Consider the following 114,456-nt stretch of genomic DNA (forward strand, 5'->3'; position numbering starts at 1 on the left):
TGTCGCCTGCGCGCGCACGGGGCGGCAGAAAGCCCGCACTCGCGGAACGTGGCGGCAGGGGACGAAAGGGCGGGGTGAAAGGGGGCCGGCAGCGGATGCGTACGGGGTGAGCTCAGAGCCCGGCGTTCGGGTGGCGCGCGGGCGAGGTGAACCGGCCCACTGCGGCGGCCATCAGGCGGCGGGGGAGCACCGTGGAAAGCCCGGCGGCCACGCGGCTCTCGGGGCCGGTGACGACCCGGGGCGGCGTTGTGGCGCGGTCGAGGGCGGCGAAGGTGTCGTTCATCACCCTGTCGACGGTGAGCAGGCCGCCGCCGGGCGACAATCCCTCGTTCCGCGCGACCTGGCCGAACTCGGTGTGCACGGGGCCGGGGCACACCGTGAGCACCTTGAGCCCGGTGCGACGGGTCTCGTGCCAGAGTGCCTCGGTGAAGCTCGAGACGTAGGCCTTCGTCGCGGCGTAGACCGCCATGTGCGGCATGGGCGTGAACGCGGCCACGCTCGCGATGTTCACCAGGGCCGCGCTGCCGGGGGCGGCGACGGCCTGTTGCAGGAGACCCGGGAGGAATGCATGGGTGAGGGCCGTGAGCGCCTGCACGTTGACTGCGATCTCGTCCCGCTCCCTCTCGGGGTCCAGGTCGGCGAAGGTGCCCCAGGTGGCGAAGCCGGCGTTGTTCACGAGGGTACCGACGCTGACCTCGCGTTCCCGCAGGTCCTCGACCAGGGTGGCCACGGCATCCGCTTGCGAAAGGTCGGTCGGGATCACCGTCGACACCGTGCCGTACTTCTCGGCGAGGTCGACCGCGAGCGCCTCAAGGCGCTCCTGCCGGCGGGCCACGAGCACCAGGTCGGCGCCGCGCTGGGCCAGCCGATGCGCGTAGGCGTGTCCAAGGCCGCTGGAGGCCCCCGTGACGAGTGCGGTCGTACCGATGGGATTGAACACCGAGGAAGCCATGCTGCCAAGGCTAACGGCGATGGCCGCACTCCGCCGCGGCTGGTTAGGCTCGGGGCATGGCCCACCTCCACGATCTGACCGCCCTCGAGCAGTGGCAGGCCCTGCAGCGGAACGAGATCACGCCGACCGAGCTCACGCAGCATTACCTGGGCCGCATCGAGGCGCTGAACCCCTCGCTCGGCGCGTTCGTCACCGTGACAGCGGATGCCGCCCTCCGCCGGGCGCGCCAGGTCGAGTCCGAGGTTCCCCGCACCGCGTCGCTCTGGGGGTTGCCGTTCGGCGACAAGGACCTGCAGCTGCGGGCGGGCGTGCCCGCCCGGTTCGGCTCCCGGCTCATGGCCGACTTCGTGCCCGAGGAATCCGACGAGCTCGTACGCACCCTCGACGCCGCCGGCGGCGTCAGCCTCGGCAAGACCAACGCACCGGAGTTCGGCCTGCCCTCCTACACCGAGACGCTCGCCGGTCCGCCGGCGCGGAACCCGTGGGACCCGGCCCTCGGCGCCGGCGGCTCGAGCGGCGGCGCCGCCGTGGCCGTGGCCGCCCGCATGCTCCCGTTCGCCCCGGGCTCCGACGGCGGCGGGTCCGTGCGCATCCCTGCTGCCGCCTGCGGACTTGTCGGGGTGAAGCCGTCCCGCGGGCGCATCCCCGCGTCGTCCGGCATCGCGTCGCTCGGCGGGCTCGTCGTCGCCGGCCCGCTGGCGCGCACGGTAGCGGATGCCGCGCTGCTGCTCGACGCGATGATCGCGCCGTTCGGCGGTCGCCCCGACCACCACTTCGCCCTGCGTCCGGCCGGCGACGAGGGACCGCTGCTGGCCGCGGCCGTGCACGGCGAGGGCCGCTACCAGCTCGGCGTGATGACGACGTCGGCGTGGGACGACGCCTACGAGATCGGTCTGGCGCCGGAGGCCCGCGACGCGCTCGACGTCGCCGTGCAGCAGTTCACCGCGATCGGACACGGACTTGAGGAAGTGGCCCTCACCCCCGACGACAGCTACGCGCCGGCGTTCCGCACCCTCTGGCAGGCCGGCGCCGCCGGAATCCCCGCCGAGGGGGAGGAGCAGGAGTCCCTGCTCGAGCCGCTCACCCGCTGGCTCCTGCACCGGGGGCGCGAACTCACCGCTCGCCAGCTGGCCGACGCGCTGGCCGCGCTCGCCGCCTACGAGCAGTCGTTCATCGCGCAGCTGTCGCGTTTCGATGCGGTGCTCACCCCGGCGATGGCGATGACGCCCAGGCCGCTCGGCTGGTACGACCAAGCGGATGGCGAGCACAACTTCGCCCAGCAGGTGCAATACACGCCCTACACGTCGATGATCAACGTCACCGGGCTCCCCGCGATCGTGCTGCCGGTGCACCAGACCGCGGACGGGCTGCCGATGGGCGTGCAGCTGATCGGGCGCCCGGGCGGGGAGGCGACGCTGCTGGCCCTCGGCGCCCAGCTGGAACGTCGCATCCGTTGGCAGGATCGGGTGCCGGCTGTCACTCGGTAACGATTGTTTTGAATCACTCAAAACAACTGTAGGCTGAAGCGATGACCGACACGACGGATGCGACGGCGCCGGCTGACGGCGCGGCCGAGCGCATCCGGGCGGCGGGCCTCAAGGTCACGGCCGGTCGGGTCGCTGTATGGCGTGCCCTCGCCGCTGCGCCGCACGCCGACGCCGAGCAGGTTTTCGCGCAGGTGAAGACCGAGCTGCCCGGCACATCACTGCAGTCGGTGTACGGCATTCTGGCCGCTTTCACCGCCGCCGGCCTGGTGCGCCGCATCGAACCGGCCAGGTCCGCAGCCCGCTACGAGCGGCGCATCGGTGACAACCACCACCACGTCGTCTGCACCGGGTGCGGAGCCGTCGGCGACGTCGACTGCGTCGTGGGGGAGGCGCCGTGCCTCACGCCGTCCAACACCGGCGGATTCACGGTGCAGACCGCGGAAGTCACATTCTGGGGCGTCTGCCCGGCCTGCCAGGCCGAGGCATCCGTTGCCCAACCCACCGACCACTGAAATCACAAGGAGCACAATGACCGAACGCACCACGACTCAGACCGGCACGCCCGTTGCCAGCGACGCCCACTCCCTCACGGCGGGCGCGAACGGCGTGACAGCGTTGCACGACCGCTACCTCGTCGAGAAGCTTGCGCAGTTCAACCGCGAGCGCATCCCGGAGCGGATCGTGCACGCCAAGGGTGGCGGCGCGTTCGGCGAGTTCGTGGTCACCGAAGACGTCTCGCGGTTCACGAAGGCCGCGGTGTTCCAGCCCGGCGCGACGACCGAGACCCTGCAGCGCTTCTCCAGCGTGGCTGGTGAGATGGGCTCGCCCGACACGTGGCGCGATGTGCGCGGCTTCTCGGTGAAGTTCTACACGACCGAGGGCAACTACGACATCGTCGGCAACAACACGCCCGTGTTCTTCATCCGCGACGGCATCAAGTTCCCCGACTTCATCCACTCTCAGAAGCGACTGCCGGGCTCGGGCCTCCGCGATGCCGACATGCAGTGGGACTTCTGGACCCTCTCCCCGGAGTCCGCCCACCAGGTCACCTACGTCATGGGCGACCGCGGCCTGCCGCGCACCTGGCGCGAGATGCCCGGTTTCGGCTCGCACACCTACCAGTGGATCAACGCCGACGGGGAGCGGTTCTGGGTGAAGTACCACTTCACCTCGAACCAGGGCAACAGCGAGATGGAAGGCTCCGAAGCGGAATTCATCGCCGGCGCCGACGCCGACTACTACCGCCGCGACCTGTACGAGGCCATCGAGCGCGGCGACTTCCCCTCCTGGGACGTGCACGTGCAGGTCATGCCCTACGACGACGCGAAGTCGTACCGGTTCAACCCGTTCGACCTCACCAAGGTGTGGCCGCACGCCGACTACCCGTTGATCAAGGTCGGCACCCACACCCTCAACCGCAATCCGGAGAACTTCTTCGCCCAGATCGAGCAGGCGGCGTTCTCGCCGGCCAACACCGTGCCCGGCATCGACATCAGCCCCGACAAGATGCTCATGGCACGGGTGTTCTCCTATCCCGACGCGCAACGGTACCGGGTGGGCGCGAACTTCAACCAGCTCCCGGTGAACGCGCCGAAGGCCCCGGTGCACAACTACTCCCAGGACGGCGCCGCGCGCCACGGCTTCAACCCGGCCTCGACGCCCGTGTACGCCCCGAATTCCTTCGGCGGCCCGACAGCGGATGCCGCGGCGGCCGGCGAGGGCAGCTGGGAGTCGGACGGCGACCTGGTTCGATCCGCGGCCACACTGCACTCGGAAGACAGCGACTTCGGCCAGGCCGGAACCCTGTATCGCGAGGTCTTCGATGCTGCCGCCAAGGAGCGATTCCTTGAAACGATCACCGGAGGGATCAGCGGCGTGACGCGCCCGGAGATCGTCGAGCGCGCTATCTGGTACTGGACCCAGGTCGACGCCGAGCTCGGCGCGGCCCTCCGCGCCAACCTCGCGTCGACGTCGGAAACCGCGAACGAGGCCGCCGAGTACGTCGGCGTCGCCGAGTAGCGCCCTCGCCCCGGCTCGCGCGCTCGGCTCGCGCCGTCCTGTGAGGGGTCAGCTTTTCCTAGTGCACCGCCACCGCGACTAGGAGAAGTTGGCCCCTCACGGGCGTGGGCCGGCATGAGCGGGGGCTAGCGGGGGCGAGCGGGGTCGAGAGGTGGGTGCCTCGACAGGTTTAGGTAAGGCATGCCATACTTAGGTAATGCTTACTTCGACTGCCGCCCCGGCTTCTGCGCGCGCCGCACGGCAGCCGAGACCGAGCTACCGACCCTTCGCGGTGACGGTGGCCGGCATCCGTCGGCTCTCCGACACGTTCACCCGGGTGACTTTCACAGGCCCCGAACTGCACGACTTCGGCACCGTCGGCCTCGACCAGCGCGTCAAGATCATCCTGCCGCTGCCGGGCGTCGGCATCAGCCAGTTGCCCGAGAACGAGTCGTGGTACGAGGCGTGGCGCAAGCTTCCCGACGCGCACCGCAACCCCATTCGCACCTACACGGTGCGCGCCGTGCGCCCTGCCGCGCGTGAGATCGACATCGACTTCGTCGCCCACGGCGACACCGGCCCCGCCTCCCGGTGGGTCCGGCGAGCCGCCATCGGCGATCCGCTCACCGTCGTCGGCCCCGACGCCCGCGGCGAAAACCCCCGCTCGGGTGTGGAGTGGCGCCCCGGCAACGCCCGGAATGTGCTGATCGCCGGGGATGAGACCGCAGCGCCGGCCATCTGCGCGATCCTCGCCGCCCTGCCGCGGGATTCCCGGGGCTCGGCCTTCATCGAGGTGCCGAGCGACGGCGACGTGATGCAGACCGGCGCTCCCGAGGGCGTGGAGGTCACCTGGCTCACTCGCGCGCAGGCCAACGCGGCCGCCTCGCACGGCTCGGCGCTCGAATCCGCTGTGCGCAGCTGGACCACCCGGTACATCACGGATCGGCACCAGGGCGCCGAGGTGGCCGACGTCGACATCGAGCACGACATCCTCTGGGACGTCCCAGAATCCACCGGGAAGGGCTCCGACCTCTATGCCTGGCTCGCCGGCGAAGCGAGCGTCATCAAGACGCTGCGCCGGTTCCTCGTCTCCGAGACCGGGATCGACCGCAAGCAGGTCGCCTTCATGGGCTACTGGCGGCACGGCCGCGCTGAGGCCAACTAGGCGCAAAACCCACCGGCGTTCGGGCCGGTCGCAACGACGCGGCATCCGTTCTCACCCCACCCCAGCATCAGACGAAGGGAACCCCTGTGCGTACCAACCGAGTTCGAGCTGTCGCCGCCCTGGCCGCCGCCACCGTGACGGCACTCCTGCTCGCCGGATGCTCCGGCACCGGCGGCGCCGAGCCGGCCGCGCCCGCAGACACCTCCGCCTCCGACAACGGCGCCTTCCCGGTGACGATCGAAAGCGCCCTGGGCGACGCGGTCATCCCCAGCGCGCCCAAGAAGATCGTCACCATCGGCTGGGGCTCGGCCGACACCGCCATCGCGCTCGGCACCACGCCCGTCGGCATGGAGGCCGCGACCTGGGGCGGCGACAAGGACCAGTACTTCCCCTGGACCCGCGACGCCATCGAGAAGGCCGGCGATCCGCTGCCCACCACCTTCAACGTGTACCCCGAGATCGACGTGGAGTCGGTGCTGGCGCTCGCGCCCGACCTGATCCTCGCCCCGCAGTCGGGCATCACCGCCGACCAGTACGCCACCCTGTCGAAGATCGCCCCCACCGTCGCCTACCCGGGCGAGCCGTGGCGAACCAGCTGGGACGACCAGATCACCATCATCGGCAAGGCCCTCGGCAAGAGCGACAAAGCCGCCGACCTGATCGACGGCATCAACAATGAGCTGGGGGATGCCAAGGCCGCCCACCCGGAGTTCACCGGCACGAGCTTCGCCTACGTCTACGCCGCCGAGCCCGGCACCCTGTCGCTGTACCAGGCCGGCGACCCGCGTGTGGACCTCATCTCCGGCCTCGGCCTCACGATGGACGAGGCGGTCGCGGCCGTGCCGATCACGAAGGGCACCTTCTCCTCGACCGTGGGCCTGGAGCGCGCCGATGTGCTGAACGACGTCGACGTGGTCTTCACCTGGTTCAACGACGCCGCGAACCAGAAGACCATCGAGGCGCAGCCGCTCTTCGCGCAGATCCCCGCGGTCAAGCGCGGCTCGTACGTGCCGAGCGTCGACAACCAGCTTGGCATGGCCTCCAGCATGATCACGCCGTACAGCGTGCCGTGGGCGCTCGACCGTTACATTCCCCAGATCGAGGATGCCGTAGCCAAGGTCGCCAAGTAACGTTACGTCGGTGAGGCACCGGCGACGTCACCCATGACCAGCACAGCGACGCGAACGGCGGCCGGGCTCACCCCCGGCCGCCGTCCGGCGTCGCAGTTGGCGCTCGGGCTGCTGGTTGCCGCCGGCATTCTCGGCGTCAGCTGCCTGCTCAGTCTCGCCGTGGGCACCAAGTACGTGCCGCCCGTGGACGTGTGGAATGCGCTGGTGGATCCCGGCAACAGCTACGCCGACACGGTCATCGCCAGCCGCATCCCGCGCACCCTGCTCGGCCTGCTCGTCGGGGCCGCCCTGGCGGTGGCCGGCGGCATCATGCAGGGCCTCACCCGTAACCCCCTGGCCGACCCCGGCCTCTTCGGCGTGAACACCGGAGCGGCCGCGGCGATCGTCACCGCCGCCGCCCTCGGCTGGGGCGGCGCCACCAGCGTCTGGGTAGCACTGCCCGGCGCGTTCGCCGCCGTCGTCGTCGTGTACCTGGTCGGCTCCGGCCGGGGCCCGGCCATGCCCGTCCGCCTCGTGCTGGCCGGCGTCGTGGTCTCGGCGCTGCTGACCGCCTACATCCAGTCCGTCACCCTCAGCCTGCCCGCCGTGTTCGACGCGTACCGCTTCTGGGTGATCGGCTCGCTCGCCGGGCGTAACCCCCACCTCATCGTCGAGGTGCTCCCGTTCATCGTGGTCGGGCTGGTGCTCGCCCTCGCGCTGTCCGGATCCCTGAACGCGCTCGCGCTCGGCGACGACACCGCGCTCGCGCTCGGTGCCCACGTCGGTCGCACCCGCCTGCTCGGTGCCGTCGCCACGACGCTGCTCTGCGCGGCCGCGACCGCCGCCGTCGGGCCGATCTCCTTCGTCGGCCTCGCCGTGCCGCACATCGTGCGGAGCGTCACCGGCGCCGACCACCGCTGGCTGCTGCCGTACTGCGTGGTCGTGGGCCCGGCCCTGCTCCTGACCGCAGACATCGTGGGCCGCATCCTCGTCAGCCCGGCCGAGCTCATGGTCGGCGTGGTCACCGCCTTCATCGGCGGACCGATCCTGGTGCTGGCCGTGCGACGGATGCGGGCCAGCGCATGAGCGCGACGACCCTCCGGCTGGGCGGCTGGCTGAGCCTCCCCGTGCGGCGCCGCAGCGTCGTCGTCGGCGGTGCGCTCGCCGCCGGCATCGTCGTGATCGCCCTGCTCAGCCTCACCCTCGGACGACTCGGCATCGCCCCGGCCGACCTGATGCCGGCGATCCTCGGGCACAGCACGGGACCCGACGCGATCGTCTTCGAGGTGCTGCGCGGGCCGCGCTTGGTCGTCGGCATCGCCGCCGGCGCGGCCTTCGGCGTCTCCGGCGCGCTGTTCCAGACCGTGACGCGCAATCCACTCGGCAGCCCCGACGTCATCGGGCTCACCTCGGGGGCATCCGCCGGCGCGGCCGCGTTCGGCCTGCTCTGGACCGGCATCCTGCCCCTGCCCGTCGGCGCACTCGTCGGCGCGCTCGCCGCCATGGCCCTGGTCTGGCTGGGTACCGGGCGAGGATTCTCCTCCCCGGCGCGGATGCTGCTGGTCGGCATCGGCGTCTCGGCCATGTCGCTCGCGTTCGTGCAGTACGCGATCACCCGGGTGGGCGTCGAGCAGGCAACGGTGCTGGCCTCCTTCCTGAACGGCAGTCTCGCCTCCCGCACCTGGGGTCACGCCGCCCTCATCTGGGTGAGCGTGGTGGTGCTGCTGCCGTGCGCCCTCCTCACCACCCGCCGCCTCCAGCTCATGGAGATGGGCGACGAGCAAGCGGATGCCTTGGGCGCGCGCAGCGCACCGGCGCGGTCGTGGGCCGTGCTCATCGCGATCGGCCTCGCCACCGCCGCGGTCAGTGTGGCGGGCCCCGTGGCGTTCATCGCGCTGACCGCGCCGCAGATCGCCCGGCGGCTCACTCGCAGCGCCGGCCCCAACCTCGTGCTCTCGGCGCTGATGGGGGCGTTCCTGCTCACCCTCGCCGACCTGCTCACGCAGCAGTCGCCGTTTGCCGTGCAGCTTCCGGTCGGCGTGCTCACGGCCGTCATCGGGGGGATCTACCTCGGCTACCTGCTCGTCGCCCAGTGGAAGAAGGGAACCGTCTGATGGAGGCATCCGCTGCATCGAAGCCGGCCGGCCGGCTCGCCGGACTGGGCCTCAGGCTCGCCTACGATCGCCGTGTGGTTGTGCCCGACCTCTCGGTCGAGATTCCCGACGGCGGTTTCACGATCATCGTGGGCCCGAACGCCTGCGGGAAGTCGACGCTGCTCAAGGCGCTCTCGCGCACGCTCAAGCCCGAGGCCGGCACGGTGCTCCTCGAGGGCGCGCCCATCGACTCCTACCGCAGCAAGGCGGTGGCGCGGCAGCTGGCCATGCTGCCGCAGAGCCCGATCGCGCCGGAATCGATCACCGTGCGCGACCTCGTGGCCCGCGGCCGGTACCCGCACCAGGGGCTGCTGCGGCAGTGGAGCGCAGCGGATGAACGGGCCGTCACCGGGGCGCTCGAATCGACCGCCAGTATGGAGCTGGCCGACCGGTACGTCGCGGAGCTGTCGGGCGGGCAGCGCCAGCGGGTGTGGATCGCGATGGTGCTCGCCCAGCAGGCGGATCTGCTGCTGCTTGACGAGCCGACGACGTTCCTCGACATCGCGCACCAGTACGAGGTGCTGGAGCTGTGCTCACGCCTGCACGCCGAGGGCCGAACCCTCGTGGCCGTGCTGCATGACCTGAACCAGGCGGCGCGCTACGCCACCAACCTCGTGGTGATGAAGGAGGGGCGGATCGTCGCGGAGGGGGACCCCCGCGAGGTGCTCACCGCCGCGCTCGTCGAGGAGGTCTTCGGCCTGCCGTGCGTGATCATCCCCGACCCGGAGGCCGGCACACCGCTCGTGGTGCCCAAGGTCCCCGCCTGAGATCCCCGTCACCGTCACGGGTGCTGGGTTTCCGCCGCCTGCCGAGCACGCGAGCGGCAGTTGGGCCGCACCCGCGGACCGGTCACCGTCGCGGGTGCGGGGTTTCTGCCGCCTGCCGAGCACGGAGGCGGCAGTTAGGCCGCACTCACGGGGTTAGCTCGCCGCGCGAGCGCGGGCATTGCGAGCTCCGGTAGGGTCGGCGACATGGGGATCGATGCGGACGCACTGCTGGAGGGGCCGCGGGGACGGCGGCTCTGCCTCGAGGCCGCAATGGGCGGGTCCCGGTACGGCGAGGGCGCGTCGGCCGAGCTGTTCCAGGGCGTGTTCCACGCCGCGTACGACCTCGATCCCGGCCGGGGAACCTCCCGAGTGATGTTCGGGCCCGGCGCTGACGATCCGCCGCGATTTTCAACAGCGGATGTCGCAGCCCGGCTCGACGCCGTGCCGTTCGCCGACCCGACGGGGCGCGAGCTGTTGTCCGCGCTCGCGGCCTCGGTCGACAGCGCCCGCTACTGGCAGGAGCCGGCCGGAGAGGACATCCTCGCCGCGGCCCCGGAACTGCAGGCCGGGCTGGCCCGCGTCGCCACGGCGCTGGTGACAGTTCCCGCGATCGACTGGTGGAGCGCATCCGTCGACCCCGCGCAGTGGTCGGTCGCCTTCGCAGGCACAGACGCGGAGCGCGGAACCGAGCAGCCGGCAGCCGCTGTCTTGGAACGGTGGCGGAGCGCCCAGGCCGACGAGGAAGCGAGAGCGCACCGCGAGCGGCCGACCGATCCGCGCTCGCCGTGGACCGGAACGTGGTGGTCGAAGCCGCCGAGCGGACTGGCCCGCACCAGCCGCCGACTGGAGGGCCTCGGGCCCGTCGCGTTGTGGCTCGTCGAAGACGGCATGGGGTGGGAGACGGCCACGGCGCAGCGCGTGCACGTGGCCCGGGAGGCGCGGATCTACGAGATCGACGGCCCCGACGCCTGGGCGGCGCTGTGCCGGCGCCATCCGCTCGAGGTGACCGCCTCCCGGCGGCACGACTGGTACCGCACCACCGGCCAGGCCGGTCGCTGGGTGATCCCCGACTGGTCGCGCGTTGCGGAGGAGTTCGACGGCATCCATCTCACGGTGGCCGGCTACCTCACCACGGCCGGGCGGGCGATCCCCGTCGACGAACGGATGAGCGTGCTCGCCGGGTGGGACCCCGACCTGACCTTCTGGCTGGCCGACGTCACCCGGGAGGAGTCCGGCGCCGAGCACTGGCGGCGCGACCAGGACGAGGGGTGGACACCCGCGTCCGAGTGACCCGGCACGCGCCCGGTCAGCGCCCGGTTCCGGCGCGCAGGTAGCCGCCCTTCTCGAGGCCGGCCTCGATCTCCCACCGGTTCTTCAGCGGGTTGCGCCCGGCGAGCAGATACAGCAGGGGGAAGAGCATGCCGTAGCGCTGCCACTGGCGCTTGTGCACGGCCTCGTGCTCCAGGACATCCGCTGACACATTCTGGTTCGTGAGGTAGCAGCCGCCCACGCAGGAGCCGCCGCGGCCGAACGTCCAGTTCGGCATGCCGCGGAACACGACGAGGCCGTCGCGGCGTTCGACCCGCCCCGTGCTCCAGATGGAACCCCAGGCCAGGCCCACGCAGGTGGCGTAGAGGTAGCCGGCACGGCTGAGCGGGGAGTCGAAGAGGATGCGGCGCACGCACCCAGCCTAAGTCGGCCGGCGGCCGTCAGCGACCGATGAACTCCGCGGGCTTCCGGGTGATGAACGCCTCCATGCCGATGCGGGCATCAGCGGATGCCGCCAGCCGGGCGAGCGCCGGTTGCAGGCCCGCTTCGGCGGCCGCGTCGCCGTCACGCACCGCGGTGCGCGCGTTGGCGAGGGTCGCCTGCACCGCGAGCGGCGCCTGGGCGGCGATCCGTCGGGCGAGCTCGAGGGCGCGCTCGAGTTGGGACCCGTCGGGCACGATCTCCTGCACGAGCCCCATGCGCCGCGCCTCCTCGGCGTCGAAGAGGTCGCCGGTGAGCATCCACCGCATCGCGTTCCCCCAGCCCGCGATCCGCGGGAACCGGATGGTGGCGCCGCCGAACGGAAGGATGCCGCGGGCGACCTCGAGCTGCCCGAACCGGGTGGATGCGGCGGCGACACACACGTCGCTGGCCAGCATGAGTTCGATACCGAGGGTGAGGCAGGTGCCCTGCACGGCGATGACCACCGGCTTGCTGAGCGAGCGCCCGTCGACCTGCCACGGGTGGATGCCGCCGTCGGGCACGAATTCGACGCCGTCCGGCCCGAGCCGCGGCCCGATGTCGGCCAGGTCGAGGCCGGCGGTGAAGTGCTCGCCGATCGCGTAGACCAACCCCACCCGCAGCTCGGGGTCGCGCTCCAGCTCGCCGTAGGCCAGCGCAAGCTGCTGGAGCATCGCGAAGTCGGCCGCGTTGCGCTTGTCGGGCCGGTTCAGCCCGATGAGGAGAACGTGCCCCTGCCGCTCGGTGAGCACGCGCGCATCCGTTGCCCGGTCATCCGTCGGTTCGTTGCTCATGTCGTCCTCTCGGGCGGGGTCAGCGGGCGAGGGCGCCGATGAGGCGCAGAATGGCGGGCAGGTCGTCGTCCGCCGCGTCGGGGCTGGCGGGCGAGAAGCCTGCGAGGGTCGCCCCGGCCACGCGGAACTCCTGCGTGAGGGCCGTGATCGCCGCCACGAGGTCGGGCACGCGGATGCCGAAGGGCACCGGGTTCGCGAGGCCCGCCACATCCGCCGGGTCGAGAACGTCGAGGTCGACGTGCACGTACACGTGCCGGGCGCCCGTGGCGCGCACCGCCTCGACAAGGGCGTCGGGCGTGGACACGTCGCCCGCCTCGATACAACGGATGCCGTGCCCGGCGATGAATTCCTCCTCGCCGGGATCGATGTCGCGGGCGCCCGCGAGCACCACGCGCGACGGCGGCACCGTTCCCTCGCGGAGGGCGAGGCCGTCGCATCCGTCGCCGAGGATCGCCCGCAGCACCATGCCCCCGAACACGCCCGACGGCGATGATGCGGCGGTGTTGAGGTCGGGGTGGGCGTCGAACCACACGACGGCCAGGTCGTCGGGATGCCGCGCGGCCGCGTTCTCGACGGCGGCCAGCGAGACGCCGCAGTCGCCGCCCACGGTCAGAACCCAGTCGGGGTCGTCGCCGGCGGATGCCGCAGCGAGTTCCGCGGCGAGCCGCTCGCGCGTGGTCGCGAGCGCCGAGAACCGCTGCACCCCGGTCCCCTGGCCGTCGCCGGCCTCGGCTGGAACGTCGACGACACGGGTTCGGGAGGCGGGAAGATCACCGCGGATGGCCTCGGCGCCGTCGATCAGGCGCATTGCCCGGGCCGAAGCCGATCCCTGCCATTGCGGAACGACGACGAAACGGGGCGACATTCCACCAGTATGCCCGCGAACGCAACGCGAAACCGTAGTCGTGGTCGTTATCCGCGAGGAATAGCGACCACGACTTACGGTTTCGCGTGAAATGGGGCGCGGCTATTTCTCGATGGCGCCCGAGGAGGAGTTGGCCTTCAGGGCGGCGAACCGGGCGTCGACCTCGGTCAGCTCGCCGATGTCATCCAGGCTCTCGAACTGGGCGTCGAGGCTCGACGCCGCGAGCTCCTGCGACCCGCGAACCTTCGCCTCCTCGCGCCGGATCTTGTCCTCGAAGCGGCTCACCTCGCTGGTCGGGTCCATGATGTCGATGCTCTTCACCGCGTCCATGACCTGCGTCTGCGCCTGCACGGTCTTCGACCGGGCGACAAGCTCATCACGCTTCGAGGAGAGCTGGTTCAGCTTCTCCTTCATCTTGTTGAGGCCGTCCTTGAGCTGGTCCACGACCTTGGTCTGCGACTCGATGCGCGGCTCCGCGGCCTTCGCCTCGTTCTCGGAGTCGAGCTGCCGGCCGAGGGCGACCTTGGCGAGGTTGTCGAACTTGTCGGCGTCGGCGCTGTTGCCGGCGGCCCGCAGCTCGTCGGCCTTGCGGCTCGCGGCGAGGGCCTTCTGGCCCCACTCGCCGGCGGTCTCCACGTCTTCACGGTGGTCGTCTTCCAACAGGCGCAGGTTGCCGATCGTCTCGGCGATTGCGCTCTCCGCCTCCGCGATGCTGTTGGTGTAGTCCCGCACCATCTGGTCGAGCATGAGCTTGGGGTCTTCGGCCGAGTCGAGCATGGCGTTGATGTTCGCCTTCGCCAGCTGTGCGATCCGACCGAAGATGGACTGTTTGACCATTGTGGGTTTCCCTTCGAGTTGTATTACCTGTAAGACACCGGCGCCGGGCGTCGCCCGTGCCGGTTAGAACCTGCCGCCACCGCCGCGGTGACCCCCGCCGCCGAATCCTCCCGAGCCGCCGAAGCCGCCGAAATCGCCGCCGCCCCCGCCGCCGAACATGCCGCCGCCCCCGCCACCACCGCCGAGGACGGATCCGATCAGGATGCCGCCGAGGATGGCGCCCATGCCGCCGCCCCCGCCGCCATAGCCGCCGCGCCCGTAGCCCACCGGTCCGTAGCCCGCCTGCCCGAACCCGCCGAAACCGGCCACGTCGTCCTGGGCGAGCTGCGCCGCATCCGCTGCGAGCGAGTTCGCCCGGTTCGCCGTCGTGAGCGCACGCGCCGGGTCGGTGCGGGCCTCCGCCTGCGCCTGCCCGAGCAGCCGCCGCGCCTCGGCGACGCGCGTGCGCGCTTCCGGGCCGACCGCGCCCCGGCGGGCGGTGATGAAGTCCTCCGCCGCGCTCACGCGGCTGTCGGCCGAGATGAACGTCTGGTTCAGCGCCTCCCGGGTGCGCTGCGCCTGCACCTCCGCGTCGCGTACGCCCTTCAGCACGGCGTCCATGCGCGTGTTGGCCTCCTGCAGCCGCTGCACGAGGTCGAGCGGGTTCGTCTTCCCGCTCGCGAGCGCGCTCTTGGCCTCGTCGACCACATGCTGGGTGGTGGCGACCACGCCCGAGATTCCTCCCGCGGCATCGACGGGCACCCGGTTGCCGCTGACGAGCGCGCGTGCGCTCACGAGGTCGGTCTCCAGGTCGGCGATCGTCGCCATCACGCCCTGCGCCGCCTTCTGCAGCGAGGCGCCGAGCGTGTCGACGGCCTGCACGAGCAGCTTCGCCTGGTCGACCGCTTCCTCCGCCGCGCGGATCCCGACCGCTGCCGTGCTGGTGTCGCCGCCGGCGAGGCTGGCCTGGGCCTTCTCGAGGGTGTCGCGCGCGAACACCAGGCGCTCCCGGGCCTGCTCCGGATTGTCGGCCACGGTCGCCACCGCCGCGTCCGAGTAGCCTGCGGCGAGGGCGTGCACCTTCTTCTCGGCATCCGCGATGCCCGGTTCCACCGCGTCCGCCTCCTGGGCAACGGATGCCGCAGCTGCGGGCGCGTTCTTCTCCAGCGCGCGCAGCTGGTCGAACGCTTCCGCCTGCTCGTCGAGTTCGTCGTTGGCCTTCTCGCACAGGGCGATGATCTGCTGGTACCAGTCGCGCTGCTGGGCCTCGGTGTCTGGCACGGCGTCGTCGAGCTTCTGCTGCAGGGTGAACGCGTCGCGGAGCTGGCCCTTCGCCGTGGCCAGCGCGGTGCGGAACGGCGCGGTCGAGTCGGTGCCGTACGCCGCCACCGCGAAACCGAGCTCCTGCTCACTGGTCTTGACCGCGTCATCCGTTTCGACGAGGGCTCGTCCTGCGCGTTGGCGCAGCGTGTCGGTGGGAACCGGTGGCGGACCCGCCGGCGCTTTCGACACCGCCGCCGCTTTCTTGCCGCGGCGGGCGAAGAAGATGATCGCGCCGATGACGATCGCGGCCACAACGATGAGCCAGAACACGCCCCAGCCGCCCCCGCCGGACGACGGCGCCGGGGCGGCCTCGCCCGGGGTGATGTCGGGGGTCGTGACAGGCTGCCCCTGCAGGCTCGCGGCGAGACCCTCGGCAGCGCCGATGCCGGCGCCGGCCCAGTCGTTCTCGTGCAGCGCCGGTTCGATCGCCACCGATTCCACCTCAGCCAGCTGGGCGTCGGTCAGGGCGAAGTCGGGGGCGACGGAGAGCTGGTACTGCCGGTCGCCCGCGGCAACGGCGAGGAGCACGTCGGACGCGCCCATGCCGTTGCTGTCGAATGTGACGTCGGCCCAGCGCTGGCTGTCGTCGACACCGGTGAAGCTGTCGACGTAGGCGATGAAGAGGTCGACGCGGGTCTCGTCGTACAGCGTGCTGATGGCCGCCTCGACCTCATCGGCCCGGTCGCCGAGCACGCCGGCCTTGTCGAGGATGTGGTCGGCGCCGAACTGCACCGGGTCTTCCGCGTGGGCCGCCGTGGGCACACCCACCAGGCACACCGCCAGCAGAAGCCCCGCTCCGAGTCGTCCCCGCATTCGCCACCCTTTCGGTCCAAGCCCTGCTGCCGAGCTTAGGGCGACCCTGTGACGGAGTCCACTGCCGTGCTCTCCAGGCGCTGCGCGGGTTGAACGCCGTTACGCGGGCTGAATTCAGCCCGCGCAGCGGCGTTCAACCCGCGTGTCGCTCACATTGCAGTCTGTTACGCGGACGGATGCGACATCCGTCGCCGGCACGCGAGACTGGACCGACCCACACGCGCGGATGGAGGACCGATGAACGCCCTTGCCGGCGCACCGCGCCTCGCCGTCGTCGAGGTCACCGCGCATCGCCCCGACCAGCCGGCGTACCACGCCAAGGTGCAGACCCTGGTCGGGCGCGTGCTCAGCGACGCCCGGCAGGGCGGCTGGCAGGTGAGCCGCCACGCGGCAGCGGATGTGACGCTCGCCGCGCTCCTGGAGGCGACCGCCGATGCCGATGGCATCGTCATCGTCGGCGGCGAGGACCTCGCGCCCCACTTCTACGGCGGGCAGGGCGGATACGAGGGGGAGACCCGGCACTACCCGGCCGCCGACGAGGGGCAGATCGCCGTCGTGCGCCGCGCGCTCGCGGAGCAGACGCCGCTCCTCGGCATCTGCCGGGGCCTGCAGGTCATCAACGTCGCGCTCGGCGGAACCGTCGACCAGCACATCGGCGACGGCGGGATCCACCGCAACGCGTTCGTGCCCATCGAGCAGGTGCTGGCCACGCACGCCGTGACGCTTCACGACGACAGTCGGCTCGCGGGCATCCACGGCGGCTCCACGATCCTCGTGGAGAGCGCGCACCACCAGGCGGTCGCCCGGGTCGGGGTCGGCCTGGTGCCTGCGGCCGTCGCACCCGACGGCATCATCGAAGCCCTCGAGCACGTGTCGGCGCCGATCATCGGCGTGCAGTGGCACCCCGAGGCGCCCGGGGCTGCGGCGCACCACCTTCCGCTGCTCCTGCAGGCGCTCGGCGAGCAGGTCGCAGCGGAAAGCGTGGCCGCCTGACCGCTCAGGCGGGCTTCATCACCAGCACCGGGTCGGTGGTCGGCTGCTCCGAGCCGCCCTCCGGTTCCACGGTCACCCCGACGGCGGACCCGCTCGTCATGGTGCCGTCCAGCACGTGCCAGGTCGCCGTGTCCGCCGACGGCCGGAACGTGCCCGCGGCGCGGGCGCCGGAACCGTCGATGTACCAGGCCTCGTAGACCTTGTCATCGGAGAGGGCCGGGAGATCCTCCACGAGCACTGCTGAACGACCGAGCGAACCGGACCAGACCAGGGTGGCTGTTCCGTCGCCCATGGGCTGCGACAGTTTCTGCGCGTCGTCCTGGGCCATGATGTCGGCCAGGGCGGATGCCGCCTGGTTGACGTTCGCGGTCGTGCCGCCGGTCAGCGAGGTCCCGACGAGGCCGCCCGTGACGAAGAGCACCACGGCCGCCGCCGCGGCCGCGAGGTAACGCAGCGGGCGCGGGAACTGCGAGAGCCGACCGCGGGACGCGGCGGGCGCGGCGCCCGGTCGATCTTCGGGGCGGGGGAGGTGCCGCAGACCCCGGCGGGCGACGTCGCCGCCGGTCGTCGTGACGGCATCCGCTTGGACAGCGTCGCTGGTGTCGGCTGCCACACCGGCCGTGGCCGGCTCGTCCGCCGCATGCGAGGGCGATGCGCTCCGCTGCGGGGTCACCGCGATCTTCGCCATGAGGTCGCTCTTCATGCGCGCCGACGGGGTGACCGGGGTCGTGGCGAGCCCGAGCAGGCTCGCGGTCTCGGCGAACTCGTCGGCCTCACGGTCGACGTCGGCGGATGCCCGCCTGGCCTTCTCGAAGTCGGCCGACTCCTGGGGGCTCACCGCGTCGAGCGCGTAGGCGCCGCTGAGCTCCTGGGCGCCGGGGTCGAAGCTGTCGTCGTTGGTCATGATGCCACTCCCAACTCATCGCGGAGCCTGGCCATTCCATCCCGGAGCCTGGTTTTCACCGTACCCACAGGAACGGCGAGGATCTCCGCCACCTCGCGTTGGCTGTAACCGCCGTAGTAGGCGAGGCTGATCGCTTCACGTTGGAGCTCGCTGATCACCGCCATGGCTCGCTTCACCCTCTCGTGTTCGATCCTGATCTCCACGGTCTCGCTGACGTTGTCGTACCCGGTCTCAGCGTCGCGCTTGCCGATGCGTTCGTCCCGCTCGCGGCCCGACTGCGAGGCGCGCACCCGGTCGACGGCACGTCGGTGAGCGAGCGTGAGCATCCAGCTGAGGGCCTTGCCCTTCCGGGTGTCGAACCGGGCGGCATCCTTCCAGATCTCGAGGAAGACCTCCTGGGCGACTTCCTCCGACTGCGAGTGGTCGACGAGCACCCGTTCGACGAGTCCGAGGACTCGCGGTGCGGTGCGGTCGTACAGCTCGGAGAACGCCTCCTGGTCGCCGTGGGCTATCTGTTCCATGAGACCCTCCAGGGTCGACTCGATTCCGGGCGGTGCCGGCTCCGGGGTTCTGTAGGTTGTCACGAGTTCAAGCATGACAGCTGTTTGCATTGTGGTTCTCCCGCCGGTCTATCCGAACGTGAAGGAATAGGCGGCGACCCCCGGGGAAACGCTCACCGCCAAGGTGTCGGTGGCCGCGGTGTCGGCCGTGAAGATCTCGTACGCCCGCGGGGTTCCGGTCACCGGCACCGTGGTCGTCTTTCCCGCCACCGTCACGGTCACCGTGCCTTCGCCCGAGAGCACCATCTGCACATGTGAGGCCGTGAATGACAAGCGGATGCGCGCATCGTCACCCTCGGGAGTGATCGACTGCGAATCCAGCTTCCAGTCGCCGCCCAGGGCGAACGTGTTCTCGGGCTGCGCGTCGGGGAGCGTGAAGGAACCGCTTCCCTGGCGGTACGGCTCGGATCCGGCGAAGTTCACCTGCTTCGTGGCGCCGAGGTACGTCTCACGGGTGAGGGGCCCGCTGGGGGTCTCGTCCGGCGTGTCGGTGGGCGGCGGCAGCTGCACGCCGGGGTCGGCGTCCTTCAGCAGTTCGCGGATCAGCTTTTCGGTGCTGTCATAGTCGCCTTCCCCGAACGAGATGTTGCGCACGACGCCCTCGGCGTCGATGAGGTAGCTGGCCGGCCAGTACCGGTTGCGGTAGTTGGTCCAGGTGGACAGGTTGTTGTCGATGGCGACCGGGTAATGGATGCCGAGGCTCTTCGCCCCCGCTTTGACGTTGCGGGGTTCCTTCTCGAAGGCGTACTCGGGGGAGTGGATGCCGATCACCTGCAGCCCGACGTCCTTGTAGGTGTCGTACCAGGCGGCGACGTGCGGGATGGAGCGCTGGCAGTTGATGCAGGAGTAGGCCCAGAAGTCCACGAGCACGACCTTGCCGCGCTGCGAGGCGAGGTCGATGGGCTTGTTGCCTGGCGTGTTGAACCACTCCTGGATTCCGGTGATGCTGGGCGCGGTGCCGCACCGCTGCAGTTCGGTGGCGTGGTTGGTGCACTTGTCGAGGTCTTTGTTCTCGTCGTTCACCAGACCGCCGAGGGTGAGGGCGTCCTGCACCTCCGACGACTCTGCGATCTGGTTCTGCAGCCCGCTGGTGTAGTCGGGCACGAGGCGCTGGAGCAGCTGCGGCACGTCGAGGATGAGGCCAACGGACAGGGCGATCATGACGATGCCGCCCGTGATGCGGATGGCCTTCTGGCGCTTGCGGAAGCTCTTCACCCGCTCGGCGACCCTGCGCCCGGCGAGAGCGAAGACCAGCAGCGGCACCGCGGCGCCGATGGCGAACGAGAGAGTGAGCACGATGGTGCCGGCTCCCACCTGCCCGGTCGTCCCCGCGACGGTGATGGCGGCCAGCACCGGCCCCGCGCACGGAACATAGACGGCCCCCAGCGCGAGGCCGAGGGGGAAACCGCCACGGTCGGTGCCCACGGCCTTCTGCGGGATGCGGGAGAACGGCTTCTCGAGGAGGTGCTGGAAGCCGGGAACGATCAGCCCAACGCCGATGAGGATGAGCACGACGATGCCGGCCCAGCGAAGCACGTCCTGGGGCAGCCCGAGGAGGCTGAGGAGCACGGAGCCGACGAGCGTGACGAGGCTGAAGCTGGTGATGAGGCCGAGGATGACGAGGTAGGGCCGCCAGCGCGAGACGCCGGGAAGGCCGTCTTGCGAACGCGCGCCCTGCACGCCCCCCGAGAAGAAGATAACGGGGAGTACCGGCAGGATGCACGGCGAGATGCCCGTGATCAGGCCACCGATAAAGCCGATGAGAGCGAGCATTGATTGTCCTCCTGGGTCGGGAGTAGTTCGTCGCCGTCGCGGAATGGGATTGGTCGATGCCGGTTCCAATCCGTTTCCGGTGCCACTCCGAACCACCTCGTGAAAGCCACGAGGGAACACGGCAGATGCCGGCGGATCTCGTCGCACAGCCCCTAAGGAGAACCCCATGCGCATCACAACTCGCCACACCCTCACGGCGCTCACCATCGCCGCCGTCGCCTCCCTCGGCCTCGCCGGCTGTTCCTCCAGCAGCGACACCGCCTCGTCGGACACCGACACCTCCAGCAGCGCCCCGATGGAGAGCCCCTCGCAGAGCCCCATGGAAACGCCGTCGACGAATGCCGACCCGGCCGCCGACCTCGTCGGCCCCGGCTGCGCCGCCTACGCCGACGCCGTCCCCGAGGGCCCCGGATCGGTCATGGGCATGTCGGCCGACCCCGTCGCCGTCGCCGCCTCGAACAACCCGCTCCTTACCACGCTCGTGGCCGCCGTTTCCGGCAAGCTCAACCCCAAGGTGAACCTGGTCGACACGCTCAACGGCAGCGAGTTCACCGTCTTCGCCCCCGTCGACGACGCCTTCGCCAAGATCGACCCCGCCACGATCGACTCGCTCAAGACCCCGGAGGGCGCTGACACGCTCACCAAGATCCTGACCTACCACGTGGTTCCCGGCCAGATCTCGCCCGACGCCATCGCCGGCGAGCAGACCACCGTCGAAGGAGACACCGTGACGGTGACCGGCAGCGGTGACTCGCTCAAGGTCAACGACGCCAACGTCATCTGCGGCGGCGTTCACACCGCCAACGCCACCGTGTACCTCATCGACTCGGTGCTCATGCCCCCGATGTAGCCTCGGGTGCTCAAGAGGAGGGACGGTCGCTTCGGCGGCCGTCCCTTTTTGCTGTGCCGGCGCATCCGCCCGCCTAGCCGGTCGCAGCGCGCGCGCCGCGCCTGCTCCACGCGACGACGGGAATGAGCAGCAGCGCGAGGAGGCCGCCGCCGAGGGAGAGGACGGCGTAACTGCTGCCGGCCACCACCATGCCGGAGAGCGCTCCGCCGGTCGCCCCGGAGAGCGCGACCAGGACGTCGACGTTGCCCTGGGTCTTCGCCCGGGTCGCGGGCGACGTCGCGTCCACGATCATCGCCGTGCCGCTGATGAGGCCGAAGTTCCAGCCGAGGCCGAGCAGCACGAGGGCCACGATGAGCACCGGCATCGAATCCGGGGGCGCGAGGGCGGCGACGGTGCCCGCGAGCAACAGGGTGACGCCGGAGGCGATCGACATGGGAACGCGTCCGACCTTGTCGACGAGCGTCCCGGTCACGAGCGATGGCAGGTACATGGCGCCGATGTGCAAACCGATGACGAGCCCGACATCGGAGAGGCCGTGGCCGTGCGCGCGCATCTGCACCGGCGTCATCGTCATGATCGCCACCATCGCCAGCTGCGTCAGCACCATCACGCTCGCGCCCACGAGCACTCCTCGGTCGACGCGGTCCGGTGCCGGGGCGGAGACAGCCGGCGGCGCGGCAGCCCCCCACGCCTTGGCCACGAGGAATGGGTCAGGCCGCAGGAAGACGAAGAGAAGGATGCCGGCCACGAGGTACGCGGCCGACGCCAGGAGGAAGGGGCCCGCCAGGGCCGGGATGCCCCAGCCCACTGCAAGCTGCCCGGTGACCGGAACGAGGTTCGGGCCGGCCACAGCGCCGAGCGTCGTGGACACCAGGGCGACGCTGACCGCGGTGCCGCGCTGCCGCGGCTCGGCAAGGTCGGTGCCGGCGTACCGTGCCTGCAGGTTGGTGGAGATTCCCGCGCCGTACGCCAGGAGCGAGACGAAAAGCAGGGGAACGTTGCCGAGCACGGCGGCCAGGACGACACCGGCCGCACCGATCCCGCCCGCAAGGAACCCGGCGCTCAGGCCCGTGCGCCGGCCCCGGCGCTGTGACAGCCGGCCCACCAGCAGGGCGGATGCGGCGGCCCCGAGGGCGAACACTGCGGAGGGGAGCCCGGCGAACCTGTCTGTGCCCAGCATGTCCTCGGCCAGGAGCGCACCCACTGTCACACCCGCGGCCAGGCCCGCCCCGCCGAAGACCTGCGAAACCACGACGACACGCAGCGTGCGGCGATAGAGTCGCTGCCGCTCCGTGGGTTCGGCGGTCGTCTGAGTCACTGACGGGAGATCTGCTGCAGGGCCCAGGAGTTGCCGTCCGGGTCGCTGAAAAACGCGTAGTGCACGCCGCCACCCATGTCGTGGATGTCGGACACCTCGACTCCGTTGCCGACGAGAGTGCCGCGCACGCCTTCAAGGTCGTCGACCACGAGGTGGAGGTTGAGGACGGGGGCTGCGTCGGGGGCCGTGATCCCGACGCCGAAAGCGATCGAGCAGGCGGACCCGGGCGGCGTCAGCTGAACCACGCGCATGCCGTTGCCCGGCGCGACGTCATGATCCAGCTGGAAGCCGACCCGGTCGACGTAGAACTCCTTGCTTCGCTCGACGTCGCTCGACGGCAACGGAACCAGTTCGAGTCGCATGTCCATAACGCACTCCTTCGTCTGAATGGGGGCGGCAACATCGGCGACGTGAGCGAAAGATATCGTCACGGCCATTGTGAGGCCATAGCGCGGCGTTCACAACGGATGCGCTGCCGACCGCGCGGCGCAGACCCCATTCGCGCCGTGCGCCCGCGGCCCGCGCGTTCGAGGGCGAGCTATGCGCTAAGCGTGTCGCGAAGCCGGATCAGGCCGTCCCGGATGCGGGTCTTCGCCGTGCCGAGCGGCACCTGCAGCAGTTCGGAGACCTCGCTGTGCGTGTATCCGCCGAAGTAGGCGAGCTCGATGGCCTGGCGCTGGCAGGCGGAGAGCGAGCGGAGTGCGGCTCGCAGTCCCTGGGCGTTGAGGGAGGCCTGCGCTGCCGACGCCGTCTCATCGGTCAGGGTGCGGCGGCTCCGCTCGGCGTCGGCGGCGTCGCGGCGCCGCCATGCCTCACTGCTTCGCACGCGGTCCACTGCCTTGCGATGAGCCATGGTCATCACCCAGGCGAGCGCGGATCCGCGGTTCTGGTCGAACCGGCTGGACGTTCGCCAGATCTCGAGGAAGACCTCCTGGGTGACCTCCTCCGACTGGTGCACGTCGCGCAGCACCCGGAGGACCATGCCGTGGATGCGGGGCGCGACGTTGTCGTAGAGGTGTGCGAACGCTTGCTCGTCGCCGTGGCTTGACGCCTCCAGCTGGGATTCGAGACTCGCGCGCGCCGCGTCGGCTCCGCCGTCGATGCCGTCCACACTCGATTCCGTCGTGCCGCTTTCCGTTTCGAGTGTTTGGTTCTCGGAGGAGTGAGCGGCGCGAGGGGTCATTGTCGTCCTTGGAATGCAGCTGTTACGCGGAGCGGGTATTCGTCTTGAGCACAAGTATCTTTTGCACAAGCTACCTGAAGTCGTGACAGTATGTGGGATATGGCCGAAATTCGGACTCCGTCGCTCTCCGACCAGCTGTGTTTCGATCTCTACGCAGCCTCGCGAGCGATGACGAATGCCTACCGTCCGGTACTCACCGAACTGGGATTGACCTACCCCCAGTTCCTCGTGCTGGTCGTGTTGTGGGACGAGGGCACCCGCACGATGCGGGAGCTCGCCACCGTGTTGAAGTTGGACCACGGCACACTCACACCCCTGCTGCGCCGCATGGAGGCCAGGGGCCTCGTGACCCGCCGCCGTGCGAACCTCGATGAGCGTTTCGTGGAGATCGCCCTGACCCCGCACGGAGATGCGCTGCGCGTGCACGCGGAAAAGATCCAGTGCGACATGAAGGTCGCCCTCGGCCTGGACCCCGCGCAATTCGCAACGCTGCAAGCGACGCTGCGCGAGCTGACGGCGAGCGTCACCAAGGCGACCGCCGCCCGGCGGTGACCTTTGGGCGCCTGATCCCGGCCGCGGTGCGCCCGCTTCGGCGCATCCGTCGCGGGTTCACAACCTCTGACCCCGACCGCGCCCGGCTGCGACTGGCGACGACGACGATCGCGACCCTTGTCGTGGTTGCCCTGATTCTGTTCGCCCTGGCCACGGTCACGGCCCAGCCGATCACTGCCGTCGTTCCCGGGATCGTGGTGGCCATGATCGCGTCGCTGGCCGTTCGCGAGCCCGAAGCGGGCCGACGGGCCGTCAGCATCCTGCTGCTCATACCCTCCTCCGTCATCGCGATCACGCTGGGGGCCGTGGTCCATGCGGTGGCGCCGCTGGCCGATGTGGTCTTCGTCATCGTCGCCGTGGCCGCCGTGCTCCTGCGCGCCCTCGGGCCGCGCGGAACGGCCATCGGCATGGTCGCGTTCATGTCGTACTTCCTGTCGCTGTTCGTCAAGACGACCCCTGCCCAGCTGCCCGTGGTGGCCGCAGCAGTGATCGCCGCCGCACTCGTGACCATCGCGATGCGCCTGCTGCTTCGGCCGCGGCACGCCGACCGCGACCTTCACCGCATGGTGGCGGCGCTCGGGTTCCGGGCCGGTCGCGTGCTGGACGTCCTCGTGGAGGGCGTGCGCGCCGGTGAATTCGACGAGCGCCTGCGAGCCGACCTGCGGTCACGGGTGGCTGCGTCCGGTTCGACGGCGACGTCGGTCGAAGACGTCCTGGAGGCGGCTGAGGGCCGGGTGATCCAGGGGATCGGGAACGACGAACTCGGCGTGCGCGTCTTCGACTTCCAGCTGGCCATCGAGAACCTCGCGACGACGGCGGTGCACGGGGGCTTGCAGGCCGGCGCCGGTCCTCCCGAGCGGGAGCCGATGGCGTCGCGGCTGCGGGCGTTCGCCGATGTCCTGCGCGCGCCGATGCCGCTCGTTGGTTCGGTGTACTCGAGCGCGCCCGAATCACCCGGCGAGGAGGGCGCGGCGACCCTCGCGCGGGTGCTGGACGCCGGGTACGACAGCTGGCATCGCGTCGCATTCCCGGCTGCCGATGATGCACCCGAGCGCCCCCGCGCATCCGCTGAAAACCCGGACGGGCGGCCAGCGGGCGCCGACGACGACCGCCCCGCCCTGCGCGGGGCCTTCGCCGCGCTTCGCGCGACCACCCGTCCCCTCACCCACGGTCTCACCGGTGTGTTTGACCGCGGGGGCTCACGGCGCACCCTGCAGATCCTCGCCGCCTGAGAATACCACACGCGCGCCCTCATCCGCCTCTCGGACGCGGCCCTCGCGACTGCGTCGCTGCCACTCGGGACAAACCTCGAGCAGGTCGCCCGGCTCGTGCGGGACAACATCGACGCGCTCGCAGACAATCTCGGCGAGCGGATGTCCGACGTCGCCTTCCACGACATCGGCGAAGCGGTCAGCGCCCTCGAAGAACAGGCCGGGTCGCTGCGCTCACCGGATACGCTGACGGTGCTCGCCGCGGCACGGCACCTCCAGGCCATCGACCAGTCGATCCAGGCGCGTGCCCGGGAGCTTGGCGTCCGGCGACCAGGCGGCGCGGCGGAACCGCCACCCGGTCGCTGAGGTGTGGCGGGGGCCGGGTCCTCAGCGCTTGCTGTCCGCTTCGGGGCGCAGCCGGATGAGTCGCTGCGGGCCGTCCTCTTTCAGCTCTGCAAGGTCGCTGCGCGAGGAGAGGAAGTCGGTGAATGAGCGGAAGCCGAGCGGCTTCTCGTTGAAAGAGGGGTTCATCCGGCGCATCTGGTTCTTGATCGTGCCCGTGTTGAGCCACTCGTCGGCGTCGCCCTTGGCATGGCCGATCTGCAGCGCGCGCAGGAGGAGCTCCGTCGCCACCGTCTGCGGATCGATGTCGTCGGCCTCCGGCTCGTCGAGCTGCGCGTCTTCGGTGTGCGAGAACATGGGGACCGTCGCGAGCTTGCGCGCCGTCGGGGCTGCGTCGGCGACGGCGTCGGTTCCAGCGTCGGCGGCTTCCATGGCCTTCTTGCTCGCCCGCGGGCGCTCTGCGCTCGCCGCAGCGGCGGCGGACTTGTCGATGCCGGGCAGCGAGTCGTAGTCCTCGAACTCGTCGCACGCGGCCGCAAGCGAGGTGCTCGTCGAGCCCGCGACGCCGATGCCGACCACGAAGCGACCCAGCCGCTTCGACTTCTGGGCGAGGGCGATGTAGTCGGAGTCGCCGGCGACGATGATCACGTGGGTCAGGTCGGGCAGCTGGAAGAGGTCCTCCACCACGTCGACAGCCAGGCGGATGTCGGCCCCGTTCTTGGTTCCCCGGGTCGTGGTGGTGAACAGCTGGGTCAGGTCCACAGCTCGCGACATCAGCTGCCGCTGGTAACTCGCGTTGATGGGCACCGACCAGTCGGCGTAGGCGCGGTTGACGACGAGCGTGCCGAATGAGGCGGCGAAGTCGATGATGGCGTTGAAATCGACCGTGGCGGCGGCGAGCTTTGCGGCGATCGCGCGATCGGCATCCGGGTTCGCCTTGTCGAAATCGCGGATACCGTCGCGCTGGAAGGCGTTGCGCCCGTGCAGCTGCTGATAGCGCGAGATGACGATGTTGTCGAAGTCGATATACAGGCCGACGCGTGCGTCGTTCGGTTCAGTCATGGTCAGCTCCTCAGCCACAGGCGGATGACTCAGTCGCGATCCGGTGCCTCCAGTCTGATGCGAGCGGCGTGGCGAGGGCAACTCGGGCGCTCAACTCGCCGGTGGCGACATGAGAATCATCCTGACCAGCGTGTTCGTCGACGACCAGGAGAAGGCGCTCCGGTTCTACACGGAGGTTTTGGGCTTCGTGAAAAAGAACGACGTTCCGGTGGGGGAGGATCGGTGGCTGACGGTGGTGTCGCCGCAGGACCCGGACGGCACTGAGCTGCTCCTCGAACCCAGCGGGCACCGAGCGGTGAAGCCGTTCACGGAGGCGCTCGTCGCCGACGGCATTCCGTTCACCTCGTTCCGTGTCGACGATGTCGCTGCCGAGTACGAGCGGCTGCGTGGCCTGGGCGTGCGCTTCATGCAGGAGCCCGCCGCCATGGGGCCGGTGACCACGGCGGTGTTCGACGACACCTGCGGCAACCTGATCCAGATCGCCCACTGAGACCAGACCTAGCCCGGTCCGCGGCCGGTGGACCGGGCGTGGGGGCGTATGCCAAAGTCGTGTGCATGGCATCTCGAACGGCGAACTTCTGCATCGACGCGCATGACCCGCAGGCGCAGGTGGCGTGGTGGGCGAACGTTCTGGACGACTTCGAGCCCGGCGGTGACAGTACCGCCGACGAAGCCGAGTTGCGCGGGCCTGCGGGCCGCTGGATGATCTTCCTCAAAGTGCCGGAGCCGAAGACCGTCAAGAACCGGATGCACATCTGTCTCCGACCGGTGGACCGGAGCCGCGACCAGGAGGTTGACCGCCTCCTCGGCCTCGGCGCAACGATGGTGAACGACCTCCGCGATGGCGACACCGGGTGGGCCGTCCTGGCGGACCCGGAGGGCAACGAGTTCTGCGTACTCACGACGCAAGCGGATGCGGCGGGAATCGCGAAGCAATAGCGCGTCACCGTGCTGGCGGGGGAGACGAATCCGTCGATGCGCGGCAACCAGCTCCGCGCCGCATCCGCTCGCCGCGGCTGGCTGAGCTAACGTTGACCAGTGTTTCAGCCACGTCAACTCAGCCACGACGTTCTCCTCCGCGAGCTGCGCCTCAGCGATGCCTCGGCGCTCGCCGCTGCCTATGTGCGCAACCGCCACTACCTCTCCCCATGGGAACCAGTACGCCTGGAGGAGTTCTACACCGAGGCGTGGCAGGCAACGGATACCGCCAAGCGTCTTGGTGCGCGTGAGGCCGGCGAGGGATACCCCCTGGGCCTCTTCGCAGGAGACGACCTCGTCGGCCGATTCAACTTGGCCGGTATCGTGCGCGGCCCCTTCCAGAGCGCGGGGCTGGGCTACTGGGTGGACAACGCGTATGCGGGCCGTGGCCTGGCATCAGCAACCGTGCAGGCCATCGTCGAAACGGCCCGCGAGGAACTCGGACTGCACCGCATAGAAGCGAGCACCCTTCTTCACAATGTCGGTTCACAACGGGTGCTGTTGAAGGCAGGCTTCCAGCAGATCGGCATGGCGCCTCGGTATCTGAAGATCGCCGGAAAGTGGCAAGACCACAATCTCTACCAAGTCGTTCTGCACGATTAGGCATCATGCTCGGAGGCTGCCACCGGACGCGAGGCGACCGGTAATGTTCCGTTCGTCGGTATCATTCCGGCGGAGGGGGAAAGATGCTCAATAATCTCGCTGGTTGGCACGTCCTGATCATTCTCGGGGTGCTGGTTCTCATCACCGTCGTGGTGGCCGCAATCATCCTCGTTGTGATTCGGCTCGCGCGAAGGAACGCTCGACCTGTATCTTCCTCGCCCAATCCGGTGGACCAGATTCAGAAGCTGGCCCAGCTGCGTGACCAGGGACTACTGACCGAAACCGAGTACGAGGCGAAGCGAGTCGAACTTCTGGGCCGAATCTGACCCAGGAGCACCGTATGCGGCTAAGCCGCAGCGGCGCCATGGCTTCCGCTCAGGGCATGTGACATGTATCGTTTTTCGATAGTCAGGTACCGATTATCGATAGGAACGACATGCACAAGACAACCATCGCCTTACTGAAGGCCGTCATCGTCGTGATGATCGCACTACTCCTGGCCTGTCAGATCTTCACCGTTCCCGGCGTGGCGCGGCAGTCTGCCGAGAACTACGCAGGCCTGAGCTACCTCCAGGTGCCGGGCATCATCGTTGCCGTGCTCTTTCTGCTGTGCGTGCAGGTGGTGCTCGTGTGCGTCTGGCGGCTCTTGTCGATGGTGCGTACGTCCGTCATCTTCAGCGATGATGCGTTTGTCTGGGTCGACATCATCCTTGGCGCGATCGTCCTGGCGACCGTCCTCATCGCGGTGTCGATGGGAACCCTCGCATCGGCGAACGTCGCCTCCCCATCGGTGATGCTGCTCTGTGCGCTCGGCGTCGTCGTCGGCGCAGGACTTGCGCTGCTGATCGTGGTGATGCGCGGACTGCTGCGCAACGCGCTGCAACTGCAGCAGGACCTGTCGGAGGTGGTCTGATGCCCATCGTCATCAACCTCGACGTCGAACTGGCCAAGAAGAAGATGTCGGTCGCCGACTTCGCCGCCGCGATCGACATCACGCCGGTGAACGTCTCTGTGCTCAAGAACGGCCGGGCCAAAGCGGTCCGCTTCTCGACCCTCGACGCGATCTGCCGCGTACTTGAGTGCCAGCCGGGCGATATCCTCAGCTGGGTGCCGGGCGATCCGGGGCCCGATGCACCGGAACTGCACAACCCGGCGCAATCGAGCGATCCGGCGGAAGCCTCGTGAGCGCGCCTGCTCCGATGACGAACCAGTGGAGCGACATCGCCGTCGCACGCCTTCTGGACAGTACATCCTGCCCGGCCTGCGGAGTCGACGCCCTGCAGAACCGGCGCTGCCGCAACTGCGGCGTCGACCTCAGTGGGAGAATCGGCCGCGAACTCTGGAGCGCCTCCCGGAAGGCGGCCATCGCACTGCGCGCGCGGCAAGCGCTGCTTGAGCGTGTGCCGCGCGCGCCCGCACAGTTGTCGGGACCAGGTGCGGCCCAACCGTCACCAGCCGCTGCGGCTACGCCAACCACGGCCACCCCAGCCGCCGCCGATCCGCGCTCAAGCGCCACGGTGCAGTCGGTGCTGGCGGTCGCGGGTGCTGGGCTGTTCGCCATCGCGGCGATCGTCTTCACATTCTTCAATCCGGAGCTCAGCGATCGAGTGCTTCGTAGCGCAATCGTCGGCATTATCACCCTCCTGTTCCTGGGCGGCGCTTGGCTGCTCGCCCGGCGCCGGCTGCAGTTCTCGGCCGAGGTGGTCGGCGCACTCGGGATGGTGTTCGTCGCCCTCGACGTGTACGCGCTCTCCGAACTCACTCCGAACGGTCTTAGCCCGTGGGCGTTCACGGCGGTCGGAACGCTCGCCAGCGGCTCGGCCATGGTTGCACTGTCCGCTCTCGCGCGCATCCGAACCTGGCTCTGGATATCGCTGCTCGGCCTCGCCGTGGTGCCCGCGATGATCGGCTACGCGAGCGCCACCGTGATCTCGGCGGCCATCGGGCACCTCGGCACGGCCTTCGTCGCTCTCGCGCTCGTGCGACTTGCCCGCGCAACGGCGCGGAGATTCGACGGACGCCTCCGGGTGGAACAGGTGACCCTGACGGTGGTGCAGATCGCCGCCGTCGCAGTCGTGCTCGCGCAGGCAAGACTCATCGAGGCTGGCAGCCCCACGGCATACTGGCTCGGAATCTGCGCGATCCTTGCGGCTATCGCGGTGTTTGCCGGGCTCGCGAGCCGGTACCTCGCTCGCTCCTTCTGGAGCTTCATCGCCGGAGCCGCCGGCGTCGCCGCCTTTATCGCGCTGCCATTTGCCCTCGACCTGGGAGCGCATGGCGCCGAGCGCTGGTACCTCGCCGTCAGCGCTATCGCGGGCGCTGTGGGACTCGTCGTGCTCGCTGCGCTGGTCCCGATCCCGGCGACGATCACGCGGCATTGGTTCACGGGCGGCGCGCTCGGAATGGCTGTGGTCAGCGTCCTCGCGACGGTCCTCGTCGCGCTCCTGATAGGCGCCCTGAAGGTGCTCGGCTCCTTCAGCGGCTCCAATCCCGTTGCGTCCGTGATCGAGACCGACGGCGTGCTCGCGGTCGTGCTCGGCCTCATCGCAGGTGCCATCGGCTTTGGAGCGTTTTCCGTCATGACCCTGCACCGCGACATCGCGCAGGCGTACGGCGCGAAAGGGACCGCCGCGCTCGCCATTTGGCTGGCGGCGCTGGCGGGGCTCGCGTTCGTCTGCACCCCCAGCCTCCTGCCCTGGGCTCAAATCGTGATCGCGCTCGGGCTGGCGGTGGTCACGAGCGCTGCGCTCGTTCTCGTCCCTCGCATCCGAGCTGCCTCGCTTCGCGTGCGCCTGCCGCTGATCGCCGGGGCGCATGTGGCCGTGGTTCTCGCGGGCATCATCTCCTGGACCGACGATCGCCTCGCGGTATGGGCGGGCATCGCGGTGGTCGCGGCAATCATCGCGCTGGCGCGGCCAATGCCGGCAGCGACTCGCTTTCTGCACGTCGCTGTCGGCTACGCCTACGCCCTCGTGGTCGCGGCGACGGCGCTCGGACAGCTCGGCATCGGCACGGTCGCGCTCCTGTGCCTCACCACGTCGATCGGCCTGATCGGCGCGATCGTCGCCACCGCACTTCCGCAGGTGAGGCCCGCAGCCTGGTACTCGATCCTGGTCGTGACATCCGTGCCCTTCGTGATCGGCGTGATCCAGGTGGTCTTCGAGCGCAGTGGCTGGACCGCCCTCTCAACCGGCATCATGTGCCTGCTTGCGATGACACTCCTCGTCTCCCGCCGGCCCGGACTCGGCATCGTGCTGCGCGCAATCGCCGCCGGCCTTCTCGTCCCTTCCTTAGCAGTCGTGGTCGTATGCCTTGGCGCCCAGGTGCTCCTGGGCAGCGCCTCTCCTGTGACGCTGCCGGTCATCGCGGCCATCGTCGCCATTGTGCTCCCGAGCACGGGAGTGGTCCGCCCGGCCCTCGAACCACGCGGCATCGGCGAACGAGACGCCGCGGTCGCGCGGATCGCCATCGAGGGGTCAGCACTGCTCACTGGCGCGATCGCCATCGGGCTCGCGCTCATCCGGGTGGCGGCAGGCTTGCCGACGACGTTCCTCGTGCTCGTCATCCTCGCGCTCGGCGCAGCTGCGACGTCGTTCTGGGCGAAGCGGCGCTACGGATGGTGGATCGCGGCTGCCTGCCTCACGGGAGCCCTGTGGTGCGTGTGGGCTCTGGTCGGCATCGAACTGCTCGAGTCGTACCTCCTGCCGCCGAGCCTTGCGGCGGCGGTCATCGGCCTGATCCTCACCGCGCGCGGCGCACACGGCATGTCGCTGTTCACCAGCGGATGCCTCGGTGCCGTCGTGCCGTCCCTCGTGATGCTGGCAGTGACGGAGTCCCGGAGGACCCGTCGTGGCATCGTGGCGCGGTTACGGGCTGGTCGCCGCGTCGTGGGCGCTGTTCGGGCTCGGCCTGCTGCTGGACCGGGGCGCGTCGCTCCGCGCCGAGCGGCTGCGCACACTCTGCACACCGACCTTGGCGGTCGCAATTGTTGTGGGGGCGGCCGGGGCGATCCAGGGAGTGCGCTTCGGCGTCGGTGCCGACATGGTCGCCGTCGGGACGCTGCCTCTTGTGGCATTGTGCCTCGTGATCGGTCTGGCCGGCGCCGTGCCGGCTGCCGCTGCGGCGCGGGCCATCACTTCCCATGCCTCGGCACCTCACGCGGTGCGCATTCGAGGGTTGCGTGCCGGTCAGCTGTCTGCTCGCTGGCTGTATGCTCCCGCCGCTCTGTACGTCGGGCTGGCGACGTGGACGTCCATCGAGCGAGACTGGATCGCGATCTGGCTGATGTGGTCGCTCATGCTCGCCTACCTCACCGCCATGGTCCTTGTCGCAATGCGGCTGCGAAACGGGCGGACGAGCCTGCCGCCCGTCTGGTTCCTCTTCGCGCTCGCCTTCATCACTGCGATCGTGGCCTGGAGCCCGCGCCAACTGCGGGTCGAGTGGTTCTCGCTGCCGCTGGGCCTGTTCCTCCTCGCCGCTGGCGTCGCCGCCATGCGCGGACGGCAAGCGGGTACAGCTGGCACACCGCCGGGCACCTTCAACAGCTGGCCTACTCGTTGGCGCGGCTCGTGGCCGCTGCTTGCCCCCGGCTTCGGGGTGATGTTCCTGGCCTCGATCCTCGCGACCTTCACCGACCCGCAGACCTGGCGCGCCATCCTCGTGATCGGCGTCGCGCTTGTCGCCATTCTCGTCGGCTCAAGCTTGAAACTTTCGGCACCCTTCCTGATGGGCATCATCGTGCTGCCCATCGAGAACATCTTCGTGTTCGTGGTGCAGATCGGCCGCGGAATCGAGTCGGTGCCGTGGTGGATCACGCTGGCTGTCGTCGGCGCCGTGCTCCTCATCATTGCCGTCACCTATGAGCGTCGGGCGGGGGACGACAACAGCATCGCGGCGAGACTGCGCGACCTGGCGTGAATCGCATCGCTCTCCGTCTTATCGGTAAGAATGCGTGAGTCGAATTCCGAACGGGTGTGGTCCGGCCACGTACCAAGCGATCGATCCGAGCAGCGGAGCCAACACGATCACAATGACCCAGACGGCCTTTTCGGTCTCTGAGAGGGCGGTTGCTGCGAGGATGGTCGTGTGACAAGGAACCGCAAGCCACGCCGACCGGACGTCACAGCGGTCGAGCTCATCGGAGGCCCTGAGAAGCTCGAGATAAGACTCCACGACTACGACGACCGGTGGCCGGCCCAATACCGTGAGCACCGCGGGCGGATCCTCGACGTGCTCGCAACCGCGAACGTTGAGGTCGAGCACATCGGTTCCACCTCGGTTCCCGGTCTGGCAGCCAAACCGATCATCGACATCCTCGTCATGGTCGACGACATCACCGCGGAAGAGGACTACCTCGACGGGCTCCTCGCAGCCGGCTACGAGCTGCGAACCCGCGAACCGAGGCATCGTCTGGTGCGCACGCCGGCGCGCGACGTCCATGTGCACGTGTACGAGCGGGGTGATCCCGCGGTGGACGAGTACCTCCTGCTGCGCGATTATCTGCGCTCCGATGCGAAGGACCGCGCCCTCTATGAGAGAACCAAACGGACCCTGCTGAGCAGGGGGTGGGACGACATGAACGACTACGCCGACGCCAAGACCGAAGTCATCCTCGCGATCAAAGCACGAGCAAGGACGGCTCGCGGGCTCTGACCAGGACTTCGATCCCTTCGTGCCCGTTGTGAGTCAACGCACGGTTCTCGATGGTTGGGCTCTTTTCGTTCTGAGCCGCATGTAAATGCAACTCTTGCCAGGTCAAGCCCTTTTTGGCCTAGAGAGCGCGGGGACGGCTCAGATTTCATCGATATTTTCTCGTCTTTCTCTTCTAATGTTGGAGGGGTTGAGGTATACTTGAGGCGTGTTCACCAACGTAGGTTTGTTCTCGGAGAGGTTTCGGGTGCGATGACGCTCCTGGCCTCGGATCCGGACGTCGATCAGCCCGATGGGGTTGATCCGATCCGGGTTTTCGAGGAGATGACCCGGAAGCTGCAGGAGCTGGCGCCGGTGGGGACGGCCGGCGGGTTGAACGACGAGCAGGCGCTTCGCTTTGCCGGGGCGGTCGAGAAGCTGGGCCGGCTGGTGGACGCGCACCGCGTGGCGGTGGTGTCGGATATCAGCCACCGGTCCCGTCCGGAGCTTCTGGAGAAGAAGCTTTCCACGAGGAAGGGCTGCCGCAACGAGGTCGAACTGTTAGAGCGCGTCACCCTGGTGTCGGGGGCGACGGTGCGGCGGAGGCTCCGGCTCGGCAAGAACTTCCGGCGCGGGATGACCCTGACCGGGGAACCGATCCCGGCGGCGTTCCCGGCCATCGGCGCGGCGGTCGCGGCGGGGGCGCTGGGGTTGGATGGGGCGGATGCGATCATCACCGTGCTGACCCCGGCACTGCCGCGCGTGCACCCCGACGAGCTTGGCCTGGCGGAGGCGGCCCTCGTCGCCGCCGCGACCGGCACCAGCGGGGAAGACAGCGGGGAAGACAGCGGGGTGCCGGTGTCCGCGGACCTCTCCCGCGTCCAGGCGGGCCTCTGGCTGGCGCACCTCAACCCCGACGGGGCAGAGCCCCGCGAAGAGCAGGCCATGCAGAACCGGGGCCTGCGCTTCGGACGGGAACAGGGCGGGCTCATCCCGGTGACGGGAATGCTGATGCCTGAGACCGCCGCTGCCGCGAAACGCGTCATCGACGCGTATATGAGCCCGCGCACTGCCCCGGTCGCGTTCATCGACGAAGAACTCGCCGCACGGGGTGAAGACCGCGACCCGGGCGACACCCGCACGCCCGACCAGAAACGGCACGACATCTTCGCCGTCATCGTCGCCACCGCCGCGAAAGCCGCCGACACCCCCACCATCGCCGGAGACGCCCCGACCGTGTTGGTCAGCGTCCGCCAGGAAGACCTGGCAGCGAACCGGGGTGTGGGTCACATCGACGGGGTGGAGACACCGATCTCGATGGACGCGGTGCGGCAGATGATCTGCGCCGGCGGCCTCCAAAAAGTCGTCCTCAAGAAAAACGGCAAGATCGTGGAACTCGGCACGAAGGAACGCACCTTCAACCGGGCCCAACGCCGCGCCATCATGCTCCGCGACGGCGGCTGCATCATCCCGGGCTGTGACATCCCCGCCGCGTGGACCGAAATCCACCACGTCTGGCCCGACCGGGACGGCGGACCCACCCACACGAGCAACGGTGTCTGTTTGTGCTGGTTCCACCACCGCACCATCGAAACATCCGGGTGGGAAATCCGCATGATCGACGGATCCCCACAGATCAAAGCACCACCCTGGATCGACAGAACCAGCCGATGGCGACCCGCCACCAAATCACCCACCCGGCTGCTCGACCAACTCGAACAGACGCACAACCGCGACTAGTCCTACAGAGCCCTGCTCCTGCACGAGTTGAGCGCGCCATATCCGTTTGGCCATCGGCGCTGCAGCCCATCGCAAACGCTCTCATCCCTCGGCCAGGCCTGTCCACGTCGCCCGCACTTGCTACGTTGACCATGACGCTTGAGGAGGAGGCACGATGAAGTACGGACTGCATCTGCCGAACTTCGGTCCATTCGGTGATGCACGTGTCCTCGCGGACTTGGCCGTGGCCGCGGAGGGCGCGGGATGGGACGGGTTCTTCCTCTGGGACCACCTTCTCTTCTGCGATCTCGATAAGAATCCGCACGTCGATCCATGGGTGGCGCTCACTGCGGTCGCTGCGGGCACGAAGCGCATCACGATCGGAACCCTTGTCACTCCGCTCGCGCGGAGGCGACCGTGGGAACTCGCCCGGCAGACGGTGTCGCTGCAGAACTTTTCCAGCGGCAGATTGGTTCTTGGCGTCGGGCTGGGCGAGCCGACTGAGTGGGACTTCCGCTTCTTCGGTGACCCCACCGATGCGAAGACGCGCGCCGAGATGCTGGATGAGGGGCTGGAGATCCTCACCGGCCTATGGTCCGGCGAACAGTTCGCGTTCCGAGGCCAGTATTACAACCTCGAGCCGATGACCTTCCTTCCGCGACCAGTCACGCCCATTCCTATCTGGGTGGGCGGCCAGGCGAGCAATCGGCGGTCGTTGCGTCGGGCGGCCCGCTATCAGGGCATGGTGCCGATGCAGGATGCGGACGATCGTGTCACCGATCTCCGCCGAGCCGTGGATTACGTGGACGCTCACCGTCTCTCGGACGAGCCGTTCGACGTCGTGGTCAGCGGGCACACCGAGAACGACCCCCACTCGGCTCGAACCGTACGTAGCTATGAGGGCATTGCCACCTGGTGGCTCGAAGACCTCAGCCCGCTCAGATTCGGCGTCGATTGGCTCGCTCTCGCTGACCCGTGGGACACGGAGGCGCTCACCGCCAGAATCCTCGCCGGACCCGCCCGTTAGGGATCGCTTGCCGGCGCTGCTTCCTCGGAAGGGAGTGATCCGCCGCCCGTGAGGTGCCGCCTGACGAACTAGTCCGGACAAATTGCCAACTCCGGATACGCCGAATCGTGCGGAAGCCGTGTTGAGCCGCGCGCGATAACCGACATTGACAGCTTACGAAAAAGTGATGGACCACGGCCGCTCGTAATGGTAGAGCGAGATTGCTCGATATGGTGGACTGATTCCGCTCAAAATGGTATCTTTGGCGGCCTCAAGGTGGTGTACTAGTCACAATGCGGGAGGTTCATCACAGTGGAAGGCTACAAGAGACGGATCATCGATGACGCAATCGACGAGCTCTTCCCTTCGTTCGCTGCAATCTCCATCGATGGGGCTCGCGCAATCGGGAAGACCTCGACTGGGAGGCAGCGAGCGAAGACGATTCTCGACTTGGACCTCCCCGAGATGCGGGAGTTGGTCCAAGCGGACCCTAAGTACTTGAGCAGAGTAGACACCCCCGTCCTCGTCGATGAATGGCAAAATGTTCCCGAGGTGTGGGACCGTGTTCGCCGCCTTGTCGACAGTAATTCGACCGGCGAACAGTTCATCCTGGCCGGCAGCGCCGCACCAGTTGGAGCGCACCTCCACTCTGGCGCTGGCCGCATCATCAGATTCCGGATGCGACCTCTCTCCATTGCGGAACGCAACTTGGCGGCGCCCACCGTCCGCCTCCGCGATCTGCTCAGCGCAGACATACCTGACATCCAGGGCTCCAGCGACGTCGAGCTGCGTGACTACGTCCGCGAAATCGTCGCCTCGGGATTCCCTCAGCCCCGACAGATGAACGATCGTGCCCGCGGGATTTGGCTGGATGACTACATCGAGCGAGTCATCACTCACGACTTCACCGAACAGGGGCACCGCATCCGCCAGCCTGAACTATTGCGTGGTTGGCTGAGGGGTTACGCCTCGGCTACCGCCTCGGCAACGACGTTCGCGAAGATCGGCGCCAGTCTCGACCCAGGTGCACCAACAGGCCCGACAAAGAAGACGTCGATCGCTTATCGTGACGTCCTCAGCAGCCTCTACTTGCTTGACCAAGTCGATGCCTGGTCGCCCAGTCAGAAGCTTCTTTCACGAGCCGCCCTCGCGCCGAAGCATTTTCTCGCCGATCCCGCACTCGCCGCGCGCCTCCTCAACCTCAACGAGGTCAAACTGATGTCCGCCGCCCAACCTGCGATCAACAACGGGGACCGCACTCATCTCGGCGACTTCTTCGAAGCACTCGTCGCCCTCAGCCTCCAGACCTATGCGCAGGCGAATGACGCGCAGGTGTCTCACTTCCGCGACCATGATGGCCGGCACGAGATTGACTTCATCATCCACCGAGGACACGGAGAAGCGGTCGGTGTTGAAGTCAAACTCAAATCCGCGATCACCGACCATGATGTTCGCCACCTGCGCTGGCTGAAGGAGTCGCTCCCTGACCAAATCGTCGACCTCGTCGTCATCAACACGGGCGCGCACGCCTATCGTCGACAGGATGGCGTGGCGGTCGTCCCGCTCGCGTTGCTCACCGCCTGAAGGACGTTCACTGGACGCATAGAGGGGTGGACCCGCTCACCTCGACGCTCTGCTCGAACTGCCCCCAGAAGGGGAACCTTCACGCAGGCGCATCCCCGACCCCACTTCGTGCTTCACTCGAATCACGCTTTCTTTCTTGCGTTCGGAGTGCGCGCGAACTTCCAAAACCCGTAACGGCGAGGCACAGGCCAACGAACAGGTTGATATAGGTCGCGATGTTCCTCGGCTCGAAAAGAAGGAAAACAATATCGGCCATCACCCGCTCTCGGTGGAGGTTTACCCTGCTCTCGACACACGGCGACACTTGCCAGGTCTCCCGTAAGTCGAACCTTCAGCGCAACGGGAGACGGAACGCGATCGACAAGCAGGTCAGTTAGCGATCGTTCAGCGTGCATTGAATGTTTCCGGTGTTTCAGATTGGACTTCCTGCTGCGGCCAGATTGCTCTGAGGATACGGATCGTGTCAGCCAGACTGGTGCCGGCGCGTGTACTGGTGTCGACGAGCTGACGGGCGGCTTCCAATACCGATCGCGGGGTTGTCGCTGCACTCCGGCTGATACGGGTTCCTCCGCCGGTGCGGGTGACGAGGTAGCCTTCGGCTTCGAGCGTTTTGTATGCCTTTGCAACGGTGCCGGGGGCGACGCCGAGGTCCTTGGCGAGCTGGCGAACCGAGGGAAGGCGCTCGTCGCCTGCGAGTCGCCCGGACGCGACCAGCCCACGGATTTGATCGCGGATCTGCTCCGCTGGCGGGGCGGAGCCTGACAGGGCGATGATCATGAGTTGATGGTGGCGGGAGCCCGTCGCCACGACGGGATCGCGGACAGTGCGACAGCTACCCACAGCGCGAACCCGAGCACGGCGGCAAGGCGGGATGCCCCGACGAGCGCCGGCTCGAGCGCCGCAAAGGTCGTCCAGAACGTCACGCCTCCCTCAGAGGTCGAGAACATGGATCGCACCGATGCGGTCCCGGCGAGCGAACCGAGGATGAGCCCGAAGTGCACCAGAAGCGCACCTGTTCCGACCAGGAGGACGTTGCGTGTGCGGACGGTTCGCGTGTGCACGGCTCGTTCTTGGTTGTGGTCCAGTGCGGGCCGAGCGATGAGGAACAGGTCGAGGATGGCGATCACGATCATGGCGCCCGTGAGGATCAGACACGGCAGGGAGTTGAACCACCCGTAGATGCTGGTGCCCATGCCCCGTTCCCCGCCGAGGTCCACGAAGTACATTGTGTAGCGCCCTGTGGTGGGGTCGGGCTGGGAGGCGGCGCCAGCCGTGACGGAGACGATGAGGACGAGCGCAAGGATCAGGGCAGGAGCGACGAACCACCACCCACGCGAGAAACTAACCGGCGTCCGGGGTGTGAGCTCGGCAGCGCCCCGTCCGCTTCGAGCTCGGACCGGGAATGCGAGGAGCACCAGGCCAAGGATCCCGAGCGACAGCGGGATTGTGAACCGGTAGTCCCGGTACCATTCCCAGATCACAGTCGGCAAATCGAGCTGTAACGACAGCGGCCCGTCGATCAGACGCACGGCGACCCCGCCAAACACAAGAAAAAGTCCTGCGGCTAAAGCAAACGCGCTTACGCTTCCGCCTGGTAGTCCCTGCTTGCGCTTCCGAATTAGCCACCATGCTAACGCGAGAATGATGCCCGCGAACACCGGACCCAGCACTAGGAAGTACAACCAAACCATCACTACAACCCCTCGTCCTTGTACCACCCAAACAGTACACTAAATGTATCAGTCGATTGCCACAAACGATGCCCTCGAGGGCTGGAGCGAGCTCCCATTCACGCACGATGGTCTGAAACGGTGTGCCGGTTCGCAGTGCAGATCCGGCGTCGTCTGATGAGCAGGCGTCGGCCATCCCCTGCAGCCAGACCCGTTCCCGCCGAGCATCTGTAAGCCCGGCCTCAACGGGGAAGGTCCGTTCAGTAACTGAGCTCCTGGAAGCCACGAGCGGAGGCAAGCCCGTCAGACCTGCCCGTTGAGCCGGGTCAACTGCATATGCCCGGCTGATGTCCCAAATAGCGCAAGGCGTGACGACGGATGGGTTCCGCTTGTCCGGACTAGATGGCGAGAGTCCGGAATAGCCTGGCACGTGACAGAAGGTGCCCCCAGCAAGATTCGAACTTGCGCCCCTGCCTCCGGAGGGCAGTGCTCTATCCCCTGAGCTATGGGGGCCAGGGCGGGAACTACGTTACCAGTTGCCGAGCGCCCGCGTTGCGCGACCGGATCAGCCGAGGTTCGACTGGATCATGTCGATCAGCTTCTGCGCATCGCCCGGTTCGTAGAAGACAACGGATGACGTGACCACCCAGTACGTGCCGAAGAATACCTGCACGGTGCCGGTCTCGCCCGACTTGGAGAAGTAGGCCTCCACCTCAGGCGGGGTGCCATACGTCGGCACCGCCTTGCCGGAGGCGGCGGCCTTGTTCTTCAGGTCTTCCAGGGCGTCGTCGGTGGGCGTCGCCACCGAGACCTCGAGCAGCGCTCGGCTGCTCTGGTTCATCCAACCGCACGCCACACCGCCATATGCGGGAGCCGTGGCGACGACGCCGGTCGGCTGGTAGTCGGGGGCGGTCCCGAAGTTGGGATTGAACGCGTAGATGTCGTCGGGGCTGAGCACGTCATCGCAGCCGAGCCCGACCGGGTCGCCGGAGGGCGTGGGCGTCGGAGTCGGCGTCGCCGCGGGCGTCGGCTCCGGCGCATCCGTTGGCGATGGCGTCGCACCGGCCGTCGCAGCAGCGTCCGGCGCGGGCGTCGACGAATTCGTGGTCGACGCGCTCGGCGTGAGCGAGTCGGCGGAGCATCCGGTGAGCGTGATCAGGGCCACGGCCCCGGTGACGGCCAGCCCGGTGAAAAGGCGGGGGAAGCGGTCGCGGCGGGGCAATGGTGAGTGTGGCACGCGATGACCCTATCAAGTCGGCGACGATAGGATTGCTGGTTGTGACCCCCGCTGAACTTTCCCAGTCTTTGTTCGAGCTCGTGACCACGCTCGTCGAGCGTCGGCGCGCCGGCGCGAGCGATGACTCCCGCGGAGAGTCCGACGAAGCGAACGCACCTGTGCCCGACCTGGCGCTCGCGCTCTCCGACGTCACGCTGGAGCGTCCGAAGAACCGTGATCACGGCGACTGGGCGTCAAGCATCTCGATGAAGATCGCCAAACCGCTCCGGGCGAACCCGCGTGACATCGCCACCCAGCTCGCCGAGGGGCTGCAGGAGATCGACGGCGTCGCATCCGTCGAGGTCGCCGGTCCCGGCTTCATCAACATCCGGCTCGAGGCGGCGGCCGCCGGCGCCCTCGCCAAGACCATCGTCGAGTCGGGAAGCGACTACGGCAATGGGCACCTCTACGACGGCCTCAAGATCAACCTCGAATTCGTCTCGGCCAACCCCACCGGTCCCATCCACATGGGCGGCGTTCGCTGGGCCGCGGTCGGAGACAGCCTCGCCCGCGTGCTGAAGGCCGAGGGGGCGGATGTCACGCGCGAGTACTACTTCAACGATCACGGTTCGCAAATCGACCGTTTCGCGCGTAGCGTCCTCGCCAGTTACCTGGGGGAGCCCACGCCCGACGACGGCTACGGCGGCGCGTACATCGCCGACATCGCCCGCAAGGTGGTCGACATCTACGACGGCGACCTCGCCGCCCTGCCGCGTGACGAACAGCAGGAGGTCTTCCGCTCCATCGGAGTGGACCTGATGTTCACCGAGATCAAGGAGAAGCTGCACGGTTTCGGTGTCGACTTCGACGTCTACTTCCACGAGGATTCCCTGCACGAGTCCGGCGCTGTCGGGCGCGCCGTGGAGCGGCTGCGCGAGCAGGGGCACATCTTCGAGGCGGAGGGCGCCATCTGGCTGCGCACCACGACCTTCGGCGATGACCGCGACCGCGTCGTCATCCGCTCGAACGGCGAACCCGCCTACATCTCGGGCGACATCGGCTACTACCTCGACAAGCGCGAGCGCGGCTTCGAGCAGAACCTCATCATGCTGGGCGCCGACCACCACGGTTACATCGGCCGCATGATGGCCATGGTCGAGGCGTTCGGCGACGAGCCGGGCGTCAACCTGCAGATCCTCATCGGCCAGATGGTCAACCTGGTGCGCGACGGGGAACCGGTGCGCATGAGCAAGCGGGCCGGCACGATTGTGACGCTCGACGACCTCGTCGACGCCGTCGGCGTGGATGCCGGCCGGTATGCCCTCGTGCGCTCCAGCAGCGACTCGCAGCTCGATATCGACCTCGACCTGTGGGGCAAGCGCACCAACGACAACCCCGTCTTCTACGTGCAGTACGCGCACGCCCGCACCTGCTCCGTGGCGCGCAACTCCGCCGCCTCCGGCGTCGACCGCAGCGCGTTCGCGCCCGAGCTGCTCACCCACGACACCGAGTCCGCACTCCTCGGGGTGCTGCAGGAGTTCCCACGCGTGGTGGCGCAGGCCGCCGAGCTGCGGGAGCCCCACCGCGTGGCGCGGTACGTCGAAGAAGTCGCCGGCTACTACCACCGCTGGTACGACAACTGCCGGGTCATCCCGCTGGGCGATGAACCGGTCACCGACCTGCACCGCACGCGCCTGTGGCTCAACGACGCCACCGGCCAGGTGGTGCGCAACGGCCTCGGGCTGCTCGGAGTGAGTGCCCCAGAACGGATGTGACATGCCACGCAAGCGCTCCGGACTCAGTGTGCTCGTCATCGCGGGCCTCGCGGTGCTGGGGCTCGTCGCGGTCTATTTCGTCACCGACTTCGTGCTTCGTGGCTACGCCGAACGGCGCATCCGCCAGGAGATCCAGAGCAGCGTTCCGGCAGCGGTGAGCGGCGACATCAACGTCACCATCGGCGGCATCTCGGTCATCCAGCAGTACCTCTCCGGCAACTTCGAGCGCATCGACGTGGAGGGGCCGTCGCTCAAGGTCTTCGACGAACCGCTCTCCGTGCACGTCGTCGCGCAGAACGTTCCGGTGGACCGCGCCAAGACGCTCGGAGCCGTGCACGGCACCGTCGACTTCACCGGGAACACCCTCGAAGCACTCCTGCCTCCGTCGGCGATGGGCGCCCAGCTCACCTTCGGCGGCGACAGCGTGACGTACACCGGTTCGATCAGCGTGCTCGGGCTCCCCATCGACTACCAGGCGACCGCGACGCCGTCGGTCACCGCCGACTCGATCATCCTCACCCCCACCTCGGCCGAATTGGGCACGAGCGTCGGCAGCCTCGACGTTGGCGGCATCGTGCGGCGCATCCTCGGCGAGCAGCCGCTCCGGCTGTGCGTCGCGAAGTACCTCCCGGAGGGCGTGGAGCTGACCGGCGTGCAGGCGCAGCCGGGCCACGCCCACCTGACGTTCGAGGCCACGGGCCTGACACTCGACGGCGACTCGCTCAGCCGCCGCGGGTCTTGCAGCGCGGCCTGACGCGACGGGGACCGGGGGACCGGCCCGCTTCATTCCGCGCAGTGCATATCCCGGTGATTAGGCTGGCAGCGCACCCTGGCCACTCGCAGCCGGCACACCATCCCGCGCCGCTGCCCGTGCCTCTGGTTCGGCGTCCGCAACCCGTGTTCGCTAGAATCGCGGTACATCGCCCTGTCTGACGGCGACCTCCGTTCACTGGCTTCAGGGACCAATCCGGGTTCGCTCGCCACAGTGAGACACCCACTCGATCATCCCGTGAGGTTTTCACCCGTGGCCACACCCCCGCCCGCCGGCACTCCGGCCAACCCGCTCGCGCCCGGCTGGCTCCAGGTGCCCGCCGACGCGAACGCCCTCGACCCCATCCTCTGGCCCGCCGGTGCCCGCCGCACTCCCTCGGGCGAGCTCGAGATCGGCGGCGTGACCGCCGGCTCGCTCACCGCCCGGTTCGGCACCCCCGTCTACGTCGTCGACGAAGCGGATGCGCGTGGCCGGGCCGCCGGCATCCGCTCGGCTTTCGAGGCGGAGTTCTCCCGCATCGGCACCACCGCCCGCGTCTACTACGCCGGCAAGGCGTTCCTCTCCACCCAGATCGCGCGGTGGATGGCGGAGGAGGGCCTCGGCATCGACGTCGCCAGCGGGGGAGAGCTCGCCGTCGCCCTTGCCGCCGGGATCGACCCGGCGAAGCTCGGCTTCCACGGCAACAACAAGTCCGTCGCCGAGATCGATGAGGCCGTGCGGCTCGGCATCGGCACCATCGTGATCGACAGCGCCATCGAGGTCGACCGCGTGGCCGCAGCGGCCAACCGGCACGGCATGGTGCAGGCCGTGCGGCTGCGCGTGAACAGCGGCGTGCACGCGCACACCCACGACTATCTCGCCACAGCGCACGAAGACCAGAAGTTCGGCATCGCCCTCGAAGACGCGCCCGCGCTCGTCGCCGCCATCCGCTCGCACGACGCCTTGCGCTTCCTGGGCCTCCACGGGCACATCGGGTCGCAGATCTTCGGCGCCGACGGCTTCGCCGAGGCCGCCGCGCGGCTCCTCACCGTGCACGCACAGCTGCTGGAGGGCGGGCCGGTTCCGGAGTTGAACCTCGGCGGCGGCTTCGGCATCGCCTACACGGCCGCCGACTCTCCCACTCCGATCGCCGAGCTGGCCGCGCAGATCGCCGACAGCGTGGCCGCCGAATGCTCGGCCCGCGGCATCCCGCTGCCGGCCGTGTCGTTCGAGCCGGGGCGCGCCATCATCGGCCCGGCCGGCGTCACCCTCTACCAGGTGGGCACCACCAAGCCGGTCGCCATCAGCGGCGCGACCCGCCTCTACGTGAGCGTCGACGGGGGAATGAGCGACAACGCCCGCCCCGCCCTGTACGGTGCCGACTATTCCGCCCGCGTGGCGAACCGGGTGACGGATGCCGCGCCCGCGCTGGTGCGCGTGGTCGGCAAGCATTGCGAGAGCGGCGACATCGTCGTCGACGCCGAATACCTGCCGGGCGACGTGAAGCCCGGCGACGTACTCGCCGTCCCCGCCACCGGCGCCTATTGCTGGGCGCTGTCCAGCAACTACAACTACCTGGGCCGGCCCCCCGTCGTCGCGGTGAAAGACGGCGAGGCCACGCTGCTCGTGCGCGGCGAGACCATCGCCGACCTGCTCGCGCGCGACACCGGCGCCGGCGATATCGAACACCACGGCAACCTGAACGGGAGCATTCGATGATCGAGTACCGCAACCTCCGCATCGCCCTCCTCGGCGGCGGCGCCGTCGGCGCCCAGGTCGCCCGGATCCTGCTCGAGCAGGGCGAGGAGCTGGCGGACCGCGTCGGGGCGGGGCTGGAGCTCATCGGTATTGCGGTGCGCGACGTCAACGCCCCCCGCTCCGTCGACCTGCCACAGGAACTGTTCACGACCGACGCCGAGTCGCTCATCCTCGGCGCCGACGTCGTCATCGAGCTGATCGGCGGCATCGAGCCGGCCCGCAGCTACATCCTCCAGGCCATCACCTCAGGAGCGGATGTCGTCACCGCCAACAAGGCGCTGCTCGCGGCACACGGCCCCGAACTGTTCGCAGCCGCCGACCAGGTGGGCGCGCAACTCAACTACGAGGCCGCCGTCGCCGGCGCCATCCCGATCGTCCGCCCGCTGCGCGACAGCCTCGCCGGCGACACGGTCAAGCGCATCCTCGGCATCGTCAACGGCACCACGAACTTCATCCTCGACCGCATGGACCAGGCAGGCGACAGCCTCCAGGAGGCGCTCGACACGGCCACGACCCTCGGGTACGCCGAGGCCGACCCCACCGCAGACATCGAAGGCTACGACGCCGCGCAGAAGGCGGCGCTGCTGGCACGGCTTGCCTTCCACACCGACGTGCCGCTCGAATCGGTGTACCGCGAGGGCATCACGGGCATCACCCGGGAGCAGATCGAATCGGCCCGCAAGGCCGGCTACGTCGTGAAACTGCTGGCCATCTGCGAACGCCTGACGGATGCCGCCACCGGCCAGGAGGGCGTCTCCGCCCGGGTCTACCCCGCGCTCGTTTCGCGGGGCCACCCGCTGGCGGCGGTGCACGGAGGCAACAACGCCGTGTTCGTCGAGGCCGAGGCGGCCGGCCCACTCATGTTCTATGGCGCGGGCGCGGGCGGCGTGCAGACGGCATCCGCTGTTCTCGGCGACCTCGTGTCGCTCGCCCGCCGCCACGTCGTCGGCGGCCCCGGATTCGCCGCCGCCGCCAACGCCGACCTGCCGGTGCGGGACATCGGACAGGTCATCACGCGCTACGCCGTGACGCTCGAGGTCAACGACGAGCCGGGCGTGCTGGCCACGATCGCGCGGGTGTTCAGCAACCACCATGTGTCGCTGGCGCTCGTGGAGCAGTCGACGAACGTGCGAGCGGTGCTCGTTGACGGCGGGGACGGGCCGGAACTGGCGCCATCGACGGCTACCCTAGTGATCGGAACTCACGAAGCCACCGAAGCGGCACTCGCCGCCACCGTGAGAGACCTGGCCGCCCACAGCGTCGTCACCACCGTCGCATCCGTACTGAGAGTTGAAGGAGCCTGATGTCCGGCGCAACCACCCCCCAAAACGATTCCCAGCGGGTCTCCCGGCTGTGGCGCGGTGTGCTGCGCGAGTACGCCGACCGGCTGAACATCACGGATGCCACGCCGATCGTCACACTCGGCGAAGGCGGCACCCCGCTGATCCCGGCGGCCGCCCTGTCCGCCCGCACCGGCGCATCCGTCTGGGTCAAGTACGAGGGGATGAACCCCACCGGGTCGTTCAAGGACCGCGGCATGACGATGGCGATCTCGAAGGCCGTCGAAGACGGCGCCAAGGCGGTCATCTGCGCGTCGACCGGCAACACCTCCGCCTCGGCGGCCGCCTACGCCACCCACGCCGGCATCACCGCCGCGGTGCTGGTGCCCGAGGGCAAGATCGCGATGGGCAAGCTCAGCCAGGCCATCGCGCACAACGCCCAGCTGCTGCAGGTGCAGGGCAACTTCGACGACTGCCTCGACATCGCGCGCGACCTCGCGAACAACTACCCCGTGCACCTCGTGAACTCCGTGAACCCCGACCGCATCGAGGGGCAGAAGACGGCAGCATTCGAGGTCGTCGACGTGCTGGGCGACGCTCCCGACTTCCACATCGTGCCGGTCGGCAACGCCGGCAACTACACCGCCTACTTCCGTGGTTACAGCGAAGAGCTCGACCGCGGCGTGAGCACGAAGCTGCCGCGCATGTTCGGCTTCCAGGCCGCGGGCAGCGCGCCGATCGTGCTCGGCCACCGGGTGACGAACCCCGACACCATCGCGAGCGCCATCCGCATCGGCAACCCGGCGTCGTGGGAGCTCGCGACCAACGCCCGCGAGGTGAGCGACGGCTACTTCGGCGCCATCAGCGACGAGAAGATCCTCGAGGCGTACCGCATCCTCTCGGCCGAGGTCGGCATCTTCGTCGAGCCCGCCTCGGCGATCAGCGTCGCTGGCCTGCTCGAGCGCGCCGAGGCCGGCGTCATCCCTGCCGGCTCCACCGTCGTGCTGACCGTCACCGGCCACGGCCTGAAGGACCCGCAGTGGGCGCTACGCACCGCCGACGGCTCCGACGTCACCCCCACCATCGTTCCCGTCGACACCGCTGAGGTCGCCGGGGTGCTCGGACTGGCCAAGGCATGACCGAAGCCCCAACCCTCGCCGGACGCTCGGTCTCGGTGCAGGTGCCCGCGACGAGCGCGAACCTCGGACCGGGTTTCGACACCCTCGGTCTCGCGCTCGCCCTGTACGACCAGCTCGAGGTCACCGTGCGCGATGAGCCCGGTGCGACGGTCGAGGTGCACGGGATCGGCGAGGGCGAGGTGCCCACCGACGAGTCCAACCTCGTGGTGCAGGCCATCGCGCACACCTTCAGGGCGTTCGGACAACCGCTTCCCGGCCTGAACCTCACCGCGCACAACCGCATCCCGCACGGTCGCGGCATGGGCTCGTCGGGTGCGGCGATCGTCTCCGGGATCATGGCCGCCAAGGGGCTGCTCGAGGGCATCGTCGACATCGACGGCGACACCCTTCTCGCCCTCGCGACCGAGATGGAAGGGCACCCCGACAACGTGGCGCCCGCCCTGTTCGGCGGCCTCACGATCGCCTGGATGACGCCCCAGGGTCCCCGGCACAAGAAGCTCATGGTGCACCGCGGGGTGTCGCCACTGGTGTTCGTGCCCGAGCACGTCATGTCCACGGCGCTCGCACGCAGCCTGCAGCCGGTGTCGGTTCCGCACGCGGATGCCGTGTTCAACGTGTCCCGGTCGGCCCTGCTGGTCGCCGCGCTGATCCAGAGCCCCGAACTGCTGCTCGCCGCCACGGAGGACAAGCTCCACCAGAGCTACCGCGCCGCCGCGATGCCGGAGACCAACAAGCTGGTCACCCTCCTGCGCGAGCACGGGTACCCGGCGGTCGTCTCCGGCGCGGGCCCCTCCATGCTGGTGCTGGCCAGCGACCCGGGGGAGCGCCTCACCGCCGCCGAACTCGTGGAGTCGCATGCCGACACCGCCTGGCAGTCGCTGATGCTCGCGGTGGATTTCAAGGGTGCGACGGTGACGGTACATGGAGGTGCTAAGCTTGGCGTGCACCCGATAGAAAGCGTCTAGCGCGCATTTTTTCTCCGGTGCGTTCCCTGTAACTCACCGCTGTGCACACCTGTGCGGCTGTGGTTGTTCACACCAGTCCACCATCGGTGGGACTGGATCACAAACGCAGCGCCATGGTCGCTGCTCGCTCTCCTGGTTGTCATCTCTACGTTCACCAGGGGGAAGGAAAAGTCTTAGTGACTGACATCAATCTCCGCGCCATCCCCGCCCTCCGCGTTGCCGAGCTCCAGGCTCTGGCAGCCGAGCTGGGCATTCAGGGCGCGTCCAAACTTCGCAAAGGAGAACTCGTGGAAGCAATCCAAGAGGTTCGCAGTCGGAACGAAGCAGCCGTCGACTCGGTCGTGACCGAGACCCCCGTGGCCGAGCCGGCCGCACCGGTGGTTCCCGAGGCGATCGCGACCGCCGAGCCCGCTGCCGCTGAGCCGGCCGCAGCTGAGCCGGCCGCCGCCGAGCCCGCTGCCGCAGCGCCGCGCAAGCGTGCACCGCGCAGGGCCACGTCGCTGACCGCCGAGGCCGGTGCCGTCGCCCCTGCCGAAACCACTGCTGCCGAAACCACTGCTACCGAATCCATTCCTACCGAAACCCCCGCCGGCGACGACGCCGCGAAGGCAGAGGATGCCACCGCAACCGCCGCCGAGCCGGCCGAGACGACGGGTGCCGAGATGCCGACCCGCCGCGGCAGCCGCACCGGCCGGCCTGAGCGCAACCGCGACCGGGCCGCCGAGCGCAGGGCCGAGCAGGCGGGCCAGCCTGAGCAGGCAGGCCAGGCCGAGCAGGCAAGCGTCGAGCAGCCCGAGAAGCAGCAGGAACAGAACGACCGCGAGCAGGCCGGCGAGTCGTCCGAGCAGGGCTCGCCCCGGCAGGGACGCAACCGGAACCGGAACCGCAACCGCAACCAGGACCGCAACCAGGACCAGGACCAGGAGCGGGGCCAGGACCAGAAGCAGGATCGGAACCAGGACCAGGACCGCAAGCAGGACCGGAACCAGGACCAGGACCGCAAGCAGGACCGCGACCAGGATCGTAAGCAGGACCGGAACCAGGATCAGGACCGCAAGCAGGACCGGGGCGACCGTTCCGACGACGGCAACCGGCGCCAGCGGGGCCAGGACCACAACGGCCCCGAGGAAGAGAGCGGTGGGCGCGGCAACCGCAGCCGGTACCGCGACCGCAAGCGCCGCGGCGGCAACGCGAACGACGATTTCGAGCCCGAGCTGTCGGACGACGACGTCCTGATCCCGGTCGCCGGCATCCTCGACGTGCTCGACAACTACGCCTTCGTGCGCACCTCCGGCTACCTGCCGGGCGCCAGTGACGTCTACGTCTCCCTCGGCCAGGTGAAGAAGTACAACCTGCGCAAGGGCGACGCCGTCGTCGGCGCGATCCGCCAGCCCCGCGAGGGCGACGCCGGCGGCCGCCAGAAGTACAACGCGATCGTCAAGGTCGACTCCATCAACGGCCTCACGGTCGAGGAGGCCGCCTCCCGCGTCGAGTTCCAGAAGCTCACGCCGCTGTACCCGCAGGAGCGACTGCGGCTCGAGACCGAGCCCGGCAAGCTGACGCAGCGCATCATCGACCTCGTCTCGCCCATCGGCAAGGGCCAGCGCGGCCTCATCGTCGCACCGCCCAAGGCCGGCAAGACGATCGTCATGCAGCAGATCGCGAACGCGATCGCGGCGAACAACCCCGAGGTCCACCTCATGGTCGTCCTCGTCGACGAGCGTCCCGAAGAAGTGACCGACATGCAGCGCACGGTCAAGGGCGAGGTCATCGCCTCCACCTTCGACCGTCCCGCCGAAGACCACACCACGGTCGCCGAGCTGGCCATCGAGCGCGCCAAGCGCCTCGTCGAACTCGGCCACGACGTGGTCGTGCTCCTCGACTCGATCACCCGCCTCGGCCGCGCCTACAACCTGGCCGTCCCGGCGTCCGGGCGCATCCTCTCCGGCGGCGTCGACGCATCCGCTCTCTACCCGCCCAAGCGCTTCTTCGGCGCCGCGCGGAACATCGAGAACGGTGGTTCGCTCACGATCCTCGCCTCGGCGCTCGTCGAGACGGGTTCGCGCATGGACGAGGTCATCTTCGAGGAGTTCAAGGGCACCGGCAACATGGAGCTGCGCCTCTCGCGCCAGCTCGCCGACAAGCGGATCTTCCCCGCCGTCGACGTGAACGCATCCGGCACCCGCCGTGAAGAGATGCTGATGTCGAACGACGAGGTCAAGATCACCTGGAAGCTGCGCCGCGCCCTCGCCGGGCTCGACCAGCAGCAGGCACTCGAAGTGATCCTCGGCCGGCTGCGTGAGACGTCCTCCAACGTGGAGTTCCTCATGCAGGTGCAGAAGTCGATGCCGACCCTGAACGGGTCAGACAAGGATCGCTGATGTTCGAGTCCGTCTCCAGTCTCGTCGCTGAACACGATGAGCTGCAGAGCCAGCTGGCGGATCCGGAGCTGCACTCGAACCCAGCCCGCTCGAAGAAGGTCAACCGGCGTTACGCGGAACTCAGCCGCATCATCGCCGCCTACAACGAGTGGAAAGAGATCGGCGACAACCTCGACGCCGCCCGCGAGCTCGCGGACGAGGACGAGTCGTTCGCCGAGGAGATCCCGGCGCTCGAGGAACAGCAGGATGCCGCGGGCGAGCGGCTCCGGCGCCTGCTGATCCCGCGTGACCCCAACGACAGCCGTGACGTGATCATGGAGATCAAGATGGGGGAGGGCGGCGCCGAGTCGGCGCTGTTCGCCGCCGACCTGCTGCGCATGTACCTGCACTACGCCGAGTCGAAGAAGTGGAAGACCGAGATCATCGAGCAGACCTCGAGCGACCTCGGCGGCATCAAAGATGTGCAGCTGGCCATCAAGGGCAACTCCAGCGACCCGGCCGAAGGCGTATGGGCGCACCTCAAGTACGAGGGTGGCGTGCACCGCGTGCAGCGGGTGCCTGCGACCGAGTCGCAGGGGCGTATCCACACCTCCGCGGCGGGCGTGCTGGTCTTCCCCGAGGTCGACGAACCCGAAGAGGTCGAGATCCACCCGAACGACCTCAAGATCGACGTGTACCGCTCCAGCGGCCCCGGCGGCCAGTCGGTCAACACCACCGACTCCGCCGTGCGCATCACCCACCTGCCGACCGGCATCGTGGTGGCGATGCAGAACGAGAAGAGCCAGCTGCAGAACCGCGAGGCCGGCATGCGCGTGCTGCGCGCCCGCGTGCTCGCCCGGCAGCAGGAGGAGCTCGACGCCGAGGCGTCGGCCGTGCGCAAGAGCCAGATCCGCACCATGGACCGCTCCGAGCGCATCCGCACCTACAACTTCCCCGAGAACCGCATCGCCGACCACCGCACTGGCTACAAGGCCTACAACCTCGACGCCGTCATGAACGGCGCCCTCGAGCCGGTGATCGAGTCGTGCATCAGCGCCGACGAGGAGTCGCGGCTCGCCGAGATCGGCGACCACGAGTAGGTCACCCGCGCTGGGGTGACCAGACACGCCGACAACGGATGCCACGTGGCGCCTCAGCGCTCGAGCGCCTCCACGAGCTGCTCCTGCAGCTCGCCCAGCCAGTAGTAGCTGTGCTGCAGAGGCATCGCCGCTTCGTCGGTGCGCCCCAGGTCGCCGTCGTGGGCGATGCCGAGGCGGTTGGCGATCGTGAGCCGCAGGTCGGTGATGGCGTGCAGCCACTGCACGGGAGCCGGCTCCGTGAGCACCACCGGCCCGTCGTTGCTGACCGCGGCCAGGACCGCCCGGGCGCCGGCCAACTTGCGCTCGGTCAGGCCGTCCGCGGTGAACCGGTAGAACTCGGCCGACGCCTCCGGATCGTCGGGGTAGGCATTCGGCAGCAGGCGCGTCATCGCCGGGTCGGTGCGGTCGGAGAGCACCTCGATGAGCTGCTCTGCGAGCCGTGACAGCAGCATCCGCTCGACCACCGAGAGCTCGACCGTGATCGTCGACGGGCTCTGGCGCCGGATCCGGCTCACGCGCCAGCCCTGCTGACCGTGGCCCACAGGCCGTATTCGTGCATCGCCTCGACGTGCCGCTCCATCGCCTCGCGGTTGCCCGTGGCGACGACGGCCTTGCCCGCGTTGTGCACCTCGAGCATCAGCTGCTCGGCCTGCTCCGGCGGGTAGCGGAAGTAGCTGCGGAAGACGTACGCGACGTACGACATCAGGTTGACCGGGTCGTTCCACACGATCGCCACCCACGGCGTCGTCACCTGCGACTCGGTCCAGGTCTGCGTGTCCTCGAGCGTCTGCACCACCCCTCAAGGGTGACACGAACCGGCAAGGCGTGCATCCCTCAATGCGGCGTCGCGAATGCAGGATGCGCTACCGGATTCGGCGCGTTCTTTCCTGTTCTGGTGACCTGAACGCCGATTGGTCCTGTTCTCGCGGCGGCTCCGGTCACTGTTCTACCCGTCGCCGAGCCCGAGGCCGCCGCGTGCGGACTCGATGGCGTCGGGAGTGGCCGGGCGCACCCTCGCGGGAATGCCGAGGAGCAACGACTCGGGCGGCGCATCCTTCGTCACGACCGCGTTCGCGCCCACGGTGCTCCAGGCGCCGATGGTGACCGGCCCGACGACCTTCGCCCCGGCCCCCACCGTCACGCCATCGCCCAGGGTCGGGTGCCGTTTCACCCCGCGGGCCGCCCCGTGGCGGCTCTTCCCGCCCAGGGTCACGCCGTGGTACAGCATGACGTCATCGCCGATCTCGGCGGTCTCGCCGATGACCACTCCCATGCCGTGGTCGATGAAGAGTCGCCGGCCGATGCGCGCGGCCGGATGGATCTCGACGCCGGTGAGGAACCGGGTGAACTGCGAGACCAACCGGGCGAGCAGCCGGAAACGGCGCTCCCACAGCGCGTGGGCGACACGGTACCCCCACACGGCGTGCACGCCGCTGTAGGCCAGGAGCACCTCGGCGTTGCTCCGCGACGCCGGGTCGTGGGCGCGGGCCATCCTGACGTCCTCGCGCATCCGTGACAGAACTCGCATGAGCAAGCCGGCAGTCCCTCGCAGTCCGGCTAGTCCAGCAGGTCCTTGAAGAGGATCGTCGAGATGTACCGCTCCCCGAAGTCCGGAACGACGACGACGATCGTCGTGCCTGCGTTCTCCGCACGCTTCGCCTGCTCGAGGGCGGCCCAGACGGCAGCGCCACCCGAGATCCCGGCGAGGATGCCCTCATCGGTGGCAAGGCGCCGGGCGGTCGCGAGGGCGTCGTCGAGCGCCACGTCGGTGACCTCGTCGTAGATCGAGGTATCGAGCAGGTCGGGCACGAAGTTGGCACCCAGCCCCTGGATCTTGTGCGGGCCCGGCGTGCCGCCGGTCAGCACGGGCGAGTCGCTCGGCTCGACGGCGACGATCCTGATGTCCGCCTTGCGCTCCTTCAGGTATCGCCCGGCACCCGTGATCGTGCCGCCCGTGCCGACGCCGGCCACGAAGACGTCGATGTCCCCGGCGGTGTCGTCCCAGATCTCCGCGCCGGTGGTCTGATAGTGCACGTTCGGGTTCGCCTCGTTCTGGAACTGCCTGGCCAGGATCGCGCCCTCGATCGTGGCGGCCAGTTCGCCGGCCTTCTCCACAGCGCCACTCATACCCGCGGCCCCCGGCGTGAGGACGATCTCGGCCCCGTACGCGCGCAGCAGCACGCGGCGTTCCATGCTCATGGTGTCGGGCATGACCAGGACCACCCGGTATCCGCGGGCGGCGCCGACCAGGGCCAGGGCGATGCCCGTGTTGCCGCTGGTTCCCTCCACGATGGTGCCGCCCGGCTTCAGCTCACCCGAGCGCTCGGCGGCGTCGACGATGGCGACGCCGATGCGGTCCTTCACACTGCCGGCCGGGTTGTAGAACTCGAGCTTGGCCAGCACGGTGGCCTCGGCCCCGTCGGTGATCCGGTTCAGCCTGACCAGCGGTGTTCCGCCCACGGCCTTCGTGATGTCGGGGTATATCTGTGCGGGCACGGCGGGACCTTTCGCGTCGATGGGTAACCTCGCTCAGCCTACGGCCAACCGCGTGGGGCAGGCGAGTACGTTACATTCCAGTATGTGAGAGAGCACACGACGGACCCCGCTGACGACCACCTCACCGACGCGCACCAGGCCACGGATGCCGCGCTGCCGGGCACCGTCTCCGCCCTGCGTTCGCAGGTGGTCTCGGTGCTCTCCCTCGCCGGCATCGCCGATGCCGAGGTCGACGCCGACCTCCTCATCGGACACGTGCTCCGGCAGAGCCGCGGACAGGTGCAGGCCGCCGGGATACTGCACACCGTGATCGACCCGCAGGATGCGAGGGCCGTCCTGGCCCTCGTGCACCGCCGGGCCGCCCGGGAGCCCCTGCAGCACATCACCGGCCGGGCACCGTTCCGGTCCCTCGAGCTCTCCGTCGGTCCCGGGGTGTTCATCCCGCGCCCGGAGACGGAGCAGGTCGTGCAGCTGGCCATCGACGCGCTCCGCGCCGACGCCTTGCCGGAGCCGATCGCCGTCGACCTCGGCACCGGCAGCGGCGCGATCGCGCTCGCGATGGCGACCGAGGTGCCCAACGCTCGCGTGTGGGCCGTCGAGAACTCGCCGCAGGCGTTCGGGTGGACCAAGCGCAACTTCGACGAGGTCGCCGCCGCCAACGCGACCCTCGTGTTCGGCGACCTCGCCCACGCCCTCGATGAGCTCGCCGGGCGCGCATCCGTTGTCATCTCGAACCCGCCGTACATCCCGGAACAGGCCGTGCCCCGCGACCCCGAGGTTCGCCTGTTCGACCCAGAGCGCGCGCTCTACGGGGGAGCCGACGGGCTGGACGTGGTGCGCCAGGTGTCCCGCACCGGGCTGCACCTGCTCCGCCCAGGCGGAACACTGGTCATGGAGCACGGCGAGCTGCAGGGCGCCCAGATCCGCGAGCTGCTGGCCGGCGACGGCTGGCGCGGCGCCTCCACCCACCGCGACCTCACCCTGCGGGACCGAGCGACCACCGCCATCCGCCCCTGAGTCCTCGCCCGCCCGTCGTCTCAGGCCTGAGGGGTCGCAAATCGACCCTCCCGTGCGCTGGGAAGGTCGATGTTTGACCCCTCACGAGGGAGGGGAAGCGAATGCGCAGGTGAGCGGGGGCGCTACCGCTCGCCGGTCGCGAACGCGTCGATCGCCGCGACGAGCCCGTCGACGTCGTAGGCGCCGTGCTTGCGGGTCAGCCGCCTCGTGCAGATGCGCCGTTGGGGCTTCTCCGCGCCGAGCACCGCCGAGGTGAGGTCGTTGACCTCGAGGATCTCCGAGACATCCGGCGCGAGCATGGGCAGCGAATCCCGGAACGGGATGGGGTTTGTTCGACAGGAGCGACACCGTGCCGAGCGTGGCGGCGTGCCGGAGCGCCTCGATCGCCCCGGGATCCGCGTCATCGCCGCCGCGCGTGCCTCCTGCCACTGCGCGAGCGTCAGCGTCGTGCCGGTCACCTCCCGCCAGGCGTCCAGGTACTCCTCCGCGGAGTTATACTCGCCGGCATTCGCCGCCCGTTCGTGGCCGCCCACCCACCAGGTTTTCGCGAGGTGATACTGGCTGGAGCCGACCAGCCTCGCCAGCGTGGGAAGCCGCTTGCGGAAGTCGTAGGCGTAGAGGGTCTTGTCGCAGTCGAAGAAGTAGACGTCGCCGCCCATCCCCCCAGTATTCCCCCACTCGGGCTGCACTAGAATCGACCCCAATGGGACGCATCTACGACTGCTCGGTCGAATCTGAATACACGGCCGGCATGAGATTCGCACGCTCGGCCATCGGTCGTGGTGCGCTCGTCGTCATCCCCACCGACACGGTGTACGGCGTCGCAGCGGATGCCTTCAACCCGGCCGCCGTGCAGCGCCTGCTCGACGCGAAAGGGCGTGAGCGCACCTCGCCGCCGCCCGTGCTGATCCCGGCGATCGCGACCCTCGACGCGCTTGCCGACGGTGTCCCGGCCCCGGTGCGGGAGCTCGTCGCCGCATTCTGGCCCGGCGGCCTCACCGTGGTGCTGAAGGCCCAGCCGTCGCTTGCGTGGGATCTCGGGGAGACCAAGGGAACCGTCGCGCTCCGCATGCCGAGCAATCCCGTCGCCCTCGACCTCCTCGCCGAGACCGGGCCGCTCGCCGTCTCCTCCGCCAACCGCACGGGCCTCCCGTCCGCCATCGATGCCCAGGGCGCCGAGGAGATGCTCGGAACCTCGGTGGCCGTCTACCTCGACGGGGGAGTGGCCGGCCTCGACTACGAAGCCATCGGGGACCGCCCGGGCGACACGTCGTCGACCATCATCGATGCCACCGGCTTCGACACCGACGGCCGGGTGCGCATCGTGCGGAACGGCGTCGTGTCCCGCGCCGACATCGAAGCGGTCATCGGCGACGTGCTCGCCGACGCGCGGTAGGCCATGACCCTTTTCGTCCTTCTCTCCCTCGTCGCCGCTGCCGTCACCTTCTGCCTGTCGGTCGTGGTGCTGAAGCTCAGCCTCCGCTACCGGCTGTATCCCAAGATCCGCGAGCGGGACGTGCACACCCGGCCGACCCCCCGCCTCGGCGGGATCGCGATGTTCCTCGGCATCCTGGTGGCGTTCCTCGTTTCCTACCTGGTCTCCGCGCAGTTCGCTCCGCTGCGACTCATCTTCACGAGCCCGCAACAGATCCTGGCCATCCTCGGGGCGGCGTTCCTCATCGTGCTCCTCGGCGTGGCCGACGACATATGGGACCTCGACTGGATGACCAAGCTCGCCGGGCAGTTCATCGCCGCCGGTCTCGTGGCCTGGCAGGGCGGCGTGCAGATCTATTCGCTGCCGATCGCGGGGCGCACCGTCGGCTCCGGGTGGATGTCGCTGGTCATCTCGATCGTCGCGATCGTGCTGGTCATGAACATGATCAACTTCATCGACGGGCTCGACGGACTCGTCACCGGGGTCGCGCTCATCGCCAATGGCACGTTCTTCCTCTACAGCTATCTCCTGGTGCGCGGCACGTCGCCCACCAACTACTTCAACCTCGCCTCCCTCATCGCCGCCATCCTGGTCGGGGCGTGCGTCGGCTTCCTGCCGCTCAACTGGCACCCGGCCAAGATGTTCATGGGCGACGCCGGAGCCCTGCTCGTCGGACTCCTGATGGCGACCTCCGCGATCGCCATCACCGGGCAGATCGACCCGGCCGCCATCGACCGTTCGCAGCTGTTCCCCGCATTCATCCCGATCCTGCTGCCGGTGGCGATCCTGATCATTCCGCTGCTCGACTTCGGCCTGGCCGTCTTCCGCAGGGTGCGAGCCGGCAAGTCCCCGTTCAGCGCGGACCGCAAGCACCTGCACCATCGGCTGCTCGACATGGGGCACACGCACCTGCACGCCGTGCTGATCTTCTACGGATGGACCGCCGCGGCATCCGTGGGCTGCCTGCTCTATTTCGTGCTGCCCGTGTACTTCCAACTGCCGACCTGGTACGCCACGATCTTCCTCGTGACGGCACTCCTGGTCTGCACCATCGTCACCCTCGCCCCACTCGGCCGCCGCAAGGTCATCGAGGCGGCCAGCCAACGTTCCCCCGCGGGCGAGGCGGCCACATTCGACCCGCTCGACGCGGCCGGCCAGTCCCCGTCAGCTGCCACCGCCGCGTCGGTCGCCGTGCCGGATACGACCCACCAGGAGAAGCCATGAGCAGCCCCACCTTCCAGCCCACCTCGGTTCCCGTGCTGAAACGCATCCTTGTCTGGGGCGGCCTCGTCGCCGTCGCCATCGCCGTCGTTGGCGCCGTCCTCGGCGGCATCTACGCCGGAGGCACGGGCGTGGTGAGCGCCCTCATCGGCACCGCCATGGCCCTCGTCTTCACGGGCATCACCGCGGCGAGCATCATCATCGCCAACCGCTTCGCCGGCAGCGAGCTGTACGTGGGCGCATTCTTCGGCATCGTCATGGGCGGTTGGCTGCTGAAGTTCGTCGTCTTCCTCATCCTCATCGTGGTGCTGAGCGGGCAGCCCTGGCTCAACCCGCTCGTACTGTTCCTGAGCATCGTCGCCGGCGTCATCGCGTCCCTCGTCGTGGACGTCGTGGTGGTCATGAAGAGCCGCGTCACCTACGCCAGCGACGTCACACTGCCGCAGGTTCCGCACGACCAGTAGCGCCCGCCGACCGATTGGGCGGGACGCGCCCTTTATTGCTACAGTATGTAGAGATTCCCCCGGCTTGCAGTTGTTTCTACGCTGCCGAATGCCGGCCCCATGTTCGTCGCCCGGAGAGCAGAGCTCACCGCCCCGAAACAGGAGATAGCGCTGCTAGAAACCGCTGTGAACCTGCTTGTCCCGTCCGCAACAGGCGACGGCGGCTTCGTCGGTCCCACGATCAATGAGTTCTTCCCCGAGGTCATCGCCTTCGCGGGAACGCCGTTCGAGATCAACCGGGTCATCCTGATCCGCTTCTTCGCCATCATCGTGCTGATGCTGGTGTTCTGGATCGGCACGCGCCGCATGAAGGTCGTCCCGACCCGCTGGCAGAGCATCGCCGAGATGGGGCTCGACTTCACCCGGGTGAACATCGCCGAAGACCTCCTCGGCGAGAAGGACGGCAAGCGGTTCCTGCCGCTCATCACCACCGTGTTCTTCATGGTGCTGTTCATGAACCTCACCGGCATCATCCCGTTCTTGAACCTCGCCGGCACCTCCGTCATCGGCGTGCCGCTCGTGCTCGCGATCATCGCGTACTGCTCGTTCATCTACGCCGGCATCAACCGCAACGGCGGCAGGTTCTTCAAGAACGCCCTGTTCCCGCCCGGTGTGCCCAAGGTCCTCTACATCGTGGTGACGCCGATCGAGTTCATCTCGACGTTCGTCATCCGGCCCGTCACGCTCACGCTCCGACTCATGATGAACATGGTCGTGGGCCACCTCCTCCTGGTGCTCTTCTTCCTGGCCACCCAGTTCTTCTTCTTCGAAGCCACTGGCGGCTTCAAGCTGTTCGGCGTCGGAACGATCGCGTTCGGCCTGGCCTTCACCCTGTTCGAAGTGCTGATCGCCGTCCTGCAGGCCTACGTCTTCGCCATTCTCACCACTGTTTACATTCAGCTTGCCCTGCTTGACGAACACTAAATAACGGATCCGGCACTCGCCGGCTCCGCCATCACGGAAGGAAACACACGTGGACGCAACTACCGTTCTCGCGGAAATTCACGGAAACATCGCGACGGTCGGCTACGGCCTCGCAGCCATCGGCCCCGGCATCGGCATCGGCATCGTCGTCGGCAAGACCGTCGAGGGCGTCGCCCGTCAGCCTGAGCTGGCCGGCCGACTCCAGGTCCTGATGTACATCGGCATCGCCTTCACCGAGGCGCTCGCCTTCATCGGCATCGCCACCTACTTCATCTTCACCGCCACCTCCTAGGCCGCTTCTTCCCTTAGTTAGGACGCACGATGTTCCCTGCAGTGCTCGCAGCTGCCGCCGAGGGTGAGCAGCACAACCCGCTCATCCCCGCCTGGCCCGACATCATCTGGTCAGCGGTCTGCTTCGCGGTGGTCTTGTTCTTCTTCTTCAAGATCGCACTCCCGCGCATGCAGAAACTCCTCGACGCGCGCTCCGAGGCCATCGAGGGCAACATCGCCAAAGCGGATGACGCGCAGCGCAAGGCCGAAGCTGCCCTCGAGCAGTACACGGCCCAGCTGGCCGAGGCGCGCGCCGAAGCCAGCCGCATCCGTGAGCAGGCTCGCGCCGATGGGCAGGAGATCCTCGCCGAGCTCAAGGAGCAGGCAACGACGGAGGCCGCGCGCATCAGCGCCAGCGCCACCGCCCAGATCGAGGCCGAACGGCAGTCGGCCCTCGTGTCGCTCCGCTCCGAGGTCGGAAGCCTCGCCATCGACCTCGCATCGGGCGTCATCGGCGAAAGCCTGACCGACGACGCCAAGGCCGCCGCCGTCGTCGACCGGTTCCTGGCCGACCTCGAGGCGTCCGAAGCAGCAGCGCCGTCGGCGAGGAAGAGCTGACAGCATGAGAAGCGCCACCAGAGAGGCCCTGTCCACAGCAAGGGCCGAACTCGCCGCCATGGGCGCGGTCGACCTGGCGACGGGGGAGAACCTGTTCGAGGCGGCACGCGCCATCGGGAACTCGTTCCAGCTGCTCGGAGCACTGAGCGACCCCGTTGCGGATTCGTCCGCGAAGGTCGCCCTGGTCGACGCCGTGTTCACCAAGGCCGTGACGCCGAACGCATTGCGTCTCCTGGAGACGGTGGCCGGGGGCCGCTGGTCCGGCAGTGACGACCTCCTTTCCGGCATCGAAGACCTCGGACTCCGTTCGGTGGCGATCTCGGCACCCGCGAACACCCGGATCGAAGCGGAGCTCTTCACCGTCCAGGCGATCGTGTCGTCGGACGACGGACTGGAGCTCGCCCTCTCCGACAAGCTCGGCCGCAGCGAGGCGAAGGCCGGACTCGTCGAGTCGCTCCTGGACGGCAAGGCCTCCGCGCAGACCGTGGCGATCGTGCGGCACCTCGTGCTGCTTCCCCGTGGCCGCCGGATCGGCGAGATGCTCGACTACGCGGCATCCGTTGTCGCCGACCAGGCCGACACCATCATCGCGACCGTCACGAGCGCAGGGCCCATCGACGCCCCGCGGCTGGACCGCCTGAAGGCGGGCCTGGCACGCCGATACGGGCGGGACATCACCGTGAACCAGGTCATCGACCCCAGCGTCGTCGGTGGACTTCGCGTTCAGATCGGCGATGATGTCATTGACGGCAGCGTCGCGACGCGCCTGCACGACCTCAAACTTCAACTCGCCGGCTGATACCGGCCGCGTAGAACACACTCACGACGGAACCGGTGCGTTCCGGTATAAGCAACCTGTACAGGTAAGTGCAGAAAAGGGAAGATGATGGCAGAACTAACGATCAGCCCCACTGAGATCCGCGATGCTCTCAAGGATTTCGTCAAGTCCTATGAGCCGGACAAGGCATCGACGACCGAGGTCGGCTACGTCACCAACGCCGGCGACGGCATCGCCCACGTCGAGGGTCTCCCCAGCGTGATGGCCAACGAGCTGATCAAGTTCTCCGACGGCACGCTGGGCCTGGCCCAGAACCTCGACGAAGACGAGATCGGCGTCGTCGTGCTCGGCGACTTCAACGGCATCGTCGAGGGCATGGAAGTCCAGCGCACGGGCGAGGTCCTCTCGGTCCCCGTCGGCGACGGCTACCTCGGTCGCGTCGTCGACCCGCTGGGCGCCCCGATCGACGGTCTCGGCGAGATCGCCACCGAGGGCCGCCGCGCGCTCGAACTGCAGGCCCCGGGCGTCATGCAGCGCAAGAGCGTGCACGAGCCGATGCAGACCGGCATCAAGGCGATCGACGCCATGATCCCCGTCGGCCGCGGACAGCGCCAGCTCATCATCGGTGACCGCCAGACCGGCAAGACGGCCATCGCGATCGACACCATCATCAACCAGCGCGCGAACTGGGAGTCGGGCGACCCGGCGAAGCAGGTGCGCTGCATCTACGTCGCGATCGGCCAGAAGGGCTCCACCATCGCCTCGGTGAAGGGCGCCCTCGAGGATGCCGGAGCGATGGAGTACACCACCATCGTCGCCGCTCCCGCGTCCGACCCCGCCGGCTTCAAGTACCTTGCCCCCTACACCGGCTCGGCCATCGGCCAGCACTGGATGTACGCGGGCAAGCACGTGCTCATCGTCTTCGACGACCTGTCCAAGCAGGCCGAGGCCTACCGCGCCGTGTCGCTGCTGCTGCGCCGCCCGCCGGGACGTGAGGCCTACCCCGGCGACGTCTTCTACCTGCACTCGCGCCTCCTGGAGCGTTGCGCGAAGCTCTCCGACGAACTGGGCGCCGGCTCGATGACGGGCCTGCCCATCATCGAGACCAAGGCGAACGACGTTTCCGCTTACATCCCGACCAACGTGATCTCGATCACCGACGGCCAGATCTTCCTCCAGTCCGACCTCTTCAACGCCAACCAGCGCCCAGCGGTCGACGTCGGAATCTCGGTGTCCCGCGTCGGCGGCGACGCCCAGGTGAAGTCCATCAAGAAGGTCTCCGGCACGCTCAAGCTCGAGCTGGCCCAGTACCGCTCGCTCGAGGCGTTCGCGATGTTCGCGTCGGACCTCGACCCGGCCAGCCGTCGCCAGCTTGCCCGTGGCGCCCGGCTCACGGAGCTCCTCAAGCAGCCTCAGTACTCGCCGTACCCGGTCGAGGACCAGGTCGTCTCGATCTGGGCCGGAACCAACGGCAAGCTCGACGAGGTGCCGGTGGAGGACGTGCTGCGTTTCGAGCGGGAACTGCTCGACTACCTGGGCCGCCACACCGACATCCTCACGACGCTGCGCGAGACCAACGTGCTGACCGACGAGGTCGTCACCGCCCTCGACGGCGCCGTCGACACCTTCAAGCTGGAGTTCCAGACGGGCGCCGGCAAGCCGCTCGCCTCGGTCGGCCACGAGGAGTTCGCTCCCATCGACGCCGCCGACGTGAGCCAGGAGAAGATTGTGAAGCACAAGCGCTGATCCTGCCGATCACCGCTTGATTCCACACACGACCACACTGCAACCAGGAAGCACAGGAGACACATGGGAGCGCAACTTCGGGTCTACCGGCAGAAGATCAAGTCTGCCCAGACGACCAAGAAGATCACTCGGGCCATGGAGCTGATCTCCGCCTCGCGTATCCAGAAGGCGCAGGCGCGGGTCGCCGCGTCCACGCCGTATTCCCGCGCCATCACGCGTGCCGTGTCGGCCGTGGCGACGTACTCCAACGTCGACCACGTGCTCACCACGGAGCCGGAGACCATCGAGCGCGCCGCGATCGTGATCTTCTCCTCGGACCGCGGACTGGCGGGTGCCTTCAGCTCGCAGGTGCTGCGCGAGGCCGAGGAGCTCGCCGAGCTCTTGCGGGGCCAGGGCAAGGAAGTCGCGTACTTCCTCGTCGGGCGCAAGGCGACCGCGTACTTCAACTTCCGCAAGCGCGCCTCCGAGAAGACGTGGACCGGCGGGACCGACCAGCCGCAGTTCGAGTCGGCCCGGGAGATCGGCGAGGTGCTGCTGGAGAGCTTCCTGCGCGACGCGGGCGACGGCGGCGTGGATGAGATCCACCTGGTCTACAACCGTTTCGTCAGCATGGTGACCCAGACGCCTCAGGTCGTGCGCCTGCTGCCTCTCGAGGTCGTCGAAGGCGTGGAGGAACCCGAAGCCGGCGACATCCTTCCGCTGTACGAGTTCGAACCCGACGCGGCGACCGTCCTCGACGGGCTGCTTCCGGTGTACATCGAGAGCCGGATCTTCAACGCCATGCTGCAGTCGGCCGCCTCCGAGCACGCCGCACGCCAGAAGGCCATGAAGTCCGCGAGCGACAACGCAGACAAGCTGATCACCGACTACACCCGGCTCGCCAACAACGCGCGCCAGTCCGAGATCACGCAGCAGATTTCCGAGATCGTGGGTGGGGCCGACGCGCTCGCATCCGCCAAGAGCTAAGCAGAGAAGAGAGAGCAATGACTGACACTGCAACCGCGCCGGTCAAGGCGGCGGACACAGCCGGTGCCGTGGGCCGCATCGCCCGCGTGACCGGCCCCGTCGTCGACATCGAGTTCCCGCATGACTCGATCCCCGGCATCTACAACGCACTGAAGACCACGGTCACGATGGGCGGCGAGTCGAACGAGATCACGCTCGAGGTCGCACAGCACCTCGGTGACGACCTCGTCCGCGCCATCGCCCTGAAGCCGACGGACGGCCTCGTCCGCGGACAGGACGTGCGTGACACCGGCGGCCCCATCATGGTCCCCGTCGGGGACGTCACCAAGGGCAAGGTGTTCAACGTCATCGGTGAGGTGCTCAACGCCGAGCCCGGCGAGAAGATCGAGATCACCGAGCGCTGGCCGATTCACCGCAACCCGCCGGCATTCGACCAGCTCGAGTCCAAGACCCAGCTGTTCGAGACGGGCATCAAGGTCATCGACCTGCTCACCCCCTACGTGCTCGGCGGAAAGATCGGCCTCTTCGGTGGGGCCGGCGTCGGCAAGACGGTGCTCATCCAGGAGATGATCCAGCGCGTCGCGCAGAACCACGGCGGTGTGTCGGTGTTCGCCGGCGTGGGCGAGCGCACCCGTGAGGGCAACGACCTCATCGGCGAAATGGAGGAGGCGGGCGTCTTCGACAAGACCGCCCTTGTCTTCGGCCAGATGGACGAGCCGCCGGGAACGCGTCTGCGCGTGGCCCTCTCCGCTCTGACCATGGCGGAGTACTTCCGCGACGTGCAGAAGCAGGACGTGCTGCTCTTCATCGACAACATCTTCCGCTTCACGCAGGCCGGTTCCGAGGTCTCCACGCTGCTCGGTCGCATGCCGTCCGCCGTGGGCTACCAGCCGAACCTCGCCGACGAGATGGGCATCCTCCAGGAGCGCATCACGTCGACTCGCGGCCACTCGATCACGTCGCTGCAGGCCATCTACGTTCCCGCCGATGACTACACCGACCCGGCGCCGGCGACGACGTTCGCGCACCTCGACGCCACCACCGAGCTTTCGCGTGAGATCGCGTCGAAGGGCCTCTACCCGGCCGTCGACCCGCTCTCATCGACCAGCCGCATCCTCGACCCCCGCTACCTGGGCGAGGACCACTACAACACGGCGGTCCGCGTGAAGGCGATCCTGCAGAAGAACAAGGAACTGCAGGAGATCATCGCCATCCTCGGTGTCGACGAGCTCTCCGAAGAGGACAAGGTGACGGTCGCCCGCGCGCGCCGCATCCAGCAGTTCCTCTCGCAGAACACCTACATGGCGAAGAAGTTCACCGGCGTGGAGGGCTCCACGGTTCCGCTCAAGGACACCATCGAGTCGTTCAACGCCATCGCCAACGGCGACTTCGACCACGTGTCCGAGCAGGCCTTCTTCAACGTCGGTGCGATCTCCGACGTCGAAGAGAAGTGGGCGAAGATTCAGAAGGAGAACGGCTGAGCATGGCCGCGCCTCTCAACGTCAGCGTCGTCTCGGCGGATCACGAAGTGTGGTCCGGCGAGGCGACGCAGGTGATCGCCCGCACGACCGAAGGCGAAATCGGCATCCTCGCCGGGCACGAGCCGATGCTGGCTATCCTCGGTGCCGGCGAGGTCCGGGTCACGCTCCCGGGCGGCGACAAGGTGCATGCACACGCAGCCGACGGGTTCCTGTCGGTCGACAACAACCTCGTCATGGTCGTCGCCAGTAAAGCGGAGCTCGTCTAGGCGCTGTGCTGTTCCTGCTTCCGCCGTCGGAGACCAAGCGCGACGGCGGCGTCGGTGCATCGCTTGAACTCGGTACCCTCGCCTTCCCGAGCCTGACCGACGCGCGGCGTGAAGCCCTGGACGCTGTCACCACGCTCGCGGGCGACCAGGAGCGGAGCATGTCCGTCCTCCGACTCAGCCCGAAGCAGGCCGGCGAGGTGGAACGCAACCGCACGGTGCTCACCTCGCCGACCATGGCGGCCGTCGACCGTTACACCGGCGTGCTCTACGACGCGATGTCGGCCGAGACGCTCGACGCCGACGCGCGCGCGTTCGCCCACCGGAACGTTCTGGTGCACTCCGCCCTGTTCGGGCTGGTCCGTGCGCTCGACGCGGTTCCCGCATACCGCTTGTCCCATTCGTCGCGGTTGCCGGGCCTGATGCTCGGGAAACTCTGGCGGCAGCCCGTCGTCGACGTGCTCATGGCACTGGATGGGCCGATCCTCGATCTCCGGTCCGAGGCGTACGCCGCACTCGGCCCTGCTCCGGCAGGCTCCCGCACCCGGTATCTCCGCGTCGTCGCCGAAGACGGCGACGGCCACAAAAGGGCACTGAACCACTTCAACAAGAAGTCCAAAGGCCAGTTCACCCGCGCCTTCGCCGCCGGCCGGCCGGACGTGGGAACCATGGACGAGCTCTGCGACTGGGCTCATTCCGCCGGTTTCCGGCTGCTCCCCGGCGCCCCGGGCGAGCTTCATCTCGTCGTCAGCGAAGTCGTGGCGTCCCGCTCCTGACCCCGCGCCGCAGCCGGCGCCCGACGGGCATCCGCGGGTCAGACGGTGTGCGGGATGCCCTCATGGGCGAGGAGCCACACCTTCGTGGGTACGCCCTCACCGGCGCTGTACCCGGTGATGCGCCCGTTCGCCGCGAGCACGCGGTGACACCCGATCAGCAGGGGCAGGGGATTGGCCCCGACCGCGCCCCCGACGGCGCGGCCGGAACCAGGCTTGCCGATCTCCTGCCCGAGCTGTCCGTACGACGTCACGTCGCCGAACCGGAGCGCGGCCAGGCGATCCCAGACGCTCTGCTGGAACGAGGTGCCAGACACGTACCGGACCGGAAGGTCGAAGTCCTGCCGCGTGCCCGCGAAATACTCCGTCAGCTGCTCCCGCGCGCGCTCCAGCAGGGGAGAGGGGCGTTCGGGCTCGTCGTCGAACGGCAGGCGGCCGCTCCGCTCGATGGTAAGCGAGAGGATGTGCTCCGCGTCGGCGGTGAGTTCCAGGCGTCCGATGGGGCTCGTGACTCGGGTCAGGAAGGGGGCTGTGCTGGTCATGGTTCGACTGTAACGGCGACTTCCGGTCCGGTCTCGCCGCCAGTGAAAGCGGTGGACAACCCACGGATCGGTCAGTGTGTGGAGGAGCCTTCCGCGGTCGCGCTGAGCAGCGCGTACCCGCGCAGGACGGCCGCTTCCGCCATGTGTAACGGCAGGGGAGTGGAGGCAGCGAGCCGTTCCGCTACGAACTCCATCGGCTCGGAGCGGCTGAAGGACTCCGTGATCTCCTTCGCAATAATGCGCAGCGTGCCCGCTTGCGCACGGACGAAGTCACGTCGCACCGGTCGCCCGTGTCCCGGCACCACGACGGCATCCTCGCCGATGAGCGCGGCAAGGCCCTCAAGCACGCCGGGCCACCCGAACGGGAAGCATCCGGAGCCATACATGGGCGGACCCGACTCTTCGATCACATCCCCGACGATCCAGACGTCGGCATCGGGTACATGGAGCACGAGGTCCGTGTCGGTGTGGCCGGGAGCCAGGGGAAGGAGCCGCACCTCGCGGCCGCCGATGTCAACGGTCGTCGGGGACGACACGAGCCGCGTCGGGGGTGTCAGGTCGACCCCGCGCCAATCGTGCTCGGGCTGCGCCTGTGGGTTCGCGGCCCAGGCATTCAGCCTCGGCGACTCGTAGGCGGCGAAGTGGGCGGGAATGAGGTGGTGGCCGTAGATGGCCGCCCCGACGGCCAATCGCTGGTTGCCGAAGGTGTGATCGTAATGGGCGTGGGTGTTCACCACCCAGCGGATGGGCTGGTCGCTGACGAGGGCCGCATCGGCCGCGATCTCCTCGGCCTCCGTCGGGTTGCACCGGGTGTCGACGAGGAGAAGGCCGTCTGTGCCGCGCACCAGGCAGATCGAGATATCGAGCGGGTCGTACCGGCGGTGGAAGACTCCCTCGGCGATCTCGGTCCACGACGTCATGAACCGATCCTAGGGTCCGAAAGGAAGCCGGGGCGTCCTCCGGTAATAGTCTGGGGAAATGGCAGACATCGACTATCGCAGGCTCGGCGACTCGGGGCTCGTGGTCTCCAGCATCGGCCTGGGGTGCAACAACTTCGGCAGGACCGGGACGGCCTCCGTCGACCAGGCCGGCACGAGCGCCGTTCTCGACGCCGCGATCGACGCGGGAGTCACGTTCCTCGACACGGCCGACATCTACGGCGCTGAGCGCGGCCTCAGTGAGACCCTGATGGGCCACGCCCTGAAGGGCAAACGCGAGCGGGTGGTGCTCGCCAGCAAGTTCGGCATGGACATGGCCGGGTTGAACGGCCCCGATTGGGGCGCGCGTGCGTCACGGCGCTACATTCGCCTGGCCGTCGAAGGGTCGCTCCGGCGGCTGCAGACCGACTGGATCGACCTGTACCAGCTGCACCGGCCAGATCCGAACACGCCCATCGAAGAGACGCTGGCAACGCTGGACGACCTGATCGCCGAGGGCAAGATCCGCTACATCGGACACTCCAACCTCGCTGGCTGGCAGATCGCCGAGGCGGAGTTCACGGCCCGGATACACGGTCATCCGCGGTTCATCTCGGCGCAGAACGAGTACAGCCTGCTGGTGCGCGACGCCGAGGAGGAGGTCCTGCCCGCGGTCAACGCCTACGGGCTGGGCTTCCTGCCGTTCTTTCCGCTCTATAACGGCCTGTTCACGGGCAAGTTCACCCAGGAGGGTGGCCCCGCGGACAGCAGGATCATGTCGGTGCGCAAGCACCTGCTCGATGATGCGCCCTGGGACGTCATCGAGGAGTTCCGCTCGTTCTGCGACGAGCGGGGGGTGAGCATGCTCGCGGCCACCGTCGCCTGGCTGCTGGCCCAGCCGGGGCTCACGAGCGTCATCGCCGGCGCCACAAGACCGGAGCAGATTGTGCAGAACGCAACTGCGGCCACGGAGTGGAAGCCGACGGCAGCTGAGGTCGCCTGGATCTCCGAACTTTTCGCATGAGGGATGAGTGGCCGGCCGGTCAGCCGGCCGGGCCACTCACCCGAAGGGGTGAAGACTGATCAGACGTTGCGCCGGATGGAACGCATGATCGCGGCGATGATGCCGATGACCAGCAGGATGATTCCGATCCACAGCAACCACTTCACGGCAGAGATGAAGATGCCGAGGAAGAGCCCGATCAGTCCGATGACGATGAGTATTACTGCTAGCGATGTCATACCCCTGAACGTACCCCCAGTGAGTTCACAGCGAAAGGCCGATCTTTCCACAGGCAGAAGCGCCAGGAACTTATCCACCGAATGCCGGTCCACCGGTCGCGGGAGCGGCCCGTCGGGCACGGTGGGCGCATGCAGCCAACCGTCATCAAAGCCAGGCAGGCACAGGACTTCCTGGCTCTCGTCCCCCAGCTCGCGGGTTTCCTGCCCCGCAACAGCGTGGTCCTCGTCGCCTTTCGCGGCAACCGCACCTGCGGCGCACTTCGCTTCAACCTGCCCGAGAGCGGCGTACCGCACTCCGTCTACGCCCGGGTCGCGTCGACTCTCGTCGGCACACTGTGCAAGATCGCGGGCGTGAACGCCGTCGTTCCGGTGGTGTACACGGACCAGCCCTTCCACCTGCCAGGAGGGATGCCAGCGCAGCGGTTCGCAAGGGCGCTCGTCGAGGCGGCCGAGCGCTCCGGTTTTCTCGTGCGCGACGTGCTGTGCGTGGCGTCCGACGGCTGGGGCTCCTATGACGACCCCGAGTGCCCCGCGCACGGCCGGCCCCTCTCCGACATCGCGGGTTCGGCCGTCGCCGCGCCCCCGGTGATCGGAACGATCGAGAGCCGCGCCGAGCTTCCACCCGCCAGCGGACCGCTGAAAGAGAAGGTGGCGCGGCTCTACCGGCGGTATCGACGGCTGGCCGGCGACACCCCGGCGCTGGGCGTGGCCACCGGCGATGTCATCGACGCCATCACTGCCGCTGAGGAGATGCTGGGCTGGACCGAGCAGTCCCCGGATCCGGAGGCGCTCGCCGCCATGCTCTTCCTCGTGCAGTCGCCGCCCACGCGCGATCAGGTCATGCTCCAGATCGCCTTCGGCGAGGAGATCGGCGGCGTCGCCCGCGACGTCAACCGGCGGTACGAGGCGATCCGGGAGGCGACCGGGCGAAGCTTCGACGAGATCGCCATGGCCGAGCACGAAGCAGCGGCACGGGAACCGGGTGTCAGGACGGAAGCGGCGGACGCCGGGGCGCTCCTCGGCAGGCTCCTGACCGGCTTCTCTCGCGAGCGGCCCGACCCGGACCGGGTGGAACGGGGCATCCGGATGCTCGCGCTCCTCGTCGCACACGCACCGCGAGCTGCCCGGCCGGCACCGCTCTGCATGCTCGCCTGGCTGTCGTGGACCCTCGGCCGCGGATCGGTCGCGGGCATCTTCATCGACCGCGTCCTCGCCATCGAGCCGGGCTACAGCATGGCGATCACCCTCGGCGTCATGTTCGACGCCGGGCACCTGCCCGAGTGGGCATGGGCGGAGCCTGAGGCCGGGTGAGCGCGCGTCCTCCCGCCGCCTGCGACGCGGAAGGACGGTTAGGATGGGCCACCGGTCACTGATTGGAGAAGGCGGCATGGTCGACGGCAGGGTCACCCTCGCTCCGTCCGCCGGGCCGCCCCCGTGGGCGTTCGTCGTCGGCCGGGCCTTCCTGGCGGCCGTGCCCGCCGATGCGGGCGACGACATCGTGCAGGCGCTTGCGGCGTTCGCCCCGCAGCACGCGGTCGACCTGGAATCGATGGTCACCCTGCTGCCCCTAAGCGGCGACCGCGCGCTCGCGAGTTTCGCGCTCGTTGTGCCGGTACACGGATCTGAAACGGTGTCGGTGCTCGTGCGCGGCGCGTCGGCCGTGGACGTCTACTCCGTGGGGGGCTCCCGCCGCTTCGCCGCCGCCGGGGTCGCCCCGTGGCTGCTGGCCGATTTCCAGTCGGTCACCGGGGTCGTGATCGGGGGTGCCGAGGTGGCGCCGGGACCATTGGACGCCACCGGTGTCACCTTCCGTTCCGCCGGCGACCGCGGTGACCGCCTCACCTGGTTCGTCGACTCGTCGGCGCATGAGCCGGCCGTGGACGACACCGTGCTGGTGGGGGATTCGTCCAGGCTGTCCACGGCCGGCTCCGACACGGTCGTGCGGCCCAACACGGCCATCGGTGACACGGTGGTCCTGCCGTCCTCGCCGCCCCGCCTGGGCTCGGACCTGCCGGAGCAGGGCGAGGCGCTGCCGCGCTACGCCTTCCGGCTGGGAGCAGTCTCCTACCGCCTCGACGACTCGTACTACCTGGGGCGGCAGCCGCGGGCGCCCCGCATCCACGCGGGCGGAACGCCCACCCTCATCGCCGTTCCGTCCCCGACGCGTTCGGTGTCGGGAACGCACCTCGAGATCCGGCAGGACGGGGACGCCGTCGTCGTGACCGACCTCGGCTCGACGAACGGAACGATGCTGTTGCCGGCCGCCGGGGCGAAGGAGCGGCTGCGGCACGGAACCTCCCGCGCCGTCGTGCCCGGTACGAAGCTCGACATCGGGGACGGTAATATCGTCGAGATCCTGCCGGTGAGCGGGGACGAGCCGTCCTTGCCGCCTGCCAGTAACCGGAAGGCACAACCGTGACCCACATAGGTCAAGACTCGACCAGCTTCACGGCGAAGCCGCAGGCGGCAGAAACGACCGTCGAACTGGCGTGGGCGGCGAGGACCGACACCGGCCACCGGCGTGAGGTCAACGAGGACAGCGTGGTGTGCCGGCCCCCCGTCTTCGCCGTCGCCGACGGCATGGGCGGTCACTCGGCCGGCGACGTCGCCAGCGGAGCGGTCGTGACCCGGCTCGCCGAACTCGCCGGCGCCGAGCTCCTCGACCCGATCCCGATCGACCGCGCACTCAGCCTCTCGGTCGAGGACATGGCCCGCGGTGCCGGGGTGACCGACCTCGGCACGGGCACGACGGTGACGGGCGCGGCACTGGCGTACCTGTCGGGATCGGTGCAGTGGCTGGTGTTCAACATCGGCGATTCCCGGGTCTACCAGCTCATCTCCGGCGTGCTCGAGCAGGTCACCACCGACCACTCGGTAGTGCAGGAGATGGTGGATGCCGGTCGCATCACCCGCGAGGAAGCCGACGTGCATCCGCAGGGGAACGTGATCACCCGGGCAGTGGGATTCCACGAGCCGCCCATCCCCGACTACCGTGCACTCCCGGTGCGGCCCGGGATGCGCCTGCTCATCTGCTCCGACGGCCTCACGAAGGAACTGACGCCGTACGGCATCCGTCATTTCATGATCTCGAACCCCGACCCGGCCGCCGCGGCCGACGCGCTGGTCGATGCGGCGCTCGGAAACGGCGGCCGCGACAACGTGACCGTCATCGTGCTCGACGTGGTCGCCGTCGACGGGGAGCGCGCCGAAGCGGTCGAGTAGCGCAGCACTGGCCCCCGAGTTGGGGGTGCTGCGCTCCGCCGAACGCGCCACCGCGACGCCTGCTGCGCCGGAGCGGCTGCCTACAATTGGGAGACCATGCGGTGATGCCGTTCTCGTCCACGTCGGTGGCGAGTCACAACCACGCGGGAGGCGGACTATGGCTCGACGGTTGCCTTCCCCGCCGCCGAACCTGGCCGGGTTCAGCTACGTGCGGCCGCTCGGTTCCGGCGGGTTCGCCGACGTCTTCCTCTACGAACAGAACATGCCGAGGCGCCAGGTCGCCGTCAAGGTGCTCCTCGCCGAGGTCGTCAACGACCAGGTGCGGCAGCTGTTCCAGGCCGAAGCGAACCTCATGGCGCAACTGAGCTCGCACCCCTCGATTCTGACCGTGTTCCAGGCCAGCGTCTCCGCCGACGGCCGCCCGTACATGGTCACCGAGTACTGCTCGTCGACCCTCAGCCAGCGCTACCGGAGCGAGCCGCTCGCCGTCGCCGACGTGCTGCGGATCGGCATCACCGTCTCCGGCGCCGTCGAGGCCGCGCACCGGGCCGGCGTGCTGCACCGCGACATCAAGCCGTCCAACATCCTGGTGACCGCGTACGGGCATCCGGTGCTGTCCGACTTCGGCATCGCCGCCACGGTGAGCGAGGCGGAGCACTCCGAGGCGGTCGGCCTCTCCATCCCCTGGTCCGCGCCCGAGGTGCTGCGCGACGAGGTCTCCGGTTCGGTCGCGTCGGAGGTGTGGTCCCTCGGGGCGACCATCTATTCCCTGCTCGCCGGGCGCTCCCCGTTCGAGCTGCCCGGGTCCGAGAACACCTCGGCCGAACTCATGGCCCGCATCCAGAAGGCGGTCGTCCCGCCCATCGGGCGCGACGACGTCCCACCGCGCCTGGAGTCGATCCTCCGGCGTGCCATGTCGAAACGGCCGTCCGCCCGACAGCAGAGTGCCCTGGAGCTCGTGCGCGAGTTGCAATCCATCGAGGCGGAACTCGGCTACGCCCAGACGCCCCTGGACCTCATGGTCGACGAGTGGGCCGGCCAGACCGCCATCGATCCGCACGACCAGACCCGCATCTCTCCCCGCACGGTGGTCGGCAGGGACTCCCGACCACGGCGTCGCGCCCCATCGGGACACCAGGTACCGCACTCGTCGCACAGCCGCAGCACCCACGGGAATTCTGCGCCGCCGGCACGCGGGCGCCGTGGCGTCGTGATGCTCCCCGCGCTCATCACGGCATCCGTTCTCGTGGTCGGTCTCGCCGCCGTGTCGGTGTCGCTCCTGGCCGGCCGGGCGTCGAGCGACATCCCGTCGGTCACGAACATCACCGGGACGATAGACGGGGGCACCATCGTCTTCAGCTGGTCCGATCCGGGACTCCGGCCCGACGACAGCTACGTGGTCATGACCGGCACGGGTGAGAGCAGCGTCCAGCGCCAGACCCAGTTCGCCATCGACCCACGCGGCGTGGATCGGGTGTGCATCCGCGTCACCGTGAGCCGGCAGGGAACCAGTGGCGCGCCCAGCCGTGAGACCTGCGTGGACGTGGGGAGCGCCCGGTGAACCTGCGCGGTCTCGCGCGCCACCGGTCGGCACTTGCGACCACCATCAGCGGGGCCCTTGTCGCCGCACTGATCGCCACCGTCGCCGTGGTCTCCAGCGGCTACACGGCCGAGCGGTTCGACCTCGGCGACGGAGCGGTCTGGGTCAGCAACAGCGCAAGGCACGTCGTCGGCCGGGCCAACACCGTGATCCAGGAGCTCAACACCGTCGTCCCCACCGGGGACTCGCCCGTGGACGTGGTGCAGCAGGGGTCCACGGTGCTCGTCGTCGACCAGGGGGAAGGTTCCCTCGGCATCCTCGATCCCGCCACGGCAGAGATCACGAAGTCCGTGCCGATGCCCCCCGAGCCCGCGGTCTTCCTCAGCGGCGACCGGGCCGTGGTGAGCTCCGCGGGCAACGTCTGGAGCGTTCCGGTCGACGGCCTCGACGGCTTCGACGCCACGTCACGCCCGGCGCTCTCCCTCGGAGCGCTCTCGGTCTCCACCATGGACCCCGACGGACGGTTCTTCTCGTTCGCCCCGACGACGGGCCTGGTGTCGGTCGTCGCTCCCGACCAATCGGTGAGCACGAGCGAGGTGGACGCCGGCACCGGCGACGACAGCTTCCAGATCTCAAGCGTCGGCGGCACCTGGGCCGTGCTGAACCAGACCAGCCGGCACCTGATCCTCCCCGGGCACGACGTCGACCTGTCGTCGACGGTCACCGGCACGCCCGTGCTGCAGCAGCCCCGCTCCGGCGGCGACAGGATGCTCATCGCACATGCGGGAGGCCTGCTCTCGGTAGGGATCTCCAACGGCGACGTGCGCGAGGTCGTCACCGGGAGGAACGGAAGGCCGGCCGCGCCAGCCACGGTGGGCTCGTGCTCCTTCGCCGCGTGGTCCGACGGTGCGGCATGGCGCTCCTGCGGCAGCACCGAGGGCGATGGGTCCGTCTCCGCGCTCGACGGGATCCAGGGCGACGCGCAGCTCACGCTGCGCGCCAATGGTGACAGCGTCGTGCTGAACGACACCACACACGGGGCCACGTGGGCGGTGCAACACGGCAACCAGCTCATCGACAACTGGGCCGAGCTGATGGACACCGAACAGAACCAGCAACAGGTGGAGCACAACACGGGGGACACCCCTCCCGATGTCGAGAAATCGCAGGTCGCGCCGGTGGCCACCGATGACGAATTCGGTGCACGCCCGGGTCGTGCCAACACGCTGCCCGTGCTCCTGAACGACTATGACGCGAACGGGGACGCGCTCGTCATCAGCGACCTGCATCCGTCGGGCGACACGGATGCCACCCTCACGAGCGTCGCCAACAACCAGCAGGTGCGGCTCACCCTGCCCGAGACCGCCGCGGGAAGCCTCACCTTCGACTACACGATCAGCGATGGCCGCGGCGGGAGCGACGTCGCCACCGTGACCGTCGCCGTCCGCTCCGACGCGGAGAATTCGCCGCCCGCTCAGGTGCGCTCCAGCCGTGCCAGCGTCAAAGCCGGGGGCCGCGTCACCAGCCACGTGCTCGGCGACTTCGTCGATCCCGACGGCGATCCCGTATACCTCGCCCGCGCCACTGCCGTCGCGCCGTCGACCGTGGGCTTCACGCCCGATGGTGCCGTCGTCTTCACGGCCCCCGACGAAGGCGCCACCGGCACCGCCAGCCGGGTCGGCCTCGAAGTCTCGGATGGACGGGCGGAGGGTTCCGGGAGCCTGACGGTCACCATTCAGCCGGCCGGGTCGGTGCCCATCATCCCCGAGCCGTTCGTCGTCCTGGCGACAGCGGGCGACGAGGTGACGGTGTCCCCGCTCGGCCACGTCCGGGGCGGTTCGGGCCTTCTGCGCCTGAGCGGCGTCCCCGCCAAACCGGACGCGACCATCACCCCCGACTTCACCGGCGGCACCTTCCGGTTCCGCAGCGACGTCGTCGGCACCCATTACCTGGACTACGCCGTCACCGACGGCCAGCTCAGCGCAACCGGCCGGGTGCGCATCGACGTCGCCCCGCCCCAGGACGAGAACCAGCCCCCCGTCACGGTTCCCCACACCCTCTTCCTCCGCGGCCAGCACCCGGGGCTGGCCGACGTGCTCGCCACAGACTTCGACCCGGCCGGCGGCGTGCTGCTGGTCACCGGGGTGACCTCCGCGCCGGCGGGCCTGCGCGTCGAGATCCTCGAACAGCGGATGCTGCGCGTCACGGCCACGCATCCGCTCGACGACGGCCCCGTCACCATCGGATACCGCGTGAGCAACGGACTCGCCGACGCCACCGGCAGCGTCACCGTCATCCCCATCCCCGAGCCGGCCCGCAAGCAGGCGCCCGTCGCCACAGCCGACACGGTGTCCGTGCGCGCCGGCGATGCGATCGACATCCCGGTGCTCGACAACGACGAGCACCCCGACGGCGACCCGCTGACCCTGCACCCCACACTCTCGACCGGCCTCGAGCCGGGCGCCGGCCTGCTATTCCCGTCGGGCAACGTGCTGCGTTACCTCGCCCCGTCGCAACCGGGCAACTTCACCGCCGTGTACCGCGTCGACGCGCCGGACGGCCAGTTCGCCAGCGCGGCCGTGCACATCGCCGTGCGGGAGGCGGACGCCCTGTCGAACACGGCGCCGGTACCGAAGCCCATCACGGCACGTGTCCTCGCGGGCCAGAGCGTGACAATCCCGATCCCCCTCTCGGGAATCGACCCGGACGGTGACTCCGTCCAACTGCTCGGGCAGGAGACCAATCCCGAGAAGGGAGCCGTCACATCCGCCGGCGCCGACTCGATCACCTACCAGGCGGGGGAGTACTCGGCGGGCACGGACAGCTTCACCTACGTCGTCGTCGACGCCCTGGGGGCGAAGGCCACGGGCATCGTGCGTGTCGGCATCAGCCCCCGGCAGGGCGGCGCCCGCAACCCGATCGCCAATGAAGACGAGGCCACCGCCCGGCCGGGAAGCTCGGTCTCGGTCCAGGTGCTCGCCAACGACTCCGACCCCGACGGAAGCGCCCTCACCGTCACCGGGGTGACCCCCATCGTCGACGGCGCCACAGCGACCACCGACGGGGAGGTCGTGGTCGTCACCGCGCCGGCTCTCCCCGGCCGGTACGGCTTCATCTACGACATCCAGAACGAGCGCGGGGGAACGAGCTCGGCCTTCCTCACCGTCGTGGTGGCCGAGGACGCGCCGCTTTCCCGCCCCGAGGCGCACGACACCGTGCTCAGCCTCTCCGACATCATCGGTCGCGACCACGTCGACGTCGACGTGCTGGACCACGTCTTCTTCGCCGACGGCTCGCCGAACGACCTCCGGCTCGCCGTGCTGCCCGGCTACCCCGCCGACGTGACCGCCGCCCACGACATCCGCGTGCAGATCGGCCAGCGCAGCCAGATCATCCCGTTCTCCGTGACGCACCCCGACGACCCCGCCATCGTCGCGTACGCCTTCATCTGGGTGCCCGGTTTCGCCGACGCGCTGCCGCAGCTGCGGAAGGGGATGCCGCCGCTCACGGTCCAAAGCGAAGCGACCCTCACCATCGACATCAACGACTACGTGGTGGCCGTCGGCAGAAAGAACGTGCGACTGAGCGACCCCGACAGCGTCAAAGCCACACACGGCGACGGCGCCCGCCTGGCAGTGGACGCCGACACGCTGCGGTTCACCAGCGCCGAGACCTACTATGGCCCGGCATCCATCTCGTTCGACGTCACCGACGGAACGTCGGCTGCCGACCCTGACGGCCGCCGCGCCACCATCGTGCTGCCGATCGACGTGACGCCGCGCAAGAACCAGCCGCCGACCTTCGACGGCGCCGTCCTCGACTTCGAGCCCGGCCAGTCCAAGGTGATCGACCTCTCCCGGCTCACCACCTACCCGTACCCCGACGATCGGGGCGAACTCGCGTACACGGTGCTGGAGCCGAAGCCCACCGGCTTCAGCGCCACCCTCGAGGGCCAGCAGCTCACCATCCAGGCGGCGGAGCCGACGCCCAAGGGCGCCCGGCAGTCGCTCACCGTGGGCGTGCGCGACAGCATCAACGAGGGCCGGGCCGGCCGCATCGAGATGCGCATCGTCGCCTCGACCCGGCCCATGGCGCAGCCCGCAGCGGATGCCGCGGTCGCGCCACGCGGGAAGACCACCGTGGTCGACGTGCTGGCCAACGACAACGCCACCAACCCGTTCCCCGACGTGCCCCTCACGGTCATCGCCGTGCGCGGCGCCGACACGGCCGCCCTACCGGAGGGCGTCGAAATCACCCCCAGCGCCGACAAGCGCCGCCTTGCCGTCACCGTGGCCGCCGACGCCCCGCCCGTCGACATGGCGCTGCAGTACCAGGTGGCGGACGCCACCGGCGACCCCGATCGGTACGCGTGGGGCAGCGTGAACATCTCCGTGCAGGACAAACCCGACCCGGTGAGCGGCCTCGCCCTGACCGGTTTCGGGAACCAGACCCTCTCGGTGGGCTTCAGCCCGGGCTCCGACAACAACGCCGCGATCACCGGCTACGAGATCACCCTCCGCGACGCCGCGACGGATGCCGTCGTCGGCACGAGCACGTGCGAGGCGACCGCGTGTGCCGTCAACACCCCGGGCAACGGGCAGGCGCATGCCGTGCGGATCCAGGTGGCGGCGCGAAACGCGCTGGGGCTCTCCACCGTGACCACGCTCGCGGCACCCGCCTGGTCCGACATCGTGCCCGCCGCGCCCACCGGCCTCACCATCGCACCTCTCGACGGTGGCCTGCGCCTGGGCTGGAAGCCGGTGACCACCGGCGGGGGCGGGAGCCCGGTGAACCGGTACGCCGTGACGGTGGGCGGCACCACCCTCGCCGACGTGAGCGCCGCGTCGTGCACGCGCGACGCCTGCACGAAGGACGTCGGCAACCTGGCCAACGGCGTCGACGTCACCGTCACCGTCAGTGCCCGCAACGACGCGTACCCGGCGCTCGCCGAGTGGAACAGCGCCCAGGCCAGCGGGCATCCGTACGGCCCGGCGACCGCGGGCGCGATCCAGGCCGACGGAACGGATGCCGCGGGCACGGTCACCGTCAGCTGGGACCCGTTCGACGGGCACGGCGACCCGGTCACCGGGTACTACGTGCAGCGCCTCACCGCCAACACCGTCCCCACCGGCGCCCAGGCCTGCAGCGTCACCAGCCCGGCGCCGGGGACGCTGAACGCGCCCACGGCCGGCGGCGTGGTGGCCGAGCAGGCACGGGTGGATGCCGCGAACCAGTCGGTGACCTTCACCGGCCTGGAGTCCGAGGCTACCGACTATTACTTCCTCGTCTGGGGGTACAACCGGGCCGGCTGCGCGCACACCGCCGTCGCGCACGTGCTGATGCGCCCGGCGCCCGGTCCGGTGACCGCCGTCGAGGGGGCGATGAAGACGCAGGGTCAGACCTTCGACTACTACGTCACCGGCATCACGCCCAGCTTCGACCACTACCAGATCCGCGCCATCGGCTCTCAAGAAGTGAAGCCACTCGGAACCATCGCTCCGCGGAAGACACTCGGTCTTCCGTTCGGCGAAGCCGCCCACTTCGAGCTGCAGGGCTGCACGGCGTGGGACGCTTGCGGACCGTGGTCGGATGCCGCTGCGCCGGAGCCCTCGCTCAGCTTCACCGTGTCTGACCTCACCTACGATGCCATCACGGGTATCTTCAGCTGGACGAACGGCCCGTCGAACGGCAAGCTCACCGCGAAGTACACCTGCTTCGCGGATGCCGCTCCGACGCGCACCGGAAGCGCCGGCGACAACGGGAAGGTCTGCGTCATCCCGGGCGCACCCACCAGCGGACCCGTGCACCTCGTCGTCGAGATCAACACACACAAATACAGCTACGACGTGCACGCCAACAACGAAAGCGAACCGAAATGACGATGACCCCCGACCAGGCCGCCCGGTTCGCGGACGTCTTCGAGCGGCTCGTGCACGGGGTCGAGCAGGTTCTCCTCGGCAAGCAGCACGTCATCCGCACCGCGTTCACCGCGCTGCTGAGCGAAGGCCACCTGCTCCTGGAGGACGTCCCGGGCACCGGCAAGACCTCGCTCGCGCGCGCGGTCGCGGAGAGCGTGCGGGGCAGCAGCAACCGCATCCAGTTCACCCCCGACCTGCTGCCCGGTGACATCACGGGCGTGAGCATCTACGACCAGCGCAGCGGCGCCTTCGAGTTCCACCGCGGGCCGGTCTTCTCCACGATCGTGCTCGCCGACGAGATCAACCGGGCGAGTCCGAAGACGCAGGCCGCACTTCTCGAGGTGATGGAGGAGGGGCAGGTGACGGCGGATGGCGTGACCCACCCGGTCGGGTCGCCCTTCATGGTCATCGCGACCCAGAACCCCGTCGAGCAGGCCGGCACCTACCGGCTCCCCGAGGCGCAGCTGGACCGCTTCCTCATGAAGGCCTCCATCGGCTACCCCGACCACGCCTCCACGGTGCGCATCCTCGAGGGCGCCCTGCACGGCACACAGCCCGCCCGGGTGCCGGCCGTGCTGTCGGCGGAGACGGTCGTCGAACTCGCCGCGCTCGCGCGCACGGTCTTCGTCGACGCGACCATCAACGATTACGTGTCGCGGCTGATCGAGGCGACCCGCACCGCGCAGGAGGTGCGACTGGGGGCGAGCGTGCGCGGCGCGCTCGCGCTCATCCGCGCCGCCAAGACCCACGCCGCCGCGCTCGGCCGGCACTACGTGATCCCCGACGACGTGAAGTCGCTGGCCGAGCCGGTCCTCGCGCACCGGCTGCTGCTCGACCCGGAAGCGGAGTTCGAGGGCGTGACCACCTCGAGCGTGATCGCACAGGTGCTCATCGAGACCCCGCCGCCGGGAGATCGGGTCGCGGGATGAGCCGGTCGGAGGCGACGGCACCCCGGGCCAGGTTCGAGCTGCGCGAGGGGTTCCTCGCCGGTGCGATCGTGTGGCTGGTGCCGGCCGGCAGGCGCGCACGAGGCAGCCTCGCCCGGCTTGCCGGCGCCGTGGCATCCGTCGTCACCCTGCTCGGTCGCTGGGTGGGCGCACTGGTCGCCCTCTCGTTCGTGCTCGGGTACGTGCTCGGCTGGTCCGAACTCGTCGCCATCGCCTGGGCGGGGCTCGTGCTCACGCTCGTCGCGTCGCTGTACCTGCTCGGCCGCAACGCCTACCGGGTGGCGCTGACGATGACCGCGGACCGCGTGGTGGTCGGCGAACGGGTTCCCGGCCACGTGGCGGTCGAAAACGCGTCGCAGCACCGCGTGCCGGGCGTGCGGGTGGAGGTGCCGGTCGGCGCCGGCATCGCCGAGTTCCTCACCCCGAGCCTCGGGCGGGGAGGGTCGACGGGCGACGAGTTCATGGTGCCCACCACGCGGCGCGGGGTGATCCCCATCGGCCCGGTGCACCTGGTGCGCGGCGACCCGCTCGGGCTGTTCCGGCGGGAGCGCAGCTGGGAGGAACGGCGGGAACTTTTCGTGCACCCGCGCACCATCTCCATTCCGAGCCTGTCCACCGGGCTCATCCGCGACCTCGAAGGCAGCCCAACCCGCGATCTCACCTCGAGCGACATCGCCTTCCACGCGCTCCGCGAATACCTGCCCGGCGACGAACGCCGCAACATCCACTGGAAGAGCACGGCCAAGGCCGGCACCTACATGGTGCGCCAGTTCGAGCAGTCGCGCCGCAGCCACCTGGTCGTGGCGCTCGGCCTCGGCGACCAGGACTACGAGACGGATGACGAGTTCGAACTGGCCGTCAGCGTCACCGGTTCGCTCGCCGGCCGGGCCATCCGCGATGCCCGCACGGTCTCGGTGGTGGTGGGCGACGGAGGCCGCGGTGCCGGCCGCCGCGGCATCCGCCGGCTCAGCACCCTCACCCGCACCCGACTGCTCGACGACCTCAGCCGCCTGGAACGGTCATCCGCTGCCCTGCCCCTCGCGGAGCTCGGACGCCAGGCCGGGGAGAGCACCGCCGGGATCTCCGTCGCCTTCCTCATCTGCGGATCCGCCACGACATCGGGGCAGCTCAGGGAGGCATCACGCACCTTTCCCGCCGGCGTGGACGTCGTCGCGGTCATCTGCGATCCCGAAGCGGTCCCCAGCTTCCGCCGGGTCGCCGAGCTCACGGTCTTGCGGATCGGCTACCTGGAGGACCTGCAGAAGAGCCTGGCCCGATCGGCGGCGGCGTGACGGCGCGCCGGGAGATCCGCGCCAGGCACCGCGGCAGGTGGAGGGGGTTCGCGGCGGGCAACGCGCTGGCCGTCGCCGCGAGCGTCGGGGTTGCGGCCGCCGAGTTCTGGCCGGTGTACCAGAGCCGCGCGTACGTCGTGCTCGTGGCGGTCACCTGCGCGATCGGCCTCGGCATCGCCATCGTCGGGGCCCGGTTCCGCTGGCCCGCGTGGGCGCTCGTGATCGCCACCGTGTTCGCGTACCTCATCGCCGGGGTGCCCCTGGCCGTTCCGGGGCTCGCCGCCTGGCATGTGCTCCCGACCGTCGATGGACTGCGGGAGCTGCTCGCCGCGACGGCGCTCAGCTGGAAGCAACTGGTCACCATCGTGCTGCCGGTGGGCAGCTACCAGTCGCTGCTCGTGCCCGCGTTCATCCTCACGCTGGTGTGCACCGTCGTGGCCGGCTCGCTGGCCCTGCGCGCCCGGCATCCGCAGTGGGCGATGCTCGCCCCGGCGGCCATGTTCCTGGCCGCCATCGCCCTCGGGCCCGTCTCGGCACCGGCCGCCACGGAACTCGGCATCGGCCTCTTCGTCGTGCTGCTGTTCTGGCTGCTCGGGCTCCGCTGGTACCGGCGGAGGTTCAGCATGAACCTGATCGCCCGGCGCTCGCGCAGCAGCGTCGAGGCCGCCACCACCGGGCGGAGCACGGGGCGCGGCTTCGCCGGGGCAGCCGTGATCATCGCGGTCGCCGTGGCGGCCGGCGGCGCGGCGGCCGTCGCCCTGCCCCCGCCGGTGACCCGGGACGTCGTGCGTGCCCGGGTGGAGCAACCGTTCAACCCGCGGGCGTACCCCAGCCCGCTGTCCGGGTTCCGCAACTACCTGCAGCCCGAGCGCGCCGACGAGCCGATGTTGACGGTCACCGGCCTGCCGGAGCGGGGGCGGCTCCGGCTGGCCGCCCTCGACAGCTACGACGGCATCGTCTATTCCGTGGGCAGCGACACGACGACGAGCGCATCCGGGTCGTTCACCCGCCTGCCGTACCGGCTCGACCAGGGCGGCGTGCACGGCGAACCCGCCACCATCGCCGTCACGGTCGACGGATACGACGGGGTGTGGGTGCCCGGCACCGGCGCCCTGGAACGCATCACCTTCGGGGGCGCCACGGCAGAGGCACGGACCGACGCGTTCTACTACAACGACAACAGCCGCACCGGGGCCGTGCTCGGCGGATTGTCGACCGGCGACAGCTACCGAGCGCGCTCGGTCGTTCCGGCCGCGGTCGCCGACCTGTCGACGCTGCGTCCCGGAGCCGCGGCGCTTCCCCCGCTCGGCGACCTCCCCGACGGGCTTCCAGAGGCGCTGGCCGGCTATGTCAAACCCGGGCAGGCACCGGGGCAGCAGCTGCAGTCCATGATCGAGGGTCTCACGGCCGAGGGCTACGTCAGCCACGGCGGGGAAGGCGACGGGCCGGTGAGCCGTTCGGGCCACGGCGCCGATCGCATCAGCGAACTCTTCGAGCGCACGCCCATGCTCGGCGACGCCGAGCAGTACGCCGTCGCCGCGGCCCTCATGGCACGTCAGATCGGCTTCCCCGCCCGGGTGGTCGTCGGCTTCGACCCCGACGCGGAGGGATCGACCGTGACCGTCACCGGCTCGGACATCTCCGCCTGGATCGAGGTGCAGGACGCCAAGGGCGCTTGGGTCACGGTCGACCCGAACCCGCCCCTGCGCCCGGTGCCGCCGGCGTCGCCCGAGGACGCCACCCAGGTCTCTCGGCCCCGCTCGGTGGTTCCACCGCCCGAGCAGGTCACCGCTCCCCAGAAGGACCTCAGCCCGACGGCGGGCGACGAGGGCGACCCGCCCCGGCTCCCCGACCCGATCCTCGCCCTGCTGCTGACGGTGCTCCGCGTCGCGGGCTGGTCGGTCCTCGCGCTCGCGGTGATCGCACTGCCGTTCCTCATGATCGTCCTGTCGAAGAAGCGCAGGCGACGCCTCCGCTTCCGGGCCGCCACACCGCTCGCGCGCATCCAGGGCGGGTGGCGCGAGGTCGCGGACACCGTCGCCGACTACGGGGTGGAGGTGCCGCGTGGTGCGACCCGTACCGAGTTCGCCGAGACGGTGGGCGGGATGCGGCCGCTGGTTCTCGCATCCGTTGTCGACCGAGCCAGCTTCGCGCCCGCCGAGCCCGGACCGCACGACGCCGACGAGGTGTGGCGGGCCGTGCGCGAACTGCGCCGGGCCCTCGCCGGCGAGCGCACCCGGCGCCAGCGGTTGCGGGCGCTCATCTCGCTGCGCTCATTCGGTCGGTACGCTGGAAAAGCCTGAGAACGAGGAGGAGTGTCGTGAACTGCCGGATCTGTGGGGCCACGCTGCCGGAGGGCGCGATGTTCTGTGGCGAGTGCGGCAGCTCGTCAACGGCGACCCCGGTCTCCCGGCGGCGCCCCGATCCGCGGCCGTCAGACACCACCGTCATTCCCGCGCTGCCGCCCGCGCGGCACGTGGTCTCGGTGCCCGTGGAGCAGGCGCCGGCCCCGCAGAACGCCGAGCCCGGCGCCGCACCGGGAGCGGTGAGCACCGCTGATGTGCCCGCGGAGACCGCGCGGTGGATGGCCGCCTCCGCACCGGCGTCTGGGCAGCGGTTCCAGCTGCAGTTCTCGACCGGCGAGACGATCTCGGTCGCGGGCACGGGGCTCCTCGGCCGCCGCCCATTGCCTGAGCCCGCGGAGTATTTCGACCACCTGATCCAGATCAACGACGTCGGGATGTCGGTCTCCAAGAGCCACCTCGAGTTCGGCCAGGACGAGGGCCGACTGTGGGTGAGCGACCGGTACTCCGCGAACGGCACCGTCGTCCGCCGGCCGGGGGAGCGCGCCATCCGCTGCGAACCCGGGCGCCGCTACCTCGTGCCGAGGGGAACCCGCGTGGAGATCGCTGAGCAGTTCTTCATGGTGAGCTGAGGGCGTCCTCCCCAGGCGGCGGTGGGAACCGGCCCTCCACCGATGACGACGATCGCCGTATCGGCGCGTACCGCGGTGGTTCTCTGGAGCGGTGATCGCTTCGGACCGGACATTCCACCTGCCGGCCGCCCCGCCGGCGCCGGCGCGGCCGCCGTTCCCCGTCGTCGCCACCCTGGCCCCGCTGGCCGTGTCGGCGCTGATCTTCGCCATCACCGGCTCCGCCTATGTGTTGCTGTTCGCCGCGCTCGGGCCGGTGATCGCCGTGGCCACCATATTCGACGGCAGGCGAGCGGTGCGCCGCGCCGGTGCCCGCCGGCGGGCGGCGACGAGCGAGGCCTTTGAGGCGCTTCGCACGGCCGTGGGCGACGAGCTCGAGCGGCTCAGAGCGGAGGCGCGCGATACGGCGCCAGACGCCGCGTCCATTCTGAGCGGACAGGCCGAGCTCCGGCGCTGGGCGGCCCGACCGACCGACGAGCGGATGCCCGTCGTGCTGGGGGCGGGAACGGTGCCGAGCGGCATCCGTTTCGACGGCGGCGGGGCCGGACCGCCCGCTGACGGCATCGCGGCCGAGGAACGGGCCGATGAGGAGGAGCTCCGCCGGTTCGCCGCCGAGCTCACGGGCGTGCCGCTGGCGGCCGACGTTGCCGGTGGCGTGGGAATCGTGGGGCCGCTCGCGCTCGGGCGGGCGGTGGCCCGGGCCCTGCTGGTTCAGGTGGCGCACCTGTACCCGCCCGGCCGCGTCGGCTTCCGTGCCCCGGATGGCCAGGAGTGGGCGTGGCTGGACCAGTTGCCCCATGCCCTCGCGCGCTCGCCGGCGACGCTCGTCGGCGTGTGCGAGCCGGGTCACCGGCATGACGCCTGCTGTCTCCTGGCTCTCAGCGAGACCGTCGATCGGCTCCCACCCGGGTGCGGCAGCGTGCTGCAGCTTCGAGGGACCGGCGCGGCGACCATCGTCCGCCGACCCGGGCGCGTCGCCGCTGCACCCGTGCGGACCGAACTCGTCTCGGTGGCCGACGCCGCCGGCTTCGCCGTGGCGCTCGCCGCCCAGGCGGAGCGCGCCGGCCTTGTCGGCAGCGGACGCGTGGTTCCCGCGCACGTGTCCGCCGCTGATCTCTGGGGTGAGGCCGGACTGCTGGCCGACACCGGGGGGCAGGCAGAACCGCGCGCCACTGCCACACTCGAGTGTCCCATCGGCCGCGGCGCGGCAGGCACGGTCACCGTCGACCTCGTCGGCGCCGGCCCGCACGCCGTCGTGGGCGGCACGACCGGCAGCGGCAAGAGCGAGTTGCTGGTCACCTGGGTCACATCGATGGCGGCGGCGTACCCGCCCGAGCAGGTCACGTTCCTGCTGGTGGACTTCAAAGGCGGCTCCGCCTTCACGCCGTTGATCGGACTGCCGCACTGCGTCGGACTCGTCACCGACCTCGACGACACCCAGGCTGCCCGCGCCCTCACGAGCCTCCGCGCGGAGGTCCGCCACCGTGAGCGGATCCTCCGTGACGCGCGAGCCCGAGACATCACCGACGCCGGTGTCGCCGGTCGTCTGCCCCGGCTGGTGATCGTCGTCGATGAGTTCCAGGCGATGCTCGGGGCATTCGACGACCTGCACATGCTGTTCACCGATCTCGCCGCGCGCGGCAGATCCCTCGGCATCCACCTGATCCTCTGCACGCAGCGGCCGGCCGGGGTGGTGCGCGATGCCCTGCTGGCCAACTGCACGCTGCGGCTCTCCCTGCGGGTGAACAACCGATCCGACAGTGTCGCCGTCCTCGGCGTCCCCGACGCCGCAGACCTCCGCGCGGCGGAGCCCGGTCGCTGCCTGCTCGCGGCCGGCGAGGGCGCCGTCGGGCCCTGCCAGGTCGCGGTCACCCGGGAGGAGGACATCGCGCAGGTGGCGCACCGGTCGCGGCACTCCGCACCGCCCCGACGCCCCTGGCTCGAGCCGCTTCCACCCGTTGTGACCATGGCCGATCTGGCGGGCCGGGCGGCCGACGTGCCGGGCCGGTTGGAACGTGACCCGTCCACCCGGATCCTCGGCCTCCTGGACGAGCCCGAGGAGCAGCGCTACCGCATCGCCGCGTATCGTCCCGGCGTCGACGGCCACCTGCTCGTGATCGGGGGAGCGGGATCGGGCAAGAGCGGCCTGGTCGCCTCCCTCGCCGCGCAGGGGCACGGCCTGGACCAGCCGGCGCCGAGAGGCGTGGAAGGCATCTGGGACGCGCTGGAGGCGGGGACGGCGTTGCTCGACCGGGCAGCGCGCTGGACCGGGCCCGACGAGCGGGACTCCGCGCATCAGTTGCTGTTGCTCGACGACTTCGACGCGGTGTTCGCGCGCTGGGCTCCCGACTACCAGGCCGCAGCCGTGGACCGGCTCGGAGTGCTCCTCCGGCAGGGGAGGGAGGCGGGACTCACGGTGGTGATCACCGTTCAGCGCCTCGGCGGACAGCTCGGTTCACTCGCCGCGCTCTGTCCGGAAACCCTGTTGCTCCGGCTTCCCCATCGCGAGGAGCATCGCGCGGCGGGCGGGGACCCGGCGCGGTACGATCCGGCCCTGCCCCCGGGCGGCGGATACTGGCGGGGATCCCGGGTGCAGCTCGTCGAGCCTCCCCGAACGCACGACCGGGAGCCGGGGGACAGCGACTCGGCCGTGGAACGCATCTCGGCAGGGCGAGCGGTGCTGGTCGTCTCCTCAGGGCCGGCCCGGACCGCCGCGGAGCTGCGGGCGCGCCGCGGGGGCGCGGCGGTGCTCGAGCTCGGCACCGGCCGGTCCGGGCAGCTGGAACTGCAGGAGCTGGGCGCCGGCACCGCGCTCGTCGGGGATCCCGATGCCTGGCAGGCGCATTTCGGGCTCCTCGCGGCGCTTCGCACACGCACCGACATCGTGTTCGACGGCTGCACGCTCGGGGACTACCGGTTGATCAGCCGCCGCCGGGACCTTCCCCCGGCGCTCGCCCCGCACCGGGCCCGGCTGTGGCTGCTCGGGCCCGACGGCGAGGTGCGCCGGGCGGTGTGGGAGTGATCGACCCGCTCAGCGCAGGACGTCGGCCAGCGCCCGGTGCGCCAGCCCGTGGGCCGCCGCCACCGGCTCGTTCACCACGTCGCCGGCGAAGACGTTCAGCCCTCGCGCCAGCGCGGGATCGCCCCGCATCGCATCCTTCCACCCCTGCCCGGCGACCGAGCGCACGAACGGGAGCGTCGCGTTGGTGAGCGCGTAGGTGGACGTGTTCGGTACAGCACCGGGCATGTTGGCCACGCAATAGAACAGCGAGCGGTGCACGGTGAACACCGGGTCGGCGTGGGTCGTGGGGTGCGAGTCCTCGAAGCAACCGCCCTGGTCGACCGCGATGTCCACCAGCACGCTGCCCTCCTTCATCCGCTTCACCAGCGCGTTGGTCACGAGTTTGGGCGCCCGGGCGCCGGGAATCAGCACCGAACCGATCACCAGGTCGGACTCGACAACAGCCTTCTCGATCTCGAAACTGTTCGAGGCAATGGTCTTCACGCGCCCGAAATGCAGCGCGTCGAGCTCGCGGAGCCGGGCGAGGTTGGTGTCGAGCACCGTCACCTCGGCGCCCAAGCCGAGGGAGACCTGCAGGGCCGCCGTGCCGGCGACACCGCCTCCGAGCACCGTGATCTTCGCCGGGTGCGTGCCCGGCACGCCAGGCACCAGGAGACCGCGCCCTCCGCTGGGCTTCAGCAGCACGTTCGCTCCCACGATTGGTGCCAGCCGGCCCGCCACCTCGCTCATGGGCGCCAACAGGGGGAGGGCGCCGCCCTGCAGCTGCACCGTCTCGTAGGCGATCGCCGTGACCCCCGCCTGCTGCAGGGCCCGGGTGAGCCGTTCGTCGGCGGCCAGGTGCAGGTAGGTGAACAGCACGAGGTCGTCGCGGAAATGACGGTATTCCTCGGGGATCGGTTCCTTGACCTTGAGCACCAGCTCTCCCGCAGCCCAGGTGGACTCCGCGTCGGGGAGAATCGTCGCCCCGGCGGATGCGAAGCTCTCGTCGGCGATCGACGACCCGGCGCCCGCGCCCGACTGCACGAGCACCTCGTGCCCGTGCGCCACGAGGTCATGCACGCCGGACGGGGTGATGGCGACGCGGAATTCGTTGTTCTTGATCTCGGTGGGAATGGCGATTCTCATCTGGCTCCTTCGCCGGTCGATCGCTGCTGCTGTGGTCTGTAGTGATGTCTTACGCGTAGCTGGGGCGAACCCAGCCGACGACGTGTCCGCCCCCGGCAACGCCGAGGTCGAGGCGAGGCGCGACGGCCTCGAGGTCCGAGCGCGACAGGGCGCCCGCGTCACGCAGGAGGCTCAGGGCGACGATCATCCCGGCGCGCAGGTTGCCGTCGAGGATCTTCAGCGCCACGGTCGTGCCGTTGTCGGCCGAGGCCACCACCGTGCCCTCCGCGCCGCTCTTCACGAAGATTCCGAGCCGTTCGATGACCACCGTGTCGGCCTTGCCGGGGCCGGCGATCGCCCATCCGTTCTCCCGGAGCGCTTCGCCGAGGAAGCCCGCCTCACGGTAGATCGCGAACGGTGAGTTCGAGCGCGACGTGGCGATACGCGCGATGCCGTGCCCCAGCGCCGTGAGCGACATCGCGTGCACCGGGGCGCCGCAGCCGTCCACGCCCGTGGCGGCCGGTCGCTGCCCGGTGAAGCGCTCGACGACGTCGAGAATGTGCTTCTGCAACGGATGCTCCGGGTCGAGGTACCCGGCCAGCGGCCAGCCGTTCTGCCGGCAGGCCACGAGCATCGCCGCGTGCTTGCCCGAGCAGTTCATGAAGAGCCGGTCCTTCTGGCCCCCTGAGCGCACCAGGGCGTCGCGCGTCGCCTGGTCCTCCGGCCAGGCGGCCGGGCAGGCGAGGGCGGTGACGGGAATGCCGGCCCGGGTGAGGATGCCCCGCACCAGCTCCACGTGGCGCAGGGTGCCGGTGTGACTGGCGGTGGCGATGGCGGCGTCCTCACCGCGCAGCGTGACGCCGCTCGTCATGACGGCGACGGCCTGGAACGGTTTGAGCGCCGAGCGCGGGAACACCGGCGCATCGACGGCGCCCAGGGTGCGCAGCACCTCGCCCTCGCCGTTCATCACGACCGCCGAACCCACGTGGCGGGATTCGATGAAGCCGCTGCGCTCCACGACCGCCAGCTCGACGGCATCCGATGCGGTGAAGGTCCCGCTCACGCCTGCGTTCCCTTCCGGACGACGGCTGTCGTCACAGGGCCGCCATTGCTTCGTCGATGACGGAGAGGGCGTCGCGGATGAGCTCGTCGGACAGCGCGAGGCTCGGCAGGAATCGGAGCACGTTGCCGTAGGTGCCGGCTGTCAGCACCAGCACGCCGTGCTGTGCTGCGTAGGCGGCGATGGCAGAGACGGCGGCGGCGTTCGGAACCTTCGTGGTGTCTCCGGTGCCGGCCTCGACGAGCTCGATCGCGATCATCGCTCCGCGGCCGCGGATGTCGCCGATGATGTCGTACCGGCTCTTCAGTTCTTCCAGGCCGCTCACGAGGGTCGTCCCGATGCGCTCACCCTCGGCGAGCAGGTCGTTACGTTCGATCGATTCGAAGACGGCGATCGCGGCGGCGCAGGCGACGGGGTTGCCGCCGAAGGTGCCGCCGAGCCCGCCGGGCTGGGCGGCATCCATGATCTCGGCGCGACCGGTCACGGCAGCCAGGGGAAGGCCACCGGCGATGCCCTTGGCCGTGAGCACGAGGTCGGGAACCCAGCCGAAGTGCTCGCTGGCGTAGAACCGGCCGGTGCGGGCCATGCCGCTCTGGATCTCGTCGGCGATCATCACGACGCCGTTGGCGGTGCACCACTCCTGCAGGGCCGGCAGGTAGCCATCGGCGGGAACCATGAACCCGCCCTCGCCCTGGATGGGCTCGGCGACGAGGCAGGCGAGGTCGGTGGCTCCCACGACCTTCTCGAGGTAAGCGATCGTGCGGGCCGCCGCCTCGGCGCCCGTCAGGCCGTCGTGGTACGGGTACGAACTCGGCGCGTGGTACACGTCGCCGGCGAGCGGGCCGAACCCGGTCGCGTAGGGCGCGGCCTTGAAGTTCATCGCCATGGTGAGGTTGGTGCGGCCGTGGTACGCGTGCTCGAGCACGGCGACGGCGCGGCGCCCGGTGTACTTGCGGGCGATCTTCACGCCGTTCTCCACGGCCTCGGCGCCGGAGTTGATGAGCACCGACCGCTTCGGGAAATCGCCCGGCGTGTGCGTGGCGAGGAGCTCCGCCACCCGCACGTACTCCTCGTACGGGGTGATCGTGAACAGCGTGTGGATGAACTCGCCCACCTGCGCGGCGGCCGCCTCCACGACGCTCGACTCCGTGTGGCCGATGGTGGTCACACCGATGCCCGCGCCGAGGTCGATGAACTGATTGCCGTCCACGTCGACGAGGATCGCGCCGTTGGCCTTCTCGATGTAGACCGGCAGCGTGGAGCTGACCCCCGCGGAGACCACCTCGCGACGTCGCTCCTGCAGCTCCATCGACTTGGGGCCGGGGATCGCGGTGACGATCCGGCGTTCCTGGGGAACGGTGTACACGGGGGCAGGGGCAAGGGACGTGTCAGTCATGATGATCCCAGCTTACTGAGCCTCTCGGGTCGCCGCCCGTGCTGCCACAATCGATTCTGTGCCGGCTCTGACCGGCAACGGATGCGAGAGGGAGACCATGACCATGACGCACCACTACGACGTGCAGCTCACCTGGGAGGGCAACCGGGGAACCGGCACCAGCCACTACCGTGAATACGGGCGCGAAGTGCGCGTGGAGGCGGCCGGGAAGCCGACCATCGCCGGGTCGGCGGACCCCACCTTCCACGGGAACGCCGACCGCTGGAACCCGGAGGAGCTGCTGCTCGTGGCGCTCAGCCAGTGCCACCTGCTGTCGTACCTGCACGCCGCCACGCAGCATGGAGTCACCGTGCTGAGCTACACCGACGAGGCGACCGCGACCATGGAGACGAGCCCCGACGGCGGCGGCCGGTTCACGTCGGCGACCGTGCGCCCGCGGGTGACGATCAGCGATCCGTCGCAGATCGAGCTGGCCGACAGCCTGCACGAGCAGGCCAATCGGCAGTGCTTCATCGCGGCATCCGTCAACTTCCCGGTGCACCACGAGGCGGTGACGGTCGCGGAGTGAGACCCGCCCGTGTCGACCCGGTGGTACGTGGGCACGACGTGCTCCACGAACACCGGTGAGGTGATCGGGAACCCGGCTTCCACTTCTACCCCGACGAGAACGGGATGGTCGAAATCGGCTACACCGTGCTGCCCGAGTTCCGGGGCAGAGGGCTGGCCACCGTGATCGCAGGCGAACTGCTTCAGTTCGCGGTCCTCCCTCCTCCGTGAGGGGACAACTTTCCCTAGTGAAACCGCTCGCCGACTAGGTAAAGCTGGCCCCTCACGGGGATCCCAGCCGGGCGGGGCAGGGCGGCGAGCGGCCGCTAGGCGGAGAGCCTGGCGAGCGTCTGCTCGATGACCGACGCCGCGTCGTCGATGAGCTCCTCGGAGATGACGACCGACGGCATGATGCGCAGCACCGAGTCCCAGCTGCCCGCGTCGAGGACGATGACGCCCTGGGTCGCGGCCTCGGTGATGACCTGCTTCAGCGCCTCGGGGTAGGGGGTCTTCGTGCCGGGGTGCACGAGCTCGACGCCGAACATGGCGCCCTTGCCGCGCACCTCGCCGACGATCGGGAAGCGCTCCGGCCAGTCGCCGATGCGCGCCCAGAGCGACTTCTCGACCCGCTGCGCCTCGGCGATCAGGTTTTCCTTCTCGATGATGTCGAACACCGCGAGGGCCGCGGCGGTGGAGACCGGGTTGCCGCCGAAGGTGCCGCCGATCCCTCCGGGCTGCACGGCGTCCATGATCTCGGCGCGCCCGGTGACGGCCGCCAGTGGGAACCCGCCGGCGATGCCCTTCGCGCTCGTGACCAGGTCGGGCACGACGCCGTGGTGCTCGATCGAGTACCAGGTGCCGGTGCGCCCGATGCCCGCCTGGATCTCGTCGGCGACGAAGACGATGCCGTTCTCGGTGCAGAACTCGCGGATGCGTTTGAAGAAGCCGTCGGCGGGGATGATGACGCCGCCGTCGCCCTGGATCGGCTCGACGAAGAAGGCGGCGATCTCGCTCGCACCGATGTGCGTGTTGATGTAGTCGATGGTCTTCTCGGCCGCCTCCTCGCCGGAGAGGCCGTCACGGAACGGGTAGCTGATCGGCACGCTGTACAGCTCGGCGGGGATCGGCCCCATGCCGGCGCGCTCGGGCCAGGGGCGGTAGGTCATGCCCATGGTGAGGTTGGTGCGGCCGTGGAAGGCGTGGTCGAGGCTCACGATGGCGCGGCGCCCGGTGTACTTGCGGGCGATCTTCACCGCGTTCTCGACCGCCTCCGCGCCGGAGTTCACGAGGATCGAGTGCTTCTCGAAGTCGCCCGGCGTGATCTCGGCGAGCTTCTCGGCGACGCGCACGTAGTTCTCATACGGGGTGACGGTGAAGAGCGTGTGCGTGAGCTTCCCGGCCTGTTCGGCGGCCGCCGCCGCGACCTCGGGGTGCGCGTGACCGATAGTGGTGACACCGATGCCGCAGCCCAGGTCGATCAGCTGGTTGCCGTCCACGTCGACGAGGATCGCCCCGGATCCGCGCTCCATGTAGATGTTCGCGAGGGTGCCCGCCCCGGCCGAAACGGATGCGACGCGGCGCTTCTGCAGGTCGACCGACTTGGGGCCGGGGAGCTCGGTGACGACGTTGCGCTGCTGGGGGACGGAGAACTCGCGAGTCATACCGACAAGCCTAAGCCGCCCCGCTGGGCGTTCCCGCTCAGAGGCGCTCGCGGGGGAAGACGCGGTCGGCGATCTTGTGCAGGGCGCCGGCAGGAGGCGACTCGTTGTACTTGCCCGCGAGTTCCTGCCCGGTGAGCGCGTGGATGGCGGCCATGATCTCGTCGGTCGCCAGCCGCCTCGCCTTTCCGGAGTCCGCCGTCCCGTGCACGCTCACGTCGATGGGAGTGCCGAACTTCACGGTGACCTTGGCGACCTTCGGCACGTTCGACCCGACCGGCTGGATGTCCTGCGTGCCGATCAGCCCGACGGGAACCACGACGGCGCCCGTGGTGAGGGCCAGCCAGGCCACGCCGGTGCGGCCCTTGTAGAGACGGCCGTCGATGGACCGGGTGCCCTCCGGGTAGATGGCGAAGGCGTTGTCGGCCTCGAGGATGCGCCGCCCCGCGTCGAGTGCCTCCTGCGCGGCCTGCCCGGCCCCACGCTCCACGCCCACCGCACCGATCGAGGTGAAGAACGTGCGCGAGAGGTGCCCCTTGATGCCCTTGCCGGTGAAGTAGGTGTGCTTGGCGAGGAACTGCACCGGCCGCGGGGCGGTCAGCGGGATGACGAGGCTGTCGACGAAGGAGAGGTGGTTGCTGGCGAGGATGACGCGCCCGGTCTTGGGGATGTTGTCGCGACCGGTGATGTGCGGCCGGAAAACGAGGCGGGCGATCGGCGCGAGGATGCCATAGCCGAGGAAATAGACCAGCCCGGGTCGGCGCGCAGGGCCAGCAAGCACGGGTTCCTCGGCATCGTCGGCGGCGTCTGTCACGGTCTCCGACTCTACCGCCGTCTGTATGCGCTGGGCGGAATGGGCGGGCTCCCTCCTAGGCTGGGGGGATGCGGCGAGTCATTATTCTGGGATCAACGGGTTCGATCGGAACGCAGGCGCTGGACGTGATCCGCGCCAACCCGGGCCGGTTCGAGGTGGTCGGCCTCTCCGCCGGCAGCAACCGCACCCTGCTGGAGACCCAGGCGGCAGCGTTCCACGTTCCGCACACCGCGCTCGGCGAGGTGGAGGCCGAGCAGCTGGTGCGCGACGTCGAAGCGGATGTCGTGCTCAACGGCATCACCGGCTCCGTCGGCCTCGGCCCGACCCTCGCAGCCCTGGAGTGCGGCCGCACGCTCGCCCTGGCGAACAAGGAGTCGCTCATCGTGGGCGGCGAACTCGTCAAGGCACTGGCCGCGCCCGGCCAGATCGTGCCCGTCGACTCCGAGCACTCCGCCATCGCCCAGGCCCTGCGCGCCGGAACGGCGGCGGAAGTGCGCCGACTGGTGCTCACCGCATCCGGCGGGCCGTTCCGTGGGCGCACGCGCGATGAGCTCCACCGGGTGACGCCCCGGGAGGCCCTCGCGCACCCCACCTGGGACATGGGGCTCGTCGTGACGACGAACTCCGCCACCCTCGTGAACAAGGGCCTCGAGGTGATCGAGGCGCACCTGCTCTTCGACGTGGACTACGCGCACATCGACGTGGTGGTGCATCCGCAGTCGGTCGTGCACTCGATGGTGGAGTTCATCGACGGCTCGACGATCGCGCAGGCGTCGCCGCCCGACATGCGGTTGCCGATCTCGCTCGGGCTCGACTGGCCCGACCGGGTGGGCGGGGTGGGCGCGCCGGTCGAATGGACCACGCCGCACCAGTGGACGTTCGAGCCACTCGATGAGGGGGCGTTTCCCGCCGTCGCGCTCGCCAAGTCCGTCGGGACCGCCGGAAGCACCTACCCCGCCGTCTTCAACGCCGCCAACGAACAGGCCGTCGCGGCGTTCCACGCCGGCCGCATCGCGTTCCCGGGCATCGTCGACACGGTGGTGCGCGTGGTCGAGTCGCACGACCCGGAGGGGGCACTCACCCGGGAGTCGCTCGCCGCGGCGGAAGCGTGGGCGCGCCGCGAGGCGGATGCGATCATCGCCGGCCGGTAGGGACCGGCGTCGCCCTGCCGGTCAGTTCCCGGCAGGGGGCGCGGGCGATTCACTCGGCGTGGGTGTTGACGTATCCGCCGGCGTGGTGGGCTCAGGGCTCGGCGTCGTCGGTTCCGGAGTGGGAGTCGATGGTGGCTTGGGGGCCGTCGTCGTGTCGCCGCCGCCGGAATCGCCCTTCGAATTCCCGTTGCCCGAGTTGCCGGAATCGTCGTTCCCGGAGTCGTCGGGGGCCGGGGTGGGCTTGTGCTCGCCGGAATCCCCGGAGTCCTCTGGCGTGGTGGGCTGCGGCGCTTCCTCCGACGTCGACGGCGACGGCTTCGGCGTCGGGCTCGACGTTTCCGTGCCCGGCTGACCGGTGGCGGCGAGGTCGGTGCGCACCTGGTTGATGGCTGCCTGGATCTGGGCCGAGCGGGCACCGGTGACGTCGCCCGCTGCCGCGGCCGTCAGCAGGTCCGCCTGCAGGTCCGAGAGCGCCGCCTGCGCCCCGGCGAAGTCGCCGGCGGCGGCCCGCGTCGTGACCGTCTGCACTTCGGCCTGCAGCTGCTTGGCAGCGGATGCCGAGATCGCCGGCCCGGAGGCGCATCCGGAGAGGACACCGGCAACGAGCGCCGCTGAGGCGAGGGCGCCGGCGAAGCGTGCGCGGTTCACGGTTCCACGCTTTCCTGCAGCTGCTTCAGGTGCGTACCGAGAGTGCCCTCCACCGCCGGGTAGCTCGGCGGCGGTCCCTCCGGCGCCGTCTCCCGCGGCTGCAGTCCGAGGATGATGGCCGCGGTGGCGACCAGGAGCACGAGGGCCGCAGCGATAGCGATCAGGTTTCTCCGCATCGTGGACGGGGCGGGTGCCTCGTCGTCGGTGTGGAGGCGGGCGGCAGTCGTCGCTCTCGTCGCCCCCACCGGCGTCGCGACCGGCTCGGTCTCGGCGAGCAACCCGCGCGCCGCGAAGGCGCGCGTGACGGTCTCGTCGTCCTCGGGCACGTCATCCCCGTGGGTGGGCATGGCGACGGTCGAGAGGTCCGCCCCGGAGAGCGCCTCGGTGGGCCGGGTCGGCACCGCATCACCCTCGGCGCCCGCCTCCGACTGGGCGATGTATCGGAGCGCCATTGCCGCCTGCTCCGGGCGGGCCCGCTTGGCCGGGTCGCGCATGGTCATCCACTGCAGCACCTCGGTCCATTCCGGACCGAGGTCGTCCGGCATCTCGGGCTGCCGCTGCAGCCTCGCCATGGCGGACTCGATGGCCGTGCCCGGGTAGGCGCGTTCGCCGGTGAGGCACTCGAGCAGCACGAGCCCGAGCGAGTAGACGTCGCTGGTGGAGGTGAGCGGCAGCCCCTGGGCCTGCTCGGGGCTCAGGTAACTGGCGGTGCCGAGGAGCGCGCCGGTGGCCGTGAGGCGGGTGCTGTCCAGGAGCCGGGCGATGCCGAAGTCGGCGAGCTTCGCGTGGAAGACCCGGCCGGGAAAATCAGAGGGCGACAGCAGCACGTTACCGGGCTTGATGTCGCGGTGGATGATGCCGCGCGAGTGCACGTAGTGCAGCGCCTCGGCGAGGTCCGCGCCGATCTCGGCAACCTCCCGCGGCGGCAGCGGGCCCTGGGCGATGTGGTGGTTCAGGTCGGTGCCGTCGACGAACTCCATCACGATGAACGTGCGCGGCACGCCTTCGATCACGGCGGTGCCGGCGTCGAACAGTGTCACGAGCGACGGATGATTGAGGCTCGCGAGCACCGCGACCTCGCCGCTCTGCCGCTCGGGATCGGCCGCGTCGGTGCTGTCCACGCGGAACAACTTGAGGGCGACGGTTCGCCCCAGCGCGACATCCGTCGCCTGGTAGACGGTGGACATGCCTCCGGTACCGACGAGGCGGTCGATCCGGAAGCGGTCGCCGAGCACCTCGCCGATCGGGCTCATGGTGTTTGTGTCGGTCAGGGGATCCTCCCGGGTGGATTCTCGCTTCCAGCAAACCACAGCAAGCTGGGGACGACCAGCGGCTTTGCAGCTAGCCGCGACTAATCTGTGTCTGTGGAAACCGTGCTGCTGTTCATTCTGGGCGTCGCCGTGGTCGTTGTCGGCCTTGCCCTGTCGATCGGCCTGCACGAGATCGGCCACCTCGTGCCCGCCAAACTGTTCGGCGTCAAGGTCACCCAGTACATGATCGGCTTCGGCCCGACGCTGTGGTCGAAGCGCAAGGGCGAGACCGAATACGGCGTGAAGGCCATCCCCATGGGCGGCTACATCTCGATGATCGGCATGTTCCCGCCCGGGGAGGACGGGCAGGTGCGCGGCGCCAGCACCGGTTTCTTCCAGACCCTGGTGCAGGAGGGCGAACCACAGCGCAAGCCCGGCCGGATGGCGACCATGGTCGAAGAGGCGCGACAGGCCAGCGCCGACACCATCGGCCACGGCGAGGACCACCGGGCGTTCTACCGGCTGCCGGTGTTCAAGCGGATCATCATCATGCTCGGCGGCCCCGCCATGAACCTGGTGATCGCGGTGGTGCTGTTCGCGATCCTGCTCATGGGCTTCGGCGTCGCCCAGCCTTCCACGACCATCGGCAGTGTCTCCAGCTGCGTGCTGCCCGCCACCAGCCAGCGCACCAGCTGCGCCGCCGACGACGAGGCGGCGCCGGGCGCGGCTGCCGGCCTTCGCCCCGGCGACCGGCTTGTGAGCATCAACGGCAACGCGATCTCCAGCTGGGACGAGTCGACGGAGATCATCCGCACCTCGGCGGGCACGCCGCTGAACGTGGTCGTCGAGCGCGACGGCACCCGGCAGAACCTCACGGTCACGCCGCGACTGACCGAGCGCTACATCTATGACGCCGACGGCACGCAGGTGACGGATGCCGCGGGCAAGCCGGCCGTCGAATCCGTCGGTTTCGTGGGAATCGGCCCGGCCGGCCAGCTCGTGCGCCAGCCGGCATCCGCCGTGCTGCCCGCCGTTGGTGAGAACATCGGCGCCGTCGTGCACATGATCGCCCACCTTCCGCAGCGGCTCGTCGACGTCGCCAACGCGGCGTTCGGACCGGGGGAGCGCGACCCGAACGGCCCGATCAGCGTCGTGGGCGTGGGCCGCGTGGCCGGGGAGATCGCGAGCATCGACGCGATCCCGGTCGCCAGCAAGGTCGCCAGCCTGCTCGGGCTCCTCGCCTCGCTGAACATTGCGCTGTTCGTGTTCAACCTCGTGCCGCTCATGCCGCTCGACGGCGGCCATGTGGCCGGCGCGCTGTGGGAGGGCCTGCGTCGCTTCGTCGCCCGGCTGTTCGGCCGGCCCGATCCAGGCCCGGTCGACATCGCCAAGCTCATGCCCCTCACCTTCGCCGTGGTCATCGTGCTCGGCGCCATGAGCCTGCTCCTCGTCTACGCCGACATCGTCAAGCCCGTCAACCTGTTCGGCTGAGCCCCTTCGGCCCAACCCGTTCGGCTGAACCCCTTCGGCCCAACCCGTTCGGCCCAGGGGCTCGACGCGGGTCGTAGCATCGACATATGCCGCCGCACTGGGACAGGGACGCCGCGTGGCCGCGCCGCGCGCCCGACGCCCCGTTCCGCGGCATGCCGCCCGGAGTGCGACTGTGGCTGCCGGTCGTGGTGTCCTTCCTGGTGCAGGTGCCGCCGGTCGCCGTTCTCGGCTGGCACCGTGCCACCGGCAGCCCGCTGGCGCTGCTGCTCGCGCTCGCCGGGCCCTTGGCGCTCATCGCCGCCCGACGGTTTCCCGGTCCCGTCGTCGCGTTCACGGCCGCCGTCGCCGGCGCACTCGTGCTCCTCCGCCCCGACATCGGCGTTCCCAACGTCGCCCTGGCGTTCGCGATCGTGCTCGGCATCGTGCGCGGCGCCCGCCTCTGGGTCTACGCGTCGGTCGGCGTCGCCTGGATCGCCACCCTGACCGTCGCCGCCGTGGCCGGCGTCAGCCTGCACCCGTTCCGGGTGGCCGCCACCACCCTCTTCCTCGCCGCGATGATGGCCCTCGGCGAGGGCATCCGCGGCCGGCGCGAACGCATCAGCGAATTCCGGCGCCGGGCCGACGAGCAGCGGACGACGGCCGAGCAGCGCGAGCGGGTGCGCATCGCCCGGGAGCTGCACGACGTGCTCGCGCACTCCCTGTCGATGATCAACGTGCAGGCGGGCGTGGGCCTGCACCTGCTGGAAAGCCAGCCGGAGAAGGCGGCCGAGGCGCTCGGCAACATCAAGGACGCCAGCAAGAACGCCCTCGACGAGGTGCGCCACGTGCTCGGCATCCTTCGCGCGGAACCGCCGGCGTCCGGGGCGGCCGAGGGGGCGCCCCTCACCCCCGAGCCCGACTTCGCCGCCCTCCCGGCGCTGGCCGACTCGTTCCGCGCGCAGGGCATGGACCTGACCTTCGTGAGCGCGCTCGAGGTCGAAGGCGCGGCGCCCGCGTCGGTGCAGCTCGCGCTGTACCGGATCTGCCAGGAGGCCCTCACCAACGTGCTGCGGCACGCTCACCCGCGCGCGGCATCCGTTTATCTCGGCTTCGACCGCGACAGCTACCTGCTCACCGTGACGAACGACGGGGAGGACGCCGTGCCCCGCGCGGTGGTGCCCGGCGGCGGCCTGCTCGGCATGCGCGAGCGGGCCGAGCTGCTCGGCGGGTCGCTCCGCGTCGGCCGGCTCGCCGACGGGTCGTTCCAGATCGAGGCGAGGATCCCGCTGCCTGTCGTCCGCCCCTCGGCGCCGTCATGATCCGGGTCGTGATCGCCGACGACCAGCGGTTGATTCGGGCCGGCTTCCGGGCGCTGCTGGACTCCGAACCCGACATCGCGGTCGTCGCCGAGGCCGCGACGGGAACGGACGCCGTCGCGGCCGCCACCCGGCTGGCTCCCGACGTCGTGCTGATGGACATCCGCATGCCCGACGGCGACGGCCTCTGGGCGACCGAGCAGATCGTCGGCGACCCGGCCCTGGCAGCCACGCGCATCGTCGTGGTCACGACGTTCGAGCTCGATGAATACGTGGCCCGGGCAGTCCGCGCCGGGGCCAGCGGCTTCCTGGTGAAGGACACCGAGCCGGCTGAGCTGATCCGGGCGGTGCGGGTCGTGGCAGCGGGGGAGGGCCTGCTCTCACCGAGCGTCACGGGACGGCTGCTCGCGCAGCTGTCCGGTTCCGCCCCGGTGGCAACGGATGCCGCGCGGCTCGACGTGCTCACCGCCCGCGAACGCGAGGTGCTCGCCCTCGTCGGGCGCGGCCTCACGAACGCGGAGATCGCCGGCCGCCTGTACCTGAGCCCTCTCACCGCCAAGACGCACGTCTCCCGCATCATGGCGAAACTCACCGCGAGGGATCGCGTGCACCTGGCGATCATCGCCCACGAGACCGGTCTCATCGGCCGCGCTCCCTGACCGTTTGCCGGCATCCCATGTCCGTTGCCGGCATCCCATGTGCGCGAGTGCGGGCTTTCTGTCGTGCGAGTTGCGCTGGGGCGACAAGTGGGCCGCACCGGCGGACGCGATGCCGTGTGCTCCCGGGGGAGTACGGGGAATGCCTCCCGCGGGCGGATTCGGCCGGGGCGGCGAACGAGGACGCTGGAAGCATCATCATCCGCTCCCTCAGATTGGACTTCCCATGCTTCCCACATCCCTGGCCGCCGCTTTCATGACCCACGCGGGTTGGGGCGGCGGCCCCGGCTGGTTCCTGCTGATCCCGCTGTTCTGGATCATTCTGCTCATCGTTCTCTTCGCCGTGTTCTCGCGCCGCTGGCGGCACGGCTGGGCGGACCACCCGGGCGGCTGGCAGGCCCCGGCGGCACGCGCAGAAGGCACCCTCGCCGAGCGCTTCGCGCAGGGCGACATCGACGAGGTCGAGTACCGGGCACGGCTCGAGGTGCTGCGCGCGAACCGTCCCGACCGCCGGTAGCAGCGCTGCCCGCTTCGCCGAGACGGCCGGTTCCGGTCCAGGCGGACAGGCGCGCCTGTCCGCCTCGACCGGAGCTGTGCGTCTCGGCGGTGCCGGCGCTCAGGATGCTTTCGAGCTGGCCGCGTAAGCTAGCGGCGTGCCAGCAATCAATCTGGGGATGCCGAAAGTCCCCGAGGTCCTCGCTCCCCGCCGCAAGTCCCGGCAGATCCGGGTCGGCAAGGTCCTGGTCGGCGGCAACGCGCCCGTGAGCGTGCAGTCGATGACCACGACCCCGACCACGAACATCAACGCGACCCTGCAGCAGATCGCCGAGCTCACGGCATCCGGGTGTGACATCGTGCGTGTCGCCGTGCCGAGCCGCGACGACGCCGAGGCCCTGCCGATCATCGCCAAGAAGAGCCAGATCCCGGTGATCGCCGACATCCACTTCCAGCCCAACTACGTGTTCGCGGCCATCGACGCCGGGTGCGCCGGCGTGCGGGTGAACCCGGGGAACATCCGCAAGTTCGACGACCAGGTGGGAAAGATCGCGGCCGCCGCCAAGGCCGCCGGGGTGTCGCTCCGTATCGGCGTCAACGCCGGCTCGCTGGAGCCGAGCCTGCTCGCGAAGTACGGCAAGCCCACCCCGGAGGCGCTCGTGGAGAGCGCCGTGTGGGAGGCCAGCCTGTTCGAGGAGCACGACTTCCACGACTTCAAGATCTCGGTCAAGCACAACGACCCCATCGTGATGGTGAAGGCGTACCGGCAGCTCGCCGAGCGCGGCGACTGGCCGCTGCACCTCGGCGTGACCGAGGCGGGCCCGGCGTTCCAGGGCACGATCAAGAGCGCGACGGCGTTCGGCATCCTGCTCTCCGAGGGCATCGGCGACACCATCCGCGTCTCGCTGTCGGCGCCGCCGGCCGAGGAGGTCAAGGTGGGCCTGCAGATCCTGCAGTCGCTGAACCTGCGCGAGCGCAAGCTCGAGATCGTCTCCTGCCCCAGCTGCGGCCGCGCGCAGGTCGACGTGTACAAGCTCGCCAACGACGTGACCGACGGCCTGGAGGGCATGACCGTGCCGCTGCGCGTCGCCGTGATGGGATGCGTCGTCAACGGCCCCGGCGAAGCCCGTGAGGCCGATCTCGGTGTGGCGAGCGGCAACGGCAAGGGCCAGATCTTCGTCAAGGGCGAGGTCATCAAGACCGTGCCGGAGTCGGAGATCGTGGCCACCCTCATCGAGGAGGCCAACCGCATCGCCGCCGAGATGCCGGCCGGCGACACGAGCGTCGGCGAGCCGGTCGTCACCGTCGGCGCGAACTGAGGCGCAGCCGCATCCGCTGAGAAAATTACGGACCATGCCCCGTTTCCCGCCGTCGAGCACTTTCAGACGGTGCGCGCGGTGAGCGGATGACGGCTCCCGGCCGCTAGCCTCGTGAGCGTGTTCCCCGCCCATGAACCCATCGCCTCCGGCCGCCTTCCGGTCAGCGGCGGAAACGAGATCTACTGGGAGACATCCGGCAACCCCGACGGCACGCCGCTCGTCCACCTGCACGGCGGTCCCGGATCGGGTGCGGGCAGCTGGTACCGACAGCTCTACGACCCGAGCACATTCCTCATCGTGTCGTTCGACCAGCGCGGCTGCGGACGAAGCCGCCCGCTGGCCTCCGAGGATCCAGCCCTCCTGCCGATGAACACGACGGCACAGCAGATCGCCGACATCGAAGCGCTCCGCGAGCATCTGCGGGTCGACGCGTGGCTGGTCTCAGGCCTGTCGTGGGGTTCGACGCTCGCCCTCGCGTATGCCGAGGCGCACCCGCGCCGGGTCACGGCGATGGTCCTGGCCGCCGTCGCGACCACGACCGCCGCGGAAGTCGAGTGGATCACCGAGGGCGTGGGCAGGATCTTCCCCCGGGAGTGGGACGAGTTCGCCACTGCAGCGCAGGCCCGGCCCGGGCAACGGATCATCGACGCGTACTACGAGCGGATCACCGACCCGGACCCGTTCGTCAGGGAGCGCGCCGCCCGCGCCTGGTGCACGTGGGAAGACGTTCACGTGTCGCTCGCGCACGGGTTCAAGCCGAGTGCGCGGTTCGACGACCCCGGGTTCCGGCTTCTCTTCGCCACCCTCGTCATCCACTACTTCGCACATTCCGGCTTCCCGGATGCTGGTGGGATCTGGGCGAACCTGGAGCGCATCCGTCACATCCCCGTGGTACTCATCCACGGCAGGCTCGACATCAGTTCGCCGCTGGCCACCGCCTGGAACCTGCACAAGCAGTGGCCCGGCAGCCGCCTCGTCGTGATCGACGACGAGGGACACGGCGGCGGCGGGATGTTCGAGGCGCTGTCGCTCGCGGCATCCGGACTCGCCCGGCAGCTGCGGTGACCCACGCGGCGGGAGGGGCCGCCCGGCCGGGACCGTAAAGTAGTGGGGTGCCTACACGCCTCTCCAACTACTTCCTCCGTACGCTCCGCGAAGACCCCTCCGACGCGGAGGTCACCAGCCACCGGCTCCTGGTGCGGGCCGGCTATATCCGCCGGCAGGCGCCGGGCGTCTTCGCCTGGCTGCCGATCGGGCTGCGGGTGAAGGCAAAGATCGAGAAGGTCGTCCGCGAGGAGATGGCGGCCGCCGGCGCGCACGAGGTGCACTTCCCGGCGCTGCTGCCGCGCGAGCCCTACGAGGTCTCCGGGCGCTGGGCCGAGTACGGCGACGCCCTGTTCCGCCTGCAGGACCGCAAGGGGTCCGACATGCTGCTCGCGCCCACCCACGAGGAGGTGTTCACCCTGCTCGTGAAGGACCTCTACAACAGCTACAAGGACCTGCCCCTGTCGATCTACCAGATCCAGGACAAGTACCGCGACGAGGCCCGCCCCCGCGCCGGCCTCCTGCGCGGTCGCGAGTTCACCATGAAGGACGCCTACTCCTTCGACTACACCGACGCGGGCCTCGACGCCAGCTACGAGGCGCAACGCGACGCCTACGAGCGCATCTTCACCCGCCTGGGTCTCGAGTACGTGATCGTGAAAGCGGATGCCGGTGCCATGGGCGGGTCGCGGAGCGAGGAGTTCCTGCACCCCACGCCCGTCGGAGAGGACACCTTCGTGCGTTCGGCGGGCGGGTACGCGGCGAACGTGGAGGCGTTCACCACCCTCGTTCCGGAGGCGCTGAGCTGGGACGGCCTGCCGCCGGCCCAGGTGTTCCCGACCCCCGACACCCCCACCATCCAGACGCTCGTCGACAGCGCCAACCGGAACCAGCCGCGTCCCGACGGGCGTGACTGGACGGCGGCCGACACCCTCAAGAACGTCGTGCTCGCCCTCACCGGCCTCGACGGATCCCGCGAGCTCGTCGTCGTCGGCCTGCCCGGCGACCGTGACGTGGACCTCAAGCGCGTCGAGGTGGCCTTCGCCCCGGCGGAGGTCGAAGCGGCCAACGACGAGGACTTTGCGAAGCACCCCGGCCTGGTCAAGGGATACATCGGCCCGTGGTCTGCGGATGGTGCGGTGCTGGGCGAGACCTCGGCCACCGGCATCCGTTACCTGCTCGACCCTCGCGTCGTCGACGGCACGGAATGGATCACCGGCGCCAACGAACACGGTCACCACGTGTACGGGCTCGTCGCGGGGCGCGACTTCCAGGCGGACGGCACCGTCGAGGCCGCTGAGGTGCTCGCCGGCGACCCGGCACCGGATGGCTCCGGTCCCGTCGAACTCGCGCGCGGCATGGAGATCGGCCACGTCTTCCAGCTCGGCCGCAAGTACGCCGAAGCGCTCGGGCTCAAGGTGCTCGACGAGAACGGCAAGCTCGTCACCGTCACCATGGGCTCGTACGGCATCGGCGTCACCCGCATCCTCGCGATCATCGCCGAGCTGACCAGCGATGAGAAGGGACTGGTCTGGCCGCCGGCCGTGGCGCCCTTCGACGTGCACGTCATCGCCACCGGGCGCGACCAGGTCGTGTTCGACACCGCCGAATCCGTCGTGGCCGCGATCGAGGCGACCGGCCGCGAGGTGCTCTACGACGACCGCCCCAAGGTGTCGCCGGGCGTGAAGTTCGGCGACGCGGAGCTGATCGGCGTGCCCCAGATCGTCATCGTCGGGCGGGGCGCCGCCGACGGCGTCGTCGAGCTCTGGGATCGCCGCACCGGGGAGCGCACGAGCCTGCCCGTCGCCGAGGTCGCCTCCCGCCTGCCCTGACCGGCCGCTCTTCTGCTCCGAGCTGTACCGCATTCAGGATGCGCCCGGCGTGTCGCGGAGGGGAGTGCGGGAGCGTGAGGTCAGAGGCGGGCGACACGCGTGCGCACGCACAGGTAGAGGCCGTACGTGACCACGCCGACGCCCATGGCCAGGAGGATCGCGTCGCCGAAGGGGAGGGTGCCGAGCGTCTTCAGCGCGGTGTCGAACCCGCTCGCCTTGGCGGGATCCGAGGTGAGCGCGCCGAGCAGGAACAGGATGCCCACCACGAGGAGTGCCGCCCCCTTGGCGATGTACCCGACCACGCCGACGACGAGCGTGGCGAGCCCCGCGGCGCCCGTGGGCATCCGCAGGTCGTTGGTGATCCTGGTCGTGGCGCCGCGGAAGACGAAGACGCCGCCGATGGAGCCGATCACGATGCCGACGGCCATGACCAGGAACATGCCGCCCGGGGCCGACAGCAGGGCGCGGACAATGCCGCGCGTCGTGTCGGACGAGCTGGCCTCGCCGCCGCTCGCGAACCGGAACGCGGTGCCGGCGACGACGAAGTAGGCGATCGCCTTGCTGGCCTCCTTGATCCGCCGGGCCCAGCGGAGTGGCCAGTGCTCGGCGCGGGCGAGCATGGCCTGCAGGCACTGCCAGGCGCCGAGCGCCACAAGCCCCACGACCACGGCCCAGAGCACCACGACACCGCCCGGCGTCTTCGCCACCTGGTGCAGCGCCCCCGAGAGGTCGGCCTCGCCGCCGCCCGCGCCGACCGCCGCGCTGACGGCGATCGCCCCGATGATGATGTGCAGCAGGCCGCTCACTGCGAAGCCCGTTCGGGCCAGCGCGCGCAGCGGCGTCTGCTCCTGCGCGGTGGAGGCGGCGTCCTGCGCCGCTTCCTTCACCGACCCGCCGTCGCCTGTCACGGCCCCAGCGTATCCCGGTGTCACGGCGCCCGGTCCATCGGGTACCGTAGAGGGTGATCCGCCCTGCCGTTTTCACGGGCGGCACAATCTGAATAGAGGAGGCCGGCCATGGACATCGACCTCAGCATGTTGCGGCTGATGGAGCGCGAGAAAGAGATCCCCTTCGAGGAACTCGCGCAGATCATCGAGCAAGCGATCCTGACCGCGTATCTCAAGCACATCCACCCGGGTGAGCACATGAAGCAGGCCGCCGGCGAGGAGCCGGGCGCGCGCGTGCACCTCGACCGCAAGACCGGCCACGTGTCGATCTACGTGCCCGAGCGTGACGACGAGGGCAACATCATCGGCGAGGCCGTCGACGACCCGAGTGACTTCGGCCGCATCGCCGCCTTCGCGGCCAAGCAGGTCATCAACCAGCGCCTGCGCGACCTGGCGGATGACGCGGTGCTGGGTGAGTTCCGCAGCCGCGAGGGAGACATCGTGGCCGGGGTGATCCAGCAGGGTCCGAACCCGCGCATGATCCACGTCGACCTCGGCACCGTCGAGGCCATCCTGCCGCCCGAGGAGCAGGTGCCGGGGGAGAGCTACGACCACGGCTCCCGCATCCGCGTCTACGTGACGAGCGTGAGCAAGGGGACCAAGGGGCCGCAGATCACGGTGTCGCGCACCCACCCCTCACTCGTGCGCAAGCTGTTCGCGCTCGAGGTGCCGGAGATCGCCAGCGGCGTCGTCGAGATCGTGTCGCTGGCCCGCGAGGCGGGCCACCGCACGAAGATCGCCGTGCGGGCCACCGAACCCGGCGTGAACGCCAAGGGCGCCTGCATCGGCGAGCTCGGCCAGCGCGTGCGGGCCGTCACCGCCGAGCTCGGCAACGAGAAGATCGATATCGTCGACTTCTCCACCGACCTGCCCACGTTCGTCGCCAGCGCGCTGTCGCCCGCCCGGGTCACCAGCTCGTACGTGATCGACGAGGCCACCAAGGCCGTGCGGGCGCTGGTTCCCGACTACCAGCTGTCGCTCGCGATCGGCAAGGAAGGCCAGAACGCGCGCCTCGCGGCCAAGCTCACGGGCGCCAAGATCGACATCCAACCTGACAGTATTCTGGAGGACGCAGAATAGGGAGTACCATGGAACCTGTCAGAACGTGCATTGGATGCCGTCTCTGCGCTCCGCGGTCCTCGCTCCTGAGGGTTGTCGCCCGGGACTCACACGTCGAGGCAGATGAAACTGCCACACTGCCCGGGCGTGGTGCGTGGTTGCATCCGACTCCCTCGTGCTTTCAGAATGCGGTGCGGCGACGCGCTTTCGGGCGCGCCCTTCGTATGACCGGCCAGCCGGACACGACCCAACTAGAGAACAGGCTGAATTGGCTAATGGATAACTAATGAGCGGCTCGAAATGAGACCCGTCCGTTACTAACGGTCTGCCCCTTTCCGGGTGCAGGCCCGGAACAGGAGAATTGTGGCTGCGAAACCACGCGTACACGAGATCGCAAGCGAGCTCGGCGTCGACAGCAAGGTTGCCCTTGCGAAATTGAAGGAAATGGGCGAGTTCGTCAAGGGACCGTCCTCCAGCGTTGAACCCCCCGTCGCCCGTCGGCTGCGTGCCGCCCTGCAGGCGGACGCCCCGGCTGCCGCGGCCCCGGCAGCGCCCACGAAGGCTGCCCCCGCGGCCAAGCCCGGCGTTCGTCCCGGTCCGGTGAAGCCGGCCCCGGCCGCACCGGCCGCCGAAACGCACGAGCCCGCCGACGGCGCCCCGGTGCCCGCCGCGCCCCTCACCGTCGCCCAGCGCCAGGCGCAGGCGGCCGAGAAGGCCGCGGCCGCCGAGAAGGCTGCGGCTGAGAAGGCCGCCGCCACACCTGCGGCCGGCGCGTCGACGGATGCCGGCACCGCCGCATCCGCCACGGACGCCGACGCCGGCACGAGCGCCGCAGGCCCCAAGCCCGGCGGAAGCATCCCGCGCCCGGCAGCGCGTCCGGGCAACAACCCGTTCGCCAGCAACCAGGGCATGGGCCGCCCCTCGGCTCCGCGCCCGGGCAACAACCCGTTCGCCAGCGCCCAGGGCATGGGCCAGCGGCCGAGCCCGGGCAACATTCCGCGTCCCGCTGCCCCGCGTCCGGGCGCGCCCCGACCGGGCGGACCCGGCCAGGGCCAGCGTCCCTCCGGCTTCGGTCAGCGTCCCGGCTTCCAGCGCCCCGGCGGCGCAGCCCAGGGCGGCGGGGCTCGCCCCAGCTACCGCCCCGGTGCCCCGGCCGGAACCCCCGGATTCGGCGCCCCGCGTCCCGCGGGTGGTGGCGGCCGTGGCCGTGGCCCCGGCGGCGGAACCGCAGGCGCCTTCGGCCGCGGCGGCGGCAAGAGCAAGGCCCGCAAGTCGAAGCGCACGAAGAGGCAGGAATTCGAGCTGCGCGAGGCTCCGTCGCTGGGCGGCGTAAGCGTTCCCCGCGGCAACGGCGACACGGTCGTGCGCCTGCGTCGCGGTGCCTCAATCACCGACTTCGCCGACAAGATCGACGCGAGTCCCGGCAACCTGGTCACCGTGCTGTTCCACCTCGGTGAGATGGCGACCGCGACCGAGTCGCTCGACGAGGCGACCTTCGCCATCCTCGGTGAAGAGCTCGGCTACAAGATCCAGATGGTGTCGCCGGAAGACGAGGACCGCGAGCTCCTGCTCGGGTTCGACATCGACCTCGACGAGGAACTCGACGAGGAGACCGACGAAGAGCTGCAGGCGCGGCCTCCCGTCGTCACGGTCATGGGCCACGTCGACCACGGTAAGACCCGCCTGCTCGACGCCATCCGCAATGCGAACGTCGTGGCGGGTGAGGCCGGCGGCATCACGCAGCACATCGGCGCCTACCAGGTCGTCGCCGAGCACGAGGGCATCGACCGGCCGATCACCTTCATCGACACCCCGGGCCACGAGGCGTTCACCGCCATGCGTGCCCGTGGTGCGCAGGTGACCGACATCGCGATCCTCGTGGTCGCAGCGGATGACGGCATCATGCCTCAGACCGTGGAGGCGCTGAACCACGCCCAGGCGGCCAACGTGCCGATCGTGGTCGCGGTCAACAAGATCGACAAGCCCGGCGCCAACCCGCAGAAGGTGCGCCAGCAGCTCACCGAGTTCGGCCTCGTCGCCGAGGAATACGGCGGCGACGTCATGTTCGTCGACGTGTCAGCACTGAACAACATCGGCATCCAGGACCTCCTCGACGCCGTGCTGCTCACCGCCGACGCCGCGCTCGACATGCGGGCGAACCCCGACAAGGATGCGCGCGGCGTGGCCATCGAGGCCCGCCTTGACAAGGGCCGCGGTGCCGTCGCGACCGTGCTCATCCAGTCCGGTACGCTGCGCGTCGGCGACGCGATCGTCGCGGGAACGGCGTACGGCCGCGTTCGTGCCATGTCCGACGAGAACGGCGTTGCCGTTCTCGAGGCGTTCCCGTCCCGTCCGGTGCAGGTGCAGGGTCTCTCCAGCGTCCCGCGCGCCGGTGACACCTTCCTCGTCACCGAGGAGGACCGCACCGCCCGCCAGATCGCCGAGAAGCGTGAAGCCGCCGAGCGCAACGCCCTGCTGGCCAAGGCCCGCAAGCGCATCAGCCTCGAAGACTTCACCCGCGCACTCGAAGAGGGCAAGGTCGAGTCGCTCAACCTCATCATCAAGGGTGACGTCTCCGGTGCCGTCGAGGCGCTCGAGGAGTCGCTGCTCAAGATCGAGGTCGACGAGTCGGTGCAGCTGCGCATCATCCACCGCGGTGTGGGTGCGGTCACGGAGAGCGACGTCAACCTCGCCACCGTCGACAACGCCATCATCATCGGGTTCAACGTGCGCCCAGACACGAAGGCCAGGGAGCGGGCTGCGCGCGAAGGCGTCGACATCCGTTTCTACTCGGTCATCTACTCGGCGCTCGAGGACATCGAGAACTCGCTCACGGGCATGCTCAAGCCGGAGTTCGAAGAGGTGCAGAGCGGTGTCGCCGAGATCCGCGAGGTGTTCCGCTCCTCCAAGTTCGGCAACATCGCCGGTGTCGTGGTGCGGTCGGGAACGATCACCAGGAACGCCAAGGCGCGCGTCATCCGCGACGGCGTGGTGGTCGGCGACAACCTCGCGATCGAGTCGCTGCGCCGCTTCAAGGACGACGTCACCGAGGTGCGCACGGACTTCGAAGCCGGTATCGGCCTCGGCAAGTTCAACGACATCCAGATCGGCGACGAGATCGAGACGATCGAAATGAAGGAGAAGCCGCGAGGCTAGCTCTTGTTGGTCGCGGCGAATGGGGCATTCGGCACGGCGCTCGCGGGGACCCCTACCCCGAGGCGCCTGAGCCGAATACCCCATTCGCCGCTCCCGTTCGCGAGACACCTCGCGTTGGGTGGCAGGGTGGGCTGCCTCCCACTGTTGTTCGAATAATGGAGTAACACGTTCCGGGGCACGATTCTGGAGCGCACGAAGAAGGAGAGAGCCATGGCAGACCCGGCACGCGCCAGGAAGATGGCCGACCGCATCAAGGTCATCGTCGCCAAGCGCCTGGAGCGCGGCATCCGCGACCCCCGGCTCGGCTTCGTGACCATCACGGATGTTCAGGTGACCGGCGACCTGCAGCACGCGTCGATCTTCTACACCGTGTACGGCAGCGACGAGGAACGCGCGGACAGCGCGGCCGCGCTGAAGGCCGCGACCGGGATGATGCGCAGCGAGGTAGGCAGGAACATCACGGCCCGGCTGACCCCGTCACTCGAGTTCATCGCGGACGCGATCCCCGAGAACGCGCGCGTCATCGACGACCTCCTTCGCGAGGCGCGGGAGCGCGACGACGAGGTGGGTGCGCTGGCACGCACCGCGCAGTATGCCGGCGACGAAGACCCGTACGTCAAGCCGAGGACGTTCGACGAGGACGACGAGGCTGAGGACGACGAGGAGTCGCCCAAGCAGTAGCGGCGCCGCCCCCGCGCCCGCCGAGACCGACAGTTGCGGACGAGACTGACAGGCACACCTGTCCACCTCGTCCGCAACTGTGCGTCTCGGCACGGGTGGTGGGGGCTGCCGACGCGAGCGTTTCCGCAAATCTGGGAAAACGCTTGCCGAACGGTACGCCTTCCCGCTAGGGTCGTAACGTCGGCTCTGTGATGAATCGTTTCACCCGGATCGCGCCGCCGGCATTCACGGGTGGTCCTCTGGCGCAGCCATGACCAGCCTCCTGTTTTCAGTGCCGAAACAAGAAGGTGTGATGCCATGACAATTCCACTCGTCCGGGGGCGCGTCAGTCGCCCCCTCCTCGCGGGAGTGACGGCCCTCGGCCTCGCTGCCACGGGAGCCTCCATCCCGGCCTTCGCAGCCGACGACACCGCGGATGCGCCCGCCACCTGGTCATACGACTTCGGCACGGCGACCAGCCCGGTCGGCAACGGCTGGACCGCCGTGCCGGAATCGAACCGCTACACGGCCGAGGCCGGTTACGGCATCGTGCTGGCCGACGACATCGCGCCGATCTCGCGTTACCGCGATGCGGCAGAACCGGATGCCGTCGCCAATGACTTCGTGCTGGCCACCGCATGGGGTTTCGCGGTGGACCTGCCGAACGGCACCTACGACGTTCGCGTGCTCTCCGGCGACCAGTTGGCCGGCACCAGCACGACGAAGACCTCGATCGCCCTGGAAGGCGCTCCGGCCGGCACCATCCAGGCTCGCCAGTCCGTCGCCGAGCAGACCTGGCAGACCACGGTCGCCGACGGACAGCTCTCGATCGGTGTCACCGGCCAGGGCGCCGGTGGCTACGTCAACGGCATCGTGGTGACCGCGGCCGAGGCCGAGCCGGAGCCCACCACGACCCCCACTCCCACCGAGGACCCCGACCCCGTTTCCGACCTCGCCGCTCCCGAATCCGTGCGCATGTCGCACGTCACCTCCGAGGCCGTGACACTGCGCTGGAACGAGGTCAGCGGAGCCACCGGCTACGTCGTGAGCCGCTCCGACACCGTCGACGGCACCTACGCCAAAGTCGCCGAGACGACCGAACGCGTCGTGTACACGACCGACACGGTCGACACCTCCGTGCCGCACTACTACCGCGTGCAGGCCAAGGACGCCGACGGGCTCTCCGCCCCATCCGCAGCCGCCGTCTCCTCGCTCTCTGGAGCCGCTCCCACGCTGCCCGATAACGGCACGCTGACCTTCGACCTCGGCAACGGCGAGACCGCGCAAGGCGCCACCCGGATCGACGCGACGACGGCGTACTCGGCCGAGAACCGCGCCGGCTTCGTCGACGTTGCGGCCATCACGGCCACCGACCGGGGCACCTCCGACGCAACGCGCTCCGACTTCGTGACCGTCGGCGACACGGAACTCGTCATCGACCTCCCGAACGGCGACTACACCGTCGACCTGATCGCGGGCGACGCCGAGGGAGCCACCGACATCGCCATCACCGCCGAGCAGATGGCGAAGGTGCAGCAGACGGCCAAGCCGGCCGGCGAGTTCCTCGAGATGTCCTTCGACATCGCCATCGTCGACGGGCAGCTCAACCTCGAGTTCGACGGCACCGCCGCGAACCTCAATTCCCTGGTGCTCACGCAACAGAGCGCGCGCGAGGCGAGTGCCGAGCCGACCGTGTGGATCACCGGTGACTCGACCGTGCAGTCGTACACCTCGGGCTACGCGCCACAGGCCGGCTGGGGCCAGATGATCGACCGGTTCCTCTCCGACGACGTCACTGTCGACAACAAGGCGATCGGCGGTCGCAGCTCCAAGAACTTCATCAGCCAGGGCCGCCTCGACGAGGTGCTCCTTGGCATCCGCCCGGGCGACTACCTCTTTGTGCAGTTCGGCCACAACGACGCCACTTACGGCGTCGACGACCGGTTCGCGGCGCCCGGCGACTACTACGAGTACCTGCGCACCTTCGTGGACGGCGCCTCCCAGCGCGGCGCAACGCCCATCATCGTGACGCCCGTCTCCCGGCGCTCGTTCGACGCCGACGGCAACGCCAACGTGTCGTTCCCCGAATACGTGCAGGCGGCCACCGACCTCGCCGGAGAGACCGGCACGGCGCTCGTTGACCTGTCCGCATCCAGCCGCGCCTACCTCAACGAGATCGGCCCGGAGGGGTCGCTGTCCGTCTACCTGCACGTACCGGCCGGCGTCTACCCGGGCCGCCCGAACGGAACCGCAGACGACACCCACTTCCAGGAGTACGGCGCCATCCAGATGGCCCGCCTGGTGGCAACGGATGTCGCCGACCTCGACATCCCGCTGGCCGACGAGGTCGTGTCTGTCGAGCCGCCCGCCGAGGTTCCCGCAGCGCCGACCGGCCTCACCGCCGGCAGCGTCTCGAACGCGGGCGCCGAGCTCACCTGGACGGCCGTCGACAGCGCCGACATCTACAAGGTGTTCCGCAAGGACGCGGGCGCGGCGGATGACACGTACACCCTGGTTACGACGTCGACGATCCCGCAGGCGGCCGTGACGGGCCTGGCCG

The 114,456-nt window shown here is 69.4% G+C and carries 106 protein-coding genes, 1 tRNA gene and 1 pseudogene (1 of these 108 only partly in view); 72 read left to right on the forward strand and 36 right to left on the reverse strand.

The genetic code is table 11. From position 1 onward, the window contains the following. Positions 1-112: 112 nt before the first annotated feature. Positions 113-952, reverse strand: coding sequence for an SDR family NAD(P)-dependent oxidoreductase (locus EEJ31_RS06405; protein ID WP_123045473.1), 840 nt, complete (start codon positions 950-952; stop codon positions 113-115). Between the two features lie 56 nt (positions 953-1,008). On the opposite strand from EEJ31_RS06405, the gene EEJ31_RS06410 reads away from it, so the two are divergent. The 9 genes from EEJ31_RS06410 (at position 1,009) to EEJ31_RS06450 (ending at position 10,921) form a co-directional block, all read left to right on the forward strand. Next, positions 1,009-2,439 carry an amidase gene (locus tag EEJ31_RS06410; protein ID WP_123045474.1) on the forward strand — a complete coding sequence of 477 codons (1,431 nt, stop codon included), beginning with the start codon at positions 1,009-1,011 and terminating at the stop codon, positions 2,437-2,439. Between the two features lie 41 nt (positions 2,440-2,480). Next, positions 2,481-2,951 (forward strand): Fur family transcriptional regulator, encoded by a 471-nt coding sequence (locus tag EEJ31_RS06415; protein ID WP_123045475.1) that lies wholly within the window; start codon positions 2,481-2,483, stop codon positions 2,949-2,951. Positions 2,952-2,967: 16 nt separating this feature from the next. Then, entirely contained in the window at positions 2,968-4,458 is a 1,491-nt protein-coding gene (locus EEJ31_RS06420) for a catalase (RefSeq protein ID WP_123045477.1), read from the forward strand. Between the two features lie 196 nt (positions 4,459-4,654). Beyond that, positions 4,655-5,602 carry a siderophore-interacting protein gene (locus EEJ31_RS06425; protein ID WP_123045479.1) on the forward strand — a complete coding sequence of 316 codons (948 nt, stop codon included), beginning with the start codon at positions 4,655-4,657 and terminating at the stop codon, positions 5,600-5,602. 86 nt (positions 5,603-5,688) lie between these two features. Next, a complete protein-coding gene (locus EEJ31_RS06430; RefSeq protein WP_123045480.1) occupies positions 5,689-6,732 on the forward strand; it encodes an iron-siderophore ABC transporter substrate-binding protein in 1,044 nt (347 codons plus the stop codon). 33 nt (positions 6,733-6,765) lie between these two features. Beyond that, on the forward strand, positions 6,766-7,797 hold the full coding sequence (locus tag EEJ31_RS06435) for a FecCD family ABC transporter permease (protein ID WP_123045481.1): 1,032 nt from the start codon (positions 6,766-6,768) through the stop codon (positions 7,795-7,797). Beyond that, positions 7,794-8,825: a FecCD family ABC transporter permease gene (locus EEJ31_RS06440; protein ID WP_123045482.1), complete on the forward strand. Its 1,032-nt coding sequence runs from the start codon at positions 7,794-7,796 to the stop codon at positions 8,823-8,825. The genes EEJ31_RS06435 and EEJ31_RS06440 overlap by 4 nt, the downstream gene beginning before the upstream one ends. Continuing rightward, positions 8,825-9,631 (forward strand): ABC transporter ATP-binding protein, encoded by an 807-nt coding sequence (locus EEJ31_RS06445; protein WP_123045483.1) that lies wholly within the window; start codon positions 8,825-8,827, stop codon positions 9,629-9,631. Before EEJ31_RS06440 ends, EEJ31_RS06445 begins: the two co-directional genes overlap by 1 nt. Before the next feature lie 204 nt (positions 9,632-9,835). Beyond that, a complete protein-coding gene (locus EEJ31_RS06450; RefSeq protein ID WP_123045484.1) occupies positions 9,836-10,921 on the forward strand; it encodes a hypothetical protein in 1,086 nt (361 codons plus the stop codon). A 16-nt stretch (positions 10,922-10,937) separates the two neighbouring features. On the opposite strand, the gene EEJ31_RS06455 is transcribed toward EEJ31_RS06450, so the two are convergent. The 5 genes from EEJ31_RS06455 to EEJ31_RS06475 form a co-directional block, all read right to left on the reverse strand. After that, a complete protein-coding gene (locus EEJ31_RS06455; protein WP_123045485.1) occupies positions 10,938-11,312 on the reverse strand; it encodes a Fe-S oxidoreductase in 375 nt (124 codons plus the stop codon). A 28-nt stretch (positions 11,313-11,340) separates the two neighbouring features. After that, entirely contained in the window at positions 11,341-12,153 is an 813-nt protein-coding gene (locus tag EEJ31_RS06460) for a crotonase/enoyl-CoA hydratase family protein (RefSeq protein WP_123045486.1), read from the reverse strand. A gap of 19 nt (positions 12,154-12,172) precedes the next feature. Then, positions 12,173-13,018 (reverse strand): arginase family protein, encoded by an 846-nt coding sequence (locus tag EEJ31_RS06465; protein ID WP_123045487.1) that lies wholly within the window; start codon positions 13,016-13,018, stop codon positions 12,173-12,175. A gap of 102 nt (positions 13,019-13,120) precedes the next feature. Continuing rightward, complete coding sequence (locus tag EEJ31_RS06470; protein WP_123045488.1) at positions 13,121-13,855, reverse strand: PspA/IM30 family protein; 735 nt, start codon at positions 13,853-13,855, stop codon at positions 13,121-13,123. A gap of 63 nt (positions 13,856-13,918) precedes the next feature. Beyond that, positions 13,919-15,970, reverse strand: a complete 2,052-nt coding sequence (locus tag EEJ31_RS06475) for a TPM domain-containing protein (RefSeq protein WP_123045489.1) — start codon at positions 15,968-15,970, stop codon at positions 13,919-13,921. A 237-nt stretch (positions 15,971-16,207) separates the two neighbouring features. Here EEJ31_RS06475 and EEJ31_RS06480 point away from each other — a divergent pair, with 237 nt between their 5' ends. Beyond that, a complete protein-coding gene (locus tag EEJ31_RS06480) occupies positions 16,208-16,963 on the forward strand; it encodes a gamma-glutamyl-gamma-aminobutyrate hydrolase family protein (RefSeq protein WP_123045490.1) in 756 nt (251 codons plus the stop codon). A 4-nt stretch (positions 16,964-16,967) separates the two neighbouring features. Here EEJ31_RS06480 and EEJ31_RS06485 read toward each other — a convergent pair whose 3' ends face one another. Genes EEJ31_RS06485 through EEJ31_RS06495 form a run of 3 tightly spaced genes read right to left on the reverse strand, consistent with a single transcriptional unit; the run spans position 16,968 to position 20,200 of the window. Beyond that, positions 16,968-17,867, reverse strand: coding sequence for an anti-sigma factor (locus EEJ31_RS06485; RefSeq protein ID WP_123045491.1), 900 nt, complete (start codon positions 17,865-17,867; stop codon positions 16,968-16,970). Then, positions 17,864-18,463 (reverse strand): ECF RNA polymerase sigma factor SigK, encoded by a 600-nt coding sequence (sigK, locus tag EEJ31_RS06490; protein ID WP_123045492.1) that lies wholly within the window; start codon positions 18,461-18,463, stop codon positions 17,864-17,866. The genes EEJ31_RS06485 and sigK (EEJ31_RS06490) overlap by 4 nt, the downstream gene beginning before the upstream one ends. 33 nt (positions 18,464-18,496) lie before the next feature. Then, on the reverse strand, positions 18,497-20,200 hold the full coding sequence (locus EEJ31_RS06495; protein WP_123045493.1) for a cytochrome c biogenesis protein DipZ: 1,704 nt from the start codon (positions 20,198-20,200) through the stop codon (positions 18,497-18,499). A 166-nt stretch (positions 20,201-20,366) separates the two neighbouring features. On the opposite strand from EEJ31_RS06495, the gene EEJ31_RS06500 reads away from it, so the two are divergent. Further along, positions 20,367-21,050 (forward strand): fasciclin domain-containing protein, encoded by a 684-nt coding sequence (locus EEJ31_RS06500; RefSeq protein ID WP_123045494.1) that lies wholly within the window; start codon positions 20,367-20,369, stop codon positions 21,048-21,050. Positions 21,051-21,123: 73 nt separating this feature from the next. On the opposite strand, the gene EEJ31_RS06505 is transcribed toward EEJ31_RS06500, so the two are convergent. From EEJ31_RS06505 to sigK (EEJ31_RS06515), 3 genes are all read right to left on the reverse strand, one after another. After that, entirely contained in the window at positions 21,124-22,368 is a 1,245-nt protein-coding gene (locus EEJ31_RS06505) for an MFS transporter (protein ID WP_199727290.1), read from the reverse strand. Then, on the reverse strand, positions 22,365-22,736 hold the full coding sequence (locus tag EEJ31_RS06510; protein WP_123045496.1) for a VOC family protein: 372 nt from the start codon (positions 22,734-22,736) through the stop codon (positions 22,365-22,367). The genes EEJ31_RS06505 and EEJ31_RS06510 overlap by 4 nt, the downstream gene beginning before the upstream one ends. 170 nt (positions 22,737-22,906) lie before the next feature. Then, on the reverse strand, positions 22,907-23,551 hold the full coding sequence (sigK, locus tag EEJ31_RS06515) for an ECF RNA polymerase sigma factor SigK (protein ID WP_123045497.1): 645 nt from the start codon (positions 23,549-23,551) through the stop codon (positions 22,907-22,909). Positions 23,552-23,641: 90 nt separating this feature from the next. On the opposite strand from sigK (EEJ31_RS06515), the gene EEJ31_RS06520 reads away from it, so the two are divergent. The 3 genes from EEJ31_RS06520 (at position 23,642) to EEJ31_RS06530 (ending at position 25,680) form a co-directional block, all read left to right on the forward strand. Beyond that, complete coding sequence (locus EEJ31_RS06520) at positions 23,642-24,103, forward strand: MarR family winged helix-turn-helix transcriptional regulator (protein ID WP_325049334.1); 462 nt, start codon at positions 23,642-23,644, stop codon at positions 24,101-24,103. After that, positions 24,100-25,335, forward strand: coding sequence for a hypothetical protein (locus EEJ31_RS06525; RefSeq protein ID WP_123045499.1), 1,236 nt, complete (start codon positions 24,100-24,102; stop codon positions 25,333-25,335). Before EEJ31_RS06520 ends, EEJ31_RS06525 begins: the two co-directional genes overlap by 4 nt. 96 nt (positions 25,336-25,431) lie before the next feature. Continuing rightward, a complete protein-coding gene (locus EEJ31_RS06530) occupies positions 25,432-25,680 on the forward strand; it encodes a hypothetical protein (RefSeq protein WP_123045500.1) in 249 nt (82 codons plus the stop codon). A 21-nt stretch (positions 25,681-25,701) separates the two neighbouring features. Here the strand turns inward: EEJ31_RS06530 and EEJ31_RS06535 are convergent, their stop codons facing one another. Next, complete coding sequence (locus EEJ31_RS06535) at positions 25,702-26,718, reverse strand: NYN domain-containing protein (protein WP_123045501.1); 1,017 nt, start codon at positions 26,716-26,718, stop codon at positions 25,702-25,704. A 109-nt stretch (positions 26,719-26,827) separates the two neighbouring features. Between EEJ31_RS06535 and EEJ31_RS06540 the strand changes: the two genes are divergently transcribed. The 6 genes from EEJ31_RS06540 to EEJ31_RS06565 all read left to right on the forward strand — a co-directional run bounded on the left by EEJ31_RS06540 (position 26,828) and on the right by EEJ31_RS06565 (position 29,484). Beyond that, positions 26,828-27,208: a VOC family protein gene (locus EEJ31_RS06540; RefSeq protein WP_123045502.1), complete on the forward strand. Its 381-nt coding sequence runs from the start codon at positions 26,828-26,830 to the stop codon at positions 27,206-27,208. Between the two features lie 65 nt (positions 27,209-27,273). Continuing rightward, positions 27,274-27,657, forward strand: a complete 384-nt coding sequence (locus EEJ31_RS06545; protein WP_123045503.1) for a VOC family protein — start codon at positions 27,274-27,276, stop codon at positions 27,655-27,657. Positions 27,658-27,756: 99 nt separating this feature from the next. After that, complete coding sequence (locus tag EEJ31_RS06550) at positions 27,757-28,299, forward strand: GNAT family N-acetyltransferase (protein WP_123045504.1); 543 nt, start codon at positions 27,757-27,759, stop codon at positions 28,297-28,299. 83 nt (positions 28,300-28,382) lie between these two features. Further along, positions 28,383-28,625, forward strand: coding sequence for an SHOCT domain-containing protein (locus EEJ31_RS06555; RefSeq protein WP_123045505.1), 243 nt, complete (start codon positions 28,383-28,385; stop codon positions 28,623-28,625). A gap of 110 nt (positions 28,626-28,735) precedes the next feature. Next, positions 28,736-29,212: a DUF2975 domain-containing protein gene (locus tag EEJ31_RS06560; RefSeq protein ID WP_123045506.1), complete on the forward strand. Its 477-nt coding sequence runs from the start codon at positions 28,736-28,738 to the stop codon at positions 29,210-29,212. Beyond that, complete coding sequence (locus tag EEJ31_RS06565; protein ID WP_123045507.1) at positions 29,212-29,484, forward strand: helix-turn-helix domain-containing protein; 273 nt, start codon at positions 29,212-29,214, stop codon at positions 29,482-29,484. Before EEJ31_RS06560 ends, EEJ31_RS06565 begins: the two co-directional genes overlap by 1 nt. A 320-nt stretch (positions 29,485-29,804) precedes the next feature. On the opposite strand, the gene EEJ31_RS13860 is transcribed toward EEJ31_RS06565, so the two are convergent. Then, positions 29,805-31,244, reverse strand: coding sequence for a putative sodium/potassium/calcium exchanger (locus EEJ31_RS13860; protein ID WP_158603914.1), 1,440 nt, complete (start codon positions 31,242-31,244; stop codon positions 29,805-29,807). Between the two features lie 17 nt (positions 31,245-31,261). Further along, the gene (locus EEJ31_RS13865) at positions 31,262-31,498 is read right to left on the reverse strand and encodes a hypothetical protein (RefSeq protein ID WP_158603915.1); all 237 of its coding nucleotides are present in this window, start codon (positions 31,496-31,498) and stop codon (positions 31,262-31,264) included. A gap of 650 nt (positions 31,499-32,148) precedes the next feature. Here EEJ31_RS13865 and EEJ31_RS13870 point away from each other — a divergent pair. After that, complete coding sequence (locus EEJ31_RS13870; protein ID WP_123045511.1) at positions 32,149-33,216, forward strand: SCO7613 C-terminal domain-containing membrane protein; 1,068 nt, start codon at positions 32,149-32,151, stop codon at positions 33,214-33,216. Between the two features lie 18 nt (positions 33,217-33,234). On the opposite strand, the gene EEJ31_RS14290 is transcribed toward EEJ31_RS13870, so the two are convergent. Then, complete coding sequence (locus tag EEJ31_RS14290) at positions 33,235-33,471, reverse strand: PLD nuclease N-terminal domain-containing protein (RefSeq protein WP_123045581.1); 237 nt, start codon at positions 33,469-33,471, stop codon at positions 33,235-33,237. On the opposite strand from EEJ31_RS14290, the gene EEJ31_RS06595 reads away from it, so the two are divergent. The 4 genes from EEJ31_RS06595 to EEJ31_RS06610 all read left to right on the forward strand — a co-directional run bounded on the left by EEJ31_RS06595 (position 33,385) and on the right by EEJ31_RS06610 (position 38,236). Then, complete coding sequence (locus EEJ31_RS06595) at positions 33,385-33,951, forward strand: GrpB family protein (protein WP_123045512.1); 567 nt, start codon at positions 33,385-33,387, stop codon at positions 33,949-33,951. The two genes, EEJ31_RS14290 and EEJ31_RS06595, sit on opposite strands and share 87 nt — an antisense overlap. A gap of 249 nt (positions 33,952-34,200) precedes the next feature. After that, complete coding sequence (locus tag EEJ31_RS06600) at positions 34,201-35,667, forward strand: HNH endonuclease signature motif containing protein (RefSeq protein ID WP_123045513.1); 1,467 nt, start codon at positions 34,201-34,203, stop codon at positions 35,665-35,667. Between the two features lie 154 nt (positions 35,668-35,821). Continuing rightward, positions 35,822-36,673, forward strand: coding sequence for an LLM class flavin-dependent oxidoreductase (locus EEJ31_RS06605; RefSeq protein ID WP_123045514.1), 852 nt, complete (start codon positions 35,822-35,824; stop codon positions 36,671-36,673). Between the two features lie 291 nt (positions 36,674-36,964). Beyond that, the gene (locus tag EEJ31_RS06610) at positions 36,965-38,236 is read left to right on the forward strand and encodes an ATP-binding protein (RefSeq protein ID WP_199727291.1); all 1,272 of its coding nucleotides are present in this window, start codon (positions 36,965-36,967) and stop codon (positions 38,234-38,236) included. Between the two features lie 384 nt (positions 38,237-38,620). Here the strand turns inward: EEJ31_RS06610 and EEJ31_RS06615 are convergent, their stop codons facing one another. The 4 genes from EEJ31_RS06615 to EEJ31_RS06630 all read right to left on the reverse strand — a co-directional run bounded on the left by EEJ31_RS06615 (position 38,621) and on the right by EEJ31_RS06630 (position 41,143). After that, on the reverse strand, positions 38,621-39,013 hold the full coding sequence (locus EEJ31_RS06615; RefSeq protein ID WP_123045516.1) for a GntR family transcriptional regulator: 393 nt from the start codon (positions 39,011-39,013) through the stop codon (positions 38,621-38,623). Then, the gene (locus EEJ31_RS06620; RefSeq protein WP_123045517.1) at positions 39,010-39,717 is read right to left on the reverse strand and encodes a hypothetical protein; all 708 of its coding nucleotides are present in this window, start codon (positions 39,715-39,717) and stop codon (positions 39,010-39,012) included. Before EEJ31_RS06620 ends, EEJ31_RS06615 begins: the two co-directional genes overlap by 4 nt. Positions 39,718-40,347: 630 nt before the next feature. Then, positions 40,348-40,419 (reverse strand) — tRNA-Arg (locus EEJ31_RS06625). A 52-nt stretch (positions 40,420-40,471) separates the two neighbouring features. Beyond that, the gene (locus EEJ31_RS06630) at positions 40,472-41,143 is read right to left on the reverse strand and encodes an iron ABC transporter ATP-binding protein (RefSeq protein ID WP_148040140.1); all 672 of its coding nucleotides are present in this window, start codon (positions 41,141-41,143) and stop codon (positions 40,472-40,474) included. A 41-nt stretch (positions 41,144-41,184) separates the two neighbouring features. Here EEJ31_RS06630 and argS point away from each other — a divergent pair, with 41 nt between their 5' ends. The 8 genes from argS to prfA all read left to right on the forward strand — a co-directional run bounded on the left by argS (position 41,185) and on the right by prfA (position 52,250). Beyond that, positions 41,185-42,897: an arginine--tRNA ligase gene (gene argS / locus EEJ31_RS06635; RefSeq protein WP_123045519.1), complete on the forward strand. Its 1,713-nt coding sequence runs from the start codon at positions 41,185-41,187 to the stop codon at positions 42,895-42,897. Position 42,898: 1 nt separating this feature from the next. Continuing rightward, the gene (locus EEJ31_RS06640) at positions 42,899-43,651 is read left to right on the forward strand and encodes an LmeA family phospholipid-binding protein (protein ID WP_123045520.1); all 753 of its coding nucleotides are present in this window, start codon (positions 42,899-42,901) and stop codon (positions 43,649-43,651) included. Positions 43,652-43,921: 270 nt separating this feature from the next. Then, positions 43,922-45,367 carry a diaminopimelate decarboxylase gene (lysA, locus tag EEJ31_RS06645; RefSeq protein ID WP_123045521.1) on the forward strand — a complete coding sequence of 482 codons (1,446 nt, stop codon included), beginning with the start codon at positions 43,922-43,924 and terminating at the stop codon, positions 45,365-45,367. Next, the gene (locus EEJ31_RS06650; RefSeq protein ID WP_123045522.1) at positions 45,364-46,710 is read left to right on the forward strand and encodes a homoserine dehydrogenase; all 1,347 of its coding nucleotides are present in this window, start codon (positions 45,364-45,366) and stop codon (positions 46,708-46,710) included. The genes lysA and EEJ31_RS06650 overlap by 4 nt, the downstream gene beginning before the upstream one ends. Further along, positions 46,710-47,825, forward strand: a complete 1,116-nt coding sequence (thrC, locus tag EEJ31_RS06655; RefSeq protein WP_123045523.1) for a threonine synthase — start codon at positions 46,710-46,712, stop codon at positions 47,823-47,825. The genes EEJ31_RS06650 and thrC overlap by 1 nt, the downstream gene beginning before the upstream one ends. Continuing rightward, positions 47,822-48,790: a homoserine kinase gene (gene thrB, locus EEJ31_RS06660; protein WP_123045524.1), complete on the forward strand. Its 969-nt coding sequence runs from the start codon at positions 47,822-47,824 to the stop codon at positions 48,788-48,790. The genes thrC and thrB overlap by 4 nt, the downstream gene beginning before the upstream one ends. 176 nt (positions 48,791-48,966) lie before the next feature. Further along, positions 48,967-51,171 (forward strand): transcription termination factor Rho, encoded by a 2,205-nt coding sequence (rho, locus tag EEJ31_RS06665; protein WP_233563769.1) that lies wholly within the window; start codon positions 48,967-48,969, stop codon positions 51,169-51,171. Further along, positions 51,171-52,250, forward strand: a complete 1,080-nt coding sequence (prfA, locus tag EEJ31_RS06670) for a peptide chain release factor 1 (protein WP_123045526.1) — start codon at positions 51,171-51,173, stop codon at positions 52,248-52,250. Before rho ends, prfA begins: the two co-directional genes overlap by 1 nt. A 53-nt stretch (positions 52,251-52,303) precedes the next feature. Here prfA and EEJ31_RS06675 read toward each other — a convergent pair whose 3' ends face one another. From EEJ31_RS06675 to cysK, 4 genes are all read right to left on the reverse strand, one after another. After that, on the reverse strand, positions 52,304-52,765 hold the full coding sequence (locus tag EEJ31_RS06675) for a DUF2017 family protein (protein ID WP_148040141.1): 462 nt from the start codon (positions 52,763-52,765) through the stop codon (positions 52,304-52,306). Then, the gene (clpS, locus tag EEJ31_RS06680; protein WP_123045528.1) at positions 52,762-53,046 is read right to left on the reverse strand and encodes an ATP-dependent Clp protease adapter ClpS; all 285 of its coding nucleotides are present in this window, start codon (positions 53,044-53,046) and stop codon (positions 52,762-52,764) included. Before clpS ends, EEJ31_RS06675 begins: the two co-directional genes overlap by 4 nt. 150 nt (positions 53,047-53,196) lie before the next feature. Then, entirely contained in the window at positions 53,197-53,778 is a 582-nt protein-coding gene (epsC, locus tag EEJ31_RS06685) for a serine O-acetyltransferase EpsC (protein WP_123045529.1), read from the reverse strand. A gap of 29 nt (positions 53,779-53,807) precedes the next feature. Further along, a complete protein-coding gene (cysK, locus tag EEJ31_RS06690; RefSeq protein WP_123045530.1) occupies positions 53,808-54,746 on the reverse strand; it encodes a cysteine synthase A in 939 nt (312 codons plus the stop codon). An 84-nt stretch (positions 54,747-54,830) separates the two neighbouring features. Between cysK and prmC the strand changes: the two genes are divergently transcribed. Then, positions 54,831-55,763 (forward strand): peptide chain release factor N(5)-glutamine methyltransferase, encoded by a 933-nt coding sequence (gene prmC / locus EEJ31_RS06695; RefSeq protein WP_407643212.1) that lies wholly within the window; start codon positions 54,831-54,833, stop codon positions 55,761-55,763. 122 nt (positions 55,764-55,885) lie between these two features. Here the strand turns inward: prmC and EEJ31_RS06700 are convergent, their stop codons facing one another. Next, on the reverse strand, positions 55,886-56,422 hold the full coding sequence (locus EEJ31_RS06700) for an HAD family phosphatase (protein WP_233563770.1): 537 nt from the start codon (positions 56,420-56,422) through the stop codon (positions 55,886-55,888). 44 nt (positions 56,423-56,466) lie between these two features. On the opposite strand from EEJ31_RS06700, the gene EEJ31_RS06705 reads away from it, so the two are divergent. The 12 genes from EEJ31_RS06705 to EEJ31_RS06760 all read left to right on the forward strand — a co-directional run bounded on the left by EEJ31_RS06705 (position 56,467) and on the right by EEJ31_RS06760 (position 66,744). Beyond that, positions 56,467-57,159, forward strand: a complete 693-nt coding sequence (locus tag EEJ31_RS06705; protein WP_123045531.1) for an L-threonylcarbamoyladenylate synthase — start codon at positions 56,467-56,469, stop codon at positions 57,157-57,159. Between the two features lie 3 nt (positions 57,160-57,162). Then, the gene (locus EEJ31_RS06710; RefSeq protein ID WP_123045532.1) at positions 57,163-58,422 is read left to right on the forward strand and encodes an MraY family glycosyltransferase; all 1,260 of its coding nucleotides are present in this window, start codon (positions 57,163-57,165) and stop codon (positions 58,420-58,422) included. Beyond that, on the forward strand, positions 58,419-58,883 hold the full coding sequence (locus tag EEJ31_RS06715) for a hypothetical protein (RefSeq protein WP_123045533.1): 465 nt from the start codon (positions 58,419-58,421) through the stop codon (positions 58,881-58,883). Before EEJ31_RS06710 ends, EEJ31_RS06715 begins: the two co-directional genes overlap by 4 nt. A 165-nt stretch (positions 58,884-59,048) precedes the next feature. Beyond that, positions 59,049-59,846: a F0F1 ATP synthase subunit A gene (atpB, locus tag EEJ31_RS06720; RefSeq protein WP_123045534.1), complete on the forward strand. Its 798-nt coding sequence runs from the start codon at positions 59,049-59,051 to the stop codon at positions 59,844-59,846. 49 nt (positions 59,847-59,895) lie between these two features. Further along, positions 59,896-60,138, forward strand: a complete 243-nt coding sequence (gene atpE, locus EEJ31_RS06725) for an ATP synthase F0 subunit C (RefSeq protein ID WP_123045535.1) — start codon at positions 59,896-59,898, stop codon at positions 60,136-60,138. A gap of 29 nt (positions 60,139-60,167) precedes the next feature. After that, positions 60,168-60,734: a F0F1 ATP synthase subunit B gene (locus EEJ31_RS06730; protein ID WP_123045536.1), complete on the forward strand. Its 567-nt coding sequence runs from the start codon at positions 60,168-60,170 to the stop codon at positions 60,732-60,734. Positions 60,735-60,738: 4 nt separating this feature from the next. After that, complete coding sequence (locus EEJ31_RS06735; RefSeq protein ID WP_123045537.1) at positions 60,739-61,533, forward strand: F0F1 ATP synthase subunit delta; 795 nt, start codon at positions 60,739-60,741, stop codon at positions 61,531-61,533. Positions 61,534-61,620: 87 nt separating this feature from the next. Continuing rightward, positions 61,621-63,258 (forward strand): F0F1 ATP synthase subunit alpha, encoded by a 1,638-nt coding sequence (atpA, locus tag EEJ31_RS06740; RefSeq protein WP_123045583.1) that lies wholly within the window; start codon positions 61,621-61,623, stop codon positions 63,256-63,258. Positions 63,259-63,321: 63 nt separating this feature from the next. Further along, positions 63,322-64,224, forward strand: coding sequence for a F0F1 ATP synthase subunit gamma (locus tag EEJ31_RS06745; RefSeq protein ID WP_123045538.1), 903 nt, complete (start codon positions 63,322-63,324; stop codon positions 64,222-64,224). Positions 64,225-64,241: 17 nt separating this feature from the next. Further along, positions 64,242-65,705, forward strand: a complete 1,464-nt coding sequence (gene atpD / locus EEJ31_RS06750; protein ID WP_123045539.1) for a F0F1 ATP synthase subunit beta — start codon at positions 64,242-64,244, stop codon at positions 65,703-65,705. A gap of 2 nt (positions 65,706-65,707) precedes the next feature. Next, complete coding sequence (locus EEJ31_RS06755; RefSeq protein ID WP_123045540.1) at positions 65,708-65,971, forward strand: F0F1 ATP synthase subunit epsilon; 264 nt, start codon at positions 65,708-65,710, stop codon at positions 65,969-65,971. A gap of 5 nt (positions 65,972-65,976) precedes the next feature. Beyond that, positions 65,977-66,744: a YaaA family protein gene (locus tag EEJ31_RS06760; RefSeq protein WP_123045541.1), complete on the forward strand. Its 768-nt coding sequence runs from the start codon at positions 65,977-65,979 to the stop codon at positions 66,742-66,744. Positions 66,745-66,782: 38 nt separating this feature from the next. Here the strand turns inward: EEJ31_RS06760 and EEJ31_RS06765 are convergent, their stop codons facing one another. Further along, positions 66,783-67,283, reverse strand: a complete 501-nt coding sequence (locus tag EEJ31_RS06765; protein ID WP_123045542.1) for a methylated-DNA--[protein]-cysteine S-methyltransferase — start codon at positions 67,281-67,283, stop codon at positions 66,783-66,785. A gap of 71 nt (positions 67,284-67,354) precedes the next feature. Continuing rightward, positions 67,355-68,203, reverse strand: coding sequence for an MBL fold metallo-hydrolase (locus EEJ31_RS06770; RefSeq protein ID WP_123045543.1), 849 nt, complete (start codon positions 68,201-68,203; stop codon positions 67,355-67,357). A 58-nt stretch (positions 68,204-68,261) separates the two neighbouring features. On the opposite strand from EEJ31_RS06770, the gene EEJ31_RS06775 reads away from it, so the two are divergent. Continuing rightward, positions 68,262-69,224, forward strand: a complete 963-nt coding sequence (locus EEJ31_RS06775; RefSeq protein ID WP_123045544.1) for an aldo/keto reductase — start codon at positions 68,262-68,264, stop codon at positions 69,222-69,224. 59 nt (positions 69,225-69,283) lie between these two features. Here the strand turns inward: EEJ31_RS06775 and EEJ31_RS13975 are convergent, their stop codons facing one another. Beyond that, the gene (locus EEJ31_RS13975) at positions 69,284-69,442 is read right to left on the reverse strand and encodes a hypothetical protein (RefSeq protein WP_199727293.1); all 159 of its coding nucleotides are present in this window, start codon (positions 69,440-69,442) and stop codon (positions 69,284-69,286) included. 129 nt (positions 69,443-69,571) lie between these two features. On the opposite strand from EEJ31_RS13975, the gene EEJ31_RS06780 reads away from it, so the two are divergent. From EEJ31_RS06780 to EEJ31_RS06825, 10 genes are all read left to right on the forward strand, one after another. Next, a complete protein-coding gene (locus tag EEJ31_RS06780; protein WP_158603917.1) occupies positions 69,572-70,753 on the forward strand; it encodes a DUF4192 family protein in 1,182 nt (393 codons plus the stop codon). Between the two features lie 76 nt (positions 70,754-70,829). After that, positions 70,830-71,861 carry an FHA domain-containing protein gene (locus EEJ31_RS06785; protein ID WP_123045546.1) on the forward strand — a complete coding sequence of 344 codons (1,032 nt, stop codon included), beginning with the start codon at positions 70,830-70,832 and terminating at the stop codon, positions 71,859-71,861. Then, positions 71,858-72,664 (forward strand): PP2C family protein-serine/threonine phosphatase, encoded by an 807-nt coding sequence (locus tag EEJ31_RS06790; protein ID WP_123045547.1) that lies wholly within the window; start codon positions 71,858-71,860, stop codon positions 72,662-72,664. The genes EEJ31_RS06785 and EEJ31_RS06790 overlap by 4 nt, the downstream gene beginning before the upstream one ends. A 157-nt stretch (positions 72,665-72,821) precedes the next feature. Next, positions 72,822-74,225, forward strand: coding sequence for a serine/threonine-protein kinase (locus tag EEJ31_RS06795; protein WP_123045548.1), 1,404 nt, complete (start codon positions 72,822-72,824; stop codon positions 74,223-74,225). After that, positions 74,222-80,083, forward strand: a complete 5,862-nt coding sequence (locus EEJ31_RS06800) for an Ig-like domain-containing protein (protein ID WP_123045549.1) — start codon at positions 74,222-74,224, stop codon at positions 80,081-80,083. The genes EEJ31_RS06795 and EEJ31_RS06800 overlap by 4 nt, the downstream gene beginning before the upstream one ends. After that, complete coding sequence (locus EEJ31_RS06805; RefSeq protein ID WP_123045550.1) at positions 80,080-81,051, forward strand: AAA family ATPase; 972 nt, start codon at positions 80,080-80,082, stop codon at positions 81,049-81,051. The genes EEJ31_RS06800 and EEJ31_RS06805 overlap by 4 nt, the downstream gene beginning before the upstream one ends. Further along, a complete protein-coding gene (locus EEJ31_RS06810) occupies positions 81,048-82,361 on the forward strand; it encodes a DUF58 domain-containing protein (RefSeq protein WP_123045551.1) in 1,314 nt (437 codons plus the stop codon). Before EEJ31_RS06805 ends, EEJ31_RS06810 begins: the two co-directional genes overlap by 4 nt. Further along, the gene (locus EEJ31_RS06815; protein WP_233563771.1) at positions 82,358-84,664 is read left to right on the forward strand and encodes a transglutaminase-like domain-containing protein; all 2,307 of its coding nucleotides are present in this window, start codon (positions 82,358-82,360) and stop codon (positions 84,662-84,664) included. Before EEJ31_RS06810 ends, EEJ31_RS06815 begins: the two co-directional genes overlap by 4 nt. A gap of 17 nt (positions 84,665-84,681) precedes the next feature. Continuing rightward, positions 84,682-85,296, forward strand: coding sequence for an FHA domain-containing protein (locus EEJ31_RS06820; RefSeq protein ID WP_148040142.1), 615 nt, complete (start codon positions 84,682-84,684; stop codon positions 85,294-85,296). 91 nt (positions 85,297-85,387) lie between these two features. Beyond that, the gene (locus EEJ31_RS06825) at positions 85,388-88,315 is read left to right on the forward strand and encodes an FtsK/SpoIIIE domain-containing protein (protein ID WP_123045553.1); all 2,928 of its coding nucleotides are present in this window, start codon (positions 85,388-85,390) and stop codon (positions 88,313-88,315) included. Positions 88,316-88,324: 9 nt separating this feature from the next. Here EEJ31_RS06825 and ald read toward each other — a convergent pair whose 3' ends face one another. From ald to gabT, 3 genes are read right to left on the reverse strand one after another with little or no spacing between them, the layout of a single operon-like run. Then, positions 88,325-89,440 carry an alanine dehydrogenase gene (gene ald, locus EEJ31_RS06830; protein WP_123045554.1) on the reverse strand — a complete coding sequence of 372 codons (1,116 nt, stop codon included), beginning with the start codon at positions 89,438-89,440 and terminating at the stop codon, positions 88,325-88,327. 49 nt (positions 89,441-89,489) lie between these two features. Beyond that, positions 89,490-90,482, reverse strand: coding sequence for an asparaginase (locus EEJ31_RS06835; RefSeq protein ID WP_123045555.1), 993 nt, complete (start codon positions 90,480-90,482; stop codon positions 89,490-89,492). A 31-nt stretch (positions 90,483-90,513) separates the two neighbouring features. Then, positions 90,514-91,875, reverse strand: a complete 1,362-nt coding sequence (gabT, locus tag EEJ31_RS06840; protein WP_123045556.1) for a 4-aminobutyrate--2-oxoglutarate transaminase — start codon at positions 91,873-91,875, stop codon at positions 90,514-90,516. A 97-nt stretch (positions 91,876-91,972) separates the two neighbouring features. Between gabT and EEJ31_RS06845 the strand changes: the two genes are divergently transcribed. Together EEJ31_RS06845 and EEJ31_RS14295 are read left to right on the forward strand one after the other, a co-directional pair. Further along, positions 91,973-92,443, forward strand: coding sequence for an OsmC family protein (locus EEJ31_RS06845; RefSeq protein ID WP_123045557.1), 471 nt, complete (start codon positions 91,973-91,975; stop codon positions 92,441-92,443). An 89-nt stretch (positions 92,444-92,532) separates the two neighbouring features. Beyond that, positions 92,533-92,652 (forward strand): annotated as a pseudogene (locus tag EEJ31_RS14295) (GNAT family N-acetyltransferase); the annotation flags it as partial. 95 nt (positions 92,653-92,747) lie between these two features. Here EEJ31_RS14295 and EEJ31_RS06850 read toward each other — a convergent pair. Both EEJ31_RS06850 and EEJ31_RS06855 read right to left on the reverse strand, forming a co-directional pair. Beyond that, positions 92,748-94,082, reverse strand: a complete 1,335-nt coding sequence (locus EEJ31_RS06850) for an aminotransferase class III-fold pyridoxal phosphate-dependent enzyme (protein WP_123045558.1) — start codon at positions 94,080-94,082, stop codon at positions 92,748-92,750. 37 nt (positions 94,083-94,119) lie between these two features. Beyond that, entirely contained in the window at positions 94,120-94,893 is a 774-nt protein-coding gene (locus EEJ31_RS06855; RefSeq protein WP_123045559.1) for a lysophospholipid acyltransferase family protein, read from the reverse strand. A gap of 68 nt (positions 94,894-94,961) precedes the next feature. Between EEJ31_RS06855 and EEJ31_RS06860 the strand changes: the two genes are divergently transcribed. Beyond that, positions 94,962-96,044 (forward strand): 1-deoxy-D-xylulose-5-phosphate reductoisomerase, encoded by a 1,083-nt coding sequence (locus tag EEJ31_RS06860; protein ID WP_123045560.1) that lies wholly within the window; start codon positions 94,962-94,964, stop codon positions 96,042-96,044. 21 nt (positions 96,045-96,065) lie between these two features. Here EEJ31_RS06860 and EEJ31_RS06865 read toward each other — a convergent pair whose 3' ends face one another. Together EEJ31_RS06865 and EEJ31_RS06870 are read right to left on the reverse strand one after the other, a co-directional pair. Next, entirely contained in the window at positions 96,066-96,692 is a 627-nt protein-coding gene (locus tag EEJ31_RS06865) for a hypothetical protein (protein WP_123045561.1), read from the reverse strand. Next, positions 96,689-97,945 carry a serine/threonine-protein kinase gene (locus EEJ31_RS06870; protein ID WP_123045562.1) on the reverse strand — a complete coding sequence of 419 codons (1,257 nt, stop codon included), beginning with the start codon at positions 97,943-97,945 and terminating at the stop codon, positions 96,689-96,691. Before EEJ31_RS06870 ends, EEJ31_RS06865 begins: the two co-directional genes overlap by 4 nt. A 111-nt stretch (positions 97,946-98,056) precedes the next feature. Here EEJ31_RS06870 and EEJ31_RS06875 point away from each other — a divergent pair, with 111 nt between their 5' ends. The 7 genes from EEJ31_RS06875 to EEJ31_RS06905 all read left to right on the forward strand — a co-directional run bounded on the left by EEJ31_RS06875 (position 98,057) and on the right by EEJ31_RS06905 (position 106,074). Then, positions 98,057-99,433, forward strand: a complete 1,377-nt coding sequence (locus EEJ31_RS06875) for a M50 family metallopeptidase (RefSeq protein WP_199727294.1) — start codon at positions 98,057-98,059, stop codon at positions 99,431-99,433. A gap of 86 nt (positions 99,434-99,519) precedes the next feature. Then, positions 99,520-100,731, forward strand: coding sequence for a sensor histidine kinase (locus EEJ31_RS06880; RefSeq protein WP_199727295.1), 1,212 nt, complete (start codon positions 99,520-99,522; stop codon positions 100,729-100,731). Beyond that, a complete protein-coding gene (locus EEJ31_RS06885; RefSeq protein ID WP_123045563.1) occupies positions 100,728-101,387 on the forward strand; it encodes a response regulator in 660 nt (219 codons plus the stop codon). Before EEJ31_RS06880 ends, EEJ31_RS06885 begins: the two co-directional genes overlap by 4 nt. A 223-nt stretch (positions 101,388-101,610) precedes the next feature. After that, entirely contained in the window at positions 101,611-101,901 is a 291-nt protein-coding gene (locus tag EEJ31_RS06890) for an SHOCT domain-containing protein (RefSeq protein WP_199727296.1), read from the forward strand. 136 nt (positions 101,902-102,037) lie between these two features. Further along, complete coding sequence (ispG, locus tag EEJ31_RS06895) at positions 102,038-103,198, forward strand: flavodoxin-dependent (E)-4-hydroxy-3-methylbut-2-enyl-diphosphate synthase (RefSeq protein ID WP_199727297.1); 1,161 nt, start codon at positions 102,038-102,040, stop codon at positions 103,196-103,198. Positions 103,199-103,315: 117 nt separating this feature from the next. Next, on the forward strand, positions 103,316-104,263 hold the full coding sequence (gene pip, locus EEJ31_RS06900) for a prolyl aminopeptidase (RefSeq protein ID WP_233563772.1): 948 nt from the start codon (positions 103,316-103,318) through the stop codon (positions 104,261-104,263). 47 nt (positions 104,264-104,310) lie between these two features. Then, a complete protein-coding gene (locus EEJ31_RS06905; protein WP_123045566.1) occupies positions 104,311-106,074 on the forward strand; it encodes a proline--tRNA ligase in 1,764 nt (587 codons plus the stop codon). Positions 106,075-106,154: 80 nt separating this feature from the next. On the opposite strand, the gene EEJ31_RS06910 is transcribed toward EEJ31_RS06905, so the two are convergent. Beyond that, positions 106,155-106,982: a DUF1206 domain-containing protein gene (locus EEJ31_RS06910; RefSeq protein ID WP_233563773.1), complete on the reverse strand. Its 828-nt coding sequence runs from the start codon at positions 106,980-106,982 to the stop codon at positions 106,155-106,157. Positions 106,983-107,090: 108 nt separating this feature from the next. Between EEJ31_RS06910 and nusA the strand changes: the two genes are divergently transcribed. The 5 genes from nusA to EEJ31_RS14240 all read left to right on the forward strand — a co-directional run. Then, complete coding sequence (gene nusA / locus EEJ31_RS06915; RefSeq protein ID WP_123045567.1) at positions 107,091-108,101, forward strand: transcription termination factor NusA; 1,011 nt, start codon at positions 107,091-107,093, stop codon at positions 108,099-108,101. Between the two features lie 8 nt (positions 108,102-108,109). Then, a complete protein-coding gene (locus EEJ31_RS06920; RefSeq protein WP_123045568.1) occupies positions 108,110-108,367 on the forward strand; it encodes a YlxR family protein in 258 nt (85 codons plus the stop codon). A gap of 76 nt (positions 108,368-108,443) precedes the next feature. After that, positions 108,444-111,236: a translation initiation factor IF-2 gene (gene infB / locus EEJ31_RS06925; RefSeq protein WP_123045569.1), complete on the forward strand. Its 2,793-nt coding sequence runs from the start codon at positions 108,444-108,446 to the stop codon at positions 111,234-111,236. Positions 111,237-111,446: 210 nt separating this feature from the next. Beyond that, entirely contained in the window at positions 111,447-111,917 is a 471-nt protein-coding gene (rbfA, locus tag EEJ31_RS06930; protein WP_123045570.1) for a 30S ribosome-binding factor RbfA, read from the forward strand. A 297-nt stretch (positions 111,918-112,214) separates the two neighbouring features. Then, on the forward strand, positions 112,215-114,456 hold the 5' end (the start) of the coding sequence (locus tag EEJ31_RS14240; RefSeq protein ID WP_325049336.1) for a rhamnogalacturonan lyase family protein. The gene runs 3,284 nt beyond the window's last position; the window shows 2,242 of its 5,526 coding nt (coding positions 1-2,242); its start codon is at positions 112,215-112,217; its stop codon lies beyond the right edge, outside the window.

This window comes from Cryobacterium tepidiphilum, from assembly GCF_003716325.1.
Taxonomy (GTDB): Bacteria; Actinomycetota; Actinomycetes; order Actinomycetales; family Microbacteriaceae; genus Cryobacterium; species Cryobacterium tepidiphilum.

Excerpts from the sequence above, each read along its gene's own strand:
- EEJ31_RS06845 (WP_123045557.1), top strand. The coding sequence starts at position 91,973 with ATGACCATGACGCACCACTACGACGTGCAGCTCACCTGGGAGGGCAAC.
- EEJ31_RS06565 (WP_123045507.1), top strand. The coding sequence starts at position 29,212 with ATGCCCATCGTCATCAACCTCGACGTCGAACTGGCCAAGAAGAAGATG.
- EEJ31_RS06495 (WP_123045493.1), bottom strand. The coding sequence starts at position 20,200 with ATGCTCGCTCTCATCGGCTTTATCGGTGGCCTGATCACGGGCATCTCG.
- EEJ31_RS06500 (WP_123045494.1), top strand. The coding sequence starts at position 20,367 with ATGCGCATCACAACTCGCCACACCCTCACGGCGCTCACCATCGCCGCC.
- EEJ31_RS06540 (WP_123045502.1), top strand. The coding sequence starts at position 26,828 with ATGAGAATCATCCTGACCAGCGTGTTCGTCGACGACCAGGAGAAGGCG.
- EEJ31_RS06425 (WP_123045479.1), top strand. The coding sequence starts at position 4,655 with ATGCTTACTTCGACTGCCGCCCCGGCTTCTGCGCGCGCCGCACGGCAG.
- EEJ31_RS06860 (WP_123045560.1), top strand. The coding sequence starts at position 94,962 with ATGCGGCGAGTCATTATTCTGGGATCAACGGGTTCGATCGGAACGCAG.
- nusA (WP_123045567.1), top strand. The coding sequence starts at position 107,091 with ATGGACATCGACCTCAGCATGTTGCGGCTGATGGAGCGCGAGAAAGAG.
- EEJ31_RS06735 (WP_123045537.1), top strand. The coding sequence starts at position 60,739 with ATGAGAAGCGCCACCAGAGAGGCCCTGTCCACAGCAAGGGCCGAACTC.
- epsC (WP_123045529.1), bottom strand. The coding sequence starts at position 53,778 with ATGCGAGTTCTGTCACGGATGCGCGAGGACGTCAGGATGGCCCGCGCC.
- EEJ31_RS06405 (WP_123045473.1), bottom strand. The coding sequence starts at position 952 with ATGGCTTCCTCGGTGTTCAATCCCATCGGTACGACCGCACTCGTCACG.
- EEJ31_RS06880 (WP_199727295.1), top strand. The coding sequence starts at position 99,520 with ATGCCGCCGCACTGGGACAGGGACGCCGCGTGGCCGCGCCGCGCGCCC.
- EEJ31_RS06520 (WP_325049334.1), top strand. The coding sequence starts at position 23,642 with ATGTGGGATATGGCCGAAATTCGGACTCCGTCGCTCTCCGACCAGCTG.
- EEJ31_RS06420 (WP_123045477.1), top strand. The coding sequence starts at position 2,968 with ATGACCGAACGCACCACGACTCAGACCGGCACGCCCGTTGCCAGCGAC.
- EEJ31_RS06730 (WP_123045536.1), top strand. The coding sequence starts at position 60,168 with ATGTTCCCTGCAGTGCTCGCAGCTGCCGCCGAGGGTGAGCAGCACAAC.
- EEJ31_RS06700 (WP_233563770.1), bottom strand. The coding sequence starts at position 56,422 with ATGGGCGGCGACGTCTACTTCTTCGACTGCGACAAGACCCTCTACGCC.
- EEJ31_RS06640 (WP_123045520.1), top strand. The coding sequence starts at position 42,899 with ATGCCACGCAAGCGCTCCGGACTCAGTGTGCTCGTCATCGCGGGCCTC.
- thrB (WP_123045524.1), top strand. The coding sequence starts at position 47,822 with ATGACCGAAGCCCCAACCCTCGCCGGACGCTCGGTCTCGGTGCAGGTG.
- gabT (WP_123045556.1), bottom strand. The coding sequence starts at position 91,875 with ATGACTGACACGTCCCTTGCCCCTGCCCCCGTGTACACCGTTCCCCAG.
- EEJ31_RS06770 (WP_123045543.1), bottom strand. The coding sequence starts at position 68,203 with ATGACGTCGTGGACCGAGATCGCCGAGGGAGTCTTCCACCGCCGGTAC.
- EEJ31_RS06605 (WP_123045514.1), top strand. The coding sequence starts at position 35,822 with ATGAAGTACGGACTGCATCTGCCGAACTTCGGTCCATTCGGTGATGCA.
- EEJ31_RS06885 (WP_123045563.1), top strand. The coding sequence starts at position 100,728 with ATGATCCGGGTCGTGATCGCCGACGACCAGCGGTTGATTCGGGCCGGC.
- EEJ31_RS06755 (WP_123045540.1), top strand. The coding sequence starts at position 65,708 with ATGGCCGCGCCTCTCAACGTCAGCGTCGTCTCGGCGGATCACGAAGTG.
- EEJ31_RS06810 (WP_123045551.1), top strand. The coding sequence starts at position 81,048 with ATGAGCCGGTCGGAGGCGACGGCACCCCGGGCCAGGTTCGAGCTGCGC.
- thrC (WP_123045523.1), top strand. The coding sequence starts at position 46,710 with ATGTCCGGCGCAACCACCCCCCAAAACGATTCCCAGCGGGTCTCCCGG.
- EEJ31_RS06890 (WP_199727296.1), top strand. The coding sequence starts at position 101,611 with ATGCTTCCCACATCCCTGGCCGCCGCTTTCATGACCCACGCGGGTTGG.
- EEJ31_RS06710 (WP_123045532.1), top strand. The coding sequence starts at position 57,163 with ATGACCCTTTTCGTCCTTCTCTCCCTCGTCGCCGCTGCCGTCACCTTC.
- EEJ31_RS06785 (WP_123045546.1), top strand. The coding sequence starts at position 70,830 with ATGGTCGACGGCAGGGTCACCCTCGCTCCGTCCGCCGGGCCGCCCCCG.
- EEJ31_RS06435 (WP_123045481.1), top strand. The coding sequence starts at position 6,766 with ATGACCAGCACAGCGACGCGAACGGCGGCCGGGCTCACCCCCGGCCGC.
- EEJ31_RS06440 (WP_123045482.1), top strand. The coding sequence starts at position 7,794 with ATGAGCGCGACGACCCTCCGGCTGGGCGGCTGGCTGAGCCTCCCCGTG.
- EEJ31_RS06465 (WP_123045487.1), bottom strand. The coding sequence starts at position 13,018 with ATGTCGCCCCGTTTCGTCGTCGTTCCGCAATGGCAGGGATCGGCTTCG.
- EEJ31_RS06715 (WP_123045533.1), top strand. The coding sequence starts at position 58,419 with ATGAGCAGCCCCACCTTCCAGCCCACCTCGGTTCCCGTGCTGAAACGC.
- EEJ31_RS06765 (WP_123045542.1), bottom strand. The coding sequence starts at position 67,283 with ATGACCAGCACAGCCCCCTTCCTGACCCGAGTCACGAGCCCCATCGGA.
- prfA (WP_123045526.1), top strand. The coding sequence starts at position 51,171 with ATGTTCGAGTCCGTCTCCAGTCTCGTCGCTGAACACGATGAGCTGCAG.
- EEJ31_RS06510 (WP_123045496.1), bottom strand. The coding sequence starts at position 22,736 with ATGGACATGCGACTCGAACTGGTTCCGTTGCCGTCGAGCGACGTCGAG.
- ald (WP_123045554.1), bottom strand. The coding sequence starts at position 89,440 with ATGAGAATCGCCATTCCCACCGAGATCAAGAACAACGAATTCCGCGTC.
- atpA (WP_123045583.1), top strand. The coding sequence starts at position 61,621 with ATGGCAGAACTAACGATCAGCCCCACTGAGATCCGCGATGCTCTCAAG.
- EEJ31_RS06535 (WP_123045501.1), bottom strand. The coding sequence starts at position 26,718 with ATGACTGAACCGAACGACGCACGCGTCGGCCTGTATATCGACTTCGAC.
- EEJ31_RS06745 (WP_123045538.1), top strand. The coding sequence starts at position 63,322 with ATGGGAGCGCAACTTCGGGTCTACCGGCAGAAGATCAAGTCTGCCCAG.
- EEJ31_RS06615 (WP_123045516.1), bottom strand. The coding sequence starts at position 39,013 with ATGATCATCGCCCTGTCAGGCTCCGCCCCGCCAGCGGAGCAGATCCGC.
- EEJ31_RS06545 (WP_123045503.1), top strand. The coding sequence starts at position 27,274 with ATGGCATCTCGAACGGCGAACTTCTGCATCGACGCGCATGACCCGCAG.
- EEJ31_RS13975 (WP_199727293.1), bottom strand. The coding sequence starts at position 69,442 with ATGACATCGCTAGCAGTAATACTCATCGTCATCGGACTGATCGGGCTC.
- EEJ31_RS06600 (WP_123045513.1), top strand. The coding sequence starts at position 34,201 with ATGACGCTCCTGGCCTCGGATCCGGACGTCGATCAGCCCGATGGGGTT.
- EEJ31_RS06560 (WP_123045506.1), top strand. The coding sequence starts at position 28,736 with ATGCACAAGACAACCATCGCCTTACTGAAGGCCGTCATCGTCGTGATG.
- EEJ31_RS06920 (WP_123045568.1), top strand. The coding sequence starts at position 108,110 with ATGGAACCTGTCAGAACGTGCATTGGATGCCGTCTCTGCGCTCCGCGG.
- EEJ31_RS06795 (WP_123045548.1), top strand. The coding sequence starts at position 72,822 with ATGGCTCGACGGTTGCCTTCCCCGCCGCCGAACCTGGCCGGGTTCAGC.
- EEJ31_RS06805 (WP_123045550.1), top strand. The coding sequence starts at position 80,080 with ATGACGATGACCCCCGACCAGGCCGCCCGGTTCGCGGACGTCTTCGAG.
- EEJ31_RS06480 (WP_123045490.1), top strand. The coding sequence starts at position 16,208 with ATGAACGCCCTTGCCGGCGCACCGCGCCTCGCCGTCGTCGAGGTCACC.
- EEJ31_RS13865 (WP_158603915.1), bottom strand. The coding sequence starts at position 31,498 with ATGATGCCGGTTGAGAGGGCGGTCCAGCCACTGCGCTCGAAGACCACC.
- rbfA (WP_123045570.1), top strand. The coding sequence starts at position 111,447 with ATGGCAGACCCGGCACGCGCCAGGAAGATGGCCGACCGCATCAAGGTC.
- EEJ31_RS06555 (WP_123045505.1), top strand. The coding sequence starts at position 28,383 with ATGCTCAATAATCTCGCTGGTTGGCACGTCCTGATCATTCTCGGGGTG.
- EEJ31_RS06775 (WP_123045544.1), top strand. The coding sequence starts at position 68,262 with ATGGCAGACATCGACTATCGCAGGCTCGGCGACTCGGGGCTCGTGGTC.
- EEJ31_RS06410 (WP_123045474.1), top strand. The coding sequence starts at position 1,009 with ATGGCCCACCTCCACGATCTGACCGCCCTCGAGCAGTGGCAGGCCCTG.
- EEJ31_RS06475 (WP_123045489.1), bottom strand. The coding sequence starts at position 15,970 with ATGCGGGGACGACTCGGAGCGGGGCTTCTGCTGGCGGTGTGCCTGGTG.
- EEJ31_RS06485 (WP_123045491.1), bottom strand. The coding sequence starts at position 17,867 with ATGACCAACGACGACAGCTTCGACCCCGGCGCCCAGGAGCTCAGCGGC.
- EEJ31_RS06705 (WP_123045531.1), top strand. The coding sequence starts at position 56,467 with ATGGGACGCATCTACGACTGCTCGGTCGAATCTGAATACACGGCCGGC.
- EEJ31_RS06415 (WP_123045475.1), top strand. The coding sequence starts at position 2,481 with ATGACCGACACGACGGATGCGACGGCGCCGGCTGACGGCGCGGCCGAG.
- EEJ31_RS06445 (WP_123045483.1), top strand. The coding sequence starts at position 8,825 with ATGGAGGCATCCGCTGCATCGAAGCCGGCCGGCCGGCTCGCCGGACTG.
- EEJ31_RS06870 (WP_123045562.1), bottom strand. The coding sequence starts at position 97,945 with ATGAGCCCGATCGGCGAGGTGCTCGGCGACCGCTTCCGGATCGACCGC.
- EEJ31_RS06850 (WP_123045558.1), bottom strand. The coding sequence starts at position 94,082 with ATGACTCGCGAGTTCTCCGTCCCCCAGCAGCGCAACGTCGTCACCGAG.
- EEJ31_RS06650 (WP_123045522.1), top strand. The coding sequence starts at position 45,364 with ATGATCGAGTACCGCAACCTCCGCATCGCCCTCCTCGGCGGCGGCGCC.
- EEJ31_RS06450 (WP_123045484.1), top strand. The coding sequence starts at position 9,836 with ATGGGGATCGATGCGGACGCACTGCTGGAGGGGCCGCGGGGACGGCGG.
- sigK (WP_123045497.1), bottom strand. The coding sequence starts at position 23,551 with ATGACCCCTCGCGCCGCTCACTCCTCCGAGAACCAAACACTCGAAACG.
- EEJ31_RS06780 (WP_158603917.1), top strand. The coding sequence starts at position 69,572 with ATGCAGCCAACCGTCATCAAAGCCAGGCAGGCACAGGACTTCCTGGCT.
- EEJ31_RS06470 (WP_123045488.1), bottom strand. The coding sequence starts at position 13,855 with ATGGTCAAACAGTCCATCTTCGGTCGGATCGCACAGCTGGCGAAGGCG.
- atpD (WP_123045539.1), top strand. The coding sequence starts at position 64,242 with ATGACTGACACTGCAACCGCGCCGGTCAAGGCGGCGGACACAGCCGGT.
- EEJ31_RS06460 (WP_123045486.1), bottom strand. The coding sequence starts at position 12,153 with ATGAGCAACGAACCGACGGATGACCGGGCAACGGATGCGCGCGTGCTC.
- sigK (WP_123045492.1), bottom strand. The coding sequence starts at position 18,463 with ATGCTTGAACTCGTGACAACCTACAGAACCCCGGAGCCGGCACCGCCC.